We start from the raw sequence: 115,343 nt of genomic DNA, 5'->3' as shown, positions 1-115,343 counted from the left end.
TGTTTCCGGATGCGAAATGAAAAAGAAGGATAAGGAAGTCGCTGTACAGACGAAAGATGAAATAGCGGGTTATTACCCGACTGTCATTGAGAAAATGAAGGAATGGGCGGCTGGTAGCGGAGCCTTGATAATTGGCTCTACAATATATAAAGAAGAAGGGAAATTTTATAATCGCTTACTTGCTGTCTTTCCTGATGGACATTATGAATATTATGACAAACATAACTGTTTTAAGAAAGGAAGTTTTTCTCCCGGAGAAAAACAGTTGGTCCTGAACTGGAAAGGACACCGTTTGGCTACTTATATCTGTTACGATCTCCGTTTCCCGGATTGGAGCCGGAATGAAGGCCGCTATGATACGGCTATTTATATAGCGAACTGGCCGGAGTCCCGGCGTGATGATTGGAATCGTCTTCTTCGTGAACGGGCTATAGAGAATCAGGCCAATATTATCGCAGTCAATTGTGCCGGGACTGATCTGGGAGGTATCATCTATGCGGGCGATTCTTACCTCTTGTCTCCCGAAGGGAAGATTGTCGGGGAATGTGAAGCCTACAAAGATGATATACTGATTGTAGATTTATAATTACCGGTCAATATCTTATATCCATTTTCTCTTCCCCATTGTCAACAGCTACCGGATATGCGTTCTTATTATAAGTATATTTGTAATAAGTCGTATGGGTGTTGCCGGTTTTTCCATCTGTCACGGTTTCTTCCGTAAGTGTGTTCCGATAATTGAGGTACTGGCGGGAAGATATTCCTGATGTAAGTGAATGATAACTGAAGAACCATAACGGTAACTCCACTTGGCTCATTGAACCGGGTTGGTCACTGTATTGAAAACTAGAGGTCGTGATAAGTGTCGAATCTTTGAGGTTGAACTTTTCGAGTTTTAACAGGTTTTTCGTTGATGGCTCGAAAGTTAAGGCATAGTAATATTTTCCATCCCATACTTTCTTATACCCTTCGCTAGTTATTTGAAATGCACCCAGATCTGTTATTTTTGTAGGAAAGCCGTTCCCGTCCAGTTCAATTTCTTGATTATAGGAAATATCCATGCTTGGTTCTCCACTTTGTTTTACAATGATTTTATTTCCTTCCTTTTCGAAGCCTGTATAGCCGTTTCCGTCAGCAATATTGGGATCTGCAGGAGGAGCGTAGGAGATACCGCGAAGTTCATTGCCTTCGTAGTTGAAAGTAGTGGTGAAACCGTCTTGGTTCATCATTTGCAGCAACCGGTTACCGGAATACGATAGGTAGGTTGTTTGATTCTCTGTTTTGAATGCACTGGGGAGACCGTCTCTCCCTGTCGAACCGAAACCTTCGGTATTGTCATCACAAGAAAACAGACAAAAACTTACAGCAATCAGAGCTGTCGAGACAAGGGTATGGATGAATAGTTTCATAATAATTAGTTGTTTATAGTTTTATAAATATGATGCGATAGTAATTTGGATAGTTGCATCTGTTGGAAAAAATATAAGTATTTACGTGGTGAAGTGGTGAGTGTCAGATAAAGGTCCTATGTTTTGAAATGTAAAGACCTGACTTTTTTGAGGTGTTTCCTGGCTTTTTTTCGGGCTGGTAAAAAATGGAAGAGGTGGTGCAAAGGCTTCAAGCCAATGTACCACCTCTTCTTATATATATTAATGTACGTGTTACCTACCCAATTCTTTATTATAGACTTCTTCATCATTAATAATGCGGAGTGCTTCTTTGAAGCTGGCATTATCATCATTGATTACCTGGAAATATTCTGCCATATCATACAGGTCACGGGCTATCAAAGCCTTTATCTGTAAGGCGATAAGCGGTTTTGAACGGTTGTATTCTTCTTCTTTATATTCGATCTTATCTTCTTTACCCAGATTAATTAACTCCTGAAGAGTTTCTTCGGGGACAACAAAGTCTTTCTTGTACTGGCTGAATTTCGGATATTTCTTGTTCATTGCCGCACGGTTACGGTCCAGGTAACTCATGGAAACACGGTTTACAAGACCGGATGCAACTAGGTTACGGTGATAATCCGTATAACGGGTTGTGTCTACCGGGATGAAAACGTCCGGCATGATACCGCCGCCACCGTAAACGATACGTTTGGTTTCCAGTGTGTTGTATTTCATAGAATCCGGGAAGTGGATGCTGTCGGCACTCATTAGCTCGCCGCGGTTGTAACGGTCGATCAAGTCGTGCTGATAATCTTCCAGTTTACCGTTTTCGTAATGTTTCTGGATACTACGTCCGGTAGGCGTATAATAACGGGCTACTGTCAGACGGATCATAGAACCGTCCGGCATCGGAATTGGTTTCTGGACCAGACCTTTACCAAATGTACGGCGTCCTACTACGACACCACGATCCCAATCCTGTACGGCACCCGAAAGGATTTCGCTGGCAGAGGCAGATGATTCGTCTACCATAACGACCAGACGGCCTTCCTCAAAATTGCCTTTGGCTGTCGATTTGGCTTCGTCGCGCGGCTGTTTGTTACCTTCGGTATACACGATCAGTTTGTCTTTATCGAGGAACTCGTCTGCCAGTTCGATGGCAATATTTAGATAACCGCCCCCATTACCTTGCAGGTCGAGGATCAGGTTTTTCATACCTTGTTTTTGCAGTTTGGCAAGTGCGTCGCGGAACTCATCGGCTGATGAAGCGGCAAAACGGTTCAGTTTGATGTAGCCGGTTTGTTTGTCTGCCATATAAGCGGCGTCCAGGCTGGTTACGGGTATCTTTCCGCGGATGATCTTGAATTCGATCAGTTCCGGATTCTTATTTCGCAATACCTTGATGTTCACTTCAGTTCCTTTCGGACCACGCAGACGTTTCATGATGTCGGTCGTCTTCATTTTTACACCGGCTATCAGGGTGTCGTCGACCATGATGATACGGTCGCCAGCCATCAGGCCGACCTTTTCGGACGGACCGCCGGGAATTACCTGAATGACATATAAGGTATCGGTCAGCATATTGAACTGGATACCGATACCGTCGAAGTTGCCTTGCAAAGGTTCGGTCATCTCTTTTGTCTCTTCCGGATCCATATAGTTTGAATGTGGGTCCAGCTTTTCCAGCATACCGATGATCGCATCTTCTACCAGCTTGGAATCATCCACCGGATCTACATATAGATTCGAGATGGCATATAAAGCCATGGATAATTTGCGGGCATCCTGATTCGGTTTCTGGGCCACAGCCGTTGTGATGGCAATCATCGCAACAAGCAGGGATACTACGATTCGTTTCATTTTAATTTTTGTTTCGTAAATAGTCAATATAAATTGGTCTCCTTCGGAACGAAGGGAGAAATATCTTTGCCATACCGCAACAATTCACGTACAATACTGGAACTGATGTGTGTATGTTCGGGTTCTGTAAACAGTATGAATGTTTCAATGCCACTCAACTTCCGGTTGACGTCGGCAATACTTTTTTCATACTCGAAATCGTTGACAGTACGGATACCGCGCATAATGAATTCGGCACCGACTTCTTCTGCAAAATCGACAGTCAGTGAGTTATACGACATCACTTTTACCCGTGGTTCGTCTTTATAAAGACACCGGATCGCTTCCAAGCGTTTTTCAAGTGTGAAGTAAGTCTGCTTCTTATCGTTAATACCGATAGAAATGATGATCTCGTCAACCAGGGCTAGCCCACGGCTTACCAACGATTGGTGTCCGATCGTAAAAGGATCGAACGTTCCGGGGAACAAAGCGATACGCTTTTTCATTTTCAATGTTCAATATTTCATTTTCAATTGACAACGTCTTCTTCTACAACCAGATTGTCAATAATAAAGTTCTGTCTTTCCATGGTGTTTTTACCCATATAGAATTCGAGCATATCTTTAACCAAGTCTTCTTTTTTCATCGTTACCGGGTCCAGACGCATGTCCTTGCCGATAAAGTTTCTGAACTCGTCCGGTGAAATTTCTCCCAGACCTTTGAATCGAGTGATCTCCGGATTCTTTCCTACTGCCTGGATTGCAGCCAGACGTTCTTCTTCGGTGTAGCAATAATACGTTTTTTGTTTGTTGCGTACACGGAAAAGCGGGGTTTGCAGGATATAGACATGATTCCGTTTGATCAGGTCGGGGAAGAACTGCAAGAAGAACGTGATCAGCAGTAACCGGATATGCATACCGTCGACGTCGGCATCGGTAGCGATGATAACTTTGTTATATCGCAGACCGTCCAGTCCGTCTTCAATATTGAGGGCGGCTTGCAGTAGGTTGAATTCCTCGTTCTCATAAACGATCTTTTTAGTCAGGCCGTAGCTGTTAAGCGGTTTACCGCGTAGACTGAAAACAGCCTGAAAGTTCGGGTCACGGCTTTTGGTGATCGATCCGCTGGCCGAGTCACCCTCGGTGATGAAGATACAACTTTCTTCTGTCCGGTCGCCTTTGGCATCGTTGAGGTGGATGCGGCAGTCACGGAGTTTCTTGTTATGCAGGTTCGCCTTCTTAGCTCGTTCACGGGCCAGTTTCGTTACACCGGCAATCGCTTTACGTTCCTTTTCCGATTCGAGGATCTTGCGAAGCAGGGCTTCCGAAGTATCTGTGTTCTTATGCAGGTAGTTGTCGAGTTCTTTCTTGATAAAGTCGCCGACGAATTTTGCCACGGTAGGACCTTCGGGACCGACATCTTTCGAACCCAGCTTGGTTTTTGTCTGGCTCTCGAACACAGGCTCTTCCACCTTAATACTGATGGCGGCAACGATACCGGCACGGATGTCCGAATATTCGAAGTTTTTATTATAATATTCTTTGATGACACGTCCCAGCGTTTCGCGGAAAGCGGAAAGATGCGTTCCCCCCTGAGTCGTGTATTGTCCGTTTACGAACGAATAATATTCTTCACCGTATTGGTTACTGTGTGTGATAACCACTTCGATATCTTCTCCGTTCAGATGAATGATCGGATATAAGGGCTCGGTGGTCATATTTTCGTTCAACAGGTCGACCAGTCCGTTGCGTGAATGGAATTTCTTGCCGTTGAACATAATGGTCAGGCCCGAATTCAGAAAGACGTAATTCTTCAAAAGGCTTTCTATGAATTCGTCCTTGTATTGATATTCTTTGAAGATTTCCTTGTCCGGAATGAAATAGATAAGTGTTCCGTTTGCTTCGTCAGTCGGTTGGATTCCAGACTCCTCTGTAATGATGGCTTTGCTGTATTCGACCCGTTTACACTCTCCTTCGCGGAAGCTGGTAATCAGGAAATAGCTGCTCAGGGCATTCACAGCCTTGATACCGACACCGTTCAGTCCGACAGACTTTTTAAATGCCTTGCTGTCGTACTTGGCACCTGTGTTCATTTTACTGGATACGTCGACCACCTTTCCCAGCGGAACACCGCGACCATAGTCCCTGACGGAAACAGTTCCTTCTTCGACGGTCACTTCTATAGTTTTGCCATACCCCATCATATATTCGTCGATGGAGTTATCGAGTACTTCTTTCAGCAATACATAGATCCCATCATCCGCATAGCTACCATCTCCCAGTTTACCAATATACATACCAGGGCGCCGGCGGATATGTTCCATCCAGTCCAGCGTCTTGATATCGTCGTCATTATACGCTGTCGGTTGTTGCATTGTTGAATTCAGTTCTTCCATAGAAAATCCTTATTTTAATTTTTTGATAAATGCTCTTCTTGTTTTGTGATGTTCACGTTTGAAATAGTCCCATTGGGCCTGTACGGCATTGTTGCTTGCCAATTCCGGATTACTTTCGGCATATTCGACACCCAAACCGATATATACGGGAATAAGGTCGTTGAACAGCAATGCGTTTACCCCTTTGTTCTGATATTCAGGCAATACACCCGTCAGATACAAGTCGATTACTTTGGGCTTTGTTTTCAATGCTTTCAGCAGGTGTATCCAGCCGAAAGGAAATAAATGTCCTTTTGCCTTTTGCATGGCATGTGAAAGGCTGGGTAATGAGATTCCGAAACCGACTACGGTGTCATCCTCTTCCCTGATGATAAGAGTCACCAGATCCAGACGGATCATCGGGATATACATTTTTACATAATAGTCGATCTGCTTCTGGGTCAGTGGAGCAAAACCGTATAATGGTGCATACGCTTCGTTCAGTGTTTCAAAAATCTTTTGTGCATACGGCCATATCTCTTTCGTCTTTTTGAACTTCATTGTTTTAAGGCCATATTTCTTTTTTACTATTTCTCCGATGCGCAGGTGTTTGTCGGGTACACCTTCCGGGATATATATTTTAAATTCGTGCCAATCCTGATCTTTTTCGTATCCCATACGTTCCAGATGCTGCGGGTAATAAGGGAAGTTATAGATGGCGGCCATGGTTCCGAGTTGGTCGAATCCTTCGATCAGCATACCTTCATGATCCATATCCGTAAATCCCAGCGGGCCGTGAATCTCTTTCATTCCTTGTTCTTTAGCCCATTTTTCAACGGCGTTGAACAAAGCGTCTACGACTTCTGCGTCATCGATGAAATCCAGAAAACCGAAGCGGGCGCGCTGTTGGTTCCACACTTCGTTACTACGGCGGTTAATCATTCCGGCGATACGGCCGACGATTTTACCGTCTTTGTAGGCAAGAAAATAGATGGCATCGCAAACTTCGAATGCCGGATTCTTCTTCTTGTCCAGTGTAACCATCTCCTCCTCGATCAATCCCGGTATATGGTAGGGGTTGTCTTTATATAAATCAATATTGAACTTAACGAATTTCTTCAGTTCTTTTTTGCTGGTAACTTCTTTAATTACTACACCCATTGGTTATTTTTATTAGAACGGCAAATTTACATAATAAATTCGTTACATCGACCTTTTAGACTTAAGATTAGGACTTTTAACATGATACCCTGTGCCTGTTCGGATCTGTTTTAGGAGGAAAATAGTATTACCTAGGCATGTGTATATAGTTTCATTAGGTAGAAACAGTTGTTTCATTACTAGGAACAAGTTGTTTCACTATGATGAAACAACTGTTTCTCCTGAAGGTAATAAGTGAAACAATCTGATTGCAGGTTAAAAACACTGTTGCCGGCGGGTTACCGGGCGGGACGAATACTTTTTTTCTTTAGGAATAAATTCCTGCCTATTCTTTATGAATGATTAAAATACTTTATATTTGCATTGATATAATGAGCAGCGAAATTGATTATTTACCATGAAAAATTTAATAGTGACCCTTATGTTAACAGTCCCTTTTCTTTCAGGAACATCATGTTCCTCGGCTCCTAAAATGATCCAGTCGGATCTGGCATTTAAAGCAGAAGCAACAACCGGTGAAGGTTCTATCTGGCATCCGGACAGAAATACCCTATTCTGGGTTGATATCGAAGGAAAGACCTTGTATGAATATTATCCGGACAAGCAGGACTGTAAAACGTGGGAGTTCGACCGTATGGTTTCGACAGTGGTGCCGGAGACGGACAGCACGGTGGTTGTCTCTCTCCAGGATGAGATTGTACGGGTGAACTTGAATGACGGAAGTTTGTCATCTGTGGCACCTATTCCCGATTATGAAGGAAAAGTAAGATGTAATGACGGAAAATGTGATCCGGCAGGCCGTTTATGGATCGGAACGATGGGATTCGGGGCGCCTAAAGGTGCCGGAACATTATATACGGTTGTGCCTGACGGAACGGTGGAGACCAAGTTGGAGAAAGTTACCATCTCTAACGGGATTGTCTGGTCGGCCAATAAGAAATACATGTATTACAATGATACTCCGACCGGTAAGGTAGCTCGTTACCGGTATGATGAAAAGACAGGCGAAATCCTGTTTGATGGCGTTGCTGTCACCTTACCTCCCGGTTCAGGGGCTCCTGACGGGATGACGATCGATAGCAACGATAATTTATGGGTAGCTCAGTGGGGCGGTTTCGGTGTGTACTGCTACAATCCTTATACGGGTGAGTTACTGGGAAAAGTAGAAGTTCCGGCTCCCAATGTGGCCTCTTGTGCATTCGGCGGCAAGGATATGGATACGCTCTACATTACAACGGCACGGGCCGGACTTTCGGAACAACAACTGGAAGAATATCCCCTTAGCGGTAGTCTTTTTGTTTGTAAACCCGGAGCAAGCGGGCCGGAGCCTTACAAATTTAAACAACCGGCAAAGTGAACAATATAATTTAACCTGTTTGTAAACAGTATATCGATTATATTTGTTTATTTTGTGAGAGAGATGATTTATCTCTCATTTAATTACAAAAAATATATGACGAAAAACAAATCCGGGAAGAAGGATAATAGAGAAAACAAACCGAAGAAGAACAAGGCTAAACGTATGAAGAAAGAAGCCATGCTCCACTCCGTTATGTCCGTTTTTCAATCCTCTCCCAAGGAACCATTTAACTATAAACAGATTAGCAAACTGATTGGCGTAGAGAGCCAGGTGCAGAAGCTACAGGTTGTAGACCTGCTGTATGATCTCTCTGCCGAAAATTTTATTACAGAAATAGACCGCGGACGTTATCGGTATAACGGTCTGGGTACCACTGCGATCGGTACATTCGGACGCCGGAGCAACGGGAAAAACTCGTTTATACCGGAAGATGGGGGTGCGCCGGTTTTCGTGGCGGAACGGAATTCCGGACATGCGATGGACGGTGATAAAGTGAAGGTGCAGTTGTTTGCCAAACGCAAGGGCGCTGAACCGGAAGCCGAAGTGATCGAAGTACTGGAAAGCCAGAAAAAGACATTTGTCGGCAAATTGCAGGTAACGAAAGGCTTTGCCTTCCTCATCACCGAGAACAAGACGCTGGCAAACGATATATTTATCCCGAAAGAAAAACTGAAAGGCGGTAAGAATGGCGATAAAGCCATTGTCCGTATCGTTGAATGGCCGGACGAAGCCAAGAACCCGCTGGGTGAAGTGGTCGATATTCTGGGTGTGGCCGGTCAGAATACAGCCGAAATGCATGCGATACTGGCAGAATTCGGCCTGCCGTATACTTATCCGGAAAATGTGGAAAAGGCGGCAAATAAGATATCGGAGATTATCCCGGAAGAAGAAATTGCCAAGCGTGAGGATTTCCGTAAAGTCCTGACCTTTACCATCGACCCGAAAGATGCCAAGGACTTTGATGATGCCCTTTCGGTTCGCCAGCTGGATAACGGAAACTGGGAAGTGGGTGTGCATATTGCCGACGTAACTCACTATGTAAAACCTGAAAGTCTGATCGACCGTGAAGCGGAAAGCCGTGCGACTTCCGTCTATTTGGTGGACCGTACGATTCCGATGTTGCCCGAACGGTTATGTAACCAGATATGTTCTTTGCGTCCGGACGAAGAGAAGTTATGCTTCTCCGCTATTTTTGAACTGGACGAAGAGGCCAACGTGAAGAAGTCGCGTATCGGACGTACCGTGATCAAGAGCGACCGCCGCTTCACCTACGAAGAGGCACAGTTGGTGATCGAAACAGGCGAAGGTGATTATAAAGACGAAATACTGGTCCTGGACGCATTAGCAAAGAAGTTGCGTGAAAAACGTTTTAAGAACGGAGCCGTTAACTTCGACCGCTTTGAAGTAAGGTTTGAAATTGACGAAACCGGAAAACCGATCAGTACTTATATCAAGGAATCGAAAGATGCCAACAAACTGATTGAAGAATTTATGTTGCTGGCGAACCGTACAGTAGCAGAATTTGTAGGTAAAGTGCCTAAAGGAAAGACAAGGAAAACGTTTGTCTACCGTATCCACGATCTGCCCGATCCGGATAAACTGGAGAATTTTGCCGCCTTTATCCGCCGCTTCGGTTATAAGATGAAAACGGAAGGCAGCAGTAAGATCGATATCTCCCGCAACCTGAACCGTTTGCTGGATGAAGTACATGATAAACCGGAAGAAAATCTGATTGAAACATTGGCAATCCGTTCGATGCAGAAAGCACGTTATACGACAGAGAATATCGGCCATTATGGTCTGGCTTTTGAATATTACACTCATTTTACTTCTCCTATCCGCCGTTATCCGGATATGATGGTGCACCGTTTGCTGGAACGTTATCTTGAAGGCGGACGCAGCGTGGTAAAGGCAAAATATGAAGAAAAATGTGACCATTGTTCTACGATGGAGCAGGTTGCTGCAAATGCTGAACGTGCGTCTATCAAGTATAAACAGGTTGAGTTTATGCAGGATAAGTTAGGCATGGTGTTCGACGGTGTGATCTCCGGTGTTACCGAATGGGGATTGTATGTTGAGTTGAATGAGAACAAGTGCGAAGGCCTTGTTCCTATCCGTGACTTAGGAGATGATTTCTACGATATGGATGAAGAGACATACAGCCTGATCGGCCGTCGTAAGAAACGCCGCTTCCGTCTGGGTGATCCTGTAACGGTGAAGATTGCAAATGCCAATCTGGAACGTAAGCAGCTTGACTTTATGTTGATGGAATAAAGAAGATATTATTGGATAAAATAAAAGAGACAACCGGTCATTAATGCATCAGTTGTCTCTTTTTGTTTTATATAGAAAGTGATAAAGTCGTATTATTCTTCAACAGGCTGGAGGTTTTCGCCGATAGTGTATCCTAATTCGTCATCCCGTTTTTTATCCTGGAAAAGATATGAGTTTCCTTCTTCAGATTCAATATAGTAAAGGTTTGTATAGATAAAGTCCGGGTTGTCATGTTTTAATACTTTGGCAACATTGTCCGGGATAGGAGTATCCATGCTTAATTCATACACTGTCCTTCTCCAGAAACCTCTGTCCGTTGCTATTTCCCCATGAAAGAAAACATGTTTAATTGTATCATTGTGAAGGATGAAGTATTCATGCTCTCCGTCATTCATGTATCCTCTTATCTCTGCCCCTTTATATTTTTCGTGTATAAAATTAAAATGGTCTTCGGGCAGATTTACAAACCAGCGTGTATCGTTTGGAGTACATCTAAGGGTTCTCAAGTAAAGTCCGTCGTCATTGATATAAATATAATGTTGCATGTTGTCGGATTTTTTCCAGGGATACGTGAAATGTAATGTGTAAAGGGGCCTTGTTATCCCTGCTCGTTCTGTTTTAAATATCTCAATGTCCTGTACGCCAATATATCCGGCTTGCAGGAAAGAAGTCTGAACTTCAATGGGGAGTTGTTGGATATCGCTGATCTTTGTATAGGTCATTTTCCAGCTATCATTGACATACGAGATCAATGCCTCATTTTGTTCCGGATCTTTAAATTTTATTTGGTCGATGCCATCCGAATAATTCATGAAAGAAGTGATCTCTGCAGATGGATATCTTTTGGAGAAGTCGCTTTTGATTGCTGCGGGAATCTCATCTTCTATTGTTGAGTTCTCTTTATCACAGGCAGTAATACACATAAGTAGCATACATGCTACGATGTAATGGATACAATTAATTCGCTTCATAAGTTTTTTATTTAGACAGGTAAATACAATAGCAATACTAGTTGGGTACAAAGGTAAGAAAAACAAGGAATAGAAATCCTAAGACAGACTTCTGTTCCTTGTTTATGATGCATTATTTTTTTTACCAGTAAATCAAACCGAGTGTGCCGCAGCCAATTAGCGCTAATCCTAATAAAGCATAAAATATACGTGCTCCTTTTCTGCCGAATTTATTTACGAAAGTCGTTGCTCCGCTGGTTTCGAAATACCAGTCGAAGTTAAAGATGGCAGCGACCAGGGAAAATGCTCCCAGGGCAATGAAGATGGCTAGTATGAAATAATCGGTAGGTTCCATCGGTTATTTCACTTCTACGGTTCGTGATCCGTCGGAATTTTCGCTGATCGTAACGTTTACCACGTCTCCCGGCAGCAACTCTTCGATCTTTTCCGGCCATTCAATAAAGCAGAGGGCGCCACTGTAAAAATAATCTTCGGTTCCTATCTGTTCTGCTTCACTGATCTTATTGATGCGGTAAAAGTCAAAGTGATAGATCAACTCGCCGGTCGTATCGCTGCGATATTCGTTGATAATGGCGAATGTCGGGCTGTTGATCACATCTTCTACGCCCAGCTCTTCGCAGATCGCTTTGATAAATGTTGTTTTTCCGGCTCCCATGTTTCCGTAGAAGGCAAAGACGGTACGGTCATCCATTCCGGCAATGAATTCTTTGGCTGCCTGGCGGATGGTATCTAAATTTTCAATCTTGATAATACTCATGATGTCTATTGATTATTGATCATTTGTAATCTACCCGCAAAGGTATATTAATTTTCAATTTTCAATTCTCAATTTTCAATTATTTTGGTATCATGGTAATAAACGGCACCATCATTTCCTCCATCGAGATACCTCCGTGCTGGAATGTATTCTTGTAATAAGAAACATAATAATTGTAGTTGTTCGGATAAGCGAAGAAGTCATCGTTCATCGCAAATATATATTTGCTGCTCAGGTTAGGAGAGGGCAGGCCTATCTTTTCCGGATCGCGTATCTCCAATACTTCTTTGGGGTTGTAATTCAAATTTTTACCAACTTTGTAACGGAGGTTGGTATTGGTATTCCTGTCTCCTATCACTTTGATCGGGTTATTGACGCGGATTGTTCCGTGGTCGGTCGTAACGATCACTTTATACCCTTTATCGGAGATGCGTCTGAACAACTCCAGGGTGGTCGAGTGTTGGAACCAGGAACGGGTCAGGCTGCGGTAGGCAGCTTCGCTTTGTGCCAGTTCACGGATCATCTTCATTTCTGTCCGGGCATGCGATAACATATCCACAAAGTTCAGGACAACGACATTCAGCTGGTTGTGCGTCAGTGAAGAGATCATATTCAACAGCTTTTCACCGTATTGTGAGTCGTGTACTTTGTTATAAGAGAAGGTGTACTTCTTGCGGAAACGGTCGATCTGTGTCCGGATCAAAGGCTCTTCGTTCAGGTTTTTTCCTTCTTCACTCTCTTCATCCACCCATAAGTCCGGAAACATCTTTTCTATCTGTAAAGGCATCAGGCCCGAAAAAATAGAGTTGCGGGCATACTGTGTGGCGGTAGGAAGAATACTGTAATACAGGCTTTCGTCGAATGTAAAATATTCAGCCAGCAGGTCTTTGACGACACGCCACTGGTCCAGACGGAAATTATCGATCAGGATGAAGAACACCTTTTCATCGTTGTCCAGCAAAGGGAATACCTTTTTCTTGAAAAGATCCGGACTCATCAAAGGACGTTCGGCGGGGTTCTGTATCCAGTTTACATAATTCTTTTTTACGAATTTACCGAAAGCGTTATTAGCCTCTTCTTTTTGCATCCGGAGCATATCGGTCATTTGTACCTGGCTGCTTTCCAGTTCCAGTTCCCAGTAAACCAGTTTCTTGTATAACTCCATCCAATCGTCGGTGGTCAGCGAATCGTTGATCTGCATGCCGATACGGTTGAATTCCTGCTGGTAGCCGACTGTCGTCGTTTCCGAAATAATCACATTTTTATGAACGTTCTTTTTGATGGAAAGAAGCAATTGGTTCGGGTTGACCGGCTTGATCAGGTAATCGGCGATCTTATTCCCGATAGCCTGGTTCATGATGCTTTCTTCCTCGCTTTTGGTAACCATGACGACCGGAACATTGGGATTGATCTCTTTGATCTGTGCCAGTGTCTCCAAACCGGTCAGACCCGGCATGTTCTCGTCCAGGAATATGATGTCGAACGATTGATCCCTGCAACAGTCGATAGCATCCTGCCCGCTGATCACCGGAATCACTTCATATCCTTTATCCTGTAAGAACAAAATGTGAGGTTTCAACAAATCGATCTCATCATCTGCCCAAAGTACTCTGTCTTTCTTTACTGCCATATGTTACCTAAATTATTTCTTACAAATTTAATCGGAATAGTTTACATAATAACGATGCTTGTTCCGGTTTTGTATATTGACCCTTGTTTTTTTACGGTCTTTTATATCCTTGTGTTTTATTTTGTAAATATCATGATAATAGGTGAATAATAATACTTATTATCCCTGATATTCTGATTACAATAACAAAATAGCCCGTAAAAAGTTACAAATATCCCCTATCTGTACAGACAAAAAATGATAAGTTTGTAAACCTGTTATCAGGGATAAAGGAGATGAAACCGATTAATCTATTACTGTTGTATGAATAGAATACGATTTATATATATTATTGTTTGTTTACTCTGTACGATTACTCTCGTACAAGGGGTAGAGAATAAAATCCTGTTTAACCGTCTGGATGTGAACAACGGGTTATCGTCTAATGAAGTGACCTGTATCTATAAAGACCGGAAAGGATTTATGTGGTTTGGTTCGAGTTCAGGACTGAGCCGTTTCGACGGCTATGAGTTCCGCACCTTCCGGCATGAAGTGGACGGTGCGTTGTTTTCGGAAGCCTATGTGACCCAGATTACGGAAACAGCAGACAGAAATCTGTGGATCTCTTATGAAGACGGAAAGGTCGGGGTCTATAATCCGGTTAAAAATATATTTCTGACGTTGGATGAGGCCCGAAAAGAATTGGATTTGCCAGCTAATATATCAGGCGTCTTTCAAGGGAAAGACCTGCAATTGATATTCTGTACTTCAGATAACCGATTGTACGCCTATGATTATTCCACAAGGAAAGCGGTCGTTTATCCGGTTGATCCGTCGGAAGGGCAGGTGTGCGATGTCTATCAGAAAGGGGAGATTCTATATGTGATCCATACCTCCGGTGTAATCGAGATGATCGATTTGCAGCAGGGAAAGTCCATCTTGAAGAACGGCCATCTGAAAAAAGTGTGTAAAGCCAGACGATTCATGTTGTTCATAGATAGTGATAACGAGATCTGGGTTTATCCGGATCCGGAAAGTTATGGGGGATTGTACCGTTTCACTCCGCGGAATGGCAGGTGGAAACAATATAATACTTCTTCGTCTCTTCCCCTGAATTCTTCACTGATACGGGGAGTGGAGGAAGATTCGGAAGGTGTGATCTGGATTGCTGCCGATCATGGTGGCCTGAATCTGCTGGACAAGAAGACGGAAACGATCCGTTACCTGAAGAATAATCCGTTCGACCTGCGGAGTATCAGCCAAAACAGTGTGATCAGTTTATATAAGGATGATACGGGAATTATCTGGACAGGTACTTATAAGAACGGTATCAATTATTATCATGAAAGTATCTTTAAGTTCCGTTCGCTCCGTTATCCGGTTATGGAGGCTGAGGATGCGGAGATCAATGACTGTAATTGCGTCCTGGAAGATCGTTCCGGAAATTTGTGGATCGGGACTAACGGGAACGGATTGTTATATTACAACCGGACTACCGGGCAATACCGGAAGTATCGCCATGATCCGGCTGATCCGTCGAGTATCAGCAGTAACATTGTTGTTTGTCTGGAAAATGATGCCAGCGGTAATCTCTGGATCGGTACTTATGTCGGTGGACTGGATTGTTTTGACGGGAACCGTTTTAAACATTACCATCCTCAGACCGACAGTTTGAAAGAGTTGTCGAACAACAGTGTCTACAGTCTTTATGCAGATGAGGCCGGCAATCTCTGGATCGGCACACTGGGAGGAGGTATGGATTGTCTGGACCTCAAGACGGGGGAATGGTCACATTTCCATTCGGGCGACCCGGAGAATCCATTGGGCTCCGATTATATTTATTCCATATCAAAAGGTAATAAGGATGAATTATTGATAGGCACCTCGTTGGGGGTGAATATGCTTGATACGAAAAGCGGGCGTGTATCTTCTTTTAAAGGGGAGATGAATAGGGGGAAAGTGTTCAATGATAAAGCGATCAATACAGTTTACCGGGATAGCCGTAATCTGTTGTGGATCGGCAGTAATAACGGACTGACCGTCTATGACCCTTCCCACGATAAACTATATCAACTGGATAAAACGAATGGTTTGCCTGACAACGATATTATGTCTATCCGGGAAGATGATACGTATGTTTTGTGGCTTGGGACGAAGAACGGTTTGCTTCAGCTAACCCCGCATTATAAGAAAGACGGAACATATCAGTTCAATTGTATTACTTATTATGAAAATGAGGGTGTACAGGGCCGCGTTTTTAACCGGAACAGTGTATGCCGCTCTGCTTCAGGAGAACTGATCTTCGGAGGAACGAACGGACTGACTGTTTTCAATCCTTCCCGGATAAAGTATAATTTCTATCCTCCGACAGTTGCCGTTACGGGCTTCCTGGTACAGAATGATCAGATTTTGCCCGGACAGCCATATAACGGGCGTATCATCTTGCAGGATGATATCAGCTATTGCAACGAGTTGTCGTTGCAATACGATGAACGTAGTTTTTCTTTGAATATCGCAGCTCTTAGCTATTTTCTTCCGGAGAAGAACCGCTTTTCGTATATAATGGAAGGCTTCGACAAAAAATGGGCTACCATTGATGCGGTAAACCGGAACATTACTTATACTAATCTTTCTCCCGGAACCTATACCTTTCTGTTGAAAGCAGAAAATAATGACGGTGTTTGGGGGCAGGAGCCGATAAAATTAAAGATAACGATCATGCCTCCTTTCTGGGGGACCAACTGGGCGATCTTTTTATATTGTATCCTGGCTGCCATTATCGTGTTCGCTATTATCCGGGGTATTCTTCATATCCAGAAGCGTAAATTCGAGAAAGAACAGGAACGGATACGGGTTAACCAGCTTCATGAAATGGATGAGATGAAATTACGCTTCTTCACCAATGTCAGCCATGAGTTCCGTACACCTTTGTCTTTGATCATTACACCGATAGAGAAGCTGATGAAGAGCGAAAGTAACCTGGAGAATCAGATGATACTGAAGTTGATCTACCAGAATGCAAACCAGTTGTTACGTTTGGTAAACCAGTTACTCGATTTCAGGAAGATCGATGTGCAGGGTGTCCAGTTACTTTTGTCCTCCGGAGATATCGTGTTGTTTGTCAGGAATATTACTTATTCATTTAAGGAACTGTCGGAGAAAAAGAATATTCGTTTTTCGTATACGACTTCCTTCCCTTCGTTGGTCATGAAATTCGATACGGATAAGGTTTTTAAGATCGTATCCAATTTATTAAGTAACGCCTTCAAGTTCACACCTGAAGGAGGGGAGATATCTGTTAACCTGAGCATGCAACAGGATGAGGATGGAAAAAGTATGCTGTTAATCCAAGTCATTGATACGGGGATAGGGATTGAAGAAGATAAATATGATTTGATCTTCAATCGTTTCTATCAGATACCGTCGGAAGATAAATCCGGAACGGTGGTTGGAACAGGCATCGGATTGCATTTATGCCGTGAGTTTGTCAAGTTGCATAACGGTACGATCTCCGTCAGGAGCCAGGTTGGAAAAGGAAGTACGTTTACGGTATCGCTTCCGATCGAACTTCCGGAGATACAGGAGATTATCTCTTCACCGGATAAATCGGATACGGGCGGAGTCGGGGAAAGGACAGGAATATCAGAGGAAAACGAAATATTCGGACAGACACAGCAAGAAAATACGGAGATGCGTACGGAGCCGAATAAACCGACTTTACTCATTGTCGATGATAATGCAGATTTCCGTGAATTCATGAAGTTGAGTTTGAGTGGCTTGTACCATGTATTTACGGCTGATGACGGTGAACAGGCCTGGAAAGTTATTCTGGCAGAACTTCCGGATATGGTAGTCAGCGATGTGATGATGCCGGTAACGGATGGGATCGTTTTGTGTAAACGAATCAAACAGGATATCCGTACATCTCATATTCCGGTAATTCTTTTGACGGCGAAATCGGCAGAAGAGAGTAAAATGACCGGTCTGGAAGCAGGAGCCGACGATTATATCGGCAAACCGTTCAATATGGATATGTTGATTCTGAAGATACAGCATCTGGTAGAAATGAAGAAACGGTTGCAGAAGCAGTTCATGCAATCATCGCAAACAGGTATTCAATTGGCCGATATCCCGATCAGTTCGATGGATGAGCAGCTGATGCGGAAAGCGATAGCCTATATCGAAGAACAAATAGCTAATCCGGAACTTTCTGTCGAGCGGTTAAGCCGGGAGATGGGGATGAGCCGTGTGAACTTTTATAAGAAAACACTTTCGATAACGGGTAAAACACCGGTCGAACTGATTCGTGCAATCCGTATGAAACGGGCAGCGCAACTGCTGGAGAAAAGTCAGATGCGTATCAACGAGGTTGCCAGTGAGGTCGGTTTCAACGACATCAAATTATTCCGTAAATATTTCAAAGATGAATTCGGGACGTTGCCGTCCGACTACATGAAAAAAGAGTAACCATTAATATACAATTACCATGAAAGCCATTTCAATGACCATTACAGGACTTCTGATTCTTTTGTCAATGGGCGGCCAGGGAATTATTGCCCAATCGCTTCGCCCTTCCGTTCCTGTGGAACACTATCGCTGGAAAAGTGTTCAGATCGTAGGCGGAGGATTTGTAGACGGGATTGTTTTTCATCCGAAGGAAAAAGACGTACGCTATTGCCGTACCGATATGGGTGGTGCCTATCGTTGGGATAAGGATACGCAACAGTGGGTTTCTATGCTCGACTGGATCACTTATGACGATAACAATCTGGTCGGTGTGGAGAGTATTGCGGTCGATCCCAATGATCCTCAAACCGTTTATCTTTCATGCGGAACCTATACCCGCAGTACGAACGGGGCTGTCCTTTGTTCAAATGACGGAGGACGGACTTTTACCCGTACCGACATGCCTTTTACCATGGGAGGAAATGAAAATGGCCGCGGTAATGGCGAACGCATGATGGTAGACCCTTTGAATAGCGATATAATCTATCTGGGTACCCGTCTGGATGGTCTTTGGCGTTCAGCGGACCGGGGAAAAAGCTGGCAACAGGTTCGTTCGTTTCTGGATGTGACGAAAGTTATTCCCGAAGGAGGTAATCCGTGGATGCAGGATCGTGGTTGCGGTATTAATTTAGTTTTGTTTGATCCATCGGGCGGCACAGTCGGTAAAGGTTGTTCGACTTTGTATATCGGTGTTTCGCTAAAAGATCGCAACAATTTCTTTGTCAGCCATGATTATGGAGAAAGCTGGCAACCGCTTGCGGGACAGCCGGTACAATACCGCCCCACTCAGGCGGCCCTTTCAGAAGACGGCTATCTGTATATTACGTATGGCAGTAATCCCGGTCCGATGCGGATGAATGACGGGGCGGTCTGGAAATATGATCCTCGCACTGAAAAATGGCAGGATATTTCTCCGGTAAAGGTTGATCCGGATAAAGGGGCTGCTTTTGGATATGCCGCAGTGTCTGTCGATCAGCAGAATCCGAAGCATCTTATTGTCAGTACCTTCAATCGTCCGGTCGCCGGTTCGTATGCGGAAGATGATATTTACCGGACTACCGATGGCGGAAAAAACTGGAAACCTGTTTTTGCTGGAGGTGCCCGCTTCGATTACAGCAAAGCTCCTTATGTGGAGTTTACCCCGTTACATTGGATGTTCGATATTGAAATAGACCCGTTTGATCCCGATCATGCCCTGTTTACAACCGGATATGGCGGTTGGGAGACATTCAATCTCGGTAATATGGATAAAAAAGAACCGACACAGTGGCAAGTGATGAGTACGGGGATAGAGGAAACTGTTCCTTTGGAATTATACAGCCCGAAACAGGGTGCGCAACTGATCAGTGCGATAGGTGACTATGGCGGCTTTACCCATTTGGATTTGGATCGTCCCGTTCCGTCCGGTAGCCATGCCGATCCCTATTATTCCAATACGACCGATATTACCGGGGCAGAAGATCAACCGGATCTGGTTGTCCGTGTGGGGACTGTTTCGCATCATCACCCTGAAGGCAAGCCGTTAGCCTATTCGATGGATGGGGGAAAGAGTTGGCTGGAGCCGGTTTCCCTGCCTCAGGAAAAAGCTCAAAATGGACATGTCGCTGTTTCTTCTGACGGACGAACCTGGATATGGACACCCGACCGCATGCCTGTCTATTATACGAATGACCGGGGGGTAACCTGGTCGACTGCAGAGGGAATCCCAGAGAATCTCCGTGTGATTGCCGACCGTGTCAATCCGAAACGTTTTTACGCTCTCGATCTTTCTGCCGCTGTTTTATATGAAAGTATGGATGGCGGTGTTAGTTTCCGGTCCCGCCGATTGCCTTTTGCCCCATTTGACAGTAAGGCACGCAATGCCCGTGGTGATCGCCGGGGAGGACAGGACCGTGTGTATGCTACGCCGGGAAAGGAAGGCGACTTATGGATTGCCGCTTTTGACGGCCTATATCATGGTCTTCCCGGAGAAGCATTCGTACCCCTGGATAAGGTGCGTCGTATCTACGCTTTCGGTTTTGGAAAAGCCGCGCCCGGTTCGGATTATCCGTCGTTATATCTGGCAGGGATCGTGAACGGGATATCGGGCTTTTTTCGTTCCGACGATGCGGCCCGTGGCTGGGTACGTATCAATGATGATGACCACCAATACGGATTGGTGCTGCACATCTCTGGAGATCCGAAAAGATACGGGAGAGTATACGTCGGTTCGCATGGACGCGGAATTGTTTATGCCGACCCTTATTAGCTATATATCAGATCGATAAATCTATGTGTTTTTCCACTAATGATGGAGGTAAAAACGGGGGAATAAACAAAATTCCCCCATAAAAGACACAATTTATCCCTCTTCATTTACCGTTTTACCCGCATCGTGAAACATTATTTCCTTCGTGTTAGAGGTACATGAACTAATTTTGTTTCAGTTAAAAATTTATTTTTTACTTTAAATCAATTCAGTATGAATAAACACGTTAAAATTTTGTTGACGCTGAAGTCTTTGGGATTTGCATTCTTATTTAGTACCGGTCTTGTTGCCCATGCGGCAGTAGATAACGGTGATGTGAATCCGGCAAGCACAACTGCTATGCAGCAGTCGAAAAAAATCTCTGGTATCATTACAGATGAGAAGGGCGAACCAATTATCGGGGCGAACATTGCTGTAGTCGGTACAACGATCGGTATAATCAGTGATATGGATGGCAAGTACGAACTGGAAGTTCCGGAAGGCGCTGAGGTGAAAGTCTCCTATATCGGTTATAATCCTCAAAGTTTTAAAGTAACCCAGAAGACTTCTTATAATATAGTATTAAAAGAAGACTCCGAGATGATCGACGAAGTAGTCGTTGTCGGTTACGGTACGATCAAGAAAAGCGACATTTCCGGTTCCGTTGTTTCGGTCGACAAGGAACAGATGATGAAACGTAATCCGCTGAACCTCGCGCAAGGGTTGCAGGGCTCTGCCGCCGGCGTGATGGTTTCCAAGAACTCGGGTGACCCGGAAGGGACGGCGACAATCCGTATCCGTGGTGTTGCGACGGTGAACGGCTCGGCCGATCCGTTGTATGTAGTCGACGGAGTACAGGTCGGCAGTAATGCCAACTTTGTAAATCCAGCCGATGTGGAAAGCATCGAAGTACTGAAAGACGCTTCCGCCACCGCTATCTACGGTGCCCGTGGTGCGAACGGTGTCGTTATGATCACGACGAAGAAAGGGGTGAAAGGGGCAACCCAACTCAACTTCTCTGCTAACTTCGGTATCCAGAACATGACCGGTAAGCTGGACGTAGCCGATGCCGACCTTTTTGCCTACTCTGTTCGCCAGGGACGTGCCAACGATAAGGCCTCTATCCAGAACAAAGCCTTTGGTGCAGACTATGCAGGCCGCCTGCGCACCATCGACTGGCAGGACGTTATGACCCGTACCGCTTTGCAGCAGAATTACATGCTATCCGTTTCCGGTGGCAACGATAAGACACAATCGACTTTCTCGGTCGGTTACCTGAATAACGACGGCGTGATACTGGATTCCAACTTCTCCCGTCTGACGGCCCGTGCCAATGTAACTCACAAGGTAAAAGACTTTATCGAAGTAGGCGGTAACGTCGCTTTCGTTCATTCTGAAAAGGTGGGAGGCGGAAACCTCCGCAGCTATGCGACATTGACTCCGACTATGGATTATGTGGATGAAACCACCGGCCAGTTCATCAGCAACGACTGGCGCGCCAATGCAGACGGAACTTACAACGCTTTCATGCAGATCAGCGGTGAAGGCGATATCCAGAAAGGCCAGGATAACCCCTATGCCGCTAAGATGGAAGAAGATAAGACCCCTACCTATGAAAACAAATTTGTCGGCAGTGCCTATCTGAACCTGAATCTGTTCAAGGGATTGCAATTCCGTACGATCGGCTCCTATACGCTTTCGACAGTAGACGGAAGCGGTTTCAACATCGTAAATCCGCGAACCATCACCGCAGCACAGACCAACTCTTTCTGGATGAACCAGTCGCAGGATAATAATATCGAGATCGAAAGCTATTTCACCTATAACTGGAAGAACGATATCCATAACCTGACGGTCATGGCAGGTAATTCGGTCACCAATTACTGGGGCCATTGGGTCTCTTCCAATGCAAGCAATTTCCTGGCAGACACTTATCGCCAGATGTCGTTGACCAGCGACCAGACTTCACGCATCGGCGACGGCGGTTATAATCTGAAGACGCGTTACATCTCCTGGTACGGCCGTGCCATGTACACCCTGATGGACCGTTATATCGTTACCGCTACCGTACGTCGCGACGGTTCGTCCAACTTCGGATCGGGTAACCGTTGGGGTACTTTCCCTTCTGCCGCTTTGGCATGGCGTTTGTCTGAAGAAGATTTTATCAAGAACCTGGATATATTCAGCAACATGAAGCTGCGTTTCGGTTGGGGACAAACCGGTAATGCAGGTAGTGCGACCAGTCTTTCCGTTGCCCAACTCTCTTCCAACCGCATTGCTTACGACTGGGGACAGTTAGGCGGTTCATCTTCCAACTATAATAAGGTAGTCGGCTTCGCCCAGCTGAAAGAGATCGACACCAACCTGAAATGGGAAACGAATACACAGACAAATATCGGTCTGGACCTGGGCATGCTTAATAACGACCTGAACATTACGATGGATTACTTCATCCGTGACTCCAAAAATCTTTTACTTTATCGCAACATGCGCCCGTCTACCGGACACGGACAGGTTTATACCAACGCCGGACATATCCAGAACAAAGGATTCGAGTTTAGCGTATCCTATAACAAACGTTTCGGCGACTGGAACCTCGGTGCTACACTGACCGGCTCTACGTTGAAGAACAAAGTAATCGAAGTGGGCGACCCTATCTATAACAACCTCGATGCGAACGGCGATTTGATCACCGACGACGGCGATAACTGGACCAACCACTCCGTAACGATGGAAGGTCACGCAGTAGGTTCTTATTACGGTTATGTAGTGGAAGGCATCTTCAAGAACCAAGCCGAAGTAGATGCTGCGAATGCTCTTGCAAAAGAGAACGGATACGACGCTTACCAGGTAAATGCCACCACCGTGGGCGATTATAAATACAAAGACCTGAACGGCGACGGCCATATCGACGGTAACGACCAGAAAGTATTGGGGAACGGTTTCCCGAAACTGAATTACGGCCTCACCCTGAATGCCAGTTGGAAGAACTGGGATGCAATGATCTATATGTACGGTATTGCCGGTATGAAGATCAACTCGTATGCCGCCATGAAAATGACCCAGCTATATAAGACCGGCGGCGGTATCCAGAATACATTGAAGGAATACATCAACAACGCCTGGAGCGAATCGAATCCCAATGCCGTTTATCCGCGCATGACTATCGTCGATAACAATACAAACATGAAAGCATCCGATGCTTACGTGAAGAAAGGCGATTTCTTGAAAATAGCGAACATCCAGATCGGTTATACCTTCCCGAAACGTTGGTTGCAGCCGCTCCGCATGGACAATGCACGCATCTTCGCCTCTGTCGAGAACCTCGCATGCTTCTCCGGCTATAATAAATTCGGCGATCCGGAAGTCGGTAATGCAGCAGTCTTGCAAACCGGTTTCGACGGTGGCCGTTACCCCTATCCGCGTACATTCACATTTGGTTTGAGCGTACAATTCTAATTGTTTAATCTTATAATTCGAGTCTTATGAAAAAAATAGTTATATCTGCCTTATCGTTACTCCTTTTGCTTACGACAAACAGCTGTAAGGATTATCTGGAAGTAGACCATTACGATATTCTCCCTGGCGACTTCATGTTCCAGAGTGAAGAAAACGTGGAAGGTGGCCTGATCGGTTGTTACGATACCTTCTATCCCTCCAAAGAAGACAACGAGGCCGGTGCCGACGGTTCTATGTGGGGCTTTAAGCCACAATACATGCTGTCAAACCATCCGACCCTCGACACACAGGCTAGCGGTTGGGATAAAGCCTATTGCACGGAAGACTGGACCTCTTCCAGTTCCGAGTTCCTCTCTTTATGGGTAGGCTGTTATAAGGCGATTTCCCGTTGTAACACCTTGCTCGACGGCCTGGAAAGTATGGACAACGATCTCTTTAGCGAAGGCGAGGTCGGCAAGAAGAAGATCGAAGCGCAGGCACGTGCTATCCGTGCTTACAACTATCTGGCTCTGGCGAAAAACTTCGGACGTGTGCCTATGCTGATGGCTGGCGAGACATATGTAAATACACCTTCCAAGCCGCGCCCGGATACGGAAGATGAAACATGGCAGGTGATTATCGATGACCTCGCATTTGGTGCTTCCGTTCTCGACTGGACACCGATCAACGGCGAATACGGACGTATAACAAAAGGCTTCTGTTTAGGTTATCAGGCTGAGGCCCTGATGTATCAGGAAAAATATGCGGAAGCCAAGACTTTGCTGAAAGAAATAATCGACAGTAACACCTATTCACTGGTTCCATGTTTCAGCTATTTGTTCGATCCGGAAAAAGCCTGGCAGACAGAAGACGTTTTTGCTACCGTCATGTGGACGGATAACGGGAATAACATGTCGGACGTACAGGGATGGTCGCCGACGGAAGATCATTATATGACAGCCTGCTATTGTGCCGCTTCTATGGAATATAACGGCTGGGGTTCCCTGTTTGTTTCCTGGGAATGTTACAATTCGTTTGAAGAGGGCGACCGCCGTCGTGCCGCATCAATGGTGGCTTTAGGCGAGACGAACCCCTGGACCGGACAGACGATCGGTGCCAACGGCGCTCCGAATGTAAAGACCGGTTCCGAATATATGCCAAATATCTCCAGCCTGAAATACTGGCGTGCCAACTGCGACTATGGTTCAACTATCAACCAGCCGTTCACCATGCACCTGCTGCGCTATGCTGGTATCCTGTTGAATTATGCGGAATGCAGCTTCCATACCGGCGACGAAACAAGTGGCTGGGATGCAATCCGCCAGATCCGCGAACGTGCCTGGGGAAACCACGAAGTAGGCCTGAGTGATCCGGAATATCCGATCGCAATGCAAAGCGAAACTGTTTCGGTTCCTGATGCAAGAACTTATTATACAAGATATAAAGCCGAAAAAGGTTATTCTGCCGACGTATGGATGATAGCCGTCAATATGGAACGCCGCCATGAGTTCAATGCAGAATTTAGCCTGTTCTATGATTTGAAGCGTACGGGAATGATCGAGGAATTCATCAATCTGGAATATCCGAAGGGAGTAGGTACTGCTCCGGGATCGGATGCCGCTTATCAGGACTGGCGTACCTATCGTACATTCGATTATAACAAGGATAAGATGCTTTATCCGATTCCTTATCAGGAAATCCTGACGAATGCGGAGATCGGACCGGAAGATCAGAATCCCGGCTATTGATTGTAAACGTTTATTATAGGAAGCAGGGGGTGTTAAAGTCTGTTGTAGGAAAGACCTATAACACCCCCTCTATTTCCTTTCACGGAAGAAAACCGTTACTATCAAAATGACATTACCTTATCGGGTAAATCAGATTATTATAGCATGTATTTCGAATTACTTCACCGGGTAATATTTTTTAACATATCAAAAAGACGGTAAAATAACTTGTTGCATTTCATTATGCTATTTGGGATTGATAGGTCTTTATTAAATCTTATTCACATGAAACGAACACTTATCGGCATATATTTACTGGCTTCTGTCTTCTCCTTGACGGCTCAGGAGTTCAAGCTCAATTCATCCGGATACTTCAACAACGGGGGAGTAGATGTAATGTCGTTCAACGATTTCTATCCCGAAGGCCATCAGGGGGGCGTCAGCCTTATCATGCATGGTAACCGGATCGCTACCAACGGTGATATCCGTCTCGAAGCAACACCGGGACAATGGCAGCCGGTGCCAAAACAACAGGATCGCATTGTAGATAATACTTCCAACACGATCATCACGCGGCTTTCCTATCCCGATTCTTCCCGCCATATGACCGGTTTCAATCCGATGATTTATCCTGACCTCCAATTCAATTATACGGTCCGTGTAGAAGGGAAAGGCGGGGATATCGTAGTAACGGTCGACCTCGATCGACCCATCCCGGCAGACTTCGTAGGTAAGGTAGGTTTTAATCTCGAACTTTTTCCGGGCGATCTTTTCGGCAAACCCTGGATCATGGATGAACAGGACGGTATTTTCCCACAACAGCCTAACGGACCTACTTTAAATGTACGTTCCAATCATCAACATACCGGTGATTACTGTTCTTTTACAAAAGAAAGCGGCCTCTTGGCTGACCGGAAACAGCTGGCGAGAGACGGTTCGTCTTATAATCCCATCGTCGCCGACGATCTGATAGCCGAACCTTATGCGGTTGGACATTGTTTCACCGTCCGCCCTGACGATGCTTACAACAAATTTACCATCTTATCGGAAAACACAGAATTAAAACTATACGACGGACGTATGAACCATAATAACGGTTGGTTTGTCGTCCGCAGCGAAATTCCTGCCGGAGTGACGAAAGGCGCTGTCTGCTGGACTATCACTCCGAATGTAGTAAAAGATTGGCTGTATACGCCTGTTATCCAGACTTCACAGGTCGGTTACCACCCGGCGCAGCCGAAAGAGGCGATAATCGAGTTGGATAGCCGCGATAGCGCACGTCCTGAAGCTATATTATACCGTCTTACGGCAAAAGGAGAGGAGAAAATCCATGCCGTAGCCCCACAGCCGTGGGGAAACTTCCTGCGTTACAACTATCTTAAATTTGATTTCACGGACGTGAAGGAGGAAGGACTTTACCGGATTCGTTACGGAAACTCGGTCTCTTCTGTTTTCCGCATCGCCCGGAATATCTATGAACGGGGCGTATGGCAGCCGGTCCTGGAATATTTTCTTCCGGTACAAATGTGCCACATGCGGGTGAACGAAAAATATCGGGTCTGGCACGACTATTGTCATTTGGACGATGCCCGTATGGCTCCCGCCCTGAATCATATCGACGGATATACGCAGAATGCTTCGACTTTGACAAAGTATGCCCCGGGGGATATCGTTCCGGGATTAAATATCGGCGGATGGCATGATGCGGGTGATTTCGACCTGCGCGTAGAATCGCAAGCCGGTGAATCTTATATCCTGGCATTGGCTTATGAGGCTTTTCGCGAGGATTATGATGTCACCTCCATCGATCATCATAACCGGATCACCGAGATCCATCAGCCGGATGGTAAACCGGACCTGTTACAACAGGTCGAGAATGGTGCCTTAACCGTAGTGGGAGGCTATCGTGCCCTGGGCCGCCTGTATCGTGGAATTATTTGCAACGACCTGCGCCAGTATGTCATGCTGGGCGATGCCGGTGCCATGACCGACAATGTGATCGGTAATGCCGACGACCGCTGGGTATTCACCGAAGATAACCCTTCCCGCGAATTAAGCACTGCCGCCGCCCTGGCTGCCGTCTCCCGTGTGTTGAAAGGCTTTAACGACACCTTGAGCGTACAATCTTTGCAGGCCGCCCGCGAATTGTTTGATCGGACTCGTGTGACCGATCGTTCGGAAATAAATAAGTTACAGGCTGCCGTAGAACTTTATCTGGCAACTCACGAGGATGGATACAAAAAATATATCCTCGGCCAACAGAAACTGATCGTTGATAACATCGCCCGTACAGGCTGGTTTATTGGACGCGCCGATCAGGCCATCAAGGATAAAAAATTTGCAGAGAACATACGCAAGGCACTCGCCGTTTTCCGCCGCGAACTGGAAGAACAGAAAAAGGAAACCCCGTATGGTGTCCCTTATAAACCGAGCATTTGGGGGGCAGGCTGGGATATCCAGTCGTTCGGCTATCAACAGTATTTTCTCGTGCAGGCTTACCCTGACCTGTTTGGGTCGGAGTTGCTTTACAGCGCGCTCAACTTTGTGCTGGGTTGTCATCCGGGAAGCAATACCGCCTCTTTCGCTTCGGGTGTGGGAGCCAATTCAGCAACGGTAGCCTATGGGTTGAACCGTGCGGACTGGTCTTATATCCCCGGTGGTGTGATCTCCGGGACTGCCATGATCCGTCCGGACTTCCCCGAACTGCTGACTTTTCCTTTCCTCTGGCAACAGACAGAATATGTGATGGGAGGAGGTTCCTCGCACTATATGTTCCTGGTGCTCGCCGCCCGTCAGTTATTGGAAAACAAATAAGAGCTAACAAACAGATACCAACATATAAAAGAATACATATCATGAAGAACATATTGACAAGCATCGGCTTATTGGCATTGATACAATTCCAGCCTCTTCAGGCGCAGGAATTCAAACTCGATCCTGCCGGTTATCTTCGTAATGAAGGTGTAGACGTAATGGCTTTCAGCGATGTCTATCCGGAGGGCAAACAAACCGGCGTGACCATTATTATGAACAACAACCGTGTAGCCGCCAGTGGTGATATCCGCCTGGAGACCTCTCAGGGGCAGTGGCAACCGCTTCCCGTTCTGCGGAGCCGCCAGGTGAATGAGGCGGACAACAGCATAACCGTTACGTTAAGTTATCCCGATTCGTCCAGGCACATGACAGGTTTTAACCCGACCCTTTATCCGGATTTTGTATTCCGGTACACGATCCGTGTAGCAGGAGAGGGTGACGATGTCATCGTAACAGTCGACCTGGATACCCCCGTCCCTCAGAAATATGAAGGAAAAATAGGTTTTAACCTCGAGCTTTACCCGGGTTCCCTTCTGGGAAAACCCTGGATCATGGATCACAAGGTGGGTATTTTCCCTCCACAGGCGAATGGTCCGACAATCTCCTGCGAATCGAATACCCAATGGCTCGGCAACTTTAATCCGGAAGGAAAGGTCGACCTGAAACATCTTTTAGGTGACGGCACCTACAACCCGATGATTGCCGACGATATCATAGCCGCCCCTTATGCCCGTGGTAAGAAATTCACCATGAATCCGGCTGATCCTTACAACAAAGTGACGGTCCGTTCAGAAATCGGAGACTTGATCCTTTATGACGGACGTATGAATCATAACAACGGCTGGTTTGTTCTGCGGACAGAGATACCGGCGGGTGTTTCCAGGAACGCGATCAAGTGGGTAATCACTCCGAATGTAGTAAAAGACTGGCTGTATACGCCTGTAGTACAGACCTCGCAGGTTGGTTACCATCCAGATCAACCGAAGATAGCTGTGATCGAACTGGATAGCCGTGATAAGCAGATCGGTGAACCGGCTCTTTATAAAATTACGGATGCGGGTGAAGAGCTTATCCTGGACAGACCGGCACAGGAATGGGGTAAATTCTTGCGGTACAACTATCTCCGTTTCGACTTTTCGTCTATCCGAGAAGAAGGTTTGTATCAGGTTCGTTACGGTGAATCCGTTTCTTCTGTATTCCGTATTGCTGAAGACATTTATGAACGTGGCGTCTGGCAGCCGGAACTGGAGTACTTCCTGCCGATCCAGATGTGTCATATGCGGGTAAACGAAAAATACCGTGTCTGGCATGACCTTTGTCATATGGATGATGCCCGTATGGCTCCTGTGAACCTGAGCCATATCGACGGATATTCTTCAGGGCCGTCTACACTGATACAATACCAGCCGGGTGATATCGTACCCGGTCTGACCATCGGCGGCTGGCATGATGCCGGTGACTATGACCTCCGCGTGGAGTCACAGGCAGGAGAGGCTTATATCCTGGCATTAGCGTATGAACATTTCGGTATCGATTACGACGCGACAACGATCGACCATCATAAAAGGGTTACCGAGATCCATCAGCCGGACGGCAAACCGGACTTGTTGCAGCAGGTGGAGAACGGTGCATTGACCGTTGTGGCAGGTTATCGTGCTCTCGGACGTCTTTACCGCGGGATTATCTGTAACAGTGTCCGCCAGTATGTCCATCTGGGAGATGCCAGTGCCCACACCGACAATGTGACTGGAAATGAAGACGATCGTTGGGTATTCACAGAGGATAACCCGTATCGCGAACTGACGACTGCTGCCCAGTTATCAGCAATCTCCCGGGTTTTGAAAAACTTTAACGATACATTGAGTACACAGGCATTGGATGCAGCGAAAGAACTGTACCGGATCACCCGGACTGATGAGCGGACTAAAGGAGCTAAAATACATGCGGCAGTCGAACTGTATCTGACAACCGGTGATAATTCCTATAAGGAATATGTGCTGGCCGAACAGGATTATATCGTTCAGCACATCGATCGTCTCGGCTGGTTTATCGGTCGTTTCGATAAAGCGGTGAATGATAAGAAATTCTCGCAGTCTATCCGTAAAGCATTGGTTACCGTTCGTGACCAGTATGAGAAAATGAAGTTGCAGACTCCATACGGCGTTCCTGAAGATCGTGGAAACTTGAGTTCTGGTTCCTGGGATGTGCAGACTCTGGGTTATTATTACTGCTTCCTGCAGGATGCTTATCCTGATCTGTTCACACCAGACTATATTTTCAATGCAATCAACTTTATCCTGGGTTGCCATCCGGGAAGTAACACGGTCTCTTTTGCTTCCGGTATCGGAGCGAATTCGGCAACAGTGGCTTATGGGGTGAATCGCGCCGATGGTTCTTATATACCGGGTGGAGTTACTCCGGGAACAGTCCTGATCCGTCCCGACCTGCCGGAACTGGTGCCGTATCCGTTCATCTGGCAGGAAGGTGAGTATTGTATGGGAGGCGAGGCTTCTTACTTTATGTATATGGTATTGGCTGCCCGGAAGATACTGAATGATAAATAGGATTGTAAAACGCATTTATTTCAATGAATATGAAACGAATATATTATCTTCTGTCAGTATTGCTGATCTCCTCTTCCATTTTTGCCGGTAATTACCGGAGCTTCAAAGTCTCGGTTTATACCCGTGCATATGAGGTAGAGAAGATGAAAGATCTTGCGTGGCTGGACTCCACCTGGAATATAATCTCTCAACAGGTAAAGGTCGATAAAATCTATTTGGAGACGCACCGTGACCTGTTGATCGTTCCCGATGAAACCCTGGAACAGGCAAAGAAGTACTTCCTCGACCGGGGAATCGAAGTGGGTGGCGGCATCACCTATACGATCAATGAAGCGAATAACTTTGAAACCTTCTGTTATTCCGATCCCGAACATCGGAAGATGGTACAGGAAATAGCTGAACATACAGCCAGGCATTTCGATGACTTTATCCTGGATGATTTTTTCTTTACCAGCTGTAAATCGGATATAGAAATCAAGGCCAAAGGCAGTCAGAGCTGGAGTGATTACCGCACTAAACTGATGACTGAAGCCGGTCAGACGTTGGTTCTGAAACCGGCAAAGAAAGTCAATCCGAATGTAAAGGTGATTATCAAATATCCGAACTGGTACGATCATTTCCAGGGATTGGGATTCGATCTGAAGAACGGTCCTCGGTTGTTTGACGGTGTATGGACCGGAACGGAAACCCGTGATCCGGGTAATGCACAGCATTTGCAAAATTACCTGAGCTATAACGTGGTTCGGTATTATGAGAATCTGCGCCCCGGTCATAACGGAGGTGGTTGGGTGGATGCCGGTGGTTCCGAACTGGGGATGGACCGGTATGCAGAACAACTTTGGCTGACCATGTTCGCCAAAGCCCCTGAAATGATCCTTTTTGCCTATAACCAACTGCTGGATGTAAAGATCAAACCGGAGCACCGTACTCCCTGGCAGGGACAAGGAACCAGTTTTAATTACGATGACATGATAAAGCCGGTCAGATCAGCCGACGGACAACAGGTGCAGCCAACTACGATTGCCCGTGCAGCCGGTGTGACTTTCGAACAAATAGATAAGTTTGTCCATAAGCTCGGGAAGCTGGTCGGGATCAAGTCTTACAAACCTTATCATTCGCTGGGGGATGACTTTCTTCCGAATTATCTGGGAATGATCGGCCTGCCGATGGATATGTATCCCGAATTCCCGACAGATCAGCAAGTTGTTTTGCTGACTGAACAGGCTAAATATGATCCGGTGCTGCTTCCAAAGATGAAGGCTCAGTTACAGAAAGGCGGAGATATAGTGATTACCAGTAACCTGTTGAAAGCTATACCGGAACAGATCGCCGAAATTGCTGAATTGCGTTGTTCGGATCTGAAAGCATTGGTGAATGATTTCGGGCCATTGGGTAAATCCGGTCGGGACCTGTTGATCCCTCAGGTTCGTTACCAGACAAACGATGCCTGGGAGCTGGCAAGTGCCGGACGTCCCCTCGAAGGTGGTGTCAGTGGATATCCGATGTTACTTCGGGCTCTTTATTCGAAAGGTAGTTTGTATGTGATCACTATTCCGGACGATATGGGAAATCTATACGATCTTCCCGAAGGCGTACTGAATATATTTCGCCGGGTGATGAGTCAGGATCTGCCTGTACATATCGAGGCTCCGTCGAAGGTGAGCCTGTTTCTTTATGATAACGGGACATTCATTGTGGAATCATTCAATGATGAGCCTGTCACAATCCGAGTGATCACAGATGAAGGAGTAAAGCAACTGACTGATATCGTCGACGATTCCGTTGTGATTCCAGTGAGTGAAGAAACTTCATCCAAGAGAGTTCGTCATTACCAAAAAGAGGAAAAGAACCAGTCCTTCCGCCTGACGCTTATGCCTCATTCATACCGTGTATTTAAATATTAAACAAGATAAATCATGAAAAATAAGAATCTATTTCTAGCATTGACCCTCGCTGCCCTGGGAGGACTTTCCGGACAGTCGCAGGCACAGCTTCAGATTAATTCGGGTTCACAGTATCTGATGAACCAGGCGAGAGATATGAGCACCGATTTCGGTGACTTCACCAACATCTTTTTCTTTGCAGATGAATTGTCATCATTTGATGTAGCAAAAGCCAGCGGTACCGTTCGATGGAAACGGTACACGCTGGAAAGCCGCCAGGCGTTCAATACAAATACCGTATTGCCTGTACCGCTGAAAATGCAGGATTTCCCTTTTACAGCTTATGTAAATGATCCCGAATTAAGATTCTCTATCGACTTCGTCTCTCCCCGTACGGTCCGTGTCCGGATGTTAACGACACCGGTGGAACCGAAGGATGAAACATCCCTGATGCTTGCCAAAGAACCGGGCAAAGACAGCTCCTGGAAGGGAACAGAAACGGGGAATGCCGTGACATATGCAAATGCCAACGGTAGTATAACCATCGAAAAGAACCCCTGGCGTATCGTTTTGCGTGATGCGAATGGCAAGGTCATGACGCAGACCCGTACATTGCATGATAACGACTCGACTCAGGCTAAGGTTGTCCCGTTCAATTTTATCAAACGTGGGTCGGATAATAGCCGGAGCATTAATCCTGTATTCTCGCTGGCTCCGAACGAAAAGATTTTCGGTTGCGGTGAGTCTTTCGGCCCTCTGAATAAAGTGGGACAGAGAGTACACCTGTTTGTAACCGACCCCCAGGGACCTGAAACCGACCAGCAATATAAACCTATCCCCTTCTTTATGAGTAACCGCGGCTATGGAATGTTCATGCATACCTCCGCCCCGGTGACCTGCGACTTTGGTGCGACCAATATCAATGTCAATAAGCTGTTCATGGGGGATGAGACAATGGACTTTTTCGTTTTCTTCGGAGAACCGAAAGATATTCTGAATGAATATACGGAGATTGTGGGTAAGCCGGGAATGCCGCCTCTGTGGTCGTTCGGAACCTGGATGAGCCGCATCACTTATTTCTCCCAGAAAGACGGATACGACGTAGCAGAAAACCTGCGTAAGCATAAGATCCCCTCTGATGTGATTCACTTTGATACCGGCTGGTTTGAAACCGACTGGCAGTGCGATTACCAGTTTGCTCCGAACCGCTTCTCCGATCCGCAACTGATGTTGGATGATCTGATAAATAAAGGCTTCCATACTTGTTTGTGGCAGTTGCCTTATTTCACGCCGAAGAACCGTTTCTTTAGCGAGCTGATTGAAAAGGACCTGTATGTGAAGAATGGTAAAGGAGAACTTCCTTATGAAGATGTTGTATTGGATTTCTCCAATCCGAATACGGTTAAGTGGTACCAGGACAAACTGGCCAACCTGATCAAGATGGGGGTAGGTGCTATCAAGGTCGATTTCGGTGAAGCTGCTCCGTTCAATGGCATCTATGCTTCCGGTAAGAGCGGGTTTTATGAGCATAATCTTTATCCGTTGAGGTACAACAAGGCTGTTGCCGATATTATCAATGAAGTACATGGCGAAAATATTATCTGGGCGCGTAGTGCCTGGGCAGGCTCACAGCGTTACCCGTTGCATTGGGGCGGTGATGCCGAGAATACAGATATGGGTATGCTGGGAACATTGCGTGGCGGTCTGTCGTTCGGTTTGAGCGGATTCTCTTTCTGGAGCCATGATATCGGAGGTTTTGTAACATCTACTCCGGAAGAACTCTATCGCCGCTGGTTGCCGCTGGGATTCCTATGCTCCCACACCCGTGCACACGGTGCACCTCCTACAGAACCCTGGCTGTATAATGAAGGTTTCCTGAAAGCTTTCCGCCAGAATGCGGAATTGAAGTATAAACTGATGCCGTATATCTATGCACAGGCAAAAGAATGTACGGAGAAAGGTCTTCCGATGATGCGTGCTCTCTTTGTGGAATACCCGCATGATGCCGGTGCATGGTTGGTTGAAGATGAATATCTGTTCGGTAGTCAGATGCTGGTTGCTCCGATGATGGAGAGCGGTATGGAACGCGATGTCTATCTTCCGGAGGGGAAATGGATTGATTACCAGACCGGAAAAGTCTACACAGGTGGCTGGCATACGATCCTGGTCGGAACGGTACAGGCGGTTATTCTGGTACGCGACGGCTCTGTGCTTCCTCATATCAAACTGGCGCAGAATACCGGAGAAATGGATTGGAGCCAGATTGAACTGAAGGTATATGCCGCCGATGCTTCCGAAGCAACCGGTTTGGTGTGCCTGCCGTCCGACAATCAGCTTCATCCGTTGACTGTCTCTGTAAAGGGGCATCAGGTGAAAGCCGACGGCCTGGAAGGAAAAGTGAAATTTAAAGTGACAGACTAATAAGATAGAATATGAAACAAGCGATTGTATGTCTTACTTTCGGAACGCTGTTGTTCTCTGCCTGCCATTCGGATGCTGTCCGACAGACAGAGAACGGGATAATCGTCCCGATTACTTCCGGCGAGACTAAAGCCGTTAAGCTGGAAGTGATTACCGACGATGTAATCCGGGTGATGGCATCGCCAACAGGCATATTTGAAGAAAGTGCAAATCTGATCAAAGATACGCGTCAGCTACCTGTCCCTACGTTTGAGATCACCCGGAGCGGAGATACCATCACGCTTGGAACAGCTACTTTACAGGCTCGTCTATTACAGAGAACAGGTGAAGTCTGGTTCACGGATAAAGCAGGGAACCTGATCCTCCGTGAACAGAATGGAGGTGGGAAAGAATTCACCCCGGTACGGGTGGAAGGAACCAATGGCTATTCGTTCCGTCAGGTTTTTGAAAATGACGAAGAGGAAGGATTGTACGGTCTGGGGCAACATCAGAGCGACGAGTTCAATTATAAAGGAAAAAACGAAGAACTGTTCCAGTACAATACGAAAGTAAGCGTTCCTTTTATCGTTTCCACCAAAGGGTATGGAATACTCTGGCATAATTATTCCCTGAGTCGTTTCGGGGATAAACGCCCTTATGCGGAACTGGCCGATGTCTTTAAACTGTATGATAAGGAAGGACAGGCGGGTGCATTGACTGCAACTTATTATAAGGATCGGACCTCTTCGGTACAACCTTTGATCCGAAAAGAGGACAAAATCAATTATGAAGATCTGGTAACGATCAAGAATTTCCCGGAGAAATTTCCATCCAATGAGGCTTATGCCACCTGGGAAGGAGAGATAGAACCTACAGAAAGTGGTGTACATCATTTCAAACTACATTATGCCGGATATACGAAAGTCTTTATCGATGGGAGAGAAGTGGTCGCCGAACGCTGGCGTACAGCCTGGAACCCGAACGATTATAAAACCAAAGTCCGTCTGGAAAAAGGGAAACGTTATCCGATCCGGATCGAATGGCTTCCGGATGGCGGTGTCTCTTATTTGGGATTGAAGGTGCTGAGTCCGTTGCCCGAAGCCGAACAGAACCGTTTGGCTTTCTGGAGCGAAATGGGCGACCAGATCGACTATTACTTTATCAACGGTAAAAACATGGATGACGTAATCAGCGGCTACCGCACCGTGACAGGTAAAAGCCAGGTCATGCCTAAATGGGCAATGGGCTATTGGTTAAGCCGCGAACGTTATAAGACACAGGAAGAATTGCTCACGGCACTGGATGAATACCGCCGGCGGCAGGTTCCGTTGGACGTGATCGTTCAGGACTGGAGCTACTGGCCGGAGGATGCCTGGGGAAGCCATGAGTTCGATAAGGAACGTTTCCCCGATCCGGCAGGTATGATTAAGGAGATACACGATAAGGATGCCCGTTTCATGATCTCCGTATGGCCTAAATTCTATGCGACGACAGAGCATTATAAGGAACTGGACCAACTCGGAGCGATGTATCAGCAAGCGATTAAAGACAGCATCCGCGATTGGATCTATCCGGGATATATCGGCTCTTTCTATGATGCCTATAACCCGGAAGCCCGCAAACTGTTCTGGGATCAGATGAACGAACATCTCTACAGCCTGGGTGTCGATGCCTGGTGGATGGATGCTTCCGAACCGAACGTACAGGATAATACGGATATGGAGTATCGCAAGAAACTGTGCGGACCGACTTATCTGGGACCTTCTACCAAATATTTTAATGCTTATGCGCTGATGAATGCGGAAGCTATCTACGACGGACAGCGTGGTGTGAATCCGGATAACCGTGTCTTCCTGCTGACCCGTTCGGGGTTTGCCGGACAGCAACGTTATTCGACGGCAACCTGGAGCGGCGATATCGGTACCCGTTGGGAAGATATGAAAGCCCAGATCAGTGCGGGACTGAACTTTGCCATGTCGGGTGTTCCTTACTGGACGATGGATATCGGTGGTTTCTGTGTAGAAAAACGGTATGAACATGCGAAAGAGGGCAGTGAAGACCTGAACGAATGGCGCGAATTGAATACCCGTTGGTATCAGTTCGGAGCGTTCTGCCCGTTATTCCGCAGTCACGGTCAGTATCCGTGCCGCGAAATATACAATATAGCTCCCGAAGGAACACTGACGTATAAGTCCATGAAATATTATACCGAACTGCGTTACCGTCTGATGCCTTATATCTACAGCCTGGCTGGTATGACTTATTTCAACGACTACACGATTATGCGTGCTCTGGTAATGGATTATGCAGATGATAAGAATACCTATAATATCGACGATCAGTTTATGTTCGGTCCTGCTTTTATGGCTTGTCCGGTTCATCAGTATAAGAAACGTGACCGGGAAGTCTATTTCCCTGCCGGAACCTGGTATGACTATTATACGGGCAAGAGCATTACCGGAGGAACTTCCGGCACAGTGTCTGCGCCTTATGAACAAATGCCATTGTTTGTGCGTGGCGGTTCTATCATTCCAACTGGAAAGTTGATACAGTCGACAGCCGAGCAACAGAAAGACCTGACGGTGTATGTGTATACCGGGACGGATGCTTCTTTCTCCTTGTATGAGGATAATGGAATTACCTACGCTTACGAGAAAGGAGAGTACAGTACCATACCGCTTTCTTATAAAGAGTCCGGTAAGGAATTAACGATCGGTGACCGTTCCGGTTCTTTCCCCGAAATGGCGGCAGAACGGAACATAAAGGTTATCTTTGTGACACCTGAATATCCGGCAGGAAAAGAAACTTCTGCCGTCTATAAAGGTGAACAGTTAACCATTTCGTTACCCTGATAAACTATAGCGTATGAAACAAATAGCAATTGTATTCCTGAGCCTGTTGCTGGCGGCCTGTTCGGCCGGCCCGCAGGGGCGTGAGAGAACCTCCTTTAACAACGACTGGCTATTCTCGCTGACAGACAACCAGGCGGATCTTTCCGCTCCGGATGCCGACGATACCGGCTGGAGGCAACTGAACCTTCCGCATGACTGGAGCATCGAAGCAGATTTCTCCAAAGAGAATCCGGCGACACCCGGGGGCGGAGCCTTGCCCGGCGGTATGGGTTGGTACAGGAAGCATTTCAAGATACCGGAAAGTGACCGGGGAAAGCAGGTCTATATCGACTTCGACGGTGTTTACCGTTGCAGTAAAGTATGGCTGAACGGTCATCTGCTGGGATTCCGTCCGAACGGATATATCTCGTTCCGTTATGATATGACTCCTTATCTGAAATACGGTCAGGAGGAGAATGTACTGGTTGTACAGGCTAACAACTCGCAACAACCTAACTCACGCTGGTATTCGGGATCAGGTATCTACCGGAATGTCTGGTTGGTTAAAACCGGTCAGGTTCATGTGGATCAGTACGGAGCGAATATTACAACTCCGGATGTCGCACAGGAGAGGGCGACGGTAATGATTGAAACGACACTGAAGAATACTTATGCAGCTGCAGTTACTGCCGAATTGACGACAATCATTAAAGCCCCTTCTGGAAAAGTTATTGCACATACCTCTCTTTCGGTCGAACTACCCGAGAACGGTAGTGATATTATTAAACAGACTCTTGAGGTAAAAGCCCCTGAATTGTGGGGAATAAAAAATCCCGCATTATATACTGCTGTAACTGAAGTAAGATCTGGAAATCAACTGACCGACCGATATGAAACAACCTTCGGTATCCGTACTTTCCGGTGGGATGAGGCAACCGGTTTTTATCTGAACGGAGAACCGACAAAGGTGTTGGGTGTTTGTCTGCATCATGACCTGGGATGCCTGGGTACGGCCGTTAATAAACGTGCGATCGAGCGTCAGTTACAGATAATGAAAGATATGGGTGTCAATGCGATCCGTACCAGCCATAACCCACCGGCTCCCGAATTACTGGAACTATGCGACCGGATGGGACTGCTGGTACAGGATGAGTCGTTCGATATGTGGAGAAAACGAAAATCACCTTACGATTATGCACAATACTTTGACGAATGGCATGAACGGGACCTGACCGACCAGATCAAGCGTGACCGTAACCATGCCTCCGTTTTCATGTGGAGTATCGGAAATGAGGTACTTGAACAATGGTCGCATGCGGATGCCGATACACTGAGCCTGCAGGAAGCGAACCTGATCCTGAATGCCGGTCATAAGATAGATCCGGCTTTGCTGGAGGATAGCACAATGAGTGTCCAGTCGTTGATCACGATCGCTTTGGCTGATATTGTCAGAAAGTTGGATACTACCCGTCCGGTAACGGCCGGAAATAACGGTGTAGATCCCACCAACCATCTATTCCGTTCCGGGGCGCTCGATGTCTACGGGTTCAACTATCATGAAAAGGATTTTGCACCTTTCCCGCAGGTCTATCCCGGAAAGAAGCTGATCGTCAGTGAATCGACTTCGGCATTGATGACACGCGGCTATTATCAGATGCCGTCCGACGAAATGTATATTTGGCCTGAGTCATGGGATAAACCTTTCGACCGTCCGGAACACCTGTGTTCTTCATATGATAACTGCCATGTCCCTTGGGGCTCTACGCACGAAGTGACCTGGTACGAAGTGAAACGCTTGCCGTATGCCTCCGGTATGTTTATCTGGACTGGTTTTGATTATTTGGGCGAACCGACTCCTTACTGGTGGCCGAGCCGCAGCAGTTTCTTCGGCGTTGTAGACCTGGCCGGGTTCCCGAAAGATGTCTATTATATGTACCGGAGTGAATGGACCGACCAGCCGACTTTGCACCTGTTCCCGCACTGGAACTGGAAGGAAGGGGAGATGGTGGATATCTGGGCCTATTATAACCAGGCGGACGAAGTGGAACTCTTCCTGAACGGAAAGAGTCTGGGGGCAAGGAGTAAAAACGATAGTACGTTCCATGTCTCCTGGCGCGTACCGTTCACACCGGGTACACTGAAAGCCGTATCCCGCAAAGCTGGTCAGGAAGTCCTGGCGCAGGAAATCCATACTGCGGGCGAAGCGGCTCAGCTGACATTGATTCCTGATCGTTCCGTTATACAGGCGGACGGCACAGACCTTTCCTTCATAACCGTTGAGGTAAGGGATAAAGAAGGAAACCTGGTTCCCCGTGCGAATAACCTGCTCCGTTTTTCCGTAGAAGGTGACGGTTTTATCGCAGGAACTGATAACGGTGACCAGAATGATCCGAACAGTTTGAAGAAACCGGAGCGGAATGCTTTCTATGGAAAAGCCCTTGTCGTGGTGCAGAACACAGGCAGGAAAGGCGTTATCCGTGTAAAAGCGACAGCCGACGGATTGCCGGATGCCGTAACAGAGATTAAAGTTCAATAAATTAGTAAACATGAAGAAACTGATAACTATGGCTGTGCTTTCCTTTTGTATGACCGCTGCGGTATCGGGTGCACAGCCCTCAGATAAAGACGATCAGCAGATCGAGAAACGGATTGAGAAGCTGGTCCGTAAGATGACATTGGAAGAAAAGGTTAGTTTGTTACACGGGAACTCTAAATTCTACGTCTCGGAGATTAAACGCCTGGGCATTCCCGAATGGAGCCTGAGTGACGGTCCGCACGGGGTCCGCGCGGAAATCAACCGGCACGACTGGGGCTATGCCAACTGGACGACCGACTCGTCCACCTATTTCCCAACCGGTACTGCCTTTGCAGCCGCCTGGAATCCGGAACTGGCCTATTACCGGGGAGAAGTGTTGGGGGAAGAAGCCCGGTGGCGTAAGAAAGACGTCTTGCTCGGCCCCGGTGTAAATATCATCCGTAGCCCGTTGTGCGGACGTAACTTCGAATATATGAGTGAAGATCCTTATCTGAACTCGGTTCTGGCTGTTCAGTATATTCAAGGATTGCAGAGCCGTGATGTCGCTTGCAGCGTGAAACATTTTGCCCTGAATAACCAGGAAACGAACCGGACGACCGTTGAGGTAGAATGTAGCGAGCGTGCCCTTCGTGAAATCTATTTGCCGGCCTTCAAAGCGGCTGTACAGGAAGGCGGTGCTCTGACTGTGATGGCTGCCTATAATAAGTATCTGGGTGATTGGTGTGCTGAAAATAAATATCTGGCCCGTGATATTCTTCGCGACGAATGGGGATTTAAAGGCGTTTATGTTACCGACTGGGGTGCTGCGCATAGTACGGTCAAATCAGCAATTGCCGGTCTCGACCTGGAAATGGGTACCAATATCGAAAACTACGATGACTGGTATTTTGCCAATCCTTTGATCGAAGCGGTTAAAAAGGGAGAGATACCCGAAAGCCTGGTAGATGAAAAGGTCAGAAATGTACTTCGTGTAATGATCAAGACAAAGCTTCTGGACCCGAAGAAACGTTTTAACCAGGGTTCCATCAATACGCCGGAACACCAGCAGGCCGCTTATCAGGCTGCTGCCGAAGCCATTGTATTGTTAAAGAACAAGGAAGATTTGTTACCGCTGAACGTCTCTTCTGTTAAAAGCATTGCCGTAATTGGTGATAATGCCACCCGTAAACATTCGAACGGCGGATTGAGTTCGGAGATCAAGGCTTTATATGAAATAACTCCGCTGGAAGCAATCCGCACAAAGTTGGGCGACCGTGTAAAGGTCAACTACGCACAAGGATATGAAAAACTTTCCACCTTTATCGAGGGAAGCAATAACGGACAAAACGCTGGGAGCTTTACCGATGGCAACCAACTGAATGAAGAATTGTTGAAAGAGGCGGTGGAGACTGCCCGCAATAGTGATGTAGCTATTGTTATAGGTGGTTTGAATCATGACTATGACACGGAATCATCCGACCGCCAATATATGGAACTTCCTTACGGGCAGGTCCAGCTGATTCAGGAGGTCGTGAAAGCCAACCCCAGAACGATTGTGGTGATTGTTGCCGGCTCTCCGGTCAATATGGCGGCATTGGATATTTGTGCGCCCTCGATTTTGTGGGCATGGTATAACGGTATGGAAGGCGGTAACGCTTTGGTAGATGCCATCACTGGTAAGGTAAATCCCAGTGGCAAAATGCCGTTTACAACACCTGTTGCATTGGAGCAGTCACCCGATGTCGCTTTGGGTAATTTCCCGGGAAGAGACCTGAAAGTGAAATATGAGGAAGATATCCTGGTCGGTTATCGTTGGTATGACACGAAACAGTTACCGGTTGTTTATCCCTTCGGATATGGATTATCTTATACGGACTTTTCTTTTGCCGGTTTATCTACCGATAAGAAAAGCTACGGACCGGATGAAACGGTCAAAGTAACTTTCACTCTGACTAATACCGGGAAAAGAGATGGGGCAGAGGTTGCCCAGCTTTATGTAAGCGACCCGGAATGTTCCGTTATGCGTCCGGTAAAAGAATTGAAAGGCTTTAAAAAGGTATTCCTGAAAGCTGGTGAAAGTAAGCAGGTCGAGATCGATATCCCGATAAGTTCTCTGGCATTTTATAGTGAAGCACAGAAACAGTTTGTGGTAGAACCGGGTACTTTCATATTGAACCTGGCTACTTCTGCACATGATATAAAGGCTGATACTTCTATTGAAGTCCGTTAGTATTCAGCCTGTTAATTAAAGAAAGGGTCTGTAGCCGTATTATTGGTTACAGGCTTTTTTGTTATGGATAACTACGTAATATTCCTTGTTTAATATAATTTAATTGTTTATTTATCATGTAAATACGATGTTGTCGTATATTTGCGTACATATCGTAGTAGAGAACATATAGTATTAATAATTATACCATGAGAACAAAATTGTTATTTATCGTTCTCTTTTTGTCAGCAGTAATGACGGGGAACGGAACGGAGGACAGGAGTGAATACTTAAGAAAAGTATTAGATAATTTGGAGAAGATAAAAACGGCTACTTACCGTTTGCAGAGTGAAGCTTGGGAACCGGGCGACACAATACCAGGCTATTCTGTCTATACATTTGTAGAAGAATATGATAATCCGGCAGACACTGCGGTAGGAGCCAGTTATACGGACTATTCGGATGCTGAGAAAAAGCAAATAAGTTCCTGTTATGATGGGTATGTACGTCTATCCTTTTACCATGACAAACACGGAGTTATGGTTGATGATTTTACTCGCAGAAACCTGTCTTTCAGACTGGTAGGCGTAGGAACTCCTTATTTCAACTATGCGAAGAATATTATTAAATATGTGCTGACAACCCAGGACAGTATCTCCGTGGACATGAAAGATTGCGGAGATGAATATCTGCTTAGTTTGGTTATTAACGAAGATGTACAAGTTGAATTTTTCGGACGACCTTACCATCTTCCCAAGCCGCCGTTCTACCAAGACCCGACTTCCATATATGAGGTACACATCCGTAAATCGGATAATTTACCCTACAAGGTCAGAAGAGAAATGTCACATAACATAACTGAATATACTTATATAGAAGGCCAGTTTAATACACTGAGCGCTAAAGGAATTACTGCCTCCGACTACATCCCGGCAGATTACGAGGTCAGAGAATATGGCAAGAAATATGACACCAAGCCAGAGGTAAATATTACTGGTCAAAAAGCTCCCGATTGGACTTTGACGGATACCAAAGATCTGCAAGTCTCATTGTCGGACCTGAGTAGTAAAGTCATTGTAATGGAATTTACCGGAATCGGTTGCGGCCCTTGCGCAGCTTCTATCCCTTTCCTGAATAAATTGAAAGAGACATACAGCGCAGAACAACTGACGGTTCTTGCCGTTGAAATCTGGAATCGGAAAATGCCGTCACTTCAGAATTATGCAAATAGACAACATATAAACTACTTGTTTCTTGCCGGTAACGATGAAATAGTGAATACTTATCTGAATGGCGACCGAGGCGTTCCTTTTTTCTTCATACTGGATGAGAACAGAGTTATAAAACGAATCATAAAAGGTTATAATCTGGAACATACCGGGAAAGAAATAACCCAAGCAATAGATGAGCTATTAAAATCGAACTAGTGTCATTGAAAAAGTACTCGAGAACGAGAAAACGTCTTCAGGAAGTTGTTCAATTCCTCTCCAGGTGTTTCACCTATTTTCTCCAGGTGAAACAAAAGTTTCTTTGGCGGGAAACAAAAGTTTCTCCCGCAAGAAACAAGGGTTTCCTCGGGAGAAACGAAGATTCAGATTATAGTAATATTAATTCTTTGTCAGCGTATAATCCGTAATCCCCAGTGCCTCATAAGCCTGGAGCAACGCTTCGTCGTTATCGGAGATCATCAGTAACTTATCGTTTTCCATAAGAACCGTATTCCCTTTAGGGATGAAATAACGTCCGTCGCGCATCACCATAACCGCCAGTGTATGGTCGGGCAGGGTAAGCTCCATCAGTTTATTCCCATGCGTAAGCACTTCCGGAGTGATGTCGATTTCACTCATCGCGCTCTTGATGCCTTCCGGCAGTTCGATACCGAATACATCTTTTCGTTCCGGTTCGTCGATCATATCCAGCCATTTGGCAGCCTGTGTTACGGTAGTGCCTTGTATCAGCAACGAAAGGATGGTGATAAAGAATACCACATTGAATATCAGTCCGGCGTGTTCTATTCCCGCAATCATCGGATAAGTGGCGAAGATGATCGGTACGGCACCGCGCAGCCCTACCCATGATATATACAACTTCCCTTTAAAGGAGAAGTTTTTATAAGGAATCAGGCAAAGGAACACGCTGATCGGACGGGCGAAGATAATCATGAAGATACCGATCGTTAACCCGATGGGGGCCACCGGCAGCAGTTCGTGCGGGTTGACAAGCAATCCGAGCGTAAGGAACATCACGATCTGCCATAACCAGGCAAAACCGTCGAAGAACGTACCGATACTCTTTTTATGTACAATCTTGGCATTTCCTACCACCAAGCCGGCTATATATACGGCCAGGTAGCCGTTTCCTTTACATAGTGTAGTGGCGGCAAAAGTAAAGAATGCAGTAGCCAACAGCAGGATCGGATACAACGATTCGTTGTCAATATCTATCTTGTTGATGATAAATACAGCTATCTTTCCTAACAGAAAACCAGCAATAGCACCCACTGACAGCTGGATAACCAGCGATAAGGCAGCATCAGCCAGGTTCATCCCTGCCGTCTGGATATAAGCGATCAGTAACAAAGTCAGCATGTACGCCATCGGGTCGTTACTACCACTTTCCAACTCCAATGTCGGACGAAGCCGTTCTTTCAGGTACACCCCTTTGCTTCGCAGGATAGAGAATACGGAAGCCGAATCGGTTGACGACATGACGGCCGCCATCAACAGCGACTCCGGAAGTGTCAGCGTCTCGTAGCCGGTGACCAGTTTGGACAAGTAATAGATGAAACCACCCGTTATAAAGGTGGTAGCCAATACCCCGATCGTCGCAAGTATAACCCCTTGTGGAGCAATCGGTTTTACTTCTGATATCTTCGTGTCCATACCACCCGAGAACAGGATGATACTCAAAGCCAGCATACCGATAAACTGTGCCGCATTGGGATTACTGAACTGGATACCCAGTCCGTCACTGCCGAACAACATACCGACTCCCAGGAATAATAACAAGGCGGGGAGTCCGAAACGATAACCTGCCTTACCGGCGAAAATACTGAAAAAAAGAATGACGGAAGCAATCAACAAGATTCCCTCCGCATTATGTAAAATGTCTAAGTCGTGGAACATAAGCGGAAACGGTTTACTCTAAATTATCTTTCAAAATAACGAAAAAAAACTGAAACTACAATGGTTTGAATGCCGAAAAAACAAGCTTATATACTGATTAATGAATATATTACGTATATTTGCCGGCGTAAAATAAACACTATGCATAAAACACATTTATTCGTATTATTGTTCGCTCTCCTGATAGGGACGGCGTGTAACAAAGAGAAGCACTTCATCTCTGACAATGCATTCAGAGCCGAAGTAGAGAAAGATTTCCAGGCCAAACAGGCAGCCCTGCCTGACGGAGATCTGTTTGCAGTTTTCAATCAACAAATGACGCCGGTAGAAAAAGAGGCGCTTACATTCCTGTACGCCTATATGCCGATCGGCGATATTACCGACTATGATGGAAAACTTTACCTGGATAATATCCGCAGTTCTTTCCAGGCAAAGCAGGAAATGCCGTGGGGTGACAGTATCCCTGAAGACATCTTCCGTCATTTTGTTCTTCCTATCCGTGTAAACAACGAGAACCTGGACGAAAGCCGTATGGTCTTCTTCGACGAACTGAAAGACCGTGTGAAAGGCATGTCCTTATACGATGCCGTGCTGGAAGTAAACCACTGGTGTCATGAAAAGGTAATTTATACGCCTTCCGATGCCCGTACCAGCTCCCCGTTGGCTTCTGTAAAGACAGCTTACGGCCGTTGCGGTGAGGAGTCTACCTTTACGGTGGCTGCGCTTCGTTCGGTAGGTATCCCTGCACGCCAGGTATATACCCCGCGTTGGGCACATACCGACGACAATCATGCCTGGGTAGAAGCCTGGGTGAACGGCAAATGGTATTTCCTGGGTGCCTGCGAACCGGAACCGGTCCTGAATCTGGGATGGTTTAACGGTCCGGCTTACCGGGGTATGCTGATGCATACGAAGGTATTCGGCAAATATAACGGTCCGGAAGAAGTGATGCTTGAAACAGACGGTTACACAGAAATCAATGTGATCGACAACTACGCACCGACAGGCAAAGCCATCGTGACCGTAGTCGATACCGACGGTAACCCTGTCCCCGATGCAAACGTGGAATTTAAAATCTACAACTATGCAGAGTTCTATACCGTAGCCAATAAGAAAACCGATGCCGAAGGAAAGACTTTCCTGACCGCTGGTAAAGGTGATATGTTCGTATGGGCAACCAAAGACGGTAAATTCGGTTTCGATAAAGTATCTTTTGGAAAAGGTGACGCGACGATCAAGCTGGATAAGAAACCGGGGGATGCACTCGGAGCAGTTACTCTTGACATTATTCCTCCGGTAGAAGGCTCTATCCCTGCCGAAGTAACTCCGGAACAGAAAGAGGCCAATGCCAAACGCCTGTTGGAAGAAGATGCTATCCGTAACAAATATGTAGCAACTTTCTATACCGAAGAAAAAGCCGAAGCATTGGCTAAAGAACTCGGTATCGACCCGCTGAAGACTTCTGACTTTCTGATCGGTAGCCGCGGTAACTGGATGGAGATCGAAAAGTTCCTGCGTGAAACTCCGGCTGATAAACGTCCGGTTGCTATGGCGTTACTGGATGTGATTTCGGCTAAAGACCTCCGTGATACGCCGGCTTCCGTTCTGGCAGATCACCTGAATAATACGGAAGAAGTGAAGAGCGAACAATTCAATAATTATATATTGAACCCGCGCATAGCTAACGAGTTCCTTACTCCGTATCGCAGCTATTTCCAGGCAAATGTAGATGCAGCACTGGCGAAACAGGCAAAAGAGGACCCGCAGGCTCTGGTTGAGTGGGTGAAAAAGAATATCACAATCAATGATGCATTGAATCCGCAGCGTATTCCGGTTATGCCGATGGGTGTGTTCAAGGCCCGCATTGCCGATAAGGGTTCACGTAATATCTTCTTTGTCGCTGTTGCCCGTAGCCTGGGTATCCCGGCACGTATCGAACCGGTAGCCCGTAAGGTACAGTATATGAAGGATGGCAACTGGATGGACGTTGACTTTGAAGCAGCCGTTCAGACTACAGCCAAACAAGGTAAGGTGGTCGCTTCCTACAGTCCGATCAAGGCTTTGCAGGATCCGAAATATTACAGCCACTTTACGATTGCCAAGATTCTTCCGGATGCGAAGTTGCAGACATTGAACTTCGAACGTACCGGCAATGTAGATATGGGCGTTGGCGATACCTGGAGCAGTATGTTGAAGAAACCGTTGTCGATGGACGAAGGTAACTATATGATGGTAACCGGAACCCGTATGGCAAACGGTAGCGTCCTGGCCGAAGTATCTTTCTTCAACGTAGAACCGGATAAGACAACAGATACTAAACTGGAAATGCGTGAGAACACCGACGAAGTACAGGTAATCGGTAACTTCAATTCGGAAAACAAGTTCAAACGTGCCGATAACGGTGAAGAAACCAGCGTACTGGCAACAACCGGCCGTGGTTATTTCGTTGTAGCCATCCTGGGCGCCCGTCAGGAACCGACCAACCACGCTATGCGTGATATTGCAGCCGTGAAGAAGGATCTGGAAGAATGGGGCCGTAGCATGGTGCTTCTGTTCCCGGATGAAAAAGGTTACAAAAACTTCGATCCGAAAGAGTTCGGCGACCTGCCGGGTACAATCACATACGGTATCGATGCCGATGGTCATATCCAGAAAGAGATCGCATCGGCCATGAAGTTACAGAATGCCAGCCAGCTTCCGATCTTCATCATCGCCGATACCTTCAACCGTGTCGTATTCGTATCCCAGGGATACACCATCGGCTTGGGCGAACAGTTGATGAAGGTGATACATAAGTTGTAATACATTCATAAAGTAAATATTCAGCCCTGTATTCGGTAGTAAAGAAACTCCCGGATACAGGGCTTTTCTATGGAAGGGCTAGCATTTTATTAAAAGGACAATATAATCTGTATAAAAGTTTTTTTATATCAGGTGAATACTTTATATTTGCTGCAAGGATATGAAAATCCTTGTAGTACTAGTATTATTAACAACTAAAATCGTAAATAACTATGGGAAAGTTTATCAATCCCTGGGTCGATAGGGGTTTTAAAATCCTGTTTGGCCGTGAAATCAGCAAAGATTTGCTGGTAGATTTCTTGAATGATCTGTTCAATGGAGAGCACAGTATTGTCGATCTTACTTTCCTGAATGTGGAATTGCCTTCCGAGACGATAGAAGGGCGTGGTGCCATATTTGATCTGAAATGTAAGGATGCCGATGGCGCTGTTTTTATCGTAGAAGTTCAAAATGCTTCCCAATGTTATTTCCATGAACGCGGATTATACTATCTTTGTAGAGCAGTGTGTGAACAGGGAGAAAGAGGTCCGGAATGGAAATTCGGTATCTGTCCGGTATACGGAGTATTTCTGTTGAACTTCAAGTCCGGACGAACCGATAAACTGCGAACGGATATAATCCTGGCAGATAGGGAGACAGGAAAGCTGTTTAGCGATAAGATCCGTCAGGTCTACTTGGAGATGCCCTTCTTTACGAAAGAGGAGGATGAATGTGAAACCCCTTTTGAAATGTGGTTATATATATTAAAGAATATGGACAAGCTAGAGCGTATGCCTTTTAAGGCACAAAAACAACTATTCGAGAAGCTGGAACAGATTGCCGGTATAGGAAATCTCACCAAAGAGGAGCGCCTGGAATATGATGAGGCGCTTAAGGTGTATCGTGACTGCAAGAATATTGTTGATTATGCTAAAGACGAAGGGCATGCAGAAGGTAAGACTGAAGGTTTGGCGGAAGGTCGTGCCGAGGGGTTACTCGAAGGGATGCGTCTTATGGCTGCAAACTTGAAAAGACAAGGGATAGATGTTAAAGCTATTTCAACAGCTTCGGGCTTTTCCGAAGAAGAGATTAATAGCTTGTAAGTCCTTTTTATAGGATCAATGAGTCAGGGCTATCGTTTTTAACGATGGCCTTTTTTGTGCCTGAAATGCTCTGAAATAACCCTTTTAACATTTGCATGCCAAATTCCTACAAAGAGGTATGCTGTGTATCAGCATATTAATATATGTACGCGTGTTTAAATCCATACATATAATTATGGTGTAAAATGGTAGATAATATATTGTTTTATAGTGTAATTACGAATGTATAGTAATGACTAAAAGAAAGGTTCCTTTTTTCTCGCCAGCAAAATTAATTATAACTTTTGAATGGGCAATACATTCCCCAATATTTTTTCCTAAACCTATGTGCTTTCTTATCAATTGGATAGCAAAGTAAGTATAAAATTGCTTGTTTCTTGCACAAAGTCAAAACATACCTAAAATAATGACTAGAAAAAAGGAACGTTTTTTCTAGTCATTAGCTTCTGAGTAGCGTTCCTGATCTAAGGTTAAAAGGCTTTTTAAGTAACACTATTATTAATATTAAACGAAAGATTATGAACAAAAAGTTTTCTACTTTGGTGGCCGGTATGTTGCTGGCGACAACTGTTGGAACTGGTTATGCTCAGACTCAGGATGTGTATACTAAGGCTACGGCTCCTTCTATAGAAGCTGTGTCTAAGGTTACCGATGGTAGAGCTTATCAGTTATCGGATGGTTATAATGTGCTGGTTATGCAGAAAGTAAAAGATCTGCAGGGCGGCGGTTTTCACTATGAATTGGCCTTTATCCCTTATTTTCAGGCTAATATTGGAGAATCTCTTTGGACTGTAGAAAAAGACTCTAATGTCGACAAATCCAGAACTGCTTTTATTTTCAGAAACCTGGCTCATCACCTTACTTTGTCTTTCGATCCTGCAAAAGCACAGGATTATAAAGGTGGAGTACGGACTGCTTCCCATTTAGGAGGAAAGGATGTTTCATGGACATGGATGCTTGATGAAGCTGGTGAAAACCTGACAATTGCAAGAACTCCGGAAACATATATTCATGCAGACTCTATCATGACTTTGCTTCCGGCATCAGATGGTTCTGGTAAAGTGGCTGCTGTTAAGTATGCAACAAAAGATGTTCAGGAAAGAGTTGATTTCTTTAGAATCAAACCGGTTGTTGCTGGTCCCGTATGGTTGAGTAAGTATGATTTGAATAGTAAACTTCAGACTCAGGCTGACGACAAGGTTGCTTTCGCATTTGCCAAAGGTGTTTCCGAAGGTATGCCTAACAAATGGGTAGAGCAGGAATATGAAGCTGTTGATCCGAAGCCGGGTACATTGTCTTATGGCGAAGTGGCTGATGCTTATGAAGCTTATGAAAAAGCCTATGCGGTTTACGAAGCCAAAGTAAAACAGGTAGACGCAGCTTTAGAAGCATTGAATTCTCAGAAAGAAGATTACGCTGTAACAGCGAAGATGCTGAAAGATGAACAAGGGAACTATAATGATCTGGTAAAACAATTACAGACTGTTAGTGTTTCTCTGCGTGGACATCAATATGAACTGAAAGACCTTAATAAAAGATTACAGTCTATTGAAGAAAGCATTAAGAATAATGCAAATATCAGTGATGCACAGAAACAAAAGATCGAAGGATTACTTCGTGAGTTAGTACATGCGGAGGATGCATTGAGTGCAGCAAATGAAGTTGTAAGTGACCGTGAGGCAGAGTTAATGACTGCTAATGGGGAACTCCTTGCTGCAACAACTGCAAAACAAACAGCATTAACTACCCAAAGTGTTGCTGAGCAAAAGAAAAATTTAGCAGACGCCTTCAAAGGATTACAAGATGATGCTAATGCAGATATAGCAGCTTTGACATTCGATCTTTTCAATAAGGAATATCTTGACGATTCAAAATCCTGGAATACGATTTTTACTGCTGCGGCTATAGAGACTGAATCAGATAAAGAGTTGTTTATGGCCTTTGCGAAAGAATTATACGCAAATGTGATAGCAGGAGAAGCTGGTGCTGATGCCTGGACACTTAATCAGACTGAATGTAAAACAGCGACGGCCACTTATATCACAAATGTAGTGGATGAAGCCTTAAATCAGGCTAATGCAGAGGTGACTGCTGCTGAGCAAACAGTAAAGGAGGCTGAAGAAAAAGTAGCTGACCTGGAAACAAAAAAAGCTGCTGCAGAGGAAAGTTTAGACGCTGCCAAGGCTGCAGAGAGCAAGGCACGTACAGCATATATTACCGTAAAAAATAGCATTATTCATTCTGGCGAGCTGGATAAAGACCTTTTAGCGTTGCAAAAACGTCTGGAAGATCAGAAATCTGAGTTGGAGGCTACAATTGAAGAAGAAGAAAGTAAGGAAGATACACTGAATAAAGCTTGCATGACTTCGATAGACAGAATTCTCGCTTTAAGCCAGGATCTTGAATTCGACAAGGGTGATGTTATTTATCACATGCATAAATGGGCACTTGCCGACAGAGCTGCCGCTAAGGCTGCCCGTACTGCCCAGGGATTATATGCAGTTTATACTAATTTGAATGCAGTTAAAACTCCGTATTGGCTATCTCTGAAAGCTGATAACGGTAAATACCTGATGGTTGATACTGCTTATCTGTCAGATGAAGTGGCTGGTCAAAACCACTTGACATTCAATACAAGAGAATATAAGAAATTTGAAAATCCGAATGCACCGCTTGCTGCTCGCGACATCAATGGTCGTTTCAACTTCCGTTTCTTGTATTTCCCGACTCAGGACTCTTTGCGTATCGAAGCTGACGGTTACAACCAGAAGGATGTTACAACAGCCAATTGGAAAGATCGTGATGACAGTGAAATCCGTTACAGAGCATCTTTTGCTCCGGGCTTCGAACAGAATTTAGTGAAAGTAGCAGTTCTGGGTAAACATCGTGAAGTAACAGTTGGTAGCTCTGAATATATCAAACGTCCGAATGCATTGGAATGGACAATCAATGACCGTATCGGTTTAAGTCTGGCTGGCCCTGTAAATGTTATTAATGTTCCTGCAGGTCTGTACTATCTGGATATTGTAAAAGCAAATACTCAGGAAAACGGTGCCCGTTTGATGTTGGATGTTGATGGTTACTCGCTGACTAAAGTGACTCCGGCTGATCAGGGTAAGATGGATTTTGCCCATATGCCGGCTGCGAAGTGGTATGTAGGTTCTACTCCGACAGACTTCGGTGGTTATCCGAATATTTACAATATGGAAACAGGTGAAAAACTGAACCTGGGTGCGTATACTGTAGAAGAAAAAGACGGTAAATATTATGTAACAATCAGCCAGTATATCTATCAGGGTTATGTTGAAGAGAAAAATGATACATTCGTATTGAGTGTGGCTCCTGAAAGTGAAGAAGGTTATTACCGTACAGCAACGGAAGATCCGAGAGCGCTCTTTACATTGAATTATCTGAATATTTCTTCCGGATTGAATGTTGAAGTAGGTGATAAGACAATCAATAATGATTCTGTTTTAGTTGTATCTGCTAACTCTGAAGATAAATTCAGATTACACAGAGTCGGAAACAACCGGGAATATGGTTATGGCAACTCTTTGGAACGCGGTTTATATCAGATCAGTCTTTACAATCCGAATAAGTTGAACAAGCATAATAAATATGTACAGATCACAAATGTAGATGGAACAGAAATGATGGTAGTATCCGATGCAGCTTCTGCAACTAACTTCTATTTGAAAGAAGTAAATGATGTAGACGGTACTCACTACTATGCATTGATTGATGCCGCCTGGGACAAGAAAGCCGGTGTTGTTGATGCTACAGGTTTGATCAAAGCTGAAGATATTACAGCTGAAACACGTACTTCATCATTTGCTTTAGTCGTTGATTCAACTCGTTATTATCGTGAATTTACTAAAGACGAACTGGGTGAAAAGAATATGTTGAAATTCTATCGCACACGTTCAACTGATAAAGAATATCTCTATGCTTCTGAAGCTACTGATTTGAATCTGTTGGCAGTAGAAGGTAAGGGAGACAATGCCGATGCTTTGGCAGAAATGACAGTGATTCCGACAACTGAAACTGGCGTATTGATGCCTCAGTACTTTATTGGCCGCAATGTAACAGAACAAAAAGGCTCTGTTAAATGGTGTGGCGAAGACCATGCTTCATTAGCTGATTCTCTGGCTTGCGTACATACTCATGTTACACCTGATACTATATTCGGTAACTTCTTGGTTAACTTGAAGATTGACGCTAAATACAACAAGTATGACTGGGAAAACAAATATACTCGTCTTGCCTTCCTGAAAGGTTATGTAGTGAAAGAAGAAGGAACTATGCCGGGTACAGGCAACTATACTAAATTGTTTGTTGATGGCAAACAAGTAACTATTGCTGAAAACAAACATAATGCAGCTAAGTTTGAATTCCGTCTGATCAATGATGATGAAGCTCAAGACTTCTTGATCGAGTCTGAATCCTGGAAGAATGACAATGCATTTGCTGGTGCTGCTCGTCCTATGACTGAAGGCGGTTGGTTGAAAGTCCAGAACGGTGTTCCTGTAATTGTAAAAGACAACTTTGAAAACTTCGATGCTTCATCTGCTGATATCTACAATGTGGAATCTTCAGAAGGTTCATCTGTCGCTAACGAAGATATCACTACTTCTACAATCGCTGTAATCGGCGGTAAGGGAACAGTAACTGTTAAGGGTGCTGAAGGCAAGAAGGTTGTTATCAACAACGTACTTGGTCAGGTAGTGGTTAACACGGTAATCACTTCAAGCGAAGCTACAATCGCAGTTCCTGCAGGTGTAGTTTATGTAACGGTTGAAGGTGAAACAGCAGTACCTGCTATCGTAAAATAAGAAATTATTTATAATCAATAAATTTAAATTGACTGCGTGTCGTAGAGGTGGGGTTCACCCACCTCCATGACAAGTATCCTGCGACAGGCGAACAAGCGGTCGATATTAATACTAAAGTAATGAAATAAAGTTCTTCTGTTCGATCTCTGTGAAGAGCGAAGACAGACAAAAACAAACCCCGGTAGATTTATTTCTACCGGGGTTTTCGTATGTTAGTTGACATATTCTTTTTGTGCCAGAAATGTCTAAAATATTCCTTTTAACATTTGTCTGTCAAGTCCTAGAAAATAGGTGTGCTGTGTATCAGTACATTAATGTACGCGCATGTACTCAAATATATACCTGTGATTGTGATGTAAAATGATAGATAATATATTGTTTTATAGTATAATTACGAATGTATAGTAATGACTAAAAGAAAGGTTCCTTTTTTCTCGCCAGCAAAATTAATTATAACTTTTGAATGGGCAATACATTCCCCAATATTTTTTCCTAAACCTATGTGCTTTCTTATCAATTGGATAGCAAAGTAAGTATAAAATTGCTTGTTTCTTGCACAAAGTCAAAACATACCTAAAATAATGACTAGAAAAAAGGAACGTTTTTTCTAGTCATTCGCTTCTGAGTAACGTTCCTGTTCTGTGATTAAAAGGCTTTTAAGTAACACTATTATTAATATTAAACAAAAGATTATGAACAAAAAGTTTTCTACACTTGTGGCCGGTATTTTGCTGGCCGGTTCATTTCCGATTCTGGCACAGAATGCACATCTGGAGAATGGAGAGGTCACTTACCGTTCTCAGTTTGTGAAAAGTGCATCTTTGGACCAGGGGTTCTTCGGGGTGAAAAACATAGAAGCGGGCAAATGGTATCAGTTGGCGGTTAATATGGCTGATGATACTAAAGCTAACGGAGCTACTTATGTGTTGACTCAGGAACGTGATTATTCAACCGGCAGATTGTATCTGGCTGTTAAGCCGATTCAGGATGCTGTGCTCTCTCATTCTTTATGGAAGATTCAACGTGTTGGTCAGGAAGTAAACGGAAGTATTTATACTTTTACTAATAAAGAAACCGGTTATACGTTGACATTCAATCATGAGGATGCGAAACTTCTTACGGCTGGGGATTTGGCAAATATGGAGGCTATCACAGATGCTGCGGCTCAAGCTGCAGAGCCAATCGTAAGAACATTGAAAACAGGTATACCTTCTGTGATCAGAGGTTGTGCTACCAACTGGGCCTGGTATACAACTCAGGAACAGACTAATCATAACTTTGATTCTAAGTTGCTGTATACTTATTTCCATGCAGATAATCAGACCGCATCTCAGGATTCAATCATGGCATTGGCTATGGTAAAAGTAGGACCGGAAGCAAACGTTCGTTACGATGCCGATCATTATTATGTAAAAACAGTAAAAGCATCTGCTAAAGCATTTGCTGATGCCGATTTATATGATCTTGATGACAATAAGGACCTGGCTTTGGTTCATATCCGTCCGGTAGTAGCCGGTGCAAAGGTATTGAATGCTGATGAAGTGAATTCAATGATCGATGCTGACGGAACCAGCTTGGATTTTGCAGCCAATAATAATGCTAAGTATCCTGGCTATAACCGTGATAATGTTACACGTGACTTTGCTAAGTTCACATTGTTGAGCCCGAAGACAGGTCAACCTATTACTGTTTACAACAATCCGTTTGATGTAGCCTGGATCGCTAAAACCAGTGACTTCGGTGTGTTGGATCGCAGAAACTTCAATCCGAAGGTTCAAACAATCGCTTCTACTACAGTAGCTGCCGACTTTAATAATAATGCTAATGCCTATGCCGGCTATAACCTTTTATTCCAAAATAATGATGATAAGTCTAAATATTTGAAAGTTTGGGATGAATTGTATGAAACGGAAGAAGGCGGTAACTATAATGCTCTGAAAGTTGCGGGGGCACCTTATACATATAAAGGCAATCGTGAAATGACTCCTGATGAAGCACGTTATCATTGGAAAGCAACTTACTATGCTACAAATGATAGCCTTGTATTGGAACCATTGAATGCTTCACGTCATAATTATGAAGGAGATCAGATACCTCTTACAGTAGCCCAATATTTGAATACTGTAAATGAGGCTAAAGCCTTCAGTTCGAATTCAGGTGAGTCTAATGCTTATAACAAAGCTGCCGGTGTTCCGGTTGCATTGTATCTGCAAAACCTGGGACCGGCTGCCGGTGACGTAAAAGGTTATCTGACTGTAGGTTCTCCGAATGGATTGAATACTTATGTAGACAAGAAATATGCTGCTGCCCCGAAATTCGATGCAACAACAATTGCTTATCCTCAAAAGTATTTCTATACAGATGATGAACAGAATGAAAAGCTTTATTTATCAGGAACCGAACAAGCTAACACTGTTTGGATGGTTGCCGGTAACAACCCGGCTTATGTGACAAACGGAGCTTCTTATGTGGGCATGTATACTGACACTAAAGCAAAAGATGTAAAGGATGTAGATATTGAACATGAATCTCCTCAGGGAGCTAATGTTGCTGAAACAACTGTAGATTACAATTCTCTTTATGCCGGAACAACCACTGCTACTCAGTGGCTTCGTCTGAGATTTGATTTGAATTACACTCCGCTTATCCGTGACTTTTACGAAGATGGCCTGTATTTCATACAGTTGAAGACAGATAAGCCATTGGCAGGTAACGGTAGCCGTATTAATAATGCTTATTTGGTTTATAACCATGTAGGTCGTCTGATGTATGCAACTCCGAATGAAAACCAGGATTTCGGTATCATGCCGTCTGCTCAGTGGGTTATCAAACAGAAACCTTGCCTGAACAAGAGTGATATCAATAAGAATGGAACTCCGGAAGTACAGATTTTCAACCGTGAATATGGTAAGGGTTCTTATGCGGAAGGCGAAGAAGTTCCCGTATTTGAAGGCCAGTTGTATCAGACAACTATCGATGGCGTGAAATATAACTACATCATCAACCACCGCGATTATTATAATGTGGCTCGTGCAAACGGTACATTCACGATGAATACGCTGACTTGCTCGGATACGTTATTGATCTCGAAAGTCGATCCTGAAAAGTATGCCGAAGCTTATGAAAGCGAATATCATGGTTACAAACATGTGGATTTCCACAGTCTGGCAGAATCTGCTAATCAGCCGTATTATCTGAAATACAATGATAAGCATAGTGATGACCTGACTACAAATACCGATAAATATTTGTATTCGAATGCTAGCGGTTATCTGGCTGTAACGAATCCGGATAATGCCGACTTCATTAACCAGAAGAACTTGTTCGAAATTGAAACGATTAAATCACATGTTCCATACGGTTACAGCGATATTAAAGGGTTGGAACCGTTGAACAGAACAGTTTATGCCCTGAAGGTTCGTGACAACAATGTTATCGACAACAACCGCAAATATGTTGTGGTATTGAAAGATGCGAAGAACAACCAGCGTTATGCTGTTCGCGAATTGAAAGACATTAACGGTCAGGATGTGAAGATCGCTGAGTTCTATCTGAAAGCAGACGAGCTGACTAGCGATAAGACTGATACTTGCTACGTATTAGTGGATGTTCGTTCTTACGACAAGGTTAGCGGAAAGGATGCAGCCAATGCTATTAACTTGAATAATGATATATTCAATGTTAAGAATGACCTGGATGCCGATGTAAGCAAAACATTGTCTCATTTGCATGTATTCGATGAAAATGCTCCTGTAGCACATGCTTTATATAATGATGCGGCAGATCGTAAATTCATCAATAACGGATGGCAGATTCTGGAAATGGTAAATGATCCTGACAAACTGTATCCGTATGCAATGGATAACGAACCGAATTATGACTGGTCAGCCTTCCAGTTGGTTCGCAATATTCGTCCGTTGTATAAACCGGTTGCTGAAGACCGCGAAGTAAACGGTAATATCAATATCGTAGTGAATGATGGTATCGGCGGAGTAAAACAGGCGTTGTTTGAAATGTCCAAAAATCAGTATGCCGATATTACGAATGCAAAAGAAGGCATCAACTATGCCGGTGTAACTTCTGAAGGTATCAAGCCGGGTAAAGAATGGAATACTTCTATTTATGTTGATTCTGTAGTTACTTCACCGCTTGCTCCGGTTGCAATGCCTCAGTACATGTTATGGGTAGCAAACGATACTATTGCAGACGGTTTCTATTGCGAAGATTATCTGGAAGCACCGGGTCACGGTTATTTCGACAAGCAGGATGCTGCAGATGCAGAAGACATGGAACACTATGTATATTATAATGGTTATGTTTCCGGCCGTATGTTGGTTAACTTCAATGACTCTGTTGCCCTTTATACGGGCCTGAACAAGCTGGATGAAGCAAGCCGTTATAAATATAACAACCGTACCCGTCTGGGCTTCGTAGAAGGTGTCCATATGGTTATTACTGCTGATGAATTACTGACGGCTGATAAGAAAGCTTTCAAGGATGGTGCAGAGAAGTACTTCCCGAAAGCAGATTTCGCACAGTTGAAGAGCAATTTGGCTTCTTTGACAGATCAGGAACTTGTATACGTATTGCGTGGTACAACTTTGGCTGATATCCGTGATACAAAAGGCTTCATCAATCCTAAAAAGTTGAATGATGCTATCAATGCTAAACAGATTGACGTGAAATACCTGAACGGTACTCATCGTAACTATGTATGGGCATTGCGCTATACAGAAGATGAAATTACCGATCCGTCTATTGGTGAAGGTACAGGTCGCGGCCATAACGACTTCTTGTTGGAATCTTTCGATAAAAAAGATGGAGTAGCAGGTGATGCTTCGATAGGAGGTTATAAAGGTGCATGGGTGAAACTGGATAACAATGTTCCTGTATTAGCCAGAATCACAACGACAAATGGTGATCATGACGATCTGGGTGCAACAGATATTAGCGAAGGTTTGAACCAGGGTCAGATTTTCAATATGACTGTAACGGAAGATTATGCTACATCAACGGATGAAGTATCTGTATCTGCAGTTAAGGTATTCGCAACTACAGGTGCTGTAATCATCAAGGGGGCCGAAGGCAAGAAAGTGACTATTAGTAATGTTCTTGGACAGGCTGTAGCTAGCACGGTAATCACTTCAAGCGAAGCTACTATCTCTGTTCCTGCAGGTGTAGTATTTGTAGCTGTAGAAGGCGAAGTTGCTGTCAAAGCAATTGTAAAATAAGGAATTTTTATAATCAATAGATTTTGACTGCGTGGTAGAGACGGATTGATACGTCTGTCTCTACTAATTAACCTGCGACAGGCGAACAAGCGGTCGATATTAATACTAAAGTAATGAAATAAAGTTCTTCTGTTCTACCTCTGTGAAGAGCGAAGGCAGACAAAAACAAACCCCGGGGAATTCGTTCTCCGGGGTTTCGTCGTTAGAAATAATGTGGCAATATAGAAAATAATGGGCCAATGTGGCAATATAGAAAAAGTGAACTATCTGTTTAGCAACTGGTTGTAGCTGATAATAATTGAACCTCTTGCTATCTTCATTAGCACATTGTCTCATTGGCATATTATTGCTACTAACAAAACCCTGTGTCATCACAGGACAATTATAAAGAATAAACAGATGAAAAAAAACAACAAGTCATCCTCTCTTTGGATGCACTGTGCGACGAGATAAAGCGTCTGCACGGGATGAGAGAAGAAAGCGGCTGTCTGTCGCGTAGTAACGAACGGAAACTGAAAGTCTGCAAACGGAGGCTGCAGGGGCTGCTGGGAGCAGTCGTTCTTTTTCCTGAAGACCGTCTGCATATTCCGGCAAAGGAACATATGCAGCTGGCCTTCTATATGGGAGAATTGAATAACCGGTTGAAAGAACATTTCGGTGAAATCAATGACGGTAAGCTGCTCGCTCTGCTCTTCGACATATTTGAATTTGAGGTATCTCGTGGAACCTTCCTGAGATATTACTATATGTCGGAGGATGAAAAGGAAAACGGGAAATAAATTTTCTCCCGATTCCCCTTAAAATTGACCGGTTTATAGTGCTCGCTTTCGTGGCTCAGTCGCACCAGAAGCCTTGAGACTGCGTTGGTGAAGACTATGACCGGTCTTTTTAACTGCTTTTTGTGTAAGAAAGGAATGCCTATATTGCGTCCATATTAACCGGCTGAACAGCCTAAATTTAAATAGTATGAACGCAACACCTTCAGTCTCTTATTTCGTGAAACTTTACCTGTCGACATCACAGTCCTTTACCCTGGAAGAAATCATTATCCTGATCCGTACCCGACGCTGGATACATGAAATAACCGCTTACCGCACTGCCCTGGCTTCCGGTGACAAAGAAGCTGCCCGCTCCCTGAAAGCACAGCTTCCGGGCTTTACTCCCTCCGGCCTGTTCAAAGGAGGACATCGTGCCAACCAGCTGGAAGCCTATAGCCAGGTGGTGGGACTGGATTTCGATCATGTGGCCGACCTGGCTGCATTGATCGCTCTATTCCTCCGGCAGCCTTTTACGCTGGCCTTATTTATCAGTCCCGGAGGTGAGGGGCTGAAAGTCTTTGTCCGGGTCGATACCGCCCGCGAAGAGCATGCCGCTGCATTTGCAGCGGTAGCCGCCCATTATGAGCACCTCTCAGGCGTTTTCTGCGACCGTGCCTGTAAGGACATCAGTCGTTGCTGCTACGTGAGCAATGACCCGGAGGCTTTCTATAATCCGGAAGCTCAGGTATTCTCCCCTGCCTCTGTTGTGCAGGGCCAGGTGTTTGTACACGACTGGCTGCGTGCCCATCCTGCCGTCGAAGGCAGCCGCAACCAGACTGTCTACCGCTTGGGTTGCGAGGCTAATCGGAGAGGCTTCGACCGCAATGAAACGGCCTCTTTTTGCATACCTCTGTTGCACGGTGACGACTTCCCTGAAGAAGAGATTCGTCAGGCTTTATCTTCTGCCTATCAGGGACATACTGATGAGTCGGCTACCCGTCCCCCAAGCAAAAGGACAGAAAAGGACAAAAAGGACACCGCCACATTTTCGGGTGAGGAGCTTCGCGAACAAACCCCTTTTCTACCGGAAAATATAACCACCGGTCTTCCCCTTTTGCTGGGCGATGCCCTTCGTTTCTACACCGACCGCCGCGAGCATGATATGGCTTTCCTGGCAGCCTGTACCGTATTGAGTGCCTGCCTCCCGGGAGTATGGGGTATCTATAACCGAAAACGTGTCTATCCCCATCTTTTCACGGTCGAAGTGGCTCCGGCGGCCAACGGCAAAGGGTGTATCAATGACATGCGCCGCCTGGCTGACAGCTATGCTTCACAGATCGAGATCGAGACGAAACGCAAGGAGGACGAGTATCTTCAGGCGTTAGAAGAATGGGAACTGAAGAAAGCGGCTGCCCATCAGAAGAAACAGGCGGTAAAAGTGACCGATGCCCCTGTAAAAGCCTCTACCTGCTATTTTTTCATCCCTACCCAGATAACGAAAGCCAAGTTGTTGGTTCACCTGGCTGAGAATGGCGAGGTCGGCGGACTGATGGTCGACAGTGAGATCGATACTCTGATCTCAGCCAGCCGTCAGGACTATGGGCAGTTCGACGATCTGTTGCGTAAGGCTTTCCAGCATGAACCTGTCGCCTCCTCCCGTAAGGTGGATAATGAGATGATCCGCGTTCCCCAGCCGCGTCTGGCTCTTTTGCTGGCGGGTACACCCGGACAATTTCCCCGCCTGGTGCCGAGTGCGGAGAACGGGCTGGCAAGCCGTCTGCTGCTGTATACCTGCCGCAGCAAGGCGGTCTGGCAGGATGTTTCGCCTCAGAATGGAGCGGAAGGTTTTGAGGCCTGGATCGACAGTCTCTCCGAACGTGTGCGTGATATAGCCCTGTTGCTGCGTAAACGACGTTTGCAGGTGCGCCTTACTCTCCGGCAGTGGGATGAACTGAACCGTCACTTTGCGCAGCTATTGCGTGAAACCGACCTGTTTGGGGAAGAAGACTTCCTGGGTGCCGTGAAGCGTCACGGACTGATGACTTTCCGTCTCTGCATGATCTTTACCGCTCTCGATGTCGCTTCGCTCGATTACGGGGTGGACGAGCGTTTCTGTGACGATGTTCATTTCCGGGCGGCCCTTTCCATAGTCGATGTCTGCCTCGAACACAGCCGCTTGCTGATGACGCAGCTTACCGCCCCGGCAGATATCCCCGAGCTTACCTGCCCGGATTATTTCCGTAAAATATTCGACCGGCTGGACGATCAGTTCACCGTGTCCGACTTGTATGCGCTCAGCCAGGCAGCCGGTATAAGCGACCGTTCCGTCAGACGCCACCTTTCCCGTTTGGAGCCGGTCTTCATCACCCGTCTGTCTCACGGCCTCTACCGTAAAAACACTTCCCCTGCCGCCTGATCGGATGAGTGTTTTCTGAAAATGTGGCGGTGTCCTTTTTGTCCTTTTCTGTCCTTAACTTTTGTTTCCCTCTGACATTCAGTCTTTTACCCTGTAGTCTACCGTGCAACAGGGTATAGGGGAACAAAGGGTAGGATATAGGGAAAACGGAGATACTCTATAGGGGAAAAAGAGAGTGAAACCCACGGTGTTTTAAACAGTCGGTTTAGGGAAAGTCATATTCAAATGGACCGAAGTGAATATAAAAACGGCCGGATTGATTTATTTTGAGGTTATCGTCTTGAATATCAAGAAATCTTTTTATATCTGCAGTAACGTTTATTATGAACGACAACCATTTATACCGTAACTTATGGAAAATTACGTTAACATTATGTTAGGCAGAGGTTTTAAGGCCGTATTCGGTTAAAAACAAGTAGCCATCGATTTTATCAATGCCACCCTTGAGGGAGAGCGGCAGGTCAGGGATCTGATTTATCTCGATAAAGAGATTCTCCCCGAGTCAATAGATCAGCGCACAGTCATTTTTGATTGTCTTTGTGAAGATGTGGATGGCTCCACCCCTGGCGTACGGACGTGGTACTGGCGAATGCAGCGACAGGTGAAACTTTTGGAGAACTCAAATTGAAACAGGTCTATATTTCATTTGAGTTGTTTAATTTAAGGAAAGAGGAATGTGTGACATCTCTTGAAAAGTTGGTTTTTATATTGAAGAATATGAATATATTTGATATGGCTCCTTTTAAGGAAGAAAACGAAGCGTTCCGTCGCATACTCGATGCTGCCAACGTGAATGCAATGACTCCCCATGAACGTGATGTATATGACGAACTTCTGAAACGTTACCGTGACTGGCGATGCACAACGGAATATGCTATAGAGCAAGCTGAAGAAAAAGGTTTAGCGAGAGGTATGGAGAAAGGTTTGGCAAAAGGCATGGAGCAAGGACTTGCGAAAGGTAAAGCCGAAGAACAGCGCGAGATCGCTGCGAATTTTAAAAAGCAGGGTATCGGTATAGATACGATTACCCTTTGTACGGGTTTACCGATTGAAGAGATCGAACGACTTTAAGGTAATCCAATAGAATAGACTGTATAGAGTCCCGGGAAAGGTACCCCCGGGATTTTTTTATTCCCCGATTCTCCTGTTCTTTCCACTCTGTCCCCCTCCTTCCGTCCCTTTCCGTTGGCCGGATGATGCCGGTTGTATCTTTGTTATGTGATTAATAAACAAGATGTTTAACTTTAAAAAGTATGATTATGCCAGCAAAGTACACATTGGTATTGCGTAAAGACATGCGCAAAGGGGCTGCGGAAGGCAGCAAGTTGTTTTATGCGAACGCGAAAGCGGCAGGGACGTGTGGTATGTATGAGTTATGCGATCTGATCTCGCTGTCGTCCACCGCTTCACCGGGTGACGTGCGGTTGATACTCGATTCGTTGATCGAGGTGATGAAACGCAGCCTGGGTAAAGGGGAGGTGGTACAGGTGGGCGAACTGGGGAATTTCCAGTTGCAGTTCGGCAGTACCGGTACGACGACGAAAAAGGAGTTCAACCAGGCGCTGATCAAAAGCAAACGGATTGTGTTCCGTCCCGGCAAGATGCTGCGCGATGCGATCAGCAATTATTCTTTTGAAAAGATTCCCGATCCGTCGGACAAAGAAGAAGGAGGCGGGGGAGAAGGAGGCGGAGGAAGCGACCGTCCGGAGATCGAATAGGGGGACGGCCCGGCAACCTGGCAGAGAGCCGTTTTTACGGCTCACCCAGGTGCTGGACGATATAGTCCTTTTGTCGGGGAGTGAGGTATTTCTTTCCCGGATGCCAGCCTGATTCTTCCAGTTGGTCGACGAGTGTCCTGCTTACGCGGACCCATTTCAACAATTGCATCGTGGCACTTTTCTGTGAAATATTGGGAAAGTATTGCAGGGCAAGCTCGCCCCATCCCCATACTCTGTTCTGATTGAATGAATTTTCCATACGGTATGTATTTGAAGGTTTATATACCAATAAAGATACGATTTATTATGCACATATTCAAATAAAGTACTAACTAATATCATATAAAATGGATAAACAGATACAGTATTTGCAGACATGTCTGCCGGCAGCCGAGAAGGCGGGTGGGACCTATGACATGAACCCGGTAGTAATCCTGGCACAGGGTGCGCTCGAAAGCGGTTGGGGTACTTCACATTTGGCCAGGGAACATCATAACTATTTCGGTATCATGGGGTACGGGGCATCCAATGGCTATTGGCATGGCGAGCGGGCGAAGGTGGAAGGGACCGGCGGGGTACATTATTTCCGTCATTATGCCGGTGTGGAATTCTCATTCCTTGATTTTGCCCGTCTGATCCGCACCGGTTACCGCCATGCCTGGAGTTTCAGCCGCCAGCCCGAAGCCTATGCGAAAGAGATAGCCTACAGCCCCTATATCAGTGAGCAGAACGGCGATAACCGTGAGTTATACCGCCGTAACCTGATTGCCATAACCGAAAAGATCATCACATTAAAGGATATGTATGATTGGATGCGGGGAAGGGCAAAATAATGTGCTAATGGGATAATATGCCAATTAGAGAAATAATTGAGCTATCAGTTTATAGTGACGGGAGTAACCAATTCCCCTCTCGAGAGGGGATAAGGTGTGTGTTAAAGCTAGTTATAGGGCGAAACTATGACACACCCCCTTCCCCCTCTCAAGAGGGGAGCCGGTTACAACCAGTCAATAATTAGATAGTTCACTTCTGATAACAACATAAACATTTAAAACAATGAATAAATTAAGACAAATCCTGCAATTTATCAGAGCTCTGCTGGGCTTTTTGTTGAACCTGAAAAAGAAGGAGAAAGATGAGAAGAAAGAGAAAGTGGTTATGCCGGATAATCAGCCGGAGGTGGCTCGTGTGTTACCTGGTGATACTGGGGATGACGGCTTTGTGGGCGGACCGTACAGAAATCGTCCTGGCCTCGATCGGGGCCCTGTTGACACTCTCGGGGTGCGGAAACGATTCCGGGGAAGATTCCGGAAACAGCTTACCGTCGCGGCCGGATATACCCTGATGCTGTGTGCAGTAGGGAGTTGTTTGGTGAAGATGATGAGGTGATAACGTAGAGGGGCAGACTAAAAAAAGAATCGAACGCGGACGATATGAGTTTTCCGCGTTCGATTTTTTCTGTTAATCAAAAGTAGAACGTTTCATCCCTTTTATTCGGTCCAGTCTGAAATAACGGCCGACGGGTCCGGATTCAAAACGATGGCTGTGTTTTTAAGTGACTCGAATTTACTGAAGAAGATATTGAACCAGGGGGCGCAATACCCTTCAATTGAGTTCATGCGGTAGCCTACCGGTGCGTTGGTTCCGGGATATCCTCTTTTAACAGGTAATTCCAAACGTTTGTAGTCCCAGAAAATGATTCCTTCTCCCCAGAATTCAATCCGTTTTTGCAGTATGAGTTCTTTACGGAAATCATCCAATGTAGTCGCCTGGCAATTATATTCCGGATAGCGATAGGTAGTCATAAAACTGTTGAGGGCATTTACGCCGGCTGCTACTCCCTGGCTTGCAGCTAATGCTTCGGCCTCGATGAAGTACATCTCTTCGACACGCATCATCAGATAATCGATCGTTGCTCCTATGTTGGCATCGATCATGTTGCCTTCTTTCGGTTTGAACTTCAGGTTCGTGTAAGCTGGTAGCTTTTTGAAATTGACATCGGATAATATGGTACGATATTTGTTTCCCGGTTCTTTTCCGGCATCTTCCGGGGCTATCCAGGTAATTTTACGCCAGTCCGTATCCGGTATTTGATCGTATAAGGCCTTGCTGATTGTGCGGATAGCCCAGTAGGTGGAGTTGCCTACACCGAATGTCTGTTCGGTACATATATTTCCGGCATAGTTCAACCATGTGCTGTGGATATTTTCCTGGTTCATGATCGAACCCCATAACCAGGCGCCGGTTTGGATGGTATTGAATCCGGCCGTATAGTTTTTGCCTCCGAACCATTCCGATTCCGATAACGGTTGTGCTCCACTGTTTGAGATGACTTTGCGGGCATATTCAGCAGCTTTTGCATAACAATCTTTGGCAGAGTTGACACCGAGGTCGACGTTCTGGGTGAGGGCTGACAAATCATTCGGGTATTTTTCGAAACGCGTACCCATTTCCAGCCATAGGCGTGCTTTCAACCCGTAGATGATTGTCTGGTCCGGCATATTCTTGGTTGGCCGGGTATAATCTTTCAGGTATTCTTCGGCATCGTCGAGATCGTTCAGGATATATTCATACATGGTGTAGAAAGGGACCCTGGGGTTGTCGCGGGCTTCGCTTTCCGTTATATTCTCGTAGATGATGGGAACGGTCAGGCCGTATATCTTATTCGCTTCGGCTTCGTTGTCCAGTTTGGCTATGCCTGTTTTCTTGTACTCGAAGAAACGGGAGATATCCATATAGATTAAAGCCCGGAATGTTTTGGCGATCCCCAAATACTGCCTGTTGGTTTCGGTGGCCGTTTCCGGGTCGATCAGGCGTATCAGGTTGTTGGTGTTATTGAGGAATTTGTAGTAGTAGTAATACAGACTGTTTACTGTACTGTTTTCCGCCAATGCCAGACATTGTCCGAATGAACTGAAGTAATCGTAATTTGAATTATAGACGAAGAAATCTTCGCACATCGTCTCTCTTGTCATGCCGAACGCACTATAGCCGAAGTCGAAACTATAATTATTACCATAAGAATTATACGTATTGATATATCCGACGATTGCACTCATCATAGCCTGCATACCGGCTGGCGAGTTGGCTACCTGATCGGCTGTGGCCGTAGAACTTTCGGGGAATGTTTGTTCGATACAGCTATTCATGCCTAATCCCAGGAAAAACACGCTGGAAACAATTACTGTTTTAAATATATTTTTCTTTTTCATTGTTTTATGCTTTATGGAATTTGTGTGAATTTAGAATTGTAAACTGATGCCACCGGTGAAAGTGCGGAGCGGAGAGATTTTTCCGGAAGCGCCCTCCCCTTTGTAGGAGCGTCTGGGATCCAATCCTTTTCTCTTTGACCAGTAATATACATTATCGCATACAAAGTATAAACGAAGATTGTCTATGCCCAGATAAGAGGTATATTTCTTGGGAATGGTATATCCTACCTGTACGTTTTGCAAGCTGAGGTAGCTACCATCCATCAAGAAACGATCCGACATGCTGGTGGTGTATAAGTCGTTGAAATACCAGCGCGGTATGTTTGACCCTGTATTTTCGGGCGACCATGCGTCTGCGATGTCTTTGTGCCAGCGGTTACCGACGCTCGATGCTGTCGGATTAGCCATGATGCCTGCATATCCGTAGTCGTAGGTTTTGCCTCCGATCGTATAACTGAATTGGGCAGAGAGGTCGAAACCATAGACATTCAGTGTCGTACCGAAACCTCCGTACAGGTCCGGGTTGGGGTCTCCGCACAGATAATAGTCTGCGCTGGAGTTGGTGGTTGTGGTCTTTTTTTCTCCTGTTTCCTTGTCGGTGTAATACCACATGGACAGACCTTCTTCCGACACACCGGCATACTGACGCATATACCATGTATTGATGGGTAATCCTTCTCCGTAATACCTGCTTCCGTCCATATAACCGCCGTGGCCTTCCATCTCTGTCGTCTTTTTCTCGGCAGGCAGATAGGTGATCTTGTTTTTATAATGAGTCATGTTGAAGTTGATCGTCCATGAGAAGTTCTTTTTATTGAACGGGGTATATCTCAAATCGAGTTCGACACCTCTGTTATTCATGTCTCCGATATTGTCATAATAACCTGCATATCCCAACGACAGAGGAACGGTGAACCAGTTTAACAGATCGGTCGTCTTGCGGTTGAAGAATTCGAAGCTACCGGTCAGTTTGCGTTTGAATAATTCAAATTCAACTCCCAGGTTCATGTTCGTATTTGTTTCCCAGGTGATATCTTTATTTCCTTTGCTGGCAAAGGCGAGCGATAACTCGTCATTGTTGTTTTTAATGGTATAGGTGTCGATATACCGGAAGTTACCGATATTGTCGTTACCTTGTTGTCCGATAGAGAATTTGATTTTTAACAAGTCTACCCAGTTTGTTTTGAACCAGTCTTCTCTCGAGATCAGGTAAGCAGCTCCGATGGAATAGAAATTACCCCACCAATGATCCGGATGGAAGCGTGAAGAAGCGTCGCGGCGATAAGAACCGGAGAAGAAATACTTGCCGTCGTAATCGTAGAGGCCGCGGAAGAAGTATCCTTCCGTATTGTAATCCGTTGCGTAGGAGTCGGCAGAAGCGGCGTCAATGATGGCTCCGTTCAATTCATGGTTCTCCCAGTAAGAGAACATGTTCTTTTTTTCGGCAGATAATTGGACATAGTTGTATTTATAATTTTCGTGTCCCAACATGGCCGATACGTTATGTTTACCGAAACTGCGGTTATAGTTTAAGATCTGCTGTAAATTTAGTGTGGTTGTGCGGTAATGGAACACGGATATGGTACCGTTTTGCTCCGCCCCGAAACCGTAGAACGGGTTGCTGGTTTTGAAATATCTTTGTTCGCGTACTGTCGTTCCTGCGTTGAACGTGAATTTGAAGTCTTTCAGGAAGGTGATATCGACAAAGCCGTTACCGTTGAAAGTATTCGAATTTGTTTCCGACAGATTGAGAATGGAGCTTTGTATGGATGAGTTCGGAAGAACGGGGCGGGCTAATCCCAACGCGGTATTTGTTGTTCCGTAGTCATACAGTTTGCCGTTTTCATCGGTCATGATATTTCCATGCTCATCTCTGATATAGACCGGGTAGATAGGGGCAACTTGTTCTACGACACTTGCCATATCTGTGCTGTAGTCTTCTGACAAGGTCGATGTTTCGCTGTGAGTATAGTTTACGTTAGCACCGAATTTCAACCAACTCTTTGCCTGGTAAGAACCTTTGAAGCGGGCAGAATAGCGTTCGTATCCGGCATTGGGGACAATACCTTCGTCGTTCAGGTAACCAAAGGAGCCGTACATTTGCATTTTGTTGGTTCCTCCGGATATATTGACGTTATATTCCTGCCGGAAGGCGCTGCTATATGCTTCATCGACCCAGTTGTCGGGAGATAACGTATATCCGTTCACTACCCGTCCTAATTTGGCGTTGGGGTTTAGTCTTCCGTCTTTTCCTATCAGGTATTCGTTTTCCGGATAGTTGAATACGTTATAGGTTAAGCCGCCGTTTTCTTTGGTATTGCCTACCATATTGATATTCGCCTGCGTATATGCGTCATTTTCAGATAATCCTTTGACGTATCTTAGTTGATTATATAATGCTTTATAATGAGCTTCGTAGTATTCTCCGGGGTCTTTGATGTAGTCGTAATCGATGGTGCCACGCGTATTTACGCCCCATTTGGCGGAAGCTGTTACTTTTGCTTCTCCCACTTTTGCCTGTTTCGTGGTGATAATAATAACACCATTGGCACCTCTTGCTCCGTAAAGAGCATTCGATGCAGCATCTTTCAATACGGAAACCGATTCTACATCAGAAGGGTTGATATTGTTCCAACCTCCTTCATAAGGCATGCCGTCGACAATAATCAACGGATCGATATCAGCATTGATAGAACCTATGCCTCGTATGATAAGGGATGGAGAACCTCCGCCAGGCTGTCCGGAACCAGTTGTCATTTGTAATCCGGCAACCTGTCCTTGTAATGATTGTACGACATTGGTGGTTGAGCGTTGTGTCAGTTTTTCTGCACTGATAACTGTGGCTGAACCTGTGAATGCTGATTTTTTGGCTGTTCCATAGGCTACTACGATAACTTCATCCAAATCCTGGGTGTCGCTGACCATTTTGACGTTTAGTATACTTTCCCCTTTCCAGATTATTTCCTGGGTTTTTAAACCGACGAAAGAGAATACGAGTGTCGAGCCTTTTTTGACATCGGTCAGGGTAAATCTTCCTTCTGAGTCAGTAATTGTTCCGGTGGAACTGTCTTTGATGAAAATGGAGGCTCCGACAACGGTTCCGTTTTCATCTTCTACGATACCGGTCACTTTGTTTTTTTGTTGAGTTACCGCAGCTTGTCGGGAAAGAGTATTCGCTTCTGTGTGAATATTCCCAAACAAATTGAATACTGACAGGATAATCAACACTTTGGTCAGTTTTAGTTGAGTTAACATAAGCCTGTGATTTAAGAGGTTAATAAGTCGCAATATTATACTAGTGAAAACTTGTAATTTAGATGAGAGACATAGTCTTTACAGAACTATGATATCTTATCGTGTCAAAAATAATAATATTTTTCTTATTAGGTATTAAATTGTAAAAAATAAGTTATAGAATCTATGTTCTTTTTTTAAAGAAGAGTGTTTTGCACGCTAAATGCCCCCTGTTTTACTTATCTCCTACTTTCTTATAGGACAAAAGGCCATAGTTCTGTAAAAACTATGGTTTGTTAGATAGAATTTGATAAAAAAAGTAAAGGCTACATCGTGATGACATAGCCTTTACTTTTTCTTGAGTTTATATGTTCTTATCTTCTGCGACGTACGCTTCGAACCGGAGAAGATTTCTCGGCTTTCGGCGCTTTTGTCTTTACTGTTTTTTCTTTGGTTTCTTTAACAGCCTTTTCGGTAGTGGCTCCGCCTTGTCCGCGGGCTGATGATTTTCTCGCTTTTTTAGCCGCTTTCGGGTCTTCTACCTGAGTAGTGTCGGGCTGGAACCAGAGAGACTTTTCAAAGGCAACCAACTGGCCTTCGATGCGGTCCTGTTCTTTCTTGAGGGAATCGGGAGTCGGGCAGTAAGCCATCAACGGCTGGTTCATCAGGTTCTGTGTCTTATAGATCTCGCCTTCGAACATACGGCGGCGGAAATAGTCGTCGAGCGTGAAGGTCATGGCATTGTTGATGTTCGATGTCATGATAAATGCCGTGTTGATATACGGGCGGATGCTTTCGTAAGGAATCCAGAACATGGGCATGGTTAACTCGCCGACATCACCTGAAGTGGTCATGATCGGGCAGATGGCCAGTGTCTTTACATCGAATACGGAGTTATTCTGGTCGAAATACCAGGCTTCCTTTACATAATAAGAGCGGACGGTTTCGGAAGGAATATCGCTTTCGTTGATCACGAAAGTGGTTCCCTGGTTACCTTGTCCGGGTACTTCCTCATAATAGATGCCGAAGCGGTCGAGCATGTCTTTCAGGTTGATCTTGCTGTTGTCGCTGAAATCTTCGTAACCGTCTTCATACTGGTATGCATCTATTTTACCTTCGCTGATCAGACTGAAGATGATGGAGAAAAGGTTCATCTGTCCGTTCATCGGGGTGACCGGATAATACAGAGGAGCATTCTTCTCTTTCATCAGGTCTATCTGCCGGTACATGACACGCATCCAGCGGGCGTTGCCCACTTCTTGTGTCATACGCTCGTTCATATCCTGTGCCCGCACGGTCAGTTCGGGTATACCGGTGTCTTTCTTATCATTAGCCCGTTCTCCGCGGGTGGCCTGCGGGCTTCTTCTTGCCCGTTGCTGGGTGTTTCCTGTTTCTTCCTGTGCCTGTATGGAGGTAGCTGTGAAGAACAGGGCGCTTGCAATTGCCAGTATGTAATAAAAACGTTTCATATTTTATATTCTTAGTTTGAAGGCGGTTCGCGAACCGCCCCTACTTAATTTACAATGACTTCGATCGGGGTGAGGGTACGTTCCAGGCCGTCAGGTCCTTTGGCTACTACACCTCTGATGAAAAAGCGTTTTCCTCTTGTCAGACGACGTATCCTGTCTTTCTGGTTGTCCGAGAACCGGGGACCCTGAGAAACTTCAGGTATTGCATTTCCCATGGAGTCGAAGAACAACAGTTCGAAACGTAGTACGTCAAACTTTATATTCAATATTTCATCGTCGATAGCTGCCTGGAGTACTTCCGTCTCGATCAGATTACGCTTGGTCATGTTTCCGCCGCGGAACTTGCGCATATTGCCGTTCTGGTCCTTATACTCGATGTAAGGCATCGGGTCGGGCAGGGCACGTACGCGGAAGGTATTCTTGGCCATTTCCACGCTGCGGCCGTCGGCCATGCGGGCATTGACGGATATAACAGCGTCGGTGCCGACCTTTGAGGGGCGGGCTTCCCAGATATCGCCTTTGCGTGTCAGGGTTCCGTTTGTCATGGTGGCCGTTACGTTCCCGCTCGGTACGCCCGGTACGGCGATACGCATCTCGTTGGCGATTCCGGCATATAATACGTTCATCAGTAACGGGGCAACGGTTGCACTCGGTTCCGTTACGAAGTATTCGCTTTCGAAGTTCTGACGCATCATGCTGCCGTCGTTATTGGGCATCTCGATGTACCCTTTGATCGGGTAAGTACCCGGGGCACCGGCAATGGCGGTGAACTGTCCGCGGCTGTCTTCCGGCAACTGCTTGCCGTTTACGAATACGGCCGGACGTTTGGTTGAATCGACGGCAGACAGGACGATGTTCGCCTTGTACTGGCTTCCGCGCATGACGATCTGGCTCTCCGGTATGACCTGTGCGGTCATCTGGTTCACGCGGTAGTCGCCTACGTCGACACTGTTCAACAGGTTGTTCAGCACTTCGCCTTCTGCGTAGCGGATATCGCTTTGCAGTTTCGTCAGTAATGTTACGGCTGCGGCAACCGGCATATTTTCAAACAACGCTTCTTCCCAGGTGCGGGTATTGATCCCTGCCTTGTGAGGCGGTGTAGTGCTCAGGCTTGCTTCCAGGATGCGGGTCTTGGCACTGTCCTGTACCATTTCGCCCATCATTACGCGGTAAGCGTCGATGGCTTCGCGTAGCTTCTTTCCTTCTCCGGTAACCGGGCCCAGCATGATGCGTGAAGCGGCTTCGAGGTCGTCTTTATGCTCTATCTTGTTTACGTTGGCATCTTTCCCATCGGCAATTACCGCGATACGTTGCTTCAGGTCCTGCACGTAGTTGTACAGGCTGTCGGAAGCGGACTTTACCTGTTTACCCTTATCGTACCATTCCTTTACCTTTTCGGGGTTGGACTGGTAGTAGGTATCCAGTTCGCCTGCCACGATCTCGTTTCGGTGAGCCGAGTTGCTGATGGAGGTGCGTAAACTGTCTTCCACTAGCTCGAAACCGTCGAGAACCTCCGACGACACGTTCAGTGCCATCATTGCGATGAACACCAGATACATCAGGTTGATCATCTTCTGACGGGGCGAGTTGGGATTATTTGCTATTCCGGACATCTTCTTTCAGTTTCGTTTGTTTATTATCTGCCGGATTGCTGTCCGGGATTGTTTGTATACGGAGCCTGCTGCTGGTAGCCGTACGGTTGTTGCTGGTAGGGCTGCTGATAGTTAGGCTGCTGTTGCTGGTAATTGGGCTGTTGCGGCTGGGGGGCAGGCTGCTGGTAAGCGGTTGCCGGACCCATATTGACCGTCATTGCCTGTAGCAAACGGCTGTATACCTGGTTCAGTTCGGCCAGCTGGCGAGTCATCTTTTCCGTTTCGTTGCGGAAGACCGAGCTGTCGGTTACCGAACCGTCGTACATCTCGCGGATGCGGTTCAGGCCGCCGTTGATATGTTCGATCGATTCGATCTGCGAACTGATACTCTTTAACTGTATTTCGTAGATAGTATTCAAACCGGAGATGTTGCGGTTCAACATTTCCATCTGCTGCACGTAGCCGCGTGAGTTCTGGTTGATACCGTCAGAGTTGTCTGTGATGCTCTTATAAGAGTTAAGCAATGTGTCGGATACGTTGGTCAGCGAGTTGGTGACGTGGCTGAAACGTTCCATATTTTCGGACATGCCGGATAGCTGTTCCAGGTATTTCTGGGTAGCTTCGGTCAGTTCCGCCATCTTGGAGATCTGTTCGGCAGCACCGCTCAGTTTCTTGATGCTTTCCGACAGGTTTTTTGTATCTTCTTCGCTGACATCGAGGTTGCTCAGTACGGAGGTTCCGCCCAGGTTGCCTGCGACACCTGCTTTTCTGCCGTTGCCTACATGGATGTTTATGCCGCCTGAGGTATTGTCGTCATCCATATTGTCCGATGAGTTGATCAGGTTGGACATGCCTGTGCCGGCAAAGTCGGGACGGTCCATCGGGTTCTTCGATTTCAGCACGGGGAATACTTCTTCCCAATGATATTCGTTTGAAGGGTGTTCAAAAGCGGAGATAAAGAATACCAATGCTTCCACCGTCATGGCGATAAACAGGATCTGGTTACCATACGGCAGGTGAAGCAACTTGAACATGGCACCTATGATTACGATAGATGCTCCCCAGCTGTAACAGAAGTTCAGTACTCTCTTTCCCATGTCGCTGGAAAGGAACATTTCAATTCTGTTTTTATATCTTCTATATTTTCCCATAATGTTGTATGTTTCTTATATTATTTTTTACCTTTTGAACGGGAGAAACCGATCTGTGTACGTGCGCAACGGAAACCGATATAGGAACGGGTTTCGTTCTGGTATTCGAAGGTGCGCATATCCGAACGGATAAATTGTGCCACGTCTTTCCATGAGCCGCCGCGTACGACTTTCTTCTTCATCGCATACGGGTCTTCCTTGGCTGCGTTGTAGCGCAGGTCGGGGTTCATATCGCTCATCTGGCTCGGGCCCGATTCGGAATACATGGTAGAAGTCCATTCTGCCACGTTACCCGCCATGTCATACAAGCCGAACTGGTTCGGGGCGAAAGAGCCTACGCGGGATGGAATCAGGTGACCGTCTTCGGTATAGTTCCCTTTTCCGGGTTTGAAGTTTGCCATGAAGCAACCTTTGGCGTTCTGAAGTTCGTCGGACGACCAGGGGTATTTGTTTTCGTTCTTTCCGGAGCGGGCGGCATATTCCCATTCGCCTTCTGTCGGCAGGCGGAACGGCTCGATGGCTTGTCCGGCCGGGAAGTTCAACGATTGTTTGAACATATCGGTACGCCATACGCAGAATGCGGTAGCCTGTTCCCAGGAGACACCTACGACAGGATAATCGTCATATCCCGGATGCTGGAAGTACATGCGCATGTATGGCTCGTTGTAAGCATTATTGAAGTCGTTCACCCAACAGGTTTCATCCGGATAAACGTTTACGATGCGGGTATGAAGGAAATCCCACGGACCGCTGAGCGGGCGGGTAAGGGTTTCGTTGATGATGTTGCCGTCATCGTTGATATAGGCGGTATCCTTGGAGATCATAACGACCTCGTTCATATCGACTTGTATATCGGTGTTACGTACGCGTTCGCCCGGATCCAGGCGGTTTTTGCGCAGGGCGGCACCGGTGTAGTCATACCATTCGTATTTGTAGACCATCTGCTTTTCGTCCAGACGTTTTTCGCCGGTGATGGGGTGTACATAGTAAACGCTTTCGATGGCACGCAGCTCATCTTCGTTCGCCCGTTTCCAGGGGATCGGACGGCTCCAGTCCAGATGCGGGGTGACGGGTTCGCCGTAACGGTCTTCCGTGATCTTAAACAGGTCGTTGCCACCGTAAGCCGGGTCGGCCAGGCGTTCGCGGATAATGGAGTCGCGCACCCAGTAGACGAACTGGCGGTATTTGGCGTTGGTTATTTCCGTTTCGTCCATCCAGAACGCGTCAAACGAAACTCCCTTTGTTTCAGGGTTGATTCCCCATAAGGAGTCTTTGTCTGCCGGTCCCATTTCGAACGAACCTCTTTTGATCAGAACCATGCCGTAGGGCGAAGGTTCGTTAAAAGCCACAGATCTTACCCCGGTAACTTCTCCTCCCGCTCCGGAAAGGGATTTACCACATGAGGTAAGCAAGGCTACTGCCATAAGTACTAATAATACTTTTTTCATATACTATAATATACGTACACTTTTGTGTCTGTTCTTTCCTGTTTTTGTCTTCTTCAACTTCAACTGGTAGCGCACCAACACTTCGTGGCTACCGGAACTCCCTTTTAACATGGCCGTGGTAGGGAAATCGTAAGCATATCCAACCTGAAATCTGCCGAATGTGGCTCCCAATAATACTACTACCGACTCGTTTATACGCCAGGAAAGACCTCCGTTAAACATTTTATTATATACCATTCGGGCGGTAATGTCCGCCTGGAAACTCTGCATGTCTGTTTTCAGGAATACAGAGGGCTGTAATTCATACAACGGGTTCCTGAGCTGAATATTGTATCCGCCTACTAAATTTAATCCCATAGGGATATAATAATTAGTCGTTTCACCCAATGCCATTTCGGGCGCTGTCAGGTGAGTGGCTCCGAAACCGGCATAGAAATGTTTGTGGGAATAATAAATACCGGCATTCAGGTCGATCGCCATTGCCTGCACAGCTGTTGAGGGCAAAGCGGGGTCTGAATCTACAGGAGTGTGATAGTCATTATCTGCCGGGATATATATCTTTGTCCCGTCAAAGCCGACATTGAATATGCCTGCCTGCAACCCGATACTTAAAGTTCCTCCGAATAATTTCTGCTTATAGGCATACTGTGCCCCTACTTTTGTATACTGGAATAATCCGATACTTTCCGTGTTTACAACCAGTCCGACCCCATTGTTCGTACTGCCTAATTTGAAGGGCATATCGGCGATAACAAAGAAAGAGGTACTGGCTCCGGGCATGCCGATCCACTGTTGGCGGAACAACCCGAGCATATTCAGATCTCCCGTCGTTCCGGCATAGGCGGGGTTGTAATATCCCAGTCCCAGGAAGTATTGGCTTAACTGCATATCAATCTGACCCCGCACGCTCATCGTGCAGGTAATCAATGCGATAATAAACAGGAAGACTCTCTTCATCTAAACTATAACTAACGGGGTGAAAGATGTTTCACCCCCTACAATAACGCGGCAAACAGGTATAAATTGTATGGACCGCAAAAAACAAACGAGGCAGGGGACTTCTGCAAGCCCGCTACCTCGCCTTTATTTCAATACTTTATTTTAAAGCACATCAATATTCCTCTTCATTGAAGAAGAAGTCTTCTTTACTTGGATAGTCAGGCCAGATATCTTCCATGCATTCATAAATCTCACCTTCATCTTCCATTTCCTGCAAATTCTCTATTACTTCTAACGGCGCACCAGAACGTTGTGCATAGTCAATCAATTCATCCTTGGTTGCAGGCCAGGGCGCGTCTTCCAACTTCGAAGCTAACTCTAATGTCCAATACATAGTTATCTAGTATTAACAACTGCCCGAAGACAGTCAGGTTCTCAAATTTCCCGCAAAAATAAAACAATATTTCTTAGATGCAAGTATAATCCCAAATAATTTCTTTACCATTATTCCTAATACACTCCTTACGGGCCAAAACAAACAGATAATCAGACAATCTGTTGACGAAAATAAGTACAGGCTCTTCGACGGGATTTGTTTCGGCCAAACGGTATATCTGGCGTTCTGCACGGCGGCAGACGGTACGGCAGACATGTGCCAGCGAAGCGGAACGGCTTCCTCCGGGCAGGATGAAGTTTTTCATCTGCGGCAGTTCGCTGTCCAGGCGGTCGATCTCCCGTTCGATACGTTCGATGCTTTCGGGGGTTACCTTGCTCTCGATCTTCAGTTCGGTTGTTTCCTGGTCGGTTGCCAGGTAAGAACCGATGGTGAACAGTTTATGCTGTATGAAAGAGAGGAAATCGATGTCGGCCTGATCGTCCAGGGCTGTGATAAGCAGCCCGATGAATGAATTCAGTTCATCGATGGTTCCGTAACTTTCTATGCGCTGGTGCGCTTTCGATACCCGCTGGCCTCCTACAAGGGAGGTTTTTCCTTTGTCGCCGCCACCGGTATAAATAAGGCTTTTCTTCATATACTTCTTTTTTTAATTTTCAACACTCTTATTATCTGCTCTCTGCCGTTAGAAGTAGACTATATAGTCGCGTTTATGTAATTTCTTGTTGAAGAATACGATCCCCATCGAATAGAGGTCGATAGTCACCGTTACTTCGGGGTGCGAACATATCTCCTTCCAAAATTCTCTCATTTTACGGCTTGCCTTGATTCCTTCAAAAACAAAGATCGTATCGTTATGGATATGCTTTGTACATTCATTAAACAACCAAACGTTGTTATGTTGTTCATATAATGTATTAAAAAATACAAAATCGACTTTTCCCATGTCTTCCAATGCCTGGGGAAGCAACTCTTTATACGTTCCCGTGCGCAGGTCCACCGGGTTGCGTGCCGCTTTATCGAAAGCGATCCGGGCGATGGAGGCGAACTCCGGGATATTCTCAAGGGCAATACATTTCAGTCCGGGGGCGTAGGAGGTCAGATAAAGGGTGGATAACCCCATCGACGGTCCCAGTTGAAGTATATTTTGCGACTTGAAATAGTTCGCCAGGCGGAAAAGCAAGGCTCCGTGCTTGGGCTTGATCGCTTCGCGCTCCACAATCTCTCCGATCGTACGGCGGCGGAGTATCCCTTTCTGCTGCCTGTCCGGATAGGTGATGATATTGTCGCGGAAAAGCAGTTGTTTCCGGATCAGTTCTATATCATAAAAGCTATAATAGGAACAGCGTTCTTCTATTACCTTTGTTATCAGGTTGAAGACGAAAGGCGAATGTACTCCGTAACCGCGGCGGTAACGGATGCCCCGGTATAAAAGTACACTTTTTCGTAAGGTATTAGCTTTGGGTATGATCTGCATTTCTTTTTTCGTATTTGTCACACAAAAGTAAGATATTCTTATTTATTGGCAATAATTAGTATCTACAGATTCATGTCAGAAACAAAATATCTATATATCCGTCACCGGATTTAGGTTTATATGGTGTATTGCACGGATACGGCTGGGAACGAGTCGTATGTAGCGAGAAACATTGTGCTGAGTAAAGGCGGAAGGCTGGAGAGTATTAATAGTTTCTTTGTTTTTTCAGGCAGGTAATTTGTTATCGACAGTGTCGGCAATATTGCTGACACTGTCGAAAGCTTTGCCGACGCTGTCGATAATTTTGCCGACAGTGTCGGCAAAAACTTTTCCCGGCAACCAGACAAGAGTATGTCAGGTGTTCTATGCTTATGATGACCAGTCAATCATCCGCAATGAACGCGGTGCCGGGGAGAGGTACGCCGAATTGTTTCAAGTCTACGTTGACCAATGCCATTTGTTCCGGTAACATGTTCAGGGGAGACGATGAAATTTGCTGCCATGTGTATCTTTTTCCTGTATAGGCCGATTCCCGTGCCATGACGGCGGTTAAGGCAGATGTGGCAGCCGTTTCGGCTATATTCAGCACTGTCCCTTTCCGGATATGATCGACCAGCATGATGTGTTCAAGGGTATACATGTCGTGTACTTTGAATTTCGACTTGGCAGCTTCCGGATCGTATTTCCAGATTGTTTCCCCGTTTCTGTTACGGATGGAAAAGTCGCTGCTATGCCACGATCCTTTTTCCCCCTGAATGACAATCCCGGCACCATTGTCACAACCGTCTATCCTTCGGACCATTCCTTCCAGCATTACTCCGTTTTCATATTCGAAGTGCATGCTGAAATTGTCGTATACATTGCCTATATTCTTACGAATCCTGGAACCATAGGCAATGACATTAACCGGTTTGAGTTGCGTGAACCAGTTGAAAACATCTATCCAGTGGATCAGCATGTTACTGATCTGGTCGCCGTTCACCCAGTTCCAGTTGAAATGTCCGCGGATCATATATTCCATATCGGTCCATTCCGGACGACGAACGATATATTGGTCACGTCCTGTATGATAATAGGCGTATCCCGATATAATAGAACCGATAAGTCCTTCCTGTACCTTTTGGTAAGAGGCGACAAACGGCCGGTCGAAATGGTATTGCGTACCGGGCAGGATGTTGATACCTGTGTTCGCCGCTTGTCTTGCCGCGGCTACGAACGTACGGTAACCTGCCGGATCGATGGCTGCCGGTTTTTCAACGAATACGTGTTTTCCCTTTTCAATCGCATATTTCATGTGCCCGGGATGGAAGCAGTTGGGGGATGCGATCAGCACAAGGTCTATCGGTAGTTCACACACTTTTCGATAGGCATCGAAACCGGTAAAGCACATTTCGTCCGGGATATGGACGTTTTTCCCGTCCTTCAGCCGTTGTTTCCCGGCTTCCAGTTTGTCCGGGAAGAGATCGGCCAGTGCAACGATAGACAGGTCGTTTCCTGCATCGAGAAAGTTGAAAGCTGCTCCTATACCTCTTCCGCCGCACCCGATCAAAGCGGCCTTGATCGGTTTCCCGTCGATCGCTTTGTCCGGTAGTTCGGGTATATAAAGTTCTTCGACAGGGTGTAACGGCTCCTGTTTTCCCTTTTCTGAGCAAGAGGTAAATAACAGACCGGAACCGAGCGTACTACTTAACCCGATAGTGGCTACGCCGGATAAAAAGTTGCGTCTGGTCAGTTTCTCTTCTGGTTCCATAATTATAGATATTTAATAACCTGGATTTTGTGTTAACTCCGCATCCAAATTAGCATCGATTACTGATTGTGGAATGGGGAAAAGATTATTCACTTCTCTGACAGTGGCTGCAGAGTTCTCAAAACCGAACCGTTTAGTCCGATCATAAAGGAGGTGCATGCGGCAAAGTGTCATTGTCCGGTATTCTTCTCCTAGTAATTCTCTGGCGCGTTCATCCAGCAAATAGTCGATATCGACTTGTGAGACTTCGACCGGAGTTGCATTAGAACGTTTTCGTACCTCATTTATATCTGCAGCGGCTTTATCTTTCTCTCCTTTTTTTAGATAAGCTTCCGCACGTAAAAGATAAGTTTCTGCTAAACGGAAAACATAAATATCACGGACATATCCATTATCTGGTTTTCCATTGATATGTTTATCAGTTCCGAATTTGAAGAATCGGGGAAAATAGCGGCTCATCGTATCTTCGCGTGTTGTCATCCATTCCTTCTGAATTTCTTCTCCTGGTTTGAGTTTGACTATGAGTTCCGTTCCGTCATGTAATATTACCGGTGTTGAATAGACTGTGTCATAATCAATCTCTATTCCTCCTATAATCGGTTTGGGGGCATAATAATGCCGATTTATATTAGCCTCTGAATTTCGGATATCATTTTCTGCATTTTGCCATATTGTATAAATGGCATAGTTGGTAGGGCGTATTCTGGCGATGCCTCGTCCGGTCCAGTCACGTGCAACTCCGTCGTAGCCGAATTTTGTAGTTGCCCAGAAATTTGGCCAAAAAGCTCTTTCCAGTAACGGCCTGTCATAAATGTTCGTTCCTCCCGGAGTATTGTATTCGAATTGAATCGCCCAAAGGCATTCCAAATTACCATCCTGATAATTTTGATTTCCCATTCTGAAAAGATCCCAGTATACGTCTTTATCGGGTTCGGTGGCACGGGAACCGAAGCGGGACTTCATAAGTTGGTAATTCCCATCTGTTCCGTCCAATACACGTGTAGCCGCCTCGATTGCGCTGTTATAGAAGCTGGAGTCTCCTCCATTATCAGCGAAAGCAATGTAAATCTCAGTTAAAAGATGATCTGCTACTGCCCGGACGATTTGTCCTTTAGAACTTGTTGTGATCGGTAGATATTTCGTGGCAAATACCAGATCTTCTATACAAAACTTGTAAACATCGGTCCGGCTATTTCTCCTAAAATCGAGTTTGGGAGCAGTGACCGGCTCTGTTAGGATTGGGACATCTCCAAAAAGATGAGCAAGGCAACGATAGGCATATGCCCTGAAAAAGCGGATCTCTGCTTGGATTTCTTCTTTTTGCCCTTCCTTATTCCAGCTCACTCTTTCATTCTCAGACTGATGTAGCAACTCGTTGCAATTTTTGACTATAGCAAAACAACGGTTCCACCAATCGCTTACGTAATTGATATTAGGATCTATTTTTAACCAATCGTTGAATGCCAGATCAGAACCGTTTCCACCGGGTAACATGAACGCGTCTGTTCCGACTCCCATCATAGCCCAATCCGCATCTGTATCCGCACTATTGTAAAAAACTCTGACCTGAGCATACATTTGATTTATTCCTGTTTTAAATTGTTCGTAATTTAAAAAGGCATTGTCTATTGTCAGAAAGTCTTCCGGCTCTTCTCTTAAAAAAGCACTATCGTTACATGCTCCTAAAGAAAAAAGGATTGATATTATTGTTACTATTTTTTTCATAATGTTGTCCTTTTAATTAAAATGAAACGTTTAATCCAAAGCTAACGGTTTTAAAGCTGGGGTTTCCTCCTCCGATACGTTGACCGGTTTCCGGGTCCATCCCTGTCCAACCTGTGAAAGTTAACAGGTTCTTGCCACTGACAAATATTTTAGCGTCAGTGAAAACATGTGTTTTCTCCAGTATTCTCGGATTGAATGTGTAACTTAAAGATATGTCTTGCAAACGTACAAAAGCTCTTGACTGATAAAACCCGTATTTATAATTTTGTTGAAGATAGTTTACCCGGGGAACAGTATTTGACGGAGTCTCAGGAGTCCAGTATTCTTTATCCAGCCAATTACAGCTGGTTCCTGTTGTATTGGGGACAAAAGCAACTGCGTTATTCTGTATGTAATAATTATTTTTTCCGCCTCCGGCAATCCAGTCGATAGCAAAAAACAGTTGGAAGTTCTTATATGTTAACGTATTCTTTAGGTTTACCGTGAAGTTGGGCTTTGTATAACCAATGATGGATTTATCCTCTGCGTCGATCTTACCGTCCTCATTCAAATCCTTGAACTTCACGTCACCGGGTTTCATATTATATTTTTCCTGATATTCTATATCGTCTGTTTGTACGATACCATCGAAAGTATAGTCATATACGGCTCCCAACGACTTCCCAATAAACCAGCTGTTCTCGATATCGTCGTCCTCTTTGCCATCTTTGTTCGAATCAATTCCGTAAAGCGATTTAATCTTATTACGGTTAAGCCAGAATGAAACAGATGTATTCCATTGAAAGTCCTTTGTCTCGATGTTCACGGAATGTAAACCTATTTCCAGTCCCCAATTTGCTACTTTTCCCAGATTGTCGAAAATGGAAGTGTATCCGCTGGTGGAGGGCAGACGGCGCTTAACCAGCAGGTTAGTCGTATTAGAATTGTAGTATTCTATGTTACCGGTCAACCTGTCATTAAATAAGCCGAAGTCGGTACCGACATTAAACGCATTTGTTTTTTCCCATCCCAATGTCTTGTTGGCCAACGAACTTTGATATTGGCTTTTGACATACTTAGTACCAAAGATATAAGCACCAATGCCCACTTTGGGGAAAGTTTCATAATTCTTGATGGACGGATTTCCGTTTTCTCCATATGACAGACGGAGCTTCAGGTAACTCAGAATACTATTTTGAAGGAATTCTTCTTCCGAAAGAGTCCATGCTAAGGCTGCTGATTTGAAATTTCCGTATTTATGTCCTTCTGCAAAAGCGGAGAAACCATCTCGACGGAAACTAGCAGAAACATGGTATCTGTTGCGCCAGACATAATTGATACGCCCCAGATAGGCCAGTGAGGACGATTGCGTTTTCCAAGTATCGATTGCTCTTTTATCGGCAGCCCCCAATTCCAACGAATTATAGCCTAGTACAGTCGTTCCTGCTTCCGAAAAGTCACGTGCCGTAGCGTGGACACCATCTTCGTGCGACCGTTGTCGTTCGGACATGAATGTCAGGTCGATCCGGTGTTCTCCAAATGTGTGATTATAGTTTAGGATCTGATTCAATAGCCAACTGTTGCCGTTCGTGTCTTTTTTATATCCGTTAGCATCTTTCAGAAACTGGGAAGGGTTCAGGATTTCCGATTCCTTGATAGTTTGCACGTAATAGTTTTCATGATAGAAACGACCTTCCTTTTTTTGGCTCAGATTATAGCTTCCGTTGATACGCCAGCTTAGTCCTTCGATCCAAGGTAGCCGAATCTCCAGATAGGCTTTGCCGTCGAAGTTATTCCGTTTGTCCATATCGTCTATATTGTGTGTATCCATTAACGGATTACCCCAGGATGTGTTACCGCCGGGAAATACTTCCAGCCAGTCTTCATGCCCGGCAAAAGTAGAGTTCATGAATCCCCACGGACTGATGAAAGTCGCAGTGTAAGCGCTGGCATTCATACCGGAATAGTCCTGTATATTGCCGGAAAGATTTATTCCTATTTTAGCCCATTTGAATACATTGACATCCATTTTAGCCAGAAAAGAGGCTTTATTATATTTATCGCCAACAATTATTCCTTTTTGATCTAAATAATTGGCAGATACATAATAATTAATTTTGTCATTCGCCCCGGAAACGCTTAACTGATAGTTCTGAGTCGGTGCATATTGTGTTACTTCGTCAAACCAGTCGATTTCGGATCCTGCCTGATAGGCTTCGTATTCTTTCGGTAATAATATATATTCGAGTCCTAAATCGACACCTGATGCCCCGCTGGCAATTGCCTGATCTTTTCTGAACTGATTATATTTTTCTCCATTCATCATTTTAGGTTTGCGTGTCCATGACTGGATGCCATAATATGCGTTCAGGTTTAAATGAGGTTTATCAGTTTTTCCACGTTTCGTTGTTACAATAATAACTCCGTTTGCGGCACGTGAACCATATACTGCTGCGGAACTGGCGTCTTTCAGGACATCGATAGTCGCTATGTCCTGTGGGTTCAGTTGTGAAAAACTACCTCCAATAATTCCGTCTACAACCAATAAAGGGGTATTTGAAGCTGAGATAGAATTTTGTCCACGTATATTTAGAGAAGGATCACCACCGGCTGATGATGTCATTCCGATATCGACACCTGGTAAACTTCCTTTCAATGATTCGAGTAGGTTTACTGTTGGTAAAGAAGCGGAAGGAGAATCTTCCAACTTGATAGAAGCAACAGCTCCTGTCAGGTCCTTTTTAGTAGATGTGCCGTAACCGATAGCAACCACTTCGTCTAAAAGTAGAGTGTTTTCGGATAATAAGACATTTATAACTGTTTTGTCAACGACTATTTCTTTTGTTTCCATTCCTACGAATGAAAACTGTAGAATGTCTCCCTTTGCAGCTCGTATAGAATAATTTCCTTCACTATCAGTCATGGTTCCATGACCGGCTCTCTTTTTATTCAAGATGTTCACTCCGGCAAGAGGTCCGATCTTATCCGTGACTTTTCCTGTTACTTGCTGAATGTTTTGAGCGTTGCTGGCTAATGTGCACAACAACAACCCTAAGAAGATTAAAATTCGGTTCATAGTATTATTTTTTAGGTGCATATTTGTATTATTTCTTTACAGCTTTTAAAGCTTTTGTGTATGTCTCTTCCATGCTTACGGGCTTTCCTCTTTGTCGTATACTCTCGTTCGCAGCTTCCATGAAAGTGTATATTTCAATTGTTTCAGCTTTGTCGACAGGGGGGACTTTGGTCTTGAAGAAAGTTAGTATCGATTTAAGCAAATCTGTGTATCCGGTGTATCCTCCGGCTGCAACAACTTGCTTTTCGCAGATGGCAGTTCCGCCATAAGTTTGTACACCTTCCCTTATTCCTCTGTAGGTTCCGATACGTCCGTCTTTCCATACCCCGACTGCTACATCCGTACTTTCGGTTGAGATACAGGATACAGAAGTGCATCCTTGTTTCATGATGGTGAAAAGGATTTCTACTCCGTGAATACCGTACCAATAGAATCCTGCGTGATTGGCTTCGTTTTTACAGATCGAATAGCAATCTGCTCCTATGACTTTTCCTTCGGTTCCCACTCCGGCTCTCAGTTCCTGGTTTTTTGGGGAAAAACGTAGTGCTGAAGAGGAATAGATTGGTACATTATATTTTTCTGCCAATTGGTAGATTGTTAATACATCAGGAAGTGTTGCTGCTATCGGTTTGTCAATAAATAGAGTTTTTCCGCTTTTTATAACTTCTGTTGCCTGTTCCAGATGTAATGTACCATCATTCGTTTCCAGAAAGACACAATCCACTTCCTTAAGCATGTTTGCGATGGATGAACTTATCTTTACTCCATATTTTTTTACTGTTTCCGTATATTCAGGAATACGTTTTGCACTTGATTCTATGTTCCTGGAGCCATAGGGAAATGCTGCAACGACTTTAAAACCTTCAAATTCTGGTTGAGGATTCTTTCCATTGATTAATTCCACGAATGCAGTAGAGTGAGAAGTGTCGAGTCCTATTATCCCTAATCGGATAGTGTATTGTGACCGGACAGGTAATGTTACAATCAATTGAATTAGAATAAATAATAAAAAGTAGTGTTTCATAACAATGATTTTTTAGATTAAACATTCGTTTTCAAATTCCGTTTTTAATAAGCATGCACTATCTTTATCTATATACAACCGGACATTTTCTTTAGTACGAAGAATCGTTGCCGGACATTTTTCATTGACAGGATTATATAAGGTATCATAAATTGCCTGAGATTTTGTCTTTCCCGGAACAATGCAAAACAAATATTGGGCAGACATTAAAATCGGAATAGTAAGAGTTACCGCATGAGTCGGAACTTCTTCGATAGAGTCAAAACAGCCGTCGTGCACTTGCTGTTGCCTGCATTTGAAGTCCAGTTCTACAATTTTAATTTGCTGCTTATCATTAAAATCAGCAACGTGAGGATCATTAAAGGCTATATGTCCATTTTCTCCTATTCCCAGACAAACAATGTCAATCGGATGTTTGCCCAGAAGATTCACGTATTCCTCATATTTGTCGAGTTGTGTATTTTCTCCTTCTGGAATATAATATACATGTTTAAACGAGACTTTCCCAAAAAGGTGTTGTTTTAGATAATTACCGAATTTTTGCGGCGCATTTTCCGGTAGACCTATATATTCATCCATTTGGAAAGCGTTGATTTGCTCCCAAGGGATTGTTTTATCGGCCGTTAAGGCTAATAAAAAATCATTCTGTGAAGGAGCGGCTGCGAATAACATATTGATTTCAGGTTTGATTTGTAACAATTCCTTTATTCGTGCTGTTACATCAGTTGCAACCCTGATTCCCATAGATTGCCTGTCTGAGAAACTCAGAACATCTAACTTGTTTTCTTTGAATTTAAACATGATTGTTAACCTTTATTCTTTATATAGATTTTACATACGGATTTCCAGTCAGTAATTTTATAACCGGTCGTAGCATACCAAATCAAGTAAATAAAACATGGAATTAAAACCCAGTACCCTTTTTGCAAAGAGGTGATATCTGCTAATTTCCCATAGATGAGGGGAAGTATAGCATTTCCGCATAGAGCCATAACGAGTAGAGATGCTCCCATCTTTGTGAAGCGCCCCAAATCACGGATTGCATGTGGCCAAATCCCTGCATAGATCAATGAGTTTGGAAGCCCTAAAGAGGCTAAGAACCAGATAGACAGATTTGCCTTATGTCCGAATAGGCTTACTATTTGATCGGTCCAGAGCACTCCGAAAGAAAGAATCAACCCTGATACCGTACAAAATATGAGCGCATTTTTTTGTGAAACTATTTTAGGAATGAAAAGTATGCCGAAAACGTATCCTATAATTGTTGTACCTAATGTATAAGACGGAAAAAATTTAGCATCCAGTAAACTGACTCCCATTGAACCTGCATAAGGGATAATTGTATCGATTGCAATCACTTGCGTACCCACATGCAGAAATAATGCTATCACTCCTAATATTAAATAAGGAAATTGGAAAATCGATGTTTTATTTTGGTTCAGATTTTCTATCCGTTCGTTTTCCTGTTCAGGATTGATATCCGGTAATGAGGAATAATTAATAAATATACCTATTCCCAAAAGAATAATACCCAGTATGGTATATGGCCATATAACTCCACGTATTAATTCATTTAGTACCATTTCTTTGGCATCTTCCGAAACCAGTCCTTCTTCTAATGAACGGATTATTTCCTGACTGGAATGAAGGACAACAGCGGCAAAAATGAGAGGAGAAATGATTCCGGCAAACTTATTACAAATACCCATAACACTGATTCTGCGGGCGGCACTCTCTATTGGTCCTATTATTGTAATATACGGATTTGCTGCAGCCTGTAAAATCGAAAGTCCGGTTCCCATGATAAAAAGTCCTGTCAGGAAAATGCCATATATCCGTCCTAGTGCGGCAGGCACAAACAAAAAGGCCCCACATGACAAACAGATAAAACCGAACATCATCCCTCTTTTATAGCCGGTACTTTTTAAGAGGTAAGCGACAGGGATCGACATTACCAGATAAGCTATATAAAAGGCAAAAGTGACAAAATAAGACTGAAAATTTGTAAGTTCGCATGCGATCTTAAAATAAGGTATCAGAATTGAGTTTACCCATGATACGAAACCGATGATAAAAAATACGATTCCGATGATGGCTATTCCCAGGAAAACTTGCTTTTTTTCGGTTAACTGATTGTGATTTGACATATTGCTATCTGTTTAATATTAGAATCAAATGTTATATTTTTTCTTTGTATTGAAATTCACAGTTCCATTTTCCATCCTTTCTCATATGTTCTGCCCCAATATTTATAAGCGATTTGTCGATCTTGTATATGACCGTTTTCTAGTGAAGTTTCCAGCCGGCTTGCTGATCGTTGGGCAATGTTTCCCAATTGAACTAAAAGAGTACTTTTATGTCCTGATACTATATCCGAATTCAGTTTTTCTCCTTTGGTGATACCATTAAAGAAATTTTGAATATGAATAGCATCCAATTGTTCTCCAGGATTCATACGGTTGAGGGGATTGACTGTGTTTTTACTGTTTACTTCTTTGATTATTTTATTCTTCAAATCCATAATTTTGTAGGAATTGCCTCCGTCAATAAATAAATTAGCCTTATCTCCGTAAAAAATGGCTCCAACCGGGCATCCTTCAAGGGCATAAGAGTTACAACTGTGCCCTTCCCACATCATGGACTTTTTACCATCGAAATCAAAATTGATAACCTGGGTGTCGGGTGTTTCCCAATCATCTCGGTAATAATACCGACCACCTGTCGATTGTACAGCTGTCGGATAATCGACCTCCATACCCCACCGTAAAAGGTCGACCATATGGGTACCGTTATTCAATGCTTCTCCGGTACCCCATTTCCAAATCCAGTGCCAGTTATAGTGTACAATATTATCCTTGTAGGCAGAACGAGGGGCAGGTCCCTGCCATAAGTCCCAATCCAGCCACTCGGGAACAGCGCATTCTTTTCCTGTTCCTATCGGTGCACGGTTTGTCGAATACCAAGCTCTTCCGAAATGAACATTTCCTATTGTTCCGGCTTTTATCTCTTCAATGGCTTCTACTACATTAGGCCACGACCGTCGCTGGTTTCCCATTTGAACCACTTTATTATATTTTTGTACAGCTTGTATCAATATCTCTCCTTCTTCGGGAGCATAACTACAAGGTTTTTCTAAATAAACATGTTTGCCGGCTTTTATTGCTAGTAAAGCAGCAGGTGCATGCCAATGATCGGGAGTTGCTATGACAATAGCATCTAATCCTTTATTTTCAAGCATGATGCGTAAATCTTTGTCTCCTTTGGGTTTTGAGCCGGTTATCTGTTCTACTTCGTAGATACATTTATTAAGTGCTCTTGAGTCGACATCGCAAATATGACTTACGTTACAATTAGTCTGTTTTGCGAAATTTTTGGATAAAGCCAAACCGCGAGAGTTTACTCCGACCATTCCCACTGTGATCCGGTCGTTTGCTCCGATAATATTAGCATAACTTTTTGGAGTGAATCCTGGTAGTATTCCTCCTAAAGAAAGCATTGTCGTGCTTGCAATTGTTTTTTTCAAAAAACTACGTCTTGTTATCATGGTAATAATTATTTTATGAAATCTGATTAGGCAAATGTAGATATATAAATAGTGCATTTTTCTCCATATTGCGAAATAGAATCTTCAAAATGCGTCAAAATATACGTCGATTGAATGACGCTATCCGATAGGCTAAATCCGGTAAACCGTCTGTCCGTTTATAATAGTTCGTGAGATTCTGATCTGATCGTTGAATAAAAGAATATCAGCGGTTTTACCTACTTCTAAAGAACCGATAGTATCTTCCATACGAAGGATCCGGGCTGGTGTTGCGGTTATCATTTTTACTGCATCTGTCAGGGGGATTTCTGCTAGTTGGACCATTGTCCGGACCAACCGGTCTGCTGTGGCGACACTACCCGCAAAAGCACTTCTGTCAAGCAGTTTGGCTACGCCTTCTTCTACTATAACGGTCTGACCTTCTCTCAAGCTTCCTAATTTGTATTCGCCTTCAGGCATTCCTGCACCACGCATAGAATCGGTAATCAGGGCTATCCTATCCGGGCCTTTGAATTTGTGGATGAGTTGCAGTAAATATTTGGGCAGGTGAATGCCGTCTGCGATGATTTCGACATCCATCTTATCTATCAGGAATGCAGCTTCTACGGCACCTGCATAGCGAAGGGTATTACGGCGGGTAACGGTTTGCATTCCCGAATAAAGATGTGTCATCAGGCTGTACCCAGCTTTATGGGCTTCTATAATATCTTCACAGATAGCGTCGGTGTGGCCGACGGAAGGGATTATCTGTTTTTTACTCAATAGTTTACCCAGTTCAAGAGCTCCTTCGAGTTCTGGTGCGATACTCCAACGGATGATATCATCTGTGGCACTCAGTATCTTAGTGTAATGTTCCGGTATCGGAACTTTTAGGTTGGTAGGGTCCTGGGCTCCGCGTTGGTTGTAGGAGAAGTAGGGACCTTCCAGATGAAGGCCCAGAAATTTTGCACCAGTTGTATTTTGTTTTTTTGCTTGTCGGTAAATTTCAAAAGTATTGAAAAGTTCTTCATCTGGACAAGTCAATGTTGTAGGTAGTAAAGCCGTGGTTCCATAGCGGGCATGTGTTTTGGCGACAGTTAGGTAGGCTTTAACCGTACCGTCCATAAAATCGGCTCCTCCGGCTCCGTGCGTATGTAAATCAATGAATCCGGGTGAAATGTATTGGTGTGCGGCATCAATGATCTCATCTGAATCGTTTAGAGTAGGGAGACCTTTATCGATTGCGGCTATTTTCCCGTTTTCAATGATGATATAACCGTCTTCCAGGATGCTGTCCGGTAGGATTAATTTCCCATTGGTTATGATTTTACGTGTTACCTCGTTTTCGTGTGATACTGATATTGTTCCCATAATAATACAAGTTTAATGTTCAAACAATACAAAGTAAGTATAAAGAATCTTCTATTATGTGGTTGATTGCGAAATAAAATCCTCAAAAAACGAACAATTCCGGATGGGGCTCATTTGATTTCATTTATTTTTAGGGGTAAAGTGTTTCCTGTATTGGAAGGGAGTCATTTCTTTTGTCTTAATAAAAATCCGGGAAATATTCTTGTAGTCTGTGAAACCTGATTTAGCTGCCGCTTCTACCAGCGGAAGGTCGGTTGTAATTAATAAATCGGCAAATTTCTCTATGCGGAGTTCCTGGAGATACTGGTATATAGAGGTACCGGTCTCTTTTTTAAATTTTTTCTCCAGAACACGCCTTGAGAAAGGAACCATTTGAATGAGATCGTCTATTGACAAGGAATTTTGGTAGTTATTGTCGATATAGTGCAGTATCTGTCCGATGTATTTATCGGATACGGCAAAACGTTCGGTTGAGGCACGGGGAACAATTCGTACAGGTTTGATGATAATATCGACGGGCGAAACGATCTTTTTCTCAATGAACTGGTGGAGTAGTTTGCCAGCCTCATATCCTCCATTCTCAATATCCAGTTCAATAGATGATAGTTGTGGGGCCGAGATATTGCATAGCAGTTTGTCGTTGTCTACTCCCAGTACGGCTATGTCTTCCGGGATGTTAATATCATACATCTTACATACCTCAGTGATCTGCAAGGCGTAATGATCGTCACAGGCAAAGAGGGCGATCGGCTTAGGAAGGCTCAGCAACCATTTGCTTACCTGCTCGACATCGAAATTCCACTTTTCACTTTGAATCTGTTTCCTGTTATCGAAGTCGTATACCTGATAGCCCTTGCCGGTTACGGCTTTCTTAAATCCTTCTCCCCGCTCACGTCCCCAAACTGTATCCATCAGGCCATAGTAGGCAAATGATTTGTACCCTTTGTGCAGGAAAAAATTAGCTGCCATAACTCCTGTGCCGAAATAGTCTCCGGTCAGGTTGGATATGCCCGGACTTCGTTCTTTATAATTTTGGACAATAATAGGTATGTTCAATTGATTCAGGACAGACAAGTCGATATCCGTAAACTGCGCGATGATAGCATCTGCTCCCCATTTCTTTGCCCATTCAACGACACCTTCGTCACCGTAAAGCTCCCGGAAATACAAAGGCATGCGGTAAAAGGCCCAAGGGCCGACTTCCCTTGCGTATCTGACAACATTTTCGAGTAGCGACCTACCGTATCCACTTGAAAAATCGGTTAACAGGAGTATCTTGATCATATCCGGGTGTTTTTAGAAACTCGCTTTCTCCGGCTCCGGTGCCACATACGTTAATATCTGGCCGCTCAGTTGGAGGAGGGAGATTTCGCAGAGTTTGGTCGAATATTCGGCGATGGATTGCCGTTCTTCGGCTTCCAGCAAGCTGATCTGGGCTTCACGCAATTCGATGCCGGATAATTCACCCAGTTTGTAACGGTCTATTGCGATGCGATGGTTTTCGAGGGCGACAATTACGTTTTCCTTTTCCAGGCTCCACAGGTCGAGGTTGTTTCGGTAAGCCATCCACAGATTACTCATGTCGGCACGGAGGCCCAGTTCCAGTTCCTGCTTTTTCAGCTGGCTGTTTTCTATCTGGATGCGGGCGTTGCGCCGTTCGCGGCGGCGGTTGAAACCGTCGAACAGGTTTAATCCGACAGTCAGTCCGTAATTTAATCCTAGGCGCTGTTGCAGGTCGGTTGCTCCCACTTCGTACCAGTTGGCTGTGTAGCCATAGCCGGCATTCAGCTTCACATACGGGTAGTCACGGCTTTTTACTTTCTTGTAATCCAACTCGGAGAGTGTCTGATTCTTCTGGGCGATCAGCAGGGAGGCGTTCGAAGCCAACGTGCTTTGCCAGAGATCTACTTCGTCCAGGAATATGTTCGGGCGTATCACCGAATCTTTTAAGGCGATCTGTTCGTCGATATTATCCAATGCCATCAGCTCGTTCAGCCGGATACGGGAGGTGTGGACGACCTCCAACTGGTTCAGCACGTTTGAACTGTCGGCGTTGAAGTCGACCTGCGCCTGTTGCAGGTCCATTCGCGAACCGGAACCGATATGGTAGCGTTCTTCTGCGATGCGGACACGTTCACGGGAAAGGTCCAGGGAAGAACGCAGGTTGCGCAGACGGATATACTGGCGGATCATATTATAATATTCGCCGGAAAGCGTAGCGACAAAATCTTCTATCGTCAGGCGGGTATCCAGTTCACCCATTTTTTTCAGTTCTTTCAGGCGGGCGTATTCGGCCTGGATGCCGAAACCGTCGAATACCGTCCAGTTTACGTTCAATCCGATATTCCCCGTTTCACTGTTCACACCGTTTTCCTTTTCGGTCGTACCGTCAGATAGTTTGTTACGGTTATTGTTGACCGTACCACTGAATCCGCCGCTTAAATCTATTGTAGGCAGATAACCGGCGTTGCCTTGTGTGGCGTTATTATCGCTGATCAGTTGCTCGTTACGTATGATACGGATGGAATAATTCCGTTCCAATCCGGTTTCGATGCATTGTTTCAGGCTGTACACCTCCTGCGCTTTTGCACCTAAAGCCGCAGAAACAGCCAGTATCGTTATCAGGATTCTTCTCATATCTTTTTTGCTCTGTCTGTTGATATAAAACTATACATGGCGGGGACGATGAACAAGGTCAGGAAGGTGGAAACCAACATACCGCCGACAACGGCAACACCCATCGCAATACGTCCCTGCGCCCCTTCGCCACTGGCATATACCAGCGGAACCAATCCGAGGATCGTAGACACACTGGTCATCAGGATCGGACGCAGACGTTGTGTGGATGCCGAACGGATCGCTTCGGCCATACTCAATCCTGCCTCCTGACGCTGGTTGGCAAACTCCACGATCAGGATACCGTTCTTCGCCACCAGACCGATCAGCATGATTATACCGATCTGACTGAATATATTCATCGTGATACCCGAATAACTCATAAACATCAAGGCCCCTGCAATAGCCAACGGCACGGTGAACATCACCACCAGCGGGTCTTTGAAACTCTCGAACTGGGCGGCGAGTACCAGATAGATCATCAGCAACGCCAGGATCATGGCGAACATCAGACTAGAAGAACTCTCACGGAATTCCTTCGACTCGCCGGAAAGGGCGGTACGGAAACTGCCGTCGAGCGTCTCAGCCGCAATACGGTCCATTTCGTCTAGGCCGTCGCCGATGGTATAGCCTTTGTTCAGACCGCTGGATACCGTCGCCGAAACGAAACGGTTATAACGGTATAGCTGGGGCGGTGCCACGTCTTCAAGCAATGACACCATATTGTCCAGCTGGATCATCGAACCGTTGTCGCTGCGTACGTAAATCGACTTCAGGTCGAGCGGCGTGTTACGCTGCTGGCGGTTGATTTCGCCTAATATCTGGTATTGTTTACCGTTCATATAGAAATACCCCATGCGCTGCCCGCTCAGTGCATACTGCAATGTCTGGGCGATGTTGCGGGTGCTGACGCCCAGCGAAGAAGCCTTGTCGCGATCGATCTCGATGCGCGTTTCCGGCTTGGTGAATTTCAGGTTCACGTCCGCCATCTGGAATATAGGGCTTTCGTTGACCTTTTGCATGAAGGTCGGCAAGTGTTCCGCCAGTTTTTCCAGGCTGGGAGCTTGTAGTACATACTGTACCGGCATACCTCCGCGGCGTCCTCCGAAGGTGGACTGCTGTTGAACGAATGCACGTGCCTGAGTCTCTTTTCTCACGGCAGCCGATAGTTTTTCGGCTATTTCCATCTGTGAGCGTTCGCGTTCTTTGATGTCCGGCAGAATTACACTGATATTGGCATTGCTGCTGGAAGCACGGTTCGTCAGGAATTTGCGTTCGGGTGCAATGGAATCGGCCAGTTCGGCTATCCGGTCGGAATAATCGCGGATGAACTCGAAGGTGGCCCCCTCCTGGGCACGCATATTGATGGAGATGGAAGAGCGGTCTTCCAGCGGTGACAATTCGGAACGGATCGTTTTCCAGAAATATCCGATCGAACCGAACATGACAACCACGATCGGAATAGCCCACCATTTATGGCTCAGGAAATAATTGAGCGACCGGGAGTAAATAGTATTCAATCCTTCAAAGAAAGGTTCGGTCTTTACATACAGCCAGTTCTTCTTTTCCCGCTTGCGCAGTAATTTGGTGGCAAGCATCGGCGTGAAGGTCAGGGCGACAAACGAAGAGATCGTCACAGAACCGGCGATCACAATACTGAACTCCTTGAACAACCGGCCGGTCATCCCCTCCATAAATACGATCGGAAGGAATACGGATACCAGCGTAACGGTCGTTGAGATTACCGCAAAAAAGATTTCCTTCGAACCTTCGATACCCGCCTCTTTCGGATTCATCCCTTGTTCGATGCGGACATATATATTCTCGGCCACCACGATAGCGTCGTCTACCACCAGGCCGACCGAGAGCACGACTGCCAACATGGTCAATACGTTGATGGAGAAACCGGAGATATACATCACGAAGAAGGCGCCGACCAAGGATACCGGGATCACCACGCAAGGCACCAGCGTAACACGCCAGTCGCGCAGGAACAGGAAGATGATCAACACAACCAGCGCCAGCGCCACATAAATCGTCTCTTCCACCTCGTAGATGGAGGCACGGATAAAACGAGTATTGTCGTAGATCATTTCTATCGACACATCTTCGGGAAGGTCTTTCTTTAACTGTTCGATACGGTTGTAGGCCTCGTCGGCAATCTCGATATGATTCGCTCCCGGCTGGGGAACGATTACGCAGATAACCATCGGCTCACCGTTTTTACGCAGGATACTGCGCAAGTCTTCCGGGGCCAGTTCCGCCCGCCCGACATCTTTAAAGCGGACGATATTGTTTCCGTCTTCTTTGACAATCAGGTCGTCAAACTCTTTTGCCGTATGCATCAGTCCCAGTGTACGGATAGACAGGTCGATCGTATTCCCCTCGATACTGCCGGAGGGCAACTCCACGTTTTCCGCATCAACCGCGTTTTTCACGTCCAAAGGAGTAACCCCGTAACCCGCCATCTTGATCGGGTCGAGCCACAGGCGCATGGAGTAACGTTTTTGTCCCCAGATATCCACACCGCTCACATTCGAGATCGTTTGCAAACGTTCTTTCACCGTCAGTTCGGCGATTTCACTCAGTTCCATCAGCGAACGCCTGTTGCTCTGTACGCCGATCTGCATGATAGGGGTAGCATCGGCGTCGGCCTTCGATACGGTGGGAGGGTCGCAGTCGCGCGGCAGATAGCGTTGTGCACGCGACACCTTGTCGCGCACGTCGTTGGCAGCCGTTTCCATATCCACCGACAGTTCAAATTCGACGGTGATACGGCTGCTACCCTGGCTACTGACACTGCTCAACGAACGGATACCCGGTATACCGTTGATATTTTGCTCCAACGGCTCCGTGATCTGGTTCATGATAACCTCGGCATTCGCTCCCGGATAGGATACGTTGACCGAGATAATAGGCTGGTCCACACTGGGGAACTCGCGAACCCCCAGGAACTTGTAGCCGATCATACCGAACAGCAGGATGACAAGCATCATTACCGTCGAAAGTACCGGCCTGTTTATACTGGTTTCCGATATATTTGCCATAGGGGAATTTAATACAGATTATCAATTGTTACTTGCATGCTGGTACGCAGCTGCATCACACCGGTAGTGATTAGTGTATCACCGGGTTGTACGCCATTAAGTACCTGTACATGGCTTTCCGTACGCAGGCCGATCTCTATTTCAGCGGGTTCAGCTACTCCGTTTTTATACAGGTAAACAACGTTCTTGCCCATTTCCGGAATCAGCGCTTCGCTCGGGATAGCCAGCGCATCCTTGATCTCACGCTTGGTGATCTCTACGGAAGTGTAACGGCCGGGGAAAATGCTTTCATTCGTATTGGGATACGTGGCACGCACCTTCAGGGTACGGGTCGTCATATCCATTTTACTTTCGACGGCATATACTTTCGCGTTGTAATCGCGCATGATACCGTTCGAATCTTCCAGGCGGAAGACGATCATCGTTCCGTTCTTCACATCGTTTGCATATCTTTCGGGAATGGAAAATTCGATTTTTAACGGAGATATTTTAGTCAGCTTGGTAATGACGGTTGTCGGAGAGACATAGGCCCCTTCGCTGACCGAGCGCAGACCGATGATCCCGTCGAAGGGAGCGCGCAGTTCGGTTTGCAGGATATTGGCTTTTACCAGGTCGATGTCGGCCATCAGCTTTTCATACTCAGTCGTTACCTGTTCGTAGGCCTCCTGGCTGACCGCATCTTTTTCCAGCAAGGTGCGCTGGCGGTATACCCTGTCTTTTGCCAACGGGATCTGGGCTTCCAGCTTCCTGAGCTGTGCCTGTAAAGGTTTATCGTTGATCTTGGCCAGCAGGTCGCCGGCTTTCACATGCGTTCCTTCACTGAAATAGATATTCACCACTTTTCCGGACGATTCGAAGGATAAGTCTACTTCTTCGTCGGGAATGATACTGCCTGTACTGATTACTTTGTCGGTCAGCGATTGGAATTTCAACACTTCGGCGTTAATGTTCAGCACTTGCTTCCGTGCGCCTGTTCCCGGTGCGGGAGCTACAACGGAATCCTTGCCTGATGCTGTCAACTGGTTCTTTATCTGTGGATAAATAATCATTCCTGCAATCATCAGGAAGATTGCGGCGGTAACGCCCCACTTCACTCTCTTCGTCATATTTTCAATGGTATCTACTTTAAAACTTATCAATAGGCATGTAAATATACACAACTCAATCGAGATATAGACAAACGGAATAAAAAAAGGTTTAATCGGTGGCGATAAATATCTCTTTTTTCTTGCGTCTTATTGTATTATTCACTATATTTATACCATTGAATAACGCTTAAAATTTAAGACTTATGGAAGAAATGAAATACGAAAAAACAAATTACAAAAGAGCGTATGGAGTGACCGAATTCGCCCAATTGTATTTCCCGGGTCGTACACCGATGGTTGCCTATCAACGTATGTGGGAATGGATACGCACTTCGCGCGGGCTGAAAGCGAAACTGGAAGCTGCCGGATGGGTGAAATTCCAGAAACTTTACACACCCAAACAGGTGGCGGTATTGATCGACCATCTGGGAGAACCTTAATGCACAGACCTTTTACGATCTGTTGCCAATAATCATCGCGGCATCCTGTCCGCCCTAAACACTTAGTACCATGAACATGGAATTAAACCAAACCGTTGAATGTACTTTCTTTGCTTCTGCGTTCAACGTCAACGATCTGCAAACAATAACTTTAGACCAGTACATCGACCAGATCAGAAGTAAAAAGTATGCCTCCGCTATCACCCGCCTCCGTGCCGAATATCTTGCCGGACATACGGAAGAAGGGGATAAGCGTAAAAAGAAACTTCCGCTGCTTGTTGCCGGAGGAATCATGAAAGGGGGACGAAAACGCGAACACCTGGTGCGTTACAGCCGTTGCATCATTGTCGATATCGACGGTGTGCCGACTTCGGCGGAAGATGTTCTCCGCCGGGCAGAAGGGTTGCCTTATGTCAAAGCCGGGCATATCAGTGCTTCGGGCAAAGGCGATAAACTTTTCATACTGGTGGACAGCGACCTCGACCTTCATCTGCCGGCTTTCGAAACCGTCTGCCGCAAGTTGGAAAACGACCTGCCCGGTATCGTGATCGATTACTGCGGGAAAGATCCTAACAGGGGATGCTTTGTCAGCTACGACCCAACTGCTTTTTATAAAGAGAAATCCGAAGTCGTACCTGTCAGGGCGGAAGCTCCGCCGGCACCGCAGAAACATGTTCCGGCTTCAGCCATCCCGTCTTCCGACGGAGCGCTGGGTAATTACATGAATAAGTTTGAGACCGACAATTCTTTTTCTTCCGGCAATCGCCATACGTTTGTCATGAAACTTTCGGGGGCCTTGAACGCTGCCGGATTCGAAGAGACCGAAGTGAAAAGAGAATGCCTGAGCCGCTATGCCGAACCGGGTTTTACGGAAAAAGAGATTGCCGGTATCGTTTCGGATATTTATACCCGGTATCGTTCGTCCCACGGAAGCAACCCTTATTGCCCTCCTGAGCACCGAAAACCGCATCAAAAACTCAAAAGCCTCAAAAGTTTACCTGATCCTCCCGACAGCGAAGAAGCGGACGAATTTGAAGAGGAAGGCGTTGATATAGAACCGGATGAAACCCTTCTTCCTCCTTTTCGGGAAGAGTTTTTCCAGTCGTTGCCATCCCTTATCCGGGACATTCTGGCGTATGCCCGCGATGATACCGAGCGGAGCGTCCTTTTGTTGTCGTCGCTGGCCATGTTGAGCAGCGTAACGCCCCATGTGCAGGGTTCCTTTGCGAGGAAAGAGTATCAGGCACCTTTTTACGGAGTAGTGATCGGCGAATCCGGAAGCGGGAAGGGCTGTGTCGCCTCCCTTTTTAAGCTGATTGCTTCGTGGCAACGCTATGTGTACGACAATTCACGTTGCGAGGTGAAAGAATATCTGAGGAAAAAGGAAGAGTATGAATTGTATCAGAAATTACTGCTGCGTTCGGGAGGAAAGAAACCAACTGGACTGGCTCCCGAAAATCCGGAACCGGTAAAACAGATGAATCTGAATATCTCCGGTTATACCTCGTTGGCGCGGATGATCGAGCAACTGGAAACGAACAGCCATTATGCTTCCTGCCTGTTTGAAACCGAAATGGAGGCTGTGACCAACACGCTGTTTCAGGATTATGGCAACTATGGTTATCTGCTGAACCAGGCGGCTCATCACGAACGGATCGGCAATTCCACCAAGACGAACGGTTCCCTGCTGGCTTCTTATCCGTTGCTGAGTATGTTGCTGACGGGTACGCCGGAGATGTTCCGTCGCCTGGTCCCTTCGGCGGAAAGTGGTTTGTTCAGCCGTTTGATGGTCTATAAGATTGCCGGGCATGGTGAATACCGTCCGCTTACTTCGGAAGATGACACTCCGGCGGCGGCCCATTATTTCGATAGCCTGGCGGAACGGGTGCTGGATATCGGCGTACACCTGGACAAACATCCTACCTGGGTGCATTTCAGTGATACGCAGCGTAAACGGCTGAACCGTTATTTCAAACAAGAATATAATAATGTACGTGTGTTCGGGCATGAAGATGTGGCTTCCGCTGTGTTGCGTTACCGGTTGGCTATCTTTCGTATTGGGATGGTGCTCACGGCGATTCGCAAAGGGGAGACACTGAGTGAGGAAAAAGATTGGGTGATCCGTGACGATGATTTCGAAGTGGCTTTCCATATCGGTACGATCTGTTTGCAACACACCTATGTGGTGAGCACTTCCCTAAAGAGGAATAAAAAGGAGTTGCGTTATAAAATGCCTTTCATTTCGCAGAAAATCTTCGCCGAGATGCCGGTAAAATTCAAGCGTGCGGAGATTCGTGACGCGGGACATGTCCTCCTTCTAAGCAAATCTTCGGTCGACCGTTTATTGACTTCGGCTGAGAAAAACGGCTTAATCGTTTCATTAGGAGCCGGTTATTTTCATAAAACAACCATAGGCAAGGAGATTTCCGTGCCGATAATACCCTAGGAAATTTTTGAGGCTTTTGACGCAATTAACTGTAGTTAACAATCGCTTTCCCAAAACCACCTTTTCCCCCAACGGGTAGTAACTGGTCTGAAAACGAGTAGGCATCGGGGTTCTGACGGGTAGGCAGCCATTTTTGACGGGTAGGCACCGGATAGGATATTCCTGAAAGATGAAATTTGTATATGATTTGAAATATAAAGTATAGGTGTAAAATTGAATGACTAAAAAAAACGTTCCTTTTTTCTCGCCATTGTTTTTCGCTTCTTTTATCTTTGTGTTCAAAAGAGCGATTTTCGTACTCACTTTGCTATTCTGTTGATAAGAAAGGATATAGGAAAGAAAAAAATATTTTGAAAATGATTGGAGGATTAAAAGAATGTGGTACCTTTGCTGGCGAGAAAAAAGGAACGTTTTCTCTAGTCATTGTTATAGAATCAATCAAATTTGAGACATATAAATATAGTATTAATTTTAAATTTTTTCGTATGCGAAACTTTACTAAAACAAAAGTGCTAACTCTTAGCGCTATGTTGGTTTTGGGCTCAGCATCGGTATTTGGACAGGTTGAAAATGCTCCTGCATGGGATGCTGCCAAATACGCAGGTTTGACTGCTGCTCAAAAACCTATTTTGTATGAAGCTGAAGGTAATGACGTACTGCCGGGTTTCCCTGGTAAGGCTGTAAATGTAGATGGCAAGAAAGTTTGGGGTAATGGTGTTTATTTCCGTGCTTTTAATGGAACTGCTACTACAGCTAATGTATATTATCCCAATATTACCGAAAAGCCGACAAACAATTATACCACTACTACGGTATGGCAAAGTGGTACTGACTCTTTAGGAATCTTCTTGGGTGACAGTCAGAGTGGTGAGTTGATGTTCGATTTGTCAACTAAATATATGACAAATGTACGTGAACTGAAAGTTAAGTTAAGTGCTGAGAACTTTGGTTTGGCTGCAACTTCTTCTGCTGATTGGCATGTAACAATTTCTGTTTTTGATTTGGAAGGTAACGCAGTAAAGAAAAGTGATATCTTTAAAGATGGTGCTGATGACGCTGCTGTTTTTAAATCAAATGGTGCAATCTTTGAAACAGGTGCTGCTGATGTAACAGATAAAGTAATCAATCTGTTCGATGTAGTAACTGACCCGATTACTGATCAGCAGATGTTTATTGAAGGTTCTTTGGATAATAAGTTGATCCAGGTGACCTTGTGGTCTGATTTTGTTGCCATTAAGGATGTAGAAGAAACCGGTTCTAAGAGCCATTTCGCTCCGGCATTGGTTGTTAGCGGTTTTGCTATGAATTTCGACGAACCGACTTTGGCTTTGACTGCTGATGTAACATCTTTTGAAGCAGGTTTAGGTTTAAAGAGCTGTACATCTGGTACTTTGGCGTTGAGCGCAGAAAATGTAAAGTTGCCTGCTAAAACAACAGCTGAAGATGCTTTTGTATGGACAAACGTAACAAATAACAACGATGTTGTTCGTGCTGAATTTGAAAAAGAATCAGATGGCGTTAAGTTGGAAGATGAAGTAACATATGATTTCCAACCGAAATCAATCGCTACTTTCTCTGGAAAATATGCTGCTAAGTTACCAGAAACAGATGTATTGAATCCTATCCGTTTGTCTGCTGAAACAGGATTAATTTCTGCAAACTCTGTTCCTGAATTAGCTTTCGCTAAAGATCATATCTTTTTTAATGAAAATTGCCAGACACAAGAAGTAGAAGTTGTGGGTAAGAATATTCCTGATCAGAAAACATATCCGATGGATTTCTTGGCATATGAAAAGATGACTTCTGATCAGTGGACTTCATATGGTAAAGTGAAAATAACTGACGGTATTAAATATTCTTCATGTGGTGTAATAGAAGAAGGTTCTAAATTGACTTTAGCGTTGAGAGAATGGACTAACGACATCACTCGTGAAGAAGCATGGAAAATCGCAGTGAATGCAGACTACAAACCGTTAGGTTTTGATGCTTATGGAAAATTCGGCTGGACATTGGCTGCAGCTAGAGTTGGCGCATTGTGGTTGACTTATGAAGGCGAAAACTTTGACGGTACAGTAGGTCGTTATACAGCCGACAATGTATTCTTCGCTCCTTATAATAAGAAAGATGCATTGGATAACTCTCGTTATGCTTCACGTGTTAAGAAATTGGTGTTGCATGGTAGCGAATTGAAACCTACAGGAAATGACGGTATCGCTAAAGTTCGTGTAACTTTACAGAATATTGCAAATGCAAACCAGAATGATACAGATAACCAGGAATTCCGTTTCAAATTGAGTGAAGATGGTGCTTGGGTAAATAACAATACGGATACATTGGAAATCAGCATCAATACATTGGACGATGCTAAGATGAAGCAGTTCCGTGAAGAAGGTCTTCCTATTTACGTACAGTTCGTTCCGAATAAGGATGGCTTCTTGGATCCTGAAAAAGCAAATGTAAAAGAATGGAATCCTGATACATATGAATTGCAAGTTTGGGCTGTAGGTGTTGAGTCTGAAAGCAATTGCCCGTTATGTGGTGTTGGTGTAGTTGCAGGTTTATATGGTGATACTCGTGCTAATCTGTGGAGTAATATCAATAACTTGAACCTTATCGACGAAATGCACAATTCTTATCGTCCTTCATTTGGTACAAATTTACCGAACTTAGTATATCCTGAATTCCAGAAATATTTTGGTAAGGTATATCAGGATGAATGTGATTACGTAAACCCATTGGCAGTAGACTCATTCTACGTAGCTGGTTACAACTTGGAAAAAGTAGTTAATGTAACTCGTAAAGCGAATGTAAGCGCATATCCGAATGCATTTAGTTATGTAATCAAAGATATGTTGAATGGTGGTGCAGCTGTTGATAAACTGACTCCGAACCAATATGGTGAAGTGTTAGGTTTAGTGGTTGTAACATTCAATCAAGCTACTAAAAACGGAGCTATGCATAGAGCAGAAGATTTGTTCACTGTTAAGTCTAACGAAAATGTAATGACTTGGACAAACGGTGAATTGAATCCGTTAGAACAGTTTAATTATATGCATTATGTAAACGAAGGTGAAGTATATGGTTTCATTTACAAACCGGAAATTACAATTACTCCTGCTACAGATATCACAGCTAATGTAGATTCAAAAGCTGATGTGAAGGTTGTTATCGAAGGTAAAGAATTTAACCCGCTGACTGCAACAGAAGCTATTAAGGTTTCTTTGGGTACAGTAAATTATGATAACCCATTTACTTTGACAGCTCCGGCAAATGTAAAGGTTGATGTGAACGGTTCTTTCACTACTACTGCTACTGTTCACTATGCTCCGACTGCTGCTACAGCATGTGCAAAAGAAAATGTATTGATCGTAGAGGCTAACTGCTTAACGAATGATTTGGCAATTGCTGGAGAACCGACTGTTGGAGATGAACTTCCTGTATTGCAACCGATGGTACACGGTGATATCGACGGTGCAACAGCTGTCTTGAAATGGGAAGGTATTCCGGGTGCTGACTATTATGTAGTACAGGTAGGTCACTTGGCTCCGAAGAATACATCTAAGAATGTCTTCATGTCTGAAGTATTGGCTAAGAGTAAAGGTTCTAACCAGAATAGCGATATTTTGTCTGTAGAGTTGTTCAACGGTACAGGTAAAGTAATCAATCCTAAAATGATTGTTAACTATTATCTGAAAGTAGTTCGTGAAGATAAAGCTGGTGACAAAGAAACATATTATGGTCACTTCAAGAATACAACTATCAATACATTCAATCTGCAAGGCGGTTGGACAAACAGTGCTGTGATCATCAGTGAATTCCGCGATAAGAAGGGTACAGATGAAAACGCAGGTAATCTTGTAAACATCACAATTAGCGATCAATATCGTTATAATGTATATCTGATGGAAGGTGAAAATCAGATCGACGTCTTCACATTCGGTGAAGCTGGTGCTCACTTAGCACGTAAGGCTTATAACGGTATGCCTGAAAACCAGGGTGAATTCAACATCACTGACTGGGAAACTATCAATACTTCTTTAGTTGATGGCAACGGTAATGCTTCTTATTGGTGGGAAGGGCCTGAAAACGTAGAGTTCAACTTGGTTGATGGTGCAGAATCTGTGAAAATTCATGCTGGTAACGAAGCTAACTATACGAAGGATGGCAAATACTTAACTGTAAATGTTAAGAACATGAAGCCGAATAGCTTGTATGATGTAACAGTTACAGCTTATCATCCTTGTCTGTTTGCTGATGGTAAAACTTTGTTAGCACAAGAATTCATTCCTACTTCTCAGTTCGTTGGTGACAATGTAGGTGAAATTGAAATCGAAGTTGGCAAGGAAGGTACTGTTACAGCTAACGATGAAATCAATGCTTCAGCTGTGAAGGTTGTTGCTGGCGAAGGTCAGATCACAATTGTTGGTGCAGCAGGCAAGAGAGTAGCTATCAACAATCTGCTGGGTCAGACAATTGCTAATACTGTTATCACTTCTGATGACGCTGTTATCAAAGCTCCTGCAGGTATAGTTGTAGTAGCTGTTGAAGGAGAAACAACAGTTAAAGCTATCGTAAAATAAGAAATTATTTATAATCAATAAATTAGAGTTGACTGCGCGATTCCGTAAGGAATTAATTAACCTGCGACAGGCGAACAAGTGGTCATATTAATACTAAAGTAATGAAATAAAGTTCTTCTGTTCTACCTCTGTGAAGAGTGAAAACAGACAAAAACAAAGCCCCGGCAGAATTTCCTGTCGGGGCTTTCGTATGAAATAGGGAAACAAAACCGGATCACTGAAGAAAAGTTCTAAAGTACTCGTGATATACAATTGTAATCAGGGCAACCGTACCAAAAGGATGTTCCAATTTAGAAAAAACTGAACTATCTACGGTGTCTTTTAACGAGGCGAGCCTCGTGCCGCAGGCTCTATTTTGCCGTTGGTTTCAACCAACGGTTCTAAATACAGGAGGCAAAGCCTCTTCCTCTGTGGGATTTATCCCCTTTCATTATACATATCAGGAAAAGGGGTTGAAACCCACAGAGGAATCCGGTAAAACCGGAAGGTTTATCTATCCGTCAGTTGAAACTGACGGCAAAAGAGAGCCTGCGGCATGGGGCAAAACCCCATTAAAGAAAATAGCTCAATTCTGACAAGATCTGAAACAAGTTATTTGGGTGTGGTTGCCCTGGTCTGAGATATCTGAAAGCTATTTATAATTACCAATACAATATCAACCCCGCAACCCCGGCCAATGCAATCATCAGTATCGGATGGACCTTGAACTTCCAGGTAAGGATGAAGGCGGCACCGAAGATCAGGAAACTTTTGTAGTCGATGAAGTTCTCTTTGTTCATCAACATGAGTGCAGCGGCGGCGATCAGTCCGACTGTGGCCGGACGTAAGCCCGTAAAGGCGGCAACGACATATTTGTTGTTCTTGAACTTGGCAAAAAAGTAGGAGATGACCAGTACCAGTATGAACGATGGCAAACATACGGCAAATGTGGTCAGACAGGAACCGAGGACTGCCATAAAAGGAGAATATCCGGCATTATGTATGGCCGTATAACCAATATAAGTCGCACTATTGATCCCGATCGGACCGGGTGTCATCTGAGAGATTGCGACAATGTCCGTGAACTCTTGCAAGGATATCCATTTATAGCGGTCCACTACATCTGCCTGTATCAGTGAGAGCATGGCATATCCGCCACCGAAACCGAAGATCCCGATCTTCAGGTAAACGTAAAGTAACTGTAACCAGATCATATCAATTTTTCTTTATCTTTAAACCATATACCAACCCGCCTGCAATGGCAACCAGGATGATCCATACCGGCGAAACGCCTCCTATCCAGATCAGCAACGCGGCTGCAACAGGGATAAGCATCGTGAGATAACTCAGTTTGATGGAACGTGCCGTAGTGATACAAGGCACGGCGATCAGCGCCACGACGGCGGGACGTAAGCCTTTGAATATCTTTTCAACCCATTCATTGTCCTGCACGCGGGTGAAAAACGTGGCGATCAGCAGGATAATCAGGAAAGACGGCAGGATTGTCCCGAGTGCGCAAACTACACTTCCCATACTTTTTTTCAACTTGTAACCGACAAAGATGGAGATGTTTACGGCGAAGATACCCGGTAACGACTGGGCAACGGAGAAAAGGTCGATGAAATCTTCTTTCGACAGCCAGCCGCGGTCTACTACCTCCCGTTGTATCAATGGCAGCATTGCATAGCCACCGCCTATCGTCCCCACACCAATTTTCAGGAAAGTAAGAAAGAGTGTCAAATACATTGTCATTTTTTTTTTAAGTCAGTGGCAAAGGTAGGAAACTTTTTTTAGTTAACGGATCAATCCAGCCACGGTGCCGGGTTCAGCTTGGTCTTTTCTTTCCAAAGCTGGAAATGAAGGATGGTGGCATTGCCACTCTCCGTATCGGTGAATATCTTTCCGATAGTCTGACGGGTGCTGACTTTATCGCCTGCCTTTACATAGACCTGGCTCAGGTTGCTGTATACGGTCAGGTAATTACCATGACGTATGATGACGGAATTATTGTAGCCGGGCACTACGAATACACGGGTTACTTCGCCATTGAAGACGGCACGGGCTTCGGCTCCGGGATTTGTCTGAATGTCGATACCGCTGTTGTTGGTGCGTACGTATTTCAGTTCCTGATGCTGTTGTTCGCCGAAGGTTCCGACGATCGTATAACGTCCGGCTACCGGGAAGGGCAGGCGGCCACGGTTGCCGGCGAAGTCGTCGGACAGTTTCTTTTCGGCGCGTGTCATGGCATAACCGCCTTTGGTATCGGCTACGCGTTCTTCCTGTACGGGCTCTTTGACCGGCTCTTTTCCTTCTGCTTTGGCCTTTTCGCGGGCACGGCGTTCACGTTCGCGGGCGGCCTTAGCTTCGGCTTCGGCACGGGCTATCTCTTCGGCAATCTGCTTTTCGATCTGACGGTTCAGGGCATTGGCTTGCTGCTGCTTCTTCCGGAGTTCTTCTTTCAGCTGCTTTTGTTTTTTGTTGAGTTGCTGTACTTCGGCTTTCTGGCTGGTTTCCTCGGTCTGGAGCTTTTGGCTCTCCTGTTCGCGGGTTCCCAGCAATGCGTTCTTTTCGGAACGTGTCTTTTCCAGTTCTTTTTGTTTGAGGGTGATCTCGGTTTGTTTGTCGATGATCTCGGTGGCCTGGAGCTTCTGCCAGTCGGCATATTCACGCAGGTAACGCATACGGCGCATGGATTGTGCGAAATTATCGGCGGAGAGGATAAAGAGCAGTTTATCCTGCGAACTGCGGCGTTTGTACATGCTTTGCATAGACTTGCCGTAGTTCTCACGTTTACCGTCCAGTTCTTTTTCCAGCTTATTGATCTCACGGCGGGAAGCGGTTATCTGGTTATCCAGTTCGCCTAGTTCCTGGTTGAGCAGGCTGATCACCTTTTTACGGGAAAGGATCTGCTGGGAGAGCAGATTCAGCCGGTTGAGGGTGTTCTGGGCTGTTTGCGTCGTCTCTTGCAGTAACTGGTTTGTCATTTCGACCTCGGCCAGCGCTTTCTTTCGCTGTTCTTCAAGCTGTCTCACCCGGGCGGACTTCTGTCCGAAGGCGGTCAGGGCAGATAACGTGAATATGACAAACCAAATGTACTTCATTTTTATTGCTGGCTGTTACTGATTGATTTTATGATTTGTGCAAAGGTAATACGTTTATACTTAGCCGGAATGGAAAAGTCCAGATTAACCGGAACATTCGTCTGGATGCGGGAGAAACGGAAAGCGATGCCTCCCTGCGACGAACCGTTTGCCAGGACCTGTACGTCCATCAGCATCGGGAAAGGCTGTCCTTCCGCCACGCGGAAATCGGAATAGTCCCATTGCAGGGCATATTGCTCGGACGGGTCGGTGATATAGGTGGAAAGCAACTTCTCTTCGCCGTCGGCAAAGAAGGTGTAAAGCAGTCCCATCGTGTCTTTGACCTTGATCTCGGCAGTCGAACCTTCCTGGTTCAGTTTGAAACGTTTGTACTGTTTGGGGTCTATCTCCTGTTTGCCGGGCAGGAAGATATGGTTGGTGAACAGTGCCTGGAGGTTATAAAAGTTAAATTCGATCGGTGTCTGGCCTTTCAGGTCGGCATAACGTTCGGCGACATACCGTTTGTTCATGCGGTCTACTACCTTTATGCTGTCGACGGTAAATTCGGCGCGGAAAACTTCGATCCCCAGGAATGGCTGTACGGATAGCTGGAAGGCGCTGTCCCTGACCATCTTCAGGTCGACACGCGAACTCATGTTGTTTTTGGCCGTTTTCAGTTCCGCATTCAGGCGTGCCGTCATCGTATTGAACTGAAAAGAATGTTCTTCCATGGCCTCGAAAAACTCGTCGTGAGCCTTGGCACTGCCGGAGGCTACCGTCCCGACTTTCTTTGATGTTTTACAGCCGGACAAGAACAGGATGATCAATAAGATAAAAGCCAGACTTACCCATTCCCGTGCTTGACACGGGATCGCAAAGGTGCCGGCCTTTAACCGTTGGTTCTTCTGTGGCCCCGCGTCGGGCGCGGGGACATGGGTTGTCATCCTTTTCATTTTGCTTCCTCCTCTTCGATATATTTGCCTTCTATGATCTTGCGGTCGAGTATTTCGCTTTCTTTACCCATTTCGCGGGCCTTTTTCCATTGTTCTACGGCTTTGTCCTTGTCTCCTATCATATACAGGATGTCGCCGTAATGGTCTACCAGTTCCGAACTTTTCGTCGTGTCTTTCTCCAGGGCGCTTTCGATGTAGATCTTGGCCAGGGTGTAGTTGCCCTGTACGAAGAATATCCATGCGTATGTGTCCAGATAGGTCGCATTGTCCGGTTCGAGCTTGATGCACTGGGCGCTCATGCGTTCCGCCTTTTTCAGGTCTTTTTTATCCAGGGAAAGGAAATACGCGTAGTTGTTGAGGACGACGATGTTGTTGTCGTTGTATTTCAGTGCTTCGTCGTAAGCCTTGTATGTCTGGTCCATTTGTTTCATCTGATAGTAGATGTCGCCGATCTGTCCGTAGAAATCGGATTTAAGCCGGGGATTATCCGTCGGGATGATGTTGATACCTGCATAGTAGGTGTTCAGGGCTTCCTGGTATTTCTCCTGCTGGTAATAAGCGATACCCAGATAGAAATAATATTCGGGTGCATCCGGGAACAGTTCCTGGCATTTGGTACAGATACGGATCACTTCGGGAATATCTTCGGCTTTCAGCGACATATTCAGCAGTTGTTGCCAGGCAGCGGCGTTTTCGGGCTCCATCTCTGTGATAAGCTGGAACTGGAAACGGGCTTCATCCGTTTTCCCCTGCGTGATCAGCAGGCTGCCGTACATCTGTTTCAGGTCGGTGTCTTCCGGATGTTGTTCGAGCAATGTCTGGAACAAAGCGTTGGCGCTGTCCGTCCCTTTCTTCGTCTGTTGCAACTTCAGGATATAACGGGAGAGGATGGCGACTTTGGTGTCTACGTCGAGTTTTTCATTGATCAGGGCGTTGCGTATCTGCGTTTCGGCGGCATCCTTGTTGCCGGTCGCTTCGTAGTAGTTGGCCATAGAGACGATGTAGTAAGGGTTACCCGGGTCGATCTCATGGGCTTTCTGGTAGTAGGCGCGGGCCTTTATCGTGTCGTTCTTTTCCAGGTGAAGGTCACCCAGGATGATTTGGTAGCGGGCTTCCATCGGATATTTGATAGCCAGCTTTTCTATTTCGTTGAAAGCGGCATCCGATTGTTCCAGCTGGTTGTAGAGCTTGTATTTCTGCATGGAGAGCGCCTCGTTCATGCCGATGGACGATTCGAGGGCGTTGTAGGCATCGATTGCCTTGCCGGTTTCGCCTTCCTGTGTCAGTGCTTCTGCCAGGTAATAGTTCAGTTCCGGTTTTCCGGGAAAGGCTTTTACCAGTTTCTCATATTCCTCGGCTGCTTCTCCGTACATACCCAGGTTGCGGCTGATAGTAGCCAGTGCCATCCGGTAGGTGAAGTTGTCCGTACTATTGGCTACGGCACGCTGCAACATCTCGACCGCCTTTTCCGGCCGGTTCATCTGCACATAGAACGATGAAAGTTCATACAGTACAGGAGATGCCGTCGAGTCGATGGCCATGCAATGGTTGAAAGCGTCGAAAGCGGCATCGAACTTTCCGGCTGTTTTCAGGTTCAGCCCTTCGAAAAAGAAATAGTCGAATTTCCGTTGTTCGGCTTCACTTAATTCTTTTGCCTTGGTGGGAGTGTCTTTCCGGGTCTCTTCTGCATGCAAGGGGTTGATTCCCGTCAGCAGGAGGAGTGAAAAAAGTATCCCGTATATTAGTTGTTTCAACATATATCTTATTCTATGTTCTTATTTTAATCTGATTTGTTACGGTAGTCGTCAACGGTAACTGACGGCTTCCGTCAACGAGGGGTGACGACCTCCGTCAAAAGGAGGGGTTATTTCTTGCCCGTATGTCCGAAACCTCCGGCTCCCCGTTCCGTATCGTCCAGGACCTCTACCGGCTTCCAGTCGATCTGGCTGTAGGTGGCGATTACCATCTGGCAGATACGCTCCCCGTCGTTCACGGTGAACGGTTCGGAAGAGAGATTGACCAGGATAACGCCGATCTCGCCACGGTAGTCCGCATCGATCGTTCCCGGCGTATTCAACAGAGTGATACCGTGTTTCAATGCCAGGCCGCTGCGGGGGCGCATCTGTGCTTCGTAACCTTCGGGCAGGGCAATATATAATCCGGTCGGGATCAGCTTACGTTCCAATGGTTTCAGCACTACGGGTTCTGTCAGGTTTGCACGGATATCCATACCTGCCGACAATTCTGTTGCATAGGCAGGCAGTGGGTGATGTGATTTATTAATTATCTTTACTTCCATATTATATCTTGATTTTGAGGGACGAAGATAGTACAAATATCAGTTCTGCCAGTCACCGTTCTCTTTTATTAACTGAACTAAACGTTCTACTGCATCTTCTTCGGGGATGTTTTTCAGCACGCATTCTTTGCCTTTGTAGAGGCTGATCTGCCCGCGTCCCGCACCTACATAACCGTAGTCGGCATCAGCCATTTCGCCGGGACCGTTTACGATACAGCCCATGATGCCGATCTTCAATCCTTTCAGGTGGGAAGTGGCTTCTTTGATGCGGGCAATCGTCGTTTGCAGGTCATAGAGCGTACGTCCGCAACTCGGGCAGGAGATATATTCTGTTTTGCTGATGCGCGAACGGGTTGCCTGGAGGATGCCGAACATGTAACTGTCGGTGACCAGGGCTTCGCATTCATCGTTATTATGCAGCATGATGCCGTCGCCGAAACCATCGAGCAGCAAGGTGCCGAAGTCGGCCGCAGCTTTGAGTTGCAGGGCTTCTTTGTCCGGTTCGTGATAGTCGCGGTGAAGGATGACGGGGATATCGCAGCCGGCTGCCAGTAATTTGTGCATGGCTGCACGTTGCGATCCGACACCGTTGCGGTGGTGGGTACTCAGGACTGCCACGGCTGTTTTATCCTGTTTCAGTATCTCCAGCGTCTTGTCCGTCAGGTTATTGTATGTCAGGCGGATGAATTTCAGCGGAGAGTTGTATTCTTTCATCTCCTCTATTTCGGAAGCGATGAAGTAAGGGTAGGCATTCGGACGTTCTTTCCAGAAATGGGCATCTACCAGCATGCGGAAGTTGTCGGGAAGATTGTCCGGGTCTTCTTTGCCGATGTATATGTAATCGGGCAGGGAAGAATAATCGAATTCGAAGTCACCGTTGCTACGGTCGGAGATGACAACGGGAGGGAAATTGCCTCCGATGCCTTCCGTTACCCGGCTGATGCGGCGTGTGGCTGTTACCGGGTCGTATCCGGGAACTGCCTGGGCGGTAATCGGCCTGTGCTCCCGGAGTTCCAGTATGTAGTTTACCAGTTTGCGGGCAACCGGTATTTCTGCTTCCGGGTCTTCGCTGAGGGATACGCGGATGGTATCGCCTATTCCGTCGGTCAGCAGGGCGCCGATACCGACAGCACTTTTAATGCGGCCGTCTTCACCGTCACCGGCTTCGGTCACTCCCAGGTGGAGCGGGTAGTGCATGTCTTCTGCCTCCATGGTACGGACGAGCAGACGTACGGTGCGGACCATGACAACCGTGTTGGATGCTTTGATGGAGATTACCACGTCCGGGAAATTCTCGTCCCGGCAGATACGCAGAAATTCCATGCAGGAGGCAACCATTCCTTCAGGGGTATCACCATACCGGCTCATGATACGGTCGGACAGTGAACCATGATTTACGCCAATGCGGATGGCGGTTCCGTGTTTTTTACAAATGTCGAGGAAAGGGACAAAACGGTCGCGTATCTTCTGCAATTCGGCGGCATATTCTTCGTCGGTGTATTCCAGAAGGTCAAATGTTTTTATTTTGTCAACATAGTTACCGGGGTTGATACGTACTTTTTCCACCACTTCGGCGGCGGCATCGGCCGCTCTGGGGTTGAAATGTATGTCGGCAACGAGTGGGGTGGTATATCCCTGGGCATTCAGTTCTTTCCGGATCTCTCCCAGGTTGCGGGCTTCGCGTTCTCCCTGTGCGGTGAAACGCACATATTCGGCTCCGGCTTCGATCATGCGGATGGCCTGGCGGACAGAGGCTTCGGTGTCCATGGTGGATACATTGGCCATGGATTGGATACGTATCGGGTTCTCGCCACCCAACGGGGTGTTTCCTATATTGACAACAGATGATTTACGGCGACTGTAATTAAAATAATCCATTTACTAGTTTGTTTTGGGGAACATGGCCGGAGCGTCCGATGGTATCTGTTTCCCCTCTTGAGAGGGGATAAGGGGGGTGTTATCTTTTCGCCTTATTACTGGCTTTAACACACCCCCTGCCCCCTCTCAAGAGGGGAAAAGTTACCTTTCAGTCGCTAAAAACAGGCTATATTCCAACAATCTGATTAATTAGTTTTGTATTTAAAAGATACTTTCGCTAACTCTTCGTTGGCTTTTACGATCTTTTTCTTCAGATTTTCCTTGTAATCGGCCAGCTTGCCCTGGAGTTGTTCGTCTCCTACGGCAAGCATCTGGACTGCCAGGATTCCGGCGTTTAATGCTCCGTTGATACCGACAGTGGCAACAGGAATTCCCGGAGGCATCTGTACGATAGCCAGCAGGGCGTCCATACCGTCGAGTGTAGAGTTGATAGGCACACCGATTACCGGAACGGTAGTCATGGATGCAATCACGCCACACAGGTGTGCAGCCATACCGGCTGCGGCGATAATAACTTTAATACCACGGTCTTTGGCTCCTTTGGCAAAGGCTTCCACTTCAGCCGGAGTACGGTGGGCAGACAAGGCGTGCATTTCGAAAGGAATCTCCATTTCGTCCAGCAACTTGGCTGCTTTTTCCATTACGGGCAGGTCGGAAGTGCTGCCCATGATAATACTTACTACCGGTGTCATTTATTTTGCGATCAGTTGTTCGTATTCGGCAGCCGACAGCAGGTCGTCCAGTTCAGAAGGGTCAGAC

The 115,343-nt window shown here is 45.5% G+C and carries 71 protein-coding genes (2 of these 71 only partly in view); 29 read left to right on the top strand and 42 right to left on the bottom strand.

What is annotated here, in order from left to right; all coding sequences use genetic code 11:
• Positions 1-586, top strand: the 3' portion of a protein-coding gene (locus tag DWW91_RS04000) for a nitrilase-related carbon-nitrogen hydrolase (RefSeq protein WP_122327017.1). The gene continues 191 nt to the left of window position 1, outside the view; only the last 586 of its 777 coding nucleotides appear in the window; the start codon falls outside the window, past its left edge; the stop codon is at positions 584-586.
• Positions 587-593: 7 nt separating this feature from the next.
• On the opposite strand, the gene DWW91_RS03995 is transcribed toward DWW91_RS04000, so the two are convergent.
• From DWW91_RS03995 to DWW91_RS03975, 5 genes are all read right to left on the bottom strand, one after another.
• The gene (locus tag DWW91_RS03995) at positions 594-1,409 is read right to left on the bottom strand and encodes a permease (RefSeq protein ID WP_122327016.1); all 816 of its coding nucleotides are present in this window, start codon (positions 1,407-1,409) and stop codon (positions 594-596) included.
• 252 nt (positions 1,410-1,661) lie between these two features.
• On the bottom strand, positions 1,662-3,251 hold the full coding sequence (locus tag DWW91_RS03990) for a S41 family peptidase (protein WP_122327015.1): 1,590 nt from the start codon (positions 3,249-3,251) through the stop codon (positions 1,662-1,664).
• A gap of 23 nt (positions 3,252-3,274) precedes the next feature.
• Positions 3,275-3,736 (bottom strand): pantetheine-phosphate adenylyltransferase, encoded by a 462-nt coding sequence (coaD, locus tag DWW91_RS03985; protein ID WP_010801013.1) that lies wholly within the window; start codon positions 3,734-3,736, stop codon positions 3,275-3,277.
• A gap of 23 nt (positions 3,737-3,759) precedes the next feature.
• Positions 3,760-5,625, bottom strand: coding sequence for a DNA topoisomerase IV subunit B (locus tag DWW91_RS03980; RefSeq protein WP_010801012.1), 1,866 nt, complete (start codon positions 5,623-5,625; stop codon positions 3,760-3,762).
• Between the two features lie 9 nt (positions 5,626-5,634).
• Entirely contained in the window at positions 5,635-6,765 is a 1,131-nt protein-coding gene (locus tag DWW91_RS03975) for a hypothetical protein (RefSeq protein WP_046145978.1), read from the bottom strand.
• A 421-nt stretch (positions 6,766-7,186) separates the two neighbouring features.
• Here DWW91_RS03975 and DWW91_RS03970 point away from each other — a divergent pair, with 421 nt between their 5' ends.
• Positions 7,187-8,122, top strand: a complete 936-nt coding sequence (locus DWW91_RS03970; RefSeq protein WP_010801010.1) for an SMP-30/gluconolactonase/LRE family protein — start codon at positions 7,187-7,189, stop codon at positions 8,120-8,122.
• Between the two features lie 96 nt (positions 8,123-8,218).
• On the top strand, positions 8,219-10,399 hold the full coding sequence (rnr, locus tag DWW91_RS03965; RefSeq protein ID WP_046146482.1) for a ribonuclease R: 2,181 nt from the start codon (positions 8,219-8,221) through the stop codon (positions 10,397-10,399).
• A gap of 92 nt (positions 10,400-10,491) precedes the next feature.
• Here rnr and DWW91_RS03960 read toward each other — a convergent pair whose 3' ends face one another.
• The 4 genes from DWW91_RS03960 to DWW91_RS03945 all read right to left on the bottom strand — a co-directional run bounded on the left by DWW91_RS03960 (position 10,492) and on the right by DWW91_RS03945 (position 13,757).
• Positions 10,492-11,370, bottom strand: a complete 879-nt coding sequence (locus tag DWW91_RS03960; RefSeq protein WP_122327014.1) for a hypothetical protein — start codon at positions 11,368-11,370, stop codon at positions 10,492-10,494.
• A gap of 121 nt (positions 11,371-11,491) precedes the next feature.
• The gene (locus DWW91_RS03955) at positions 11,492-11,704 is read right to left on the bottom strand and encodes an immunity 17 family protein (protein WP_009860178.1); all 213 of its coding nucleotides are present in this window, start codon (positions 11,702-11,704) and stop codon (positions 11,492-11,494) included.
• Between the two features lie 3 nt (positions 11,705-11,707).
• Positions 11,708-12,127 (bottom strand): tRNA (adenosine(37)-N6)-threonylcarbamoyltransferase complex ATPase subunit type 1 TsaE, encoded by a 420-nt coding sequence (tsaE, locus tag DWW91_RS03950; RefSeq protein ID WP_009860177.1) that lies wholly within the window; start codon positions 12,125-12,127, stop codon positions 11,708-11,710.
• Positions 12,128-12,206: 79 nt separating this feature from the next.
• Positions 12,207-13,757: a PglZ domain-containing protein gene (locus tag DWW91_RS03945; RefSeq protein WP_122327013.1), complete on the bottom strand. Its 1,551-nt coding sequence runs from the start codon at positions 13,755-13,757 to the stop codon at positions 12,207-12,209.
• Positions 13,758-14,060: 303 nt separating this feature from the next.
• On the opposite strand from DWW91_RS03945, the gene DWW91_RS03940 reads away from it, so the two are divergent.
• The 12 genes from DWW91_RS03940 to DWW91_RS03885 all read left to right on the top strand — a co-directional run bounded on the left by DWW91_RS03940 (position 14,061) and on the right by DWW91_RS03885 (position 44,277).
• Positions 14,061-18,203 carry a two-component regulator propeller domain-containing protein gene (locus DWW91_RS03940; RefSeq protein WP_122327012.1) on the top strand — a complete coding sequence of 1,381 codons (4,143 nt, stop codon included), beginning with the start codon at positions 14,061-14,063 and terminating at the stop codon, positions 18,201-18,203.
• Between the two features lie 19 nt (positions 18,204-18,222).
• Complete coding sequence (locus DWW91_RS03935; RefSeq protein ID WP_122327011.1) at positions 18,223-20,490, top strand: sialidase family protein; 2,268 nt, start codon at positions 18,223-18,225, stop codon at positions 20,488-20,490.
• A gap of 213 nt (positions 20,491-20,703) precedes the next feature.
• Positions 20,704-23,928: a TonB-dependent receptor gene (locus tag DWW91_RS03930; protein WP_233584401.1), complete on the top strand. Its 3,225-nt coding sequence runs from the start codon at positions 20,704-20,706 to the stop codon at positions 23,926-23,928.
• 26 nt (positions 23,929-23,954) lie between these two features.
• A complete protein-coding gene (locus tag DWW91_RS03925; RefSeq protein WP_122327010.1) occupies positions 23,955-25,655 on the top strand; it encodes a RagB/SusD family nutrient uptake outer membrane protein in 1,701 nt (566 codons plus the stop codon).
• Positions 25,656-25,919: 264 nt separating this feature from the next.
• Positions 25,920-28,448 carry a glycoside hydrolase family 9 protein gene (locus DWW91_RS03920; protein WP_122327009.1) on the top strand — a complete coding sequence of 843 codons (2,529 nt, stop codon included), beginning with the start codon at positions 25,920-25,922 and terminating at the stop codon, positions 28,446-28,448.
• A 41-nt stretch (positions 28,449-28,489) separates the two neighbouring features.
• Positions 28,490-31,012 carry a glycoside hydrolase family 9 protein gene (locus DWW91_RS03915; RefSeq protein ID WP_122327008.1) on the top strand — a complete coding sequence of 841 codons (2,523 nt, stop codon included), beginning with the start codon at positions 28,490-28,492 and terminating at the stop codon, positions 31,010-31,012.
• A gap of 29 nt (positions 31,013-31,041) precedes the next feature.
• Positions 31,042-32,916, top strand: coding sequence for a hypothetical protein (locus DWW91_RS03910; RefSeq protein ID WP_233584400.1), 1,875 nt, complete (start codon positions 31,042-31,044; stop codon positions 32,914-32,916).
• A gap of 12 nt (positions 32,917-32,928) precedes the next feature.
• Positions 32,929-35,316: an alpha-xylosidase gene (locus DWW91_RS03905; protein ID WP_122327007.1), complete on the top strand. Its 2,388-nt coding sequence runs from the start codon at positions 32,929-32,931 to the stop codon at positions 35,314-35,316.
• Positions 35,317-35,327: 11 nt separating this feature from the next.
• Positions 35,328-38,147, top strand: coding sequence for a TIM-barrel domain-containing protein (locus tag DWW91_RS03900; protein WP_122327006.1), 2,820 nt, complete (start codon positions 35,328-35,330; stop codon positions 38,145-38,147).
• Positions 38,148-38,160: 13 nt separating this feature from the next.
• Positions 38,161-40,662: a sugar-binding domain-containing protein gene (locus DWW91_RS03895; protein ID WP_122327005.1), complete on the top strand. Its 2,502-nt coding sequence runs from the start codon at positions 38,161-38,163 to the stop codon at positions 40,660-40,662.
• Positions 40,663-40,672: 10 nt separating this feature from the next.
• Positions 40,673-42,871 (top strand): glycoside hydrolase family 3 C-terminal domain-containing protein, encoded by a 2,199-nt coding sequence (locus DWW91_RS03890; RefSeq protein ID WP_122327004.1) that lies wholly within the window; start codon positions 40,673-40,675, stop codon positions 42,869-42,871.
• A 188-nt stretch (positions 42,872-43,059) separates the two neighbouring features.
• Complete coding sequence (locus tag DWW91_RS03885; RefSeq protein ID WP_122327003.1) at positions 43,060-44,277, top strand: peroxiredoxin; 1,218 nt, start codon at positions 43,060-43,062, stop codon at positions 44,275-44,277.
• A gap of 180 nt (positions 44,278-44,457) precedes the next feature.
• Here DWW91_RS03885 and DWW91_RS03880 read toward each other — a convergent pair whose 3' ends face one another.
• A complete protein-coding gene (locus DWW91_RS03880) occupies positions 44,458-45,975 on the bottom strand; it encodes a potassium/proton antiporter (protein ID WP_009860174.1) in 1,518 nt (505 codons plus the stop codon).
• Positions 45,976-46,116: 141 nt separating this feature from the next.
• Between DWW91_RS03880 and DWW91_RS03875 the strand changes: the two genes are divergently transcribed.
• The 9 genes from DWW91_RS03875 to DWW91_RS03840 all read left to right on the top strand — a co-directional run bounded on the left by DWW91_RS03875 (position 46,117) and on the right by DWW91_RS03840 (position 64,814).
• A complete protein-coding gene (locus DWW91_RS03875; RefSeq protein ID WP_199722549.1) occupies positions 46,117-48,777 on the top strand; it encodes a transglutaminase-like domain-containing protein in 2,661 nt (886 codons plus the stop codon).
• A gap of 212 nt (positions 48,778-48,989) precedes the next feature.
• On the top strand, positions 48,990-49,859 hold the full coding sequence (locus DWW91_RS03870; RefSeq protein ID WP_122327001.1) for an Rpn family recombination-promoting nuclease/putative transposase: 870 nt from the start codon (positions 48,990-48,992) through the stop codon (positions 49,857-49,859).
• Positions 49,860-50,377: 518 nt separating this feature from the next.
• Positions 50,378-54,691, top strand: a complete 4,314-nt coding sequence (locus DWW91_RS03865) for a DUF6383 domain-containing protein (protein ID WP_122327000.1) — start codon at positions 50,378-50,380, stop codon at positions 54,689-54,691.
• A gap of 692 nt (positions 54,692-55,383) precedes the next feature.
• A complete protein-coding gene (locus tag DWW91_RS03860; RefSeq protein ID WP_122326999.1) occupies positions 55,384-59,922 on the top strand; it encodes a DUF6383 domain-containing protein in 4,539 nt (1,512 codons plus the stop codon).
• A 428-nt stretch (positions 59,923-60,350) separates the two neighbouring features.
• Positions 60,351-60,701, top strand: a complete 351-nt coding sequence (locus tag DWW91_RS03855; RefSeq protein WP_122326998.1) for a hypothetical protein — start codon at positions 60,351-60,353, stop codon at positions 60,699-60,701.
• Between the two features lie 187 nt (positions 60,702-60,888).
• Positions 60,889-63,096 (top strand): DUF3987 domain-containing protein, encoded by a 2,208-nt coding sequence (locus DWW91_RS03850; RefSeq protein WP_122326997.1) that lies wholly within the window; start codon positions 60,889-60,891, stop codon positions 63,094-63,096.
• A 421-nt stretch (positions 63,097-63,517) separates the two neighbouring features.
• Positions 63,518-63,724 carry a PD-(D/E)XK nuclease family transposase gene (locus DWW91_RS28350; RefSeq protein WP_370449560.1) on the top strand — a complete coding sequence of 69 codons (207 nt, stop codon included), beginning with the start codon at positions 63,518-63,520 and terminating at the stop codon, positions 63,722-63,724.
• Positions 63,673-64,167: a PD-(D/E)XK nuclease family transposase gene (locus tag DWW91_RS03845; protein ID WP_370449557.1), complete on the top strand. Its 495-nt coding sequence runs from the start codon at positions 63,673-63,675 to the stop codon at positions 64,165-64,167. Before DWW91_RS28350 ends, DWW91_RS03845 begins: the two co-directional genes overlap by 52 nt.
• Positions 64,168-64,355: 188 nt before the next feature.
• Entirely contained in the window at positions 64,356-64,814 is a 459-nt protein-coding gene (locus tag DWW91_RS03840) for an HU family DNA-binding protein (protein ID WP_122327086.1), read from the top strand.
• A gap of 34 nt (positions 64,815-64,848) precedes the next feature.
• On the opposite strand, the gene DWW91_RS03835 is transcribed toward DWW91_RS03840, so the two are convergent.
• Positions 64,849-65,073 (bottom strand): DUF4248 domain-containing protein, encoded by a 225-nt coding sequence (locus tag DWW91_RS03835; protein WP_044245457.1) that lies wholly within the window; start codon positions 65,071-65,073, stop codon positions 64,849-64,851.
• A gap of 88 nt (positions 65,074-65,161) precedes the next feature.
• Between DWW91_RS03835 and DWW91_RS03830 the strand changes: the two genes are divergently transcribed.
• Together DWW91_RS03830 and DWW91_RS27790 are read left to right on the top strand one after the other, a co-directional pair.
• Positions 65,162-65,647, top strand: a complete 486-nt coding sequence (locus DWW91_RS03830; protein ID WP_122326996.1) for a glucosaminidase domain-containing protein — start codon at positions 65,162-65,164, stop codon at positions 65,645-65,647.
• A gap of 302 nt (positions 65,648-65,949) precedes the next feature.
• A complete protein-coding gene (locus tag DWW91_RS27790; RefSeq protein WP_199722548.1) occupies positions 65,950-66,159 on the top strand; it encodes a hypothetical protein in 210 nt (69 codons plus the stop codon).
• A 145-nt stretch (positions 66,160-66,304) separates the two neighbouring features.
• Here DWW91_RS27790 and DWW91_RS03820 read toward each other — a convergent pair whose 3' ends face one another.
• The 22 genes from DWW91_RS03820 to DWW91_RS03715 all read right to left on the bottom strand — a co-directional run bounded on the left by DWW91_RS03820 (position 66,305) and on the right by DWW91_RS03715 (position 98,947).
• Positions 66,305-68,026 carry a RagB/SusD family nutrient uptake outer membrane protein gene (locus DWW91_RS03820; protein WP_122326995.1) on the bottom strand — a complete coding sequence of 574 codons (1,722 nt, stop codon included), beginning with the start codon at positions 68,024-68,026 and terminating at the stop codon, positions 66,305-66,307.
• Between the two features lie 30 nt (positions 68,027-68,056).
• Positions 68,057-71,281: a TonB-dependent receptor gene (locus tag DWW91_RS03815; RefSeq protein ID WP_122326994.1), complete on the bottom strand. Its 3,225-nt coding sequence runs from the start codon at positions 71,279-71,281 to the stop codon at positions 68,057-68,059.
• Positions 71,282-71,634: 353 nt separating this feature from the next.
• Positions 71,635-72,729, bottom strand: a complete 1,095-nt coding sequence (gldN, locus tag DWW91_RS03810) for a gliding motility protein GldN (protein WP_010800990.1) — start codon at positions 72,727-72,729, stop codon at positions 71,635-71,637.
• Positions 72,730-72,773: 44 nt separating this feature from the next.
• The gene (gene gldM, locus DWW91_RS03805) at positions 72,774-74,342 is read right to left on the bottom strand and encodes a gliding motility protein GldM (protein WP_010800989.1); all 1,569 of its coding nucleotides are present in this window, start codon (positions 74,340-74,342) and stop codon (positions 72,774-72,776) included.
• A 23-nt stretch (positions 74,343-74,365) separates the two neighbouring features.
• Positions 74,366-75,472, bottom strand: coding sequence for a gliding motility protein GldL (gene gldL, locus DWW91_RS03800; protein ID WP_224264082.1), 1,107 nt, complete (start codon positions 75,470-75,472; stop codon positions 74,366-74,368).
• Between the two features lie 20 nt (positions 75,473-75,492).
• A complete protein-coding gene (locus DWW91_RS03795) occupies positions 75,493-76,920 on the bottom strand; it encodes an SUMF1/EgtB/PvdO family nonheme iron enzyme (protein WP_122326993.1) in 1,428 nt (475 codons plus the stop codon).
• Between the two features lie 3 nt (positions 76,921-76,923).
• Entirely contained in the window at positions 76,924-77,877 is a 954-nt protein-coding gene (locus DWW91_RS03790; RefSeq protein ID WP_009860152.1) for a type IX secretion system membrane protein PorP/SprF, read from the bottom strand.
• A 154-nt stretch (positions 77,878-78,031) separates the two neighbouring features.
• The gene (locus tag DWW91_RS03785; RefSeq protein WP_005633363.1) at positions 78,032-78,253 is read right to left on the bottom strand and encodes a DUF2795 domain-containing protein; all 222 of its coding nucleotides are present in this window, start codon (positions 78,251-78,253) and stop codon (positions 78,032-78,034) included.
• A gap of 73 nt (positions 78,254-78,326) precedes the next feature.
• A complete protein-coding gene (locus DWW91_RS03780) occupies positions 78,327-78,890 on the bottom strand; it encodes a cob(I)yrinic acid a,c-diamide adenosyltransferase (protein ID WP_009860151.1) in 564 nt (187 codons plus the stop codon).
• Positions 78,891-78,938: 48 nt separating this feature from the next.
• The gene (locus tag DWW91_RS03775; protein ID WP_122327085.1) at positions 78,939-79,730 is read right to left on the bottom strand and encodes an O-methyltransferase; all 792 of its coding nucleotides are present in this window, start codon (positions 79,728-79,730) and stop codon (positions 78,939-78,941) included.
• Positions 79,731-80,112: 382 nt separating this feature from the next.
• Entirely contained in the window at positions 80,113-81,480 is a 1,368-nt protein-coding gene (locus DWW91_RS03770; protein ID WP_122326992.1) for a Gfo/Idh/MocA family protein, read from the bottom strand.
• Positions 81,481-81,492: 12 nt separating this feature from the next.
• A complete protein-coding gene (locus tag DWW91_RS03765; RefSeq protein ID WP_122326991.1) occupies positions 81,493-83,205 on the bottom strand; it encodes a RagB/SusD family nutrient uptake outer membrane protein in 1,713 nt (570 codons plus the stop codon).
• 16 nt (positions 83,206-83,221) lie between these two features.
• A complete protein-coding gene (locus tag DWW91_RS03760) occupies positions 83,222-86,260 on the bottom strand; it encodes a TonB-dependent receptor (RefSeq protein ID WP_158599429.1) in 3,039 nt (1,012 codons plus the stop codon).
• A gap of 28 nt (positions 86,261-86,288) precedes the next feature.
• Positions 86,289-87,284, bottom strand: coding sequence for a Gfo/Idh/MocA family protein (locus DWW91_RS03755; RefSeq protein WP_010800982.1), 996 nt, complete (start codon positions 87,282-87,284; stop codon positions 86,289-86,291).
• 12 nt (positions 87,285-87,296) lie between these two features.
• Complete coding sequence (locus tag DWW91_RS03750) at positions 87,297-88,085, bottom strand: 6-phosphogluconolactonase (protein WP_010800981.1); 789 nt, start codon at positions 88,083-88,085, stop codon at positions 87,297-87,299.
• A 5-nt stretch (positions 88,086-88,090) separates the two neighbouring features.
• On the bottom strand, positions 88,091-89,431 hold the full coding sequence (locus DWW91_RS03745) for a sugar MFS transporter (RefSeq protein ID WP_122326989.1): 1,341 nt from the start codon (positions 89,429-89,431) through the stop codon (positions 88,091-88,093).
• 56 nt (positions 89,432-89,487) lie between these two features.
• A complete protein-coding gene (locus tag DWW91_RS03740; protein WP_122326988.1) occupies positions 89,488-90,828 on the bottom strand; it encodes a Gfo/Idh/MocA family protein in 1,341 nt (446 codons plus the stop codon).
• A 132-nt stretch (positions 90,829-90,960) separates the two neighbouring features.
• Entirely contained in the window at positions 90,961-92,178 is a 1,218-nt protein-coding gene (gene nagA, locus DWW91_RS03735; protein ID WP_010800978.1) for an N-acetylglucosamine-6-phosphate deacetylase, read from the bottom strand.
• A gap of 120 nt (positions 92,179-92,298) precedes the next feature.
• Positions 92,299-93,462: a DNA-binding transcriptional regulator gene (locus DWW91_RS03730; protein ID WP_010800977.1), complete on the bottom strand. Its 1,164-nt coding sequence runs from the start codon at positions 93,460-93,462 to the stop codon at positions 92,299-92,301.
• A 12-nt stretch (positions 93,463-93,474) separates the two neighbouring features.
• On the bottom strand, positions 93,475-94,815 hold the full coding sequence (locus DWW91_RS03725) for a TolC family protein (RefSeq protein WP_009860148.1): 1,341 nt from the start codon (positions 94,813-94,815) through the stop codon (positions 93,475-93,477).
• Complete coding sequence (locus DWW91_RS03720; RefSeq protein WP_010800975.1) at positions 94,812-97,841, bottom strand: efflux RND transporter permease subunit; 3,030 nt, start codon at positions 97,839-97,841, stop codon at positions 94,812-94,814. The genes DWW91_RS03725 and DWW91_RS03720 overlap by 4 nt, the downstream gene beginning before the upstream one ends.
• An 8-nt stretch (positions 97,842-97,849) precedes the next feature.
• On the bottom strand, positions 97,850-98,947 hold the full coding sequence (locus DWW91_RS03715; RefSeq protein WP_122326987.1) for an efflux RND transporter periplasmic adaptor subunit: 1,098 nt from the start codon (positions 98,945-98,947) through the stop codon (positions 97,850-97,852).
• Positions 98,948-99,132: 185 nt separating this feature from the next.
• On the opposite strand from DWW91_RS03715, the gene DWW91_RS03710 reads away from it, so the two are divergent.
• The 3 genes from DWW91_RS03710 (at position 99,133) to DWW91_RS03700 (ending at position 106,395) form a co-directional block, all read left to right on the top strand.
• Positions 99,133-99,369, top strand: coding sequence for a DUF4248 domain-containing protein (locus tag DWW91_RS03710; RefSeq protein ID WP_122326986.1), 237 nt, complete (start codon positions 99,133-99,135; stop codon positions 99,367-99,369).
• Between the two features lie 70 nt (positions 99,370-99,439).
• The gene (locus tag DWW91_RS03705; RefSeq protein WP_122326985.1) at positions 99,440-101,815 is read left to right on the top strand and encodes a DUF3987 domain-containing protein; all 2,376 of its coding nucleotides are present in this window, start codon (positions 99,440-99,442) and stop codon (positions 101,813-101,815) included.
• A 485-nt stretch (positions 101,816-102,300) separates the two neighbouring features.
• Positions 102,301-106,395 (top strand): DUF6383 domain-containing protein, encoded by a 4,095-nt coding sequence (locus DWW91_RS03700; RefSeq protein WP_122327084.1) that lies wholly within the window; start codon positions 102,301-102,303, stop codon positions 106,393-106,395.
• 641 nt (positions 106,396-107,036) lie between these two features.
• Here DWW91_RS03700 and DWW91_RS03690 read toward each other — a convergent pair.
• The 9 genes from DWW91_RS03690 to gcvH form a co-directional block, all read right to left on the bottom strand.
• A complete protein-coding gene (locus DWW91_RS03690) occupies positions 107,037-107,588 on the bottom strand; it encodes a chromate transporter (protein ID WP_009860140.1) in 552 nt (183 codons plus the stop codon).
• Position 107,589: 1 nt separating this feature from the next.
• Positions 107,590-108,120, bottom strand: coding sequence for a chromate transporter (locus tag DWW91_RS03685; RefSeq protein WP_122326983.1), 531 nt, complete (start codon positions 108,118-108,120; stop codon positions 107,590-107,592).
• Positions 108,121-108,176: 56 nt separating this feature from the next.
• A complete protein-coding gene (locus DWW91_RS03680; protein ID WP_122326982.1) occupies positions 108,177-109,475 on the bottom strand; it encodes a murein hydrolase activator EnvC in 1,299 nt (432 codons plus the stop codon).
• 2 nt (positions 109,476-109,477) lie between these two features.
• The gene (locus DWW91_RS03675; protein WP_233584398.1) at positions 109,478-110,407 is read right to left on the bottom strand and encodes a DUF4292 domain-containing protein; all 930 of its coding nucleotides are present in this window, start codon (positions 110,405-110,407) and stop codon (positions 109,478-109,480) included.
• Complete coding sequence (locus DWW91_RS03670) at positions 110,404-112,164, bottom strand: lipopolysaccharide assembly protein LapB (RefSeq protein WP_122326981.1); 1,761 nt, start codon at positions 112,162-112,164, stop codon at positions 110,404-110,406. The genes DWW91_RS03675 and DWW91_RS03670 overlap by 4 nt, the downstream gene beginning before the upstream one ends.
• A 107-nt stretch (positions 112,165-112,271) precedes the next feature.
• Positions 112,272-112,706, bottom strand: coding sequence for a dUTP diphosphatase (gene dut, locus DWW91_RS03665; RefSeq protein WP_028730301.1), 435 nt, complete (start codon positions 112,704-112,706; stop codon positions 112,272-112,274).
• A gap of 39 nt (positions 112,707-112,745) precedes the next feature.
• Complete coding sequence (locus tag DWW91_RS03660) at positions 112,746-114,584, bottom strand: 4-hydroxy-3-methylbut-2-en-1-yl diphosphate synthase (RefSeq protein ID WP_122326980.1); 1,839 nt, start codon at positions 114,582-114,584, stop codon at positions 112,746-112,748.
• 185 nt (positions 114,585-114,769) lie between these two features.
• The gene (gene purE / locus DWW91_RS03655) at positions 114,770-115,276 is read right to left on the bottom strand and encodes a 5-(carboxyamino)imidazole ribonucleotide mutase (RefSeq protein ID WP_122326979.1); all 507 of its coding nucleotides are present in this window, start codon (positions 115,274-115,276) and stop codon (positions 114,770-114,772) included.
• Positions 115,277-115,343, bottom strand: the final stretch of a protein-coding gene (gene gcvH / locus DWW91_RS03650; RefSeq protein WP_009860132.1) for a glycine cleavage system protein GcvH. The gene runs 314 nt beyond the window's last position; the window shows 67 of its 381 coding nt (coding positions 315-381); its start codon lies off the right edge, out of view; the stop codon is at positions 115,277-115,279.

The organism is Parabacteroides sp. AF17-3 (assembly GCF_003635445.1).
GTDB lineage: Bacteria > Bacteroidota > Bacteroidia > Bacteroidales > Tannerellaceae > Parabacteroides > Parabacteroides goldsteinii.
This window is presented reverse-complemented; position numbering and strand designations above follow the sequence as displayed.

Bases quoted from the DNA above. Each gene is read 5' to 3' on its own strand.
- DWW91_RS03995 (WP_122327016.1), bottom strand. From the start codon at position 1,409: ATGAAACTATTCATCCATACCCTTGTCTCGACAGCTCTGATTGCTGTA.
- DWW91_RS03990 (WP_122327015.1), bottom strand. From the start codon at position 3,251: ATGAAACGAATCGTAGTATCCCTGCTTGTTGCGATGATTGCCATCACA.
- coaD (WP_010801013.1), bottom strand. From the start codon at position 3,736: ATGAAAAAGCGTATCGCTTTGTTCCCCGGAACGTTCGATCCTTTTACG.
- DWW91_RS03980 (WP_010801012.1), bottom strand. From the start codon at position 5,625: ATGGAAGAACTGAATTCAACAATGCAACAACCGACAGCGTATAATGAC.
- DWW91_RS03975 (WP_046145978.1), bottom strand. From the start codon at position 6,765: ATGGGTGTAGTAATTAAAGAAGTTACCAGCAAAAAAGAACTGAAGAAA.
- DWW91_RS03970 (WP_010801010.1), top strand. From the start codon at position 7,187: ATGTTAACAGTCCCTTTTCTTTCAGGAACATCATGTTCCTCGGCTCCT.
- rnr (WP_046146482.1), top strand. From the start codon at position 8,219: ATGACGAAAAACAAATCCGGGAAGAAGGATAATAGAGAAAACAAACCG.
- DWW91_RS03960 (WP_122327014.1), bottom strand. From the start codon at position 11,370: ATGAAGCGAATTAATTGTATCCATTACATCGTAGCATGTATGCTACTT.
- DWW91_RS03955 (WP_009860178.1), bottom strand. From the start codon at position 11,704: ATGGAACCTACCGATTATTTCATACTAGCCATCTTCATTGCCCTGGGA.
- tsaE (WP_009860177.1), bottom strand. From the start codon at position 12,127: ATGAGTATTATCAAGATTGAAAATTTAGATACCATCCGCCAGGCAGCC.
- DWW91_RS03945 (WP_122327013.1), bottom strand. From the start codon at position 13,757: ATGGCAGTAAAGAAAGACAGAGTACTTTGGGCAGATGATGAGATCGAT.
- DWW91_RS03940 (WP_122327012.1), top strand. From the start codon at position 14,061: ATGAATAGAATACGATTTATATATATTATTGTTTGTTTACTCTGTACG.
- DWW91_RS03935 (WP_122327011.1), top strand. From the start codon at position 18,223: ATGAAAGCCATTTCAATGACCATTACAGGACTTCTGATTCTTTTGTCA.
- DWW91_RS03930 (WP_233584401.1), top strand. From the start codon at position 20,704: ATGAATAAACACGTTAAAATTTTGTTGACGCTGAAGTCTTTGGGATTT.
- DWW91_RS03925 (WP_122327010.1), top strand. From the start codon at position 23,955: ATGAAAAAAATAGTTATATCTGCCTTATCGTTACTCCTTTTGCTTACG.
- DWW91_RS03920 (WP_122327009.1), top strand. From the start codon at position 25,920: ATGAAACGAACACTTATCGGCATATATTTACTGGCTTCTGTCTTCTCC.
- DWW91_RS03915 (WP_122327008.1), top strand. From the start codon at position 28,490: ATGAAGAACATATTGACAAGCATCGGCTTATTGGCATTGATACAATTC.
- DWW91_RS03910 (WP_233584400.1), top strand. From the start codon at position 31,042: ATGAAACGAATATATTATCTTCTGTCAGTATTGCTGATCTCCTCTTCC.
- DWW91_RS03905 (WP_122327007.1), top strand. From the start codon at position 32,929: ATGAAAAATAAGAATCTATTTCTAGCATTGACCCTCGCTGCCCTGGGA.
- DWW91_RS03900 (WP_122327006.1), top strand. From the start codon at position 35,328: ATGAAACAAGCGATTGTATGTCTTACTTTCGGAACGCTGTTGTTCTCT.
- DWW91_RS03895 (WP_122327005.1), top strand. From the start codon at position 38,161: ATGAAACAAATAGCAATTGTATTCCTGAGCCTGTTGCTGGCGGCCTGT.
- DWW91_RS03890 (WP_122327004.1), top strand. From the start codon at position 40,673: ATGAAGAAACTGATAACTATGGCTGTGCTTTCCTTTTGTATGACCGCT.
- DWW91_RS03885 (WP_122327003.1), top strand. From the start codon at position 43,060: ATGAGAACAAAATTGTTATTTATCGTTCTCTTTTTGTCAGCAGTAATG.
- DWW91_RS03880 (WP_009860174.1), bottom strand. From the start codon at position 45,975: ATGTTCCACGACTTAGACATTTTACATAATGCGGAGGGAATCTTGTTG.
- DWW91_RS03875 (WP_199722549.1), top strand. From the start codon at position 46,117: ATGCATAAAACACATTTATTCGTATTATTGTTCGCTCTCCTGATAGGG.
- DWW91_RS03870 (WP_122327001.1), top strand. From the start codon at position 48,990: ATGGGAAAGTTTATCAATCCCTGGGTCGATAGGGGTTTTAAAATCCTG.
- DWW91_RS03865 (WP_122327000.1), top strand. From the start codon at position 50,378: ATGAACAAAAAGTTTTCTACTTTGGTGGCCGGTATGTTGCTGGCGACA.
- DWW91_RS03860 (WP_122326999.1), top strand. From the start codon at position 55,384: ATGAACAAAAAGTTTTCTACACTTGTGGCCGGTATTTTGCTGGCCGGT.
- DWW91_RS03850 (WP_122326997.1), top strand. From the start codon at position 60,889: ATGAACGCAACACCTTCAGTCTCTTATTTCGTGAAACTTTACCTGTCG.
- DWW91_RS03840 (WP_122327086.1), top strand. From the start codon at position 64,356: ATGCCAGCAAAGTACACATTGGTATTGCGTAAAGACATGCGCAAAGGG.
- DWW91_RS03835 (WP_044245457.1), bottom strand. From the start codon at position 65,073: ATGGAAAATTCATTCAATCAGAACAGAGTATGGGGATGGGGCGAGCTT.
- DWW91_RS03830 (WP_122326996.1), top strand. From the start codon at position 65,162: ATGGATAAACAGATACAGTATTTGCAGACATGTCTGCCGGCAGCCGAG.
- DWW91_RS27790 (WP_199722548.1), top strand. From the start codon at position 65,950: ATGAGAAGAAAGAGAAAGTGGTTATGCCGGATAATCAGCCGGAGGTGG.
- DWW91_RS03820 (WP_122326995.1), bottom strand. From the start codon at position 68,026: ATGAAAAAGAAAAATATATTTAAAACAGTAATTGTTTCCAGCGTGTTT.
- DWW91_RS03815 (WP_122326994.1), bottom strand. From the start codon at position 71,281: ATGTTAACTCAACTAAAACTGACCAAAGTGTTGATTATCCTGTCAGTA.
- gldN (WP_010800990.1), bottom strand. From the start codon at position 72,729: ATGAAACGTTTTTATTACATACTGGCAATTGCAAGCGCCCTGTTCTTC.
- gldM (WP_010800989.1), bottom strand. From the start codon at position 74,342: ATGTCCGGAATAGCAAATAATCCCAACTCGCCCCGTCAGAAGATGATC.
- gldL (WP_224264082.1), bottom strand. From the start codon at position 75,472: ATGGGAAAATATAGAAGATATAAAAACAGAATTGAAATGTTCCTTTCC.
- DWW91_RS03795 (WP_122326993.1), bottom strand. From the start codon at position 76,920: ATGAAAAAAGTATTATTAGTACTTATGGCAGTAGCCTTGCTTACCTCA.
- DWW91_RS03790 (WP_009860152.1), bottom strand. From the start codon at position 77,877: ATGAAGAGAGTCTTCCTGTTTATTATCGCATTGATTACCTGCACGATG.
- DWW91_RS03785 (WP_005633363.1), bottom strand. From the start codon at position 78,253: ATGTATTGGACATTAGAGTTAGCTTCGAAGTTGGAAGACGCGCCCTGG.
- DWW91_RS03780 (WP_009860151.1), bottom strand. From the start codon at position 78,890: ATGAAGAAAAGCCTTATTTATACCGGTGGCGGCGACAAAGGAAAAACC.
- DWW91_RS03775 (WP_122327085.1), bottom strand. From the start codon at position 79,730: ATGCAGATCATACCCAAAGCTAATACCTTACGAAAAAGTGTACTTTTA.
- DWW91_RS03770 (WP_122326992.1), bottom strand. From the start codon at position 81,480: ATGGAACCAGAAGAGAAACTGACCAGACGCAACTTTTTATCCGGCGTA.
- DWW91_RS03765 (WP_122326991.1), bottom strand. From the start codon at position 83,205: ATGAAAAAAATAGTAACAATAATATCAATCCTTTTTTCTTTAGGAGCA.
- DWW91_RS03760 (WP_158599429.1), bottom strand. From the start codon at position 86,260: ATGAACCGAATTTTAATCTTCTTAGGGTTGTTGTTGTGCACATTAGCC.
- DWW91_RS03755 (WP_010800982.1), bottom strand. From the start codon at position 87,284: ATGAAACACTACTTTTTATTATTTATTCTAATTCAATTGATTGTAACA.
- DWW91_RS03750 (WP_010800981.1), bottom strand. From the start codon at position 88,085: ATGTTTAAATTCAAAGAAAACAAGTTAGATGTTCTGAGTTTCTCAGAC.
- DWW91_RS03745 (WP_122326989.1), bottom strand. From the start codon at position 89,431: ATGTCAAATCACAATCAGTTAACCGAAAAAAAGCAAGTTTTCCTGGGA.
- DWW91_RS03740 (WP_122326988.1), bottom strand. From the start codon at position 90,828: ATGATAACAAGACGTAGTTTTTTGAAAAAAACAATTGCAAGCACGACA.
- nagA (WP_010800978.1), bottom strand. From the start codon at position 92,178: ATGGGAACAATATCAGTATCACACGAAAACGAGGTAACACGTAAAATC.
- DWW91_RS03730 (WP_010800977.1), bottom strand. From the start codon at position 93,462: ATGATCAAGATACTCCTGTTAACCGATTTTTCAAGTGGATACGGTAGG.
- DWW91_RS03725 (WP_009860148.1), bottom strand. From the start codon at position 94,815: ATGAGAAGAATCCTGATAACGATACTGGCTGTTTCTGCGGCTTTAGGT.
- DWW91_RS03720 (WP_010800975.1), bottom strand. From the start codon at position 97,841: ATGGCAAATATATCGGAAACCAGTATAAACAGGCCGGTACTTTCGACG.
- DWW91_RS03715 (WP_122326987.1), bottom strand. From the start codon at position 98,947: ATGACGAAGAGAGTGAAGTGGGGCGTTACCGCCGCAATCTTCCTGATG.
- DWW91_RS03710 (WP_122326986.1), top strand. From the start codon at position 99,133: ATGGAAGAAATGAAATACGAAAAAACAAATTACAAAAGAGCGTATGGA.
- DWW91_RS03705 (WP_122326985.1), top strand. From the start codon at position 99,440: ATGAACATGGAATTAAACCAAACCGTTGAATGTACTTTCTTTGCTTCT.
- DWW91_RS03700 (WP_122327084.1), top strand. From the start codon at position 102,301: ATGCGAAACTTTACTAAAACAAAAGTGCTAACTCTTAGCGCTATGTTG.
- DWW91_RS03690 (WP_009860140.1), bottom strand. From the start codon at position 107,588: ATGATCTGGTTACAGTTACTTTACGTTTACCTGAAGATCGGGATCTTC.
- DWW91_RS03685 (WP_122326983.1), bottom strand. From the start codon at position 108,120: ATGTATTTGACACTCTTTCTTACTTTCCTGAAAATTGGTGTGGGGACG.
- DWW91_RS03680 (WP_122326982.1), bottom strand. From the start codon at position 109,475: ATGAAGTACATTTGGTTTGTCATATTCACGTTATCTGCCCTGACCGCC.
- DWW91_RS03675 (WP_233584398.1), bottom strand. From the start codon at position 110,407: ATGAAAAGGATGACAACCCATGTCCCCGCGCCCGACGCGGGGCCACAG.
- DWW91_RS03670 (WP_122326981.1), bottom strand. From the start codon at position 112,164: ATGTTGAAACAACTAATATACGGGATACTTTTTTCACTCCTCCTGCTG.
- dut (WP_028730301.1), bottom strand. From the start codon at position 112,706: ATGGAAGTAAAGATAATTAATAAATCACATCACCCACTGCCTGCCTAT.
- DWW91_RS03660 (WP_122326980.1), bottom strand. From the start codon at position 114,584: ATGGATTATTTTAATTACAGTCGCCGTAAATCATCTGTTGTCAATATA.
- purE (WP_122326979.1), bottom strand. From the start codon at position 115,276: ATGACACCGGTAGTAAGTATTATCATGGGCAGCACTTCCGACCTGCCC.